Annotated in this window: 96 protein-coding genes (2 of these 96 running past the window's edge); 48 read left to right on the top strand and 48 right to left on the bottom strand. The window is 40.2% G+C overall.

Annotated features, from left to right (window positions below; all coding sequences use genetic code 11):
* The 8 genes from leuB to WAA15_RS13740 form a co-directional block, all read right to left on the bottom strand.
* On the bottom strand, window positions 1–858 hold the 5' portion of the coding sequence (leuB, locus tag WAA15_RS13775) for a 3-isopropylmalate dehydrogenase (RefSeq protein ID WP_337043358.1). It extends 213 nt beyond the left edge of the window; 858 of the gene's 1071 nt are visible here — the first part of the coding sequence; it begins with the start codon at window positions 856–858; the stop codon falls past the left edge of the window.
* A 146-nt stretch (window positions 859–1004) separates the two neighbouring features.
* Window positions 1005–1118, bottom strand: coding sequence for a GxxExxY protein (locus WAA15_RS13770; protein ID WP_337043357.1), 114 nt, complete (start codon window positions 1116–1118; stop codon window positions 1005–1007).
* A 123-nt stretch (window positions 1119–1241) separates the two neighbouring features.
* A complete protein-coding gene (locus WAA15_RS13765; RefSeq protein WP_337043356.1) occupies window positions 1242–2759 on the bottom strand; it encodes an alpha-isopropylmalate synthase regulatory domain-containing protein in 1518 nt (505 codons plus the stop codon).
* A gap of 53 nt (window positions 2760–2812) precedes the next feature.
* Complete coding sequence (gene leuD / locus WAA15_RS13760) at window positions 2813–3409, bottom strand: 3-isopropylmalate dehydratase small subunit (RefSeq protein WP_337043355.1); 597 nt, start codon at window positions 3407–3409, stop codon at window positions 2813–2815.
* Between the two features lie 59 nt (window positions 3410–3468).
* The gene (gene leuC / locus WAA15_RS13755) at window positions 3469–4869 is read right to left on the bottom strand and encodes a 3-isopropylmalate dehydratase large subunit (RefSeq protein ID WP_337043354.1); all 1401 of its coding nucleotides are present in this window, start codon (window positions 4867–4869) and stop codon (window positions 3469–3471) included.
* A 769-nt stretch (window positions 4870–5638) separates the two neighbouring features.
* Window positions 5639–6481 (bottom strand): helix-turn-helix transcriptional regulator, encoded by an 843-nt coding sequence (locus tag WAA15_RS13750; protein WP_337043353.1) that lies wholly within the window; start codon window positions 6479–6481, stop codon window positions 5639–5641.
* A gap of 4 nt (window positions 6482–6485) precedes the next feature.
* Window positions 6486–7244 (bottom strand): ABC transporter ATP-binding protein, encoded by a 759-nt coding sequence (locus WAA15_RS13745; protein WP_337043352.1) that lies wholly within the window; start codon window positions 7242–7244, stop codon window positions 6486–6488.
* Between the two features lie 66 nt (window positions 7245–7310).
* On the bottom strand, window positions 7311–8042 hold the full coding sequence (locus tag WAA15_RS13740; protein ID WP_337043351.1) for an MlaE family ABC transporter permease: 732 nt from the start codon (window positions 8040–8042) through the stop codon (window positions 7311–7313).
* A gap of 116 nt (window positions 8043–8158) precedes the next feature.
* Here WAA15_RS13740 and WAA15_RS13735 point away from each other — a divergent pair, with 116 nt between their 5' ends.
* Window positions 8159–8866, top strand: coding sequence for an SDR family oxidoreductase (locus tag WAA15_RS13735; protein ID WP_337043350.1), 708 nt, complete (start codon window positions 8159–8161; stop codon window positions 8864–8866).
* A 52-nt stretch (window positions 8867–8918) separates the two neighbouring features.
* Here the strand turns inward: WAA15_RS13735 and pdhA are convergent, their stop codons facing one another.
* The 3 genes from pdhA to recF form a co-directional block, all read right to left on the bottom strand.
* On the bottom strand, window positions 8919–9935 hold the full coding sequence (gene pdhA, locus WAA15_RS13730; RefSeq protein ID WP_337043349.1) for a pyruvate dehydrogenase (acetyl-transferring) E1 component subunit alpha: 1017 nt from the start codon (window positions 9933–9935) through the stop codon (window positions 8919–8921).
* Window positions 9936–10173: 238 nt separating this feature from the next.
* Complete coding sequence (gene rpsJ, locus WAA15_RS13725; protein WP_101724935.1) at window positions 10174–10479, bottom strand: 30S ribosomal protein S10; 306 nt, start codon at window positions 10477–10479, stop codon at window positions 10174–10176.
* A gap of 146 nt (window positions 10480–10625) precedes the next feature.
* On the bottom strand, window positions 10626–11729 hold the full coding sequence (gene recF / locus WAA15_RS13720) for a DNA replication/repair protein RecF (protein WP_337043348.1): 1104 nt from the start codon (window positions 11727–11729) through the stop codon (window positions 10626–10628).
* Between the two features lie 121 nt (window positions 11730–11850).
* Between recF and WAA15_RS13715 the strand changes: the two genes are divergently transcribed.
* From WAA15_RS13715 to WAA15_RS13690, 6 genes are all read left to right on the top strand, one after another.
* On the top strand, window positions 11851–13200 hold the full coding sequence (locus WAA15_RS13715) for a sugar porter family MFS transporter (RefSeq protein ID WP_337043347.1): 1350 nt from the start codon (window positions 11851–11853) through the stop codon (window positions 13198–13200).
* A gap of 323 nt (window positions 13201–13523) precedes the next feature.
* Complete coding sequence (gene atpD, locus WAA15_RS13710; protein WP_337043346.1) at window positions 13524–15032, top strand: F0F1 ATP synthase subunit beta; 1509 nt, start codon at window positions 13524–13526, stop codon at window positions 15030–15032.
* A gap of 2 nt (window positions 15033–15034) precedes the next feature.
* A complete protein-coding gene (atpC, locus tag WAA15_RS13705) occupies window positions 15035–15277 on the top strand; it encodes an ATP synthase F1 subunit epsilon (protein ID WP_337043345.1) in 243 nt (80 codons plus the stop codon).
* A 196-nt stretch (window positions 15278–15473) separates the two neighbouring features.
* Window positions 15474–16463 (top strand): GTP 3',8-cyclase MoaA, encoded by a 990-nt coding sequence (moaA, locus tag WAA15_RS13700; protein ID WP_337043344.1) that lies wholly within the window; start codon window positions 15474–15476, stop codon window positions 16461–16463.
* A 58-nt stretch (window positions 16464–16521) separates the two neighbouring features.
* Complete coding sequence (locus WAA15_RS13695) at window positions 16522–16965, top strand: peptidylprolyl isomerase (RefSeq protein ID WP_337043343.1); 444 nt, start codon at window positions 16522–16524, stop codon at window positions 16963–16965.
* 92 nt (window positions 16966–17057) lie between these two features.
* Window positions 17058–18434 carry a protein-disulfide reductase DsbD family protein gene (locus WAA15_RS13690; RefSeq protein WP_337043342.1) on the top strand — a complete coding sequence of 459 codons (1377 nt, stop codon included), beginning with the start codon at window positions 17058–17060 and terminating at the stop codon, window positions 18432–18434.
* Here WAA15_RS13690 and aat read toward each other — a convergent pair.
* The 5 genes from aat to WAA15_RS13665 all read right to left on the bottom strand — a co-directional run bounded on the left by aat (window position 18424) and on the right by WAA15_RS13665 (window position 24213).
* A complete protein-coding gene (gene aat / locus WAA15_RS13685; protein ID WP_337043341.1) occupies window positions 18424–19062 on the bottom strand; it encodes a leucyl/phenylalanyl-tRNA--protein transferase in 639 nt (212 codons plus the stop codon). The two genes, WAA15_RS13690 and aat, sit on opposite strands and share 11 nt — an antisense overlap.
* 85 nt (window positions 19063–19147) lie before the next feature.
* Window positions 19148–20170, bottom strand: coding sequence for a toxin-antitoxin system YwqK family antitoxin (locus tag WAA15_RS13680; RefSeq protein ID WP_337043340.1), 1023 nt, complete (start codon window positions 20168–20170; stop codon window positions 19148–19150).
* A 184-nt stretch (window positions 20171–20354) separates the two neighbouring features.
* Window positions 20355–20846, bottom strand: a complete 492-nt coding sequence (locus WAA15_RS13675) for a DUF2911 domain-containing protein (protein WP_337043339.1) — start codon at window positions 20844–20846, stop codon at window positions 20355–20357.
* 84 nt (window positions 20847–20930) lie between these two features.
* Complete coding sequence (locus tag WAA15_RS13670; RefSeq protein WP_337043338.1) at window positions 20931–21668, bottom strand: ABC transporter ATP-binding protein; 738 nt, start codon at window positions 21666–21668, stop codon at window positions 20931–20933.
* Between the two features lie 82 nt (window positions 21669–21750).
* On the bottom strand, window positions 21751–24213 hold the full coding sequence (locus WAA15_RS13665) for a tetratricopeptide repeat protein (protein ID WP_337043337.1): 2463 nt from the start codon (window positions 24211–24213) through the stop codon (window positions 21751–21753).
* 226 nt (window positions 24214–24439) lie between these two features.
* On the opposite strand from WAA15_RS13665, the gene WAA15_RS13660 reads away from it, so the two are divergent.
* Complete coding sequence (locus WAA15_RS13660) at window positions 24440–25099, top strand: phosphatidylserine decarboxylase family protein (protein ID WP_337043336.1); 660 nt, start codon at window positions 24440–24442, stop codon at window positions 25097–25099.
* 30 nt (window positions 25100–25129) lie between these two features.
* Window positions 25130–25480, top strand: coding sequence for a YraN family protein (locus tag WAA15_RS13655; protein WP_337043335.1), 351 nt, complete (start codon window positions 25130–25132; stop codon window positions 25478–25480).
* On the opposite strand, the gene ruvB is transcribed toward WAA15_RS13655, so the two are convergent.
* Together ruvB and WAA15_RS13645 are read right to left on the bottom strand one after the other, a co-directional pair.
* Complete coding sequence (gene ruvB / locus WAA15_RS13650) at window positions 25477–26502, bottom strand: Holliday junction branch migration DNA helicase RuvB (protein ID WP_337043334.1); 1026 nt, start codon at window positions 26500–26502, stop codon at window positions 25477–25479. The two genes, WAA15_RS13655 and ruvB, sit on opposite strands and share 4 nt — an antisense overlap.
* A 122-nt stretch (window positions 26503–26624) precedes the next feature.
* A complete protein-coding gene (locus WAA15_RS13645; protein WP_337043333.1) occupies window positions 26625–29291 on the bottom strand; it encodes a PKD domain-containing protein in 2667 nt (888 codons plus the stop codon).
* Window positions 29292–29598: 307 nt separating this feature from the next.
* Between WAA15_RS13645 and WAA15_RS13640 the strand changes: the two genes are divergently transcribed.
* From WAA15_RS13640 to WAA15_RS13630, 3 genes are all read left to right on the top strand, one after another.
* Window positions 29599–30642, top strand: coding sequence for a PorP/SprF family type IX secretion system membrane protein (locus WAA15_RS13640; protein WP_337043332.1), 1044 nt, complete (start codon window positions 29599–29601; stop codon window positions 30640–30642).
* 113 nt (window positions 30643–30755) lie between these two features.
* On the top strand, window positions 30756–32255 hold the full coding sequence (locus tag WAA15_RS13635; RefSeq protein WP_337043331.1) for an APC family permease: 1500 nt from the start codon (window positions 30756–30758) through the stop codon (window positions 32253–32255).
* A 592-nt stretch (window positions 32256–32847) separates the two neighbouring features.
* Entirely contained in the window at window positions 32848–35232 is a 2385-nt protein-coding gene (locus tag WAA15_RS13630; protein WP_337043330.1) for a T9SS type A sorting domain-containing protein, read from the top strand.
* Between the two features lie 70 nt (window positions 35233–35302).
* On the opposite strand, the gene WAA15_RS13625 is transcribed toward WAA15_RS13630, so the two are convergent.
* Complete coding sequence (locus WAA15_RS13625) at window positions 35303–35707, bottom strand: hypothetical protein (RefSeq protein ID WP_337043329.1); 405 nt, start codon at window positions 35705–35707, stop codon at window positions 35303–35305.
* 185 nt (window positions 35708–35892) lie between these two features.
* Between WAA15_RS13625 and WAA15_RS13620 the strand changes: the two genes are divergently transcribed.
* Entirely contained in the window at window positions 35893–36753 is an 861-nt protein-coding gene (locus WAA15_RS13620; RefSeq protein ID WP_337043328.1) for a DUF481 domain-containing protein, read from the top strand.
* A 103-nt stretch (window positions 36754–36856) separates the two neighbouring features.
* Here WAA15_RS13620 and WAA15_RS13615 read toward each other — a convergent pair whose 3' ends face one another.
* Together WAA15_RS13615 and msrA are read right to left on the bottom strand one after the other, a co-directional pair.
* Window positions 36857–38071, bottom strand: a complete 1215-nt coding sequence (locus tag WAA15_RS13615) for a pyridoxal phosphate-dependent aminotransferase (RefSeq protein WP_337043327.1) — start codon at window positions 38069–38071, stop codon at window positions 36857–36859.
* A 330-nt stretch (window positions 38072–38401) separates the two neighbouring features.
* Entirely contained in the window at window positions 38402–39052 is a 651-nt protein-coding gene (gene msrA / locus WAA15_RS13610) for a peptide-methionine (S)-S-oxide reductase MsrA (protein WP_442892801.1), read from the bottom strand.
* A gap of 190 nt (window positions 39053–39242) precedes the next feature.
* Between msrA and WAA15_RS13605 the strand changes: the two genes are divergently transcribed.
* The 3 genes from WAA15_RS13605 (at window position 39243) to gldJ (ending at window position 45052) form a co-directional block, all read left to right on the top strand.
* Window positions 39243–40121 carry a polyphosphate kinase 2 family protein gene (locus WAA15_RS13605; protein ID WP_337043326.1) on the top strand — a complete coding sequence of 293 codons (879 nt, stop codon included), beginning with the start codon at window positions 39243–39245 and terminating at the stop codon, window positions 40119–40121.
* Between the two features lie 197 nt (window positions 40122–40318).
* Window positions 40319–43678 carry a transcription-repair coupling factor gene (gene mfd / locus WAA15_RS13600; protein WP_337043325.1) on the top strand — a complete coding sequence of 1120 codons (3360 nt, stop codon included), beginning with the start codon at window positions 40319–40321 and terminating at the stop codon, window positions 43676–43678.
* A gap of 87 nt (window positions 43679–43765) precedes the next feature.
* The gene (gene gldJ, locus WAA15_RS13595; protein WP_337043324.1) at window positions 43766–45052 is read left to right on the top strand and encodes a gliding motility lipoprotein GldJ; all 1287 of its coding nucleotides are present in this window, start codon (window positions 43766–43768) and stop codon (window positions 45050–45052) included.
* Between the two features lie 51 nt (window positions 45053–45103).
* On the opposite strand, the gene WAA15_RS13590 is transcribed toward gldJ, so the two are convergent.
* A complete protein-coding gene (locus tag WAA15_RS13590) occupies window positions 45104–45790 on the bottom strand; it encodes a ComF family protein (RefSeq protein WP_337043323.1) in 687 nt (228 codons plus the stop codon).
* Between the two features lie 42 nt (window positions 45791–45832).
* Here WAA15_RS13590 and WAA15_RS13585 point away from each other — a divergent pair, with 42 nt between their 5' ends.
* From WAA15_RS13585 to WAA15_RS13545, 9 genes are all read left to right on the top strand, one after another.
* Entirely contained in the window at window positions 45833–46189 is a 357-nt protein-coding gene (locus WAA15_RS13585; RefSeq protein WP_337043322.1) for a hypothetical protein, read from the top strand.
* A complete protein-coding gene (locus WAA15_RS13580) occupies window positions 46186–46947 on the top strand; it encodes an exodeoxyribonuclease III (protein ID WP_337043321.1) in 762 nt (253 codons plus the stop codon). The genes WAA15_RS13585 and WAA15_RS13580 overlap by 4 nt, the downstream gene beginning before the upstream one ends.
* Before the next feature lie 35 nt (window positions 46948–46982).
* Window positions 46983–50372 carry a DUF4175 family protein gene (locus WAA15_RS13575; RefSeq protein WP_337043320.1) on the top strand — a complete coding sequence of 1130 codons (3390 nt, stop codon included), beginning with the start codon at window positions 46983–46985 and terminating at the stop codon, window positions 50370–50372.
* Between the two features lie 219 nt (window positions 50373–50591).
* Entirely contained in the window at window positions 50592–52454 is a 1863-nt protein-coding gene (gene mnmG / locus WAA15_RS13570) for a tRNA uridine-5-carboxymethylaminomethyl(34) synthesis enzyme MnmG (protein WP_337043319.1), read from the top strand.
* A 75-nt stretch (window positions 52455–52529) separates the two neighbouring features.
* On the top strand, window positions 52530–54152 hold the full coding sequence (locus WAA15_RS13565; RefSeq protein ID WP_337043318.1) for an Ig-like domain-containing domain: 1623 nt from the start codon (window positions 52530–52532) through the stop codon (window positions 54150–54152).
* A 1057-nt stretch (window positions 54153–55209) separates the two neighbouring features.
* Window positions 55210–57009, top strand: a complete 1800-nt coding sequence (locus WAA15_RS13560; RefSeq protein WP_337043317.1) for a tetratricopeptide repeat protein — start codon at window positions 55210–55212, stop codon at window positions 57007–57009.
* 179 nt (window positions 57010–57188) lie between these two features.
* A complete protein-coding gene (locus tag WAA15_RS13555) occupies window positions 57189–58448 on the top strand; it encodes a M48 family metalloprotease (RefSeq protein ID WP_337043316.1) in 1260 nt (419 codons plus the stop codon).
* 151 nt (window positions 58449–58599) lie between these two features.
* On the top strand, window positions 58600–59442 hold the full coding sequence (accD, locus tag WAA15_RS13550) for an acetyl-CoA carboxylase, carboxyltransferase subunit beta (RefSeq protein WP_337043315.1): 843 nt from the start codon (window positions 58600–58602) through the stop codon (window positions 59440–59442).
* A 53-nt stretch (window positions 59443–59495) separates the two neighbouring features.
* A complete protein-coding gene (locus tag WAA15_RS13545) occupies window positions 59496–60473 on the top strand; it encodes a radical SAM protein (protein ID WP_337043314.1) in 978 nt (325 codons plus the stop codon).
* Window positions 60474–60482: 9 nt separating this feature from the next.
* On the opposite strand, the gene WAA15_RS13540 is transcribed toward WAA15_RS13545, so the two are convergent.
* On the bottom strand, window positions 60483–60617 hold the full coding sequence (locus WAA15_RS13540) for a hypothetical protein (RefSeq protein ID WP_337043313.1): 135 nt from the start codon (window positions 60615–60617) through the stop codon (window positions 60483–60485).
* Window positions 60618–60648: 31 nt separating this feature from the next.
* A complete protein-coding gene (locus WAA15_RS13535) occupies window positions 60649–60933 on the bottom strand; it encodes a putative quinol monooxygenase (protein ID WP_337043312.1) in 285 nt (94 codons plus the stop codon).
* A 174-nt stretch (window positions 60934–61107) separates the two neighbouring features.
* On the opposite strand from WAA15_RS13535, the gene WAA15_RS13530 reads away from it, so the two are divergent.
* From WAA15_RS13530 to WAA15_RS13520, 3 genes are read left to right on the top strand one after another with little or no spacing between them, the layout of a single operon-like run.
* The gene (locus tag WAA15_RS13530) at window positions 61108–61782 is read left to right on the top strand and encodes an SGNH/GDSL hydrolase family protein (protein ID WP_337043311.1); all 675 of its coding nucleotides are present in this window, start codon (window positions 61108–61110) and stop codon (window positions 61780–61782) included.
* Window positions 61783–61840: 58 nt separating this feature from the next.
* Complete coding sequence (locus WAA15_RS13525) at window positions 61841–62767, top strand: polysaccharide deacetylase family protein (RefSeq protein WP_337043310.1); 927 nt, start codon at window positions 61841–61843, stop codon at window positions 62765–62767.
* A 56-nt stretch (window positions 62768–62823) separates the two neighbouring features.
* The gene (locus tag WAA15_RS13520; RefSeq protein ID WP_337043309.1) at window positions 62824–64191 is read left to right on the top strand and encodes a gliding motility-associated C-terminal domain-containing protein; all 1368 of its coding nucleotides are present in this window, start codon (window positions 62824–62826) and stop codon (window positions 64189–64191) included.
* Window positions 64192–64224: 33 nt separating this feature from the next.
* Here WAA15_RS13520 and WAA15_RS13515 read toward each other — a convergent pair whose 3' ends face one another.
* The 3 genes from WAA15_RS13515 to WAA15_RS13505 all read right to left on the bottom strand — a co-directional run bounded on the left by WAA15_RS13515 (window position 64225) and on the right by WAA15_RS13505 (window position 67657).
* Entirely contained in the window at window positions 64225–65601 is a 1377-nt protein-coding gene (locus tag WAA15_RS13515; RefSeq protein ID WP_337043308.1) for a Gfo/Idh/MocA family protein, read from the bottom strand.
* A gap of 140 nt (window positions 65602–65741) precedes the next feature.
* Window positions 65742–67082 carry an energy transducer TonB gene (locus WAA15_RS13510; RefSeq protein ID WP_337043307.1) on the bottom strand — a complete coding sequence of 447 codons (1341 nt, stop codon included), beginning with the start codon at window positions 67080–67082 and terminating at the stop codon, window positions 65742–65744.
* Window positions 67082–67657, bottom strand: coding sequence for an RNA polymerase sigma factor (locus tag WAA15_RS13505; protein ID WP_337043306.1), 576 nt, complete (start codon window positions 67655–67657; stop codon window positions 67082–67084). The genes WAA15_RS13510 and WAA15_RS13505 overlap by 1 nt, the downstream gene beginning before the upstream one ends.
* 169 nt (window positions 67658–67826) lie before the next feature.
* Here WAA15_RS13505 and WAA15_RS13500 point away from each other — a divergent pair, with 169 nt between their 5' ends.
* From WAA15_RS13500 to WAA15_RS13485, 4 genes are all read left to right on the top strand, one after another.
* Complete coding sequence (locus tag WAA15_RS13500; RefSeq protein ID WP_337043305.1) at window positions 67827–68798, top strand: VWA domain-containing protein; 972 nt, start codon at window positions 67827–67829, stop codon at window positions 68796–68798.
* On the top strand, window positions 68773–69024 hold the full coding sequence (locus WAA15_RS13495) for a hypothetical protein (RefSeq protein WP_337043304.1): 252 nt from the start codon (window positions 68773–68775) through the stop codon (window positions 69022–69024). The genes WAA15_RS13500 and WAA15_RS13495 overlap by 26 nt, the downstream gene beginning before the upstream one ends.
* Window positions 69025–69036: 12 nt before the next feature.
* Window positions 69037–69483: a hypothetical protein gene (locus tag WAA15_RS13490; protein ID WP_337043303.1), complete on the top strand. Its 447-nt coding sequence runs from the start codon at window positions 69037–69039 to the stop codon at window positions 69481–69483.
* Between the two features lie 98 nt (window positions 69484–69581).
* The gene (locus WAA15_RS13485; RefSeq protein WP_337043302.1) at window positions 69582–70715 is read left to right on the top strand and encodes a vWA domain-containing protein; all 1134 of its coding nucleotides are present in this window, start codon (window positions 69582–69584) and stop codon (window positions 70713–70715) included.
* 48 nt (window positions 70716–70763) lie between these two features.
* On the opposite strand, the gene WAA15_RS13480 is transcribed toward WAA15_RS13485, so the two are convergent.
* Both WAA15_RS13480 and WAA15_RS13475 read right to left on the bottom strand, forming a co-directional pair.
* Window positions 70764–71669 carry a hypothetical protein gene (locus tag WAA15_RS13480; RefSeq protein WP_337043301.1) on the bottom strand — a complete coding sequence of 302 codons (906 nt, stop codon included), beginning with the start codon at window positions 71667–71669 and terminating at the stop codon, window positions 70764–70766.
* Window positions 71670–71765: 96 nt separating this feature from the next.
* Complete coding sequence (locus WAA15_RS13475) at window positions 71766–72548, bottom strand: enoyl-CoA hydratase/isomerase family protein (RefSeq protein WP_337043300.1); 783 nt, start codon at window positions 72546–72548, stop codon at window positions 71766–71768.
* A 184-nt stretch (window positions 72549–72732) separates the two neighbouring features.
* Here WAA15_RS13475 and WAA15_RS13470 point away from each other — a divergent pair, with 184 nt between their 5' ends.
* Both WAA15_RS13470 and WAA15_RS13465 read left to right on the top strand, forming a co-directional pair.
* Window positions 72733–74718, top strand: coding sequence for a KUP/HAK/KT family potassium transporter (locus tag WAA15_RS13470; RefSeq protein WP_337043299.1), 1986 nt, complete (start codon window positions 72733–72735; stop codon window positions 74716–74718).
* 21 nt (window positions 74719–74739) lie between these two features.
* Window positions 74740–75801 carry an NAD-dependent epimerase/dehydratase family protein gene (locus WAA15_RS13465; protein WP_337043298.1) on the top strand — a complete coding sequence of 354 codons (1062 nt, stop codon included), beginning with the start codon at window positions 74740–74742 and terminating at the stop codon, window positions 75799–75801.
* A gap of 39 nt (window positions 75802–75840) precedes the next feature.
* On the opposite strand, the gene hemE is transcribed toward WAA15_RS13465, so the two are convergent.
* Complete coding sequence (gene hemE / locus WAA15_RS13460) at window positions 75841–76866, bottom strand: uroporphyrinogen decarboxylase (protein ID WP_337043297.1); 1026 nt, start codon at window positions 76864–76866, stop codon at window positions 75841–75843.
* Window positions 76867–76997: 131 nt separating this feature from the next.
* The gene (locus tag WAA15_RS13455) at window positions 76998–77468 is read right to left on the bottom strand and encodes a thioredoxin family protein (protein ID WP_337043296.1); all 471 of its coding nucleotides are present in this window, start codon (window positions 77466–77468) and stop codon (window positions 76998–77000) included.
* Between the two features lie 21 nt (window positions 77469–77489).
* Between WAA15_RS13455 and WAA15_RS13450 the strand changes: the two genes are divergently transcribed.
* Window positions 77490–78410 carry a Rossmann-like and DUF2520 domain-containing protein gene (locus WAA15_RS13450; RefSeq protein WP_442892803.1) on the top strand — a complete coding sequence of 307 codons (921 nt, stop codon included), beginning with the start codon at window positions 77490–77492 and terminating at the stop codon, window positions 78408–78410.
* Between the two features lie 91 nt (window positions 78411–78501).
* Here WAA15_RS13450 and fbaA read toward each other — a convergent pair whose 3' ends face one another.
* The 5 genes from fbaA to WAA15_RS13425 form a co-directional block, all read right to left on the bottom strand.
* Window positions 78502–79584 carry a class II fructose-bisphosphate aldolase gene (gene fbaA / locus WAA15_RS13445; protein ID WP_337043294.1) on the bottom strand — a complete coding sequence of 361 codons (1083 nt, stop codon included), beginning with the start codon at window positions 79582–79584 and terminating at the stop codon, window positions 78502–78504.
* Between the two features lie 274 nt (window positions 79585–79858).
* Window positions 79859–83266 (bottom strand): DUF7133 domain-containing protein, encoded by a 3408-nt coding sequence (locus WAA15_RS13440; protein WP_337043293.1) that lies wholly within the window; start codon window positions 83264–83266, stop codon window positions 79859–79861.
* 164 nt (window positions 83267–83430) lie between these two features.
* Window positions 83431–85836, bottom strand: coding sequence for a TonB-dependent receptor domain-containing protein (locus WAA15_RS13435; RefSeq protein WP_337043292.1), 2406 nt, complete (start codon window positions 85834–85836; stop codon window positions 83431–83433).
* Window positions 85837–86186: 350 nt separating this feature from the next.
* Entirely contained in the window at window positions 86187–86714 is a 528-nt protein-coding gene (locus tag WAA15_RS13430) for a YceI family protein (RefSeq protein ID WP_337043291.1), read from the bottom strand.
* A gap of 162 nt (window positions 86715–86876) precedes the next feature.
* Window positions 86877–87920, bottom strand: coding sequence for a quinone-dependent dihydroorotate dehydrogenase (locus tag WAA15_RS13425; protein ID WP_337043290.1), 1044 nt, complete (start codon window positions 87918–87920; stop codon window positions 86877–86879).
* Between the two features lie 415 nt (window positions 87921–88335).
* On the opposite strand from WAA15_RS13425, the gene WAA15_RS13420 reads away from it, so the two are divergent.
* The 5 genes from WAA15_RS13420 (at window position 88336) to rpoN (ending at window position 96868) form a co-directional block, all read left to right on the top strand.
* Window positions 88336–88956 (top strand): TetR/AcrR family transcriptional regulator, encoded by a 621-nt coding sequence (locus tag WAA15_RS13420; RefSeq protein ID WP_337043289.1) that lies wholly within the window; start codon window positions 88336–88338, stop codon window positions 88954–88956.
* A 23-nt stretch (window positions 88957–88979) separates the two neighbouring features.
* The gene (locus WAA15_RS13415; protein WP_337043288.1) at window positions 88980–90308 is read left to right on the top strand and encodes a TolC family protein; all 1329 of its coding nucleotides are present in this window, start codon (window positions 88980–88982) and stop codon (window positions 90306–90308) included.
* Between the two features lie 55 nt (window positions 90309–90363).
* Complete coding sequence (locus tag WAA15_RS13410) at window positions 90364–91533, top strand: efflux RND transporter periplasmic adaptor subunit (protein ID WP_337043287.1); 1170 nt, start codon at window positions 90364–90366, stop codon at window positions 91531–91533.
* Between the two features lie 155 nt (window positions 91534–91688).
* On the top strand, window positions 91689–95084 hold the full coding sequence (locus WAA15_RS13405; protein WP_337043424.1) for an efflux RND transporter permease subunit: 3396 nt from the start codon (window positions 91689–91691) through the stop codon (window positions 95082–95084).
* Window positions 95085–95392: 308 nt separating this feature from the next.
* Window positions 95393–96868 (top strand): RNA polymerase factor sigma-54, encoded by a 1476-nt coding sequence (gene rpoN, locus WAA15_RS13400; protein ID WP_337043286.1) that lies wholly within the window; start codon window positions 95393–95395, stop codon window positions 96866–96868.
* Between the two features lie 85 nt (window positions 96869–96953).
* On the opposite strand, the gene WAA15_RS13395 is transcribed toward rpoN, so the two are convergent.
* Together WAA15_RS13395 and WAA15_RS13390 are read right to left on the bottom strand one after the other, a co-directional pair.
* On the bottom strand, window positions 96954–97634 hold the full coding sequence (locus WAA15_RS13395) for a response regulator transcription factor (RefSeq protein ID WP_337043285.1): 681 nt from the start codon (window positions 97632–97634) through the stop codon (window positions 96954–96956).
* 23 nt (window positions 97635–97657) lie between these two features.
* Complete coding sequence (locus WAA15_RS13390) at window positions 97658–99583, bottom strand: sensor histidine kinase (RefSeq protein ID WP_337043284.1); 1926 nt, start codon at window positions 99581–99583, stop codon at window positions 97658–97660.
* 146 nt (window positions 99584–99729) lie between these two features.
* Here WAA15_RS13390 and WAA15_RS13385 point away from each other — a divergent pair, with 146 nt between their 5' ends.
* Genes WAA15_RS13385 through WAA15_RS13375 form a run of 3 tightly spaced genes read left to right on the top strand, consistent with a single transcriptional unit; the run spans window position 99730 to window position 102997 of the window.
* Complete coding sequence (locus WAA15_RS13385; RefSeq protein ID WP_337043283.1) at window positions 99730–100602, top strand: SGNH/GDSL hydrolase family protein; 873 nt, start codon at window positions 99730–99732, stop codon at window positions 100600–100602.
* A 7-nt stretch (window positions 100603–100609) separates the two neighbouring features.
* Window positions 100610–101905, top strand: coding sequence for a flavin-containing monooxygenase (locus WAA15_RS13380; protein ID WP_337043281.1), 1296 nt, complete (start codon window positions 100610–100612; stop codon window positions 101903–101905).
* Window positions 101906–101920: 15 nt separating this feature from the next.
* Window positions 101921–102997, top strand: a complete 1077-nt coding sequence (locus tag WAA15_RS13375; RefSeq protein WP_337043280.1) for an aminotransferase class I/II-fold pyridoxal phosphate-dependent enzyme — start codon at window positions 101921–101923, stop codon at window positions 102995–102997.
* Between the two features lie 21 nt (window positions 102998–103018).
* On the opposite strand, the gene pyrR is transcribed toward WAA15_RS13375, so the two are convergent.
* Complete coding sequence (gene pyrR, locus WAA15_RS13370) at window positions 103019–103552, bottom strand: bifunctional pyr operon transcriptional regulator/uracil phosphoribosyltransferase PyrR (protein WP_337043279.1); 534 nt, start codon at window positions 103550–103552, stop codon at window positions 103019–103021.
* A 135-nt stretch (window positions 103553–103687) separates the two neighbouring features.
* Here pyrR and pth point away from each other — a divergent pair, with 135 nt between their 5' ends.
* The 3 genes from pth (at window position 103688) to WAA15_RS13355 (ending at window position 105672) form a co-directional block, all read left to right on the top strand.
* Complete coding sequence (pth, locus tag WAA15_RS13365) at window positions 103688–104248, top strand: aminoacyl-tRNA hydrolase (protein WP_337043278.1); 561 nt, start codon at window positions 103688–103690, stop codon at window positions 104246–104248.
* A gap of 241 nt (window positions 104249–104489) precedes the next feature.
* A complete protein-coding gene (locus WAA15_RS13360) occupies window positions 104490–104951 on the top strand; it encodes a hypothetical protein (RefSeq protein ID WP_337043277.1) in 462 nt (153 codons plus the stop codon).
* Window positions 104952–105129: 178 nt separating this feature from the next.
* A complete protein-coding gene (locus WAA15_RS13355; RefSeq protein WP_337043276.1) occupies window positions 105130–105672 on the top strand; it encodes a hypothetical protein in 543 nt (180 codons plus the stop codon).
* Here the strand turns inward: WAA15_RS13355 and WAA15_RS13350 are convergent.
* The 7 genes from WAA15_RS13350 to purQ form a co-directional block, all read right to left on the bottom strand.
* Window positions 105669–106421: a TPM domain-containing protein gene (locus tag WAA15_RS13350; protein ID WP_337043275.1), complete on the bottom strand. Its 753-nt coding sequence runs from the start codon at window positions 106419–106421 to the stop codon at window positions 105669–105671. The genes WAA15_RS13355 and WAA15_RS13350 overlap by 4 nt on opposite strands.
* Before the next feature lie 30 nt (window positions 106422–106451).
* On the bottom strand, window positions 106452–106886 hold the full coding sequence (locus WAA15_RS13345) for a TPM domain-containing protein (RefSeq protein WP_337043274.1): 435 nt from the start codon (window positions 106884–106886) through the stop codon (window positions 106452–106454).
* An 88-nt stretch (window positions 106887–106974) separates the two neighbouring features.
* Window positions 106975–107556, bottom strand: coding sequence for a LemA family protein (locus WAA15_RS13340; RefSeq protein ID WP_337043273.1), 582 nt, complete (start codon window positions 107554–107556; stop codon window positions 106975–106977).
* A 117-nt stretch (window positions 107557–107673) separates the two neighbouring features.
* Window positions 107674–108966, bottom strand: a complete 1293-nt coding sequence (locus tag WAA15_RS13335; protein WP_337043272.1) for a DASH family cryptochrome — start codon at window positions 108964–108966, stop codon at window positions 107674–107676.
* Between the two features lie 132 nt (window positions 108967–109098).
* Window positions 109099–109911 carry a hypothetical protein gene (locus tag WAA15_RS13330; protein WP_337043271.1) on the bottom strand — a complete coding sequence of 271 codons (813 nt, stop codon included), beginning with the start codon at window positions 109909–109911 and terminating at the stop codon, window positions 109099–109101.
* Window positions 109912–110026: 115 nt separating this feature from the next.
* Window positions 110027–110638, bottom strand: a complete 612-nt coding sequence (udk, locus tag WAA15_RS13325; RefSeq protein ID WP_337043270.1) for a uridine kinase — start codon at window positions 110636–110638, stop codon at window positions 110027–110029.
* A gap of 3 nt (window positions 110639–110641) precedes the next feature.
* On the bottom strand, window positions 110642–111328 hold the full coding sequence (purQ, locus tag WAA15_RS13320; protein ID WP_337043269.1) for a phosphoribosylformylglycinamidine synthase subunit PurQ: 687 nt from the start codon (window positions 111326–111328) through the stop codon (window positions 110642–110644).
* Window positions 111329–111486: 158 nt separating this feature from the next.
* On the opposite strand from purQ, the gene WAA15_RS13315 reads away from it, so the two are divergent.
* Window positions 111487–112632 carry a nitrilase-related carbon-nitrogen hydrolase gene (locus WAA15_RS13315; RefSeq protein ID WP_337043268.1) on the top strand — a complete coding sequence of 382 codons (1146 nt, stop codon included), beginning with the start codon at window positions 111487–111489 and terminating at the stop codon, window positions 112630–112632.
* A 5-nt stretch (window positions 112633–112637) separates the two neighbouring features.
* Here WAA15_RS13315 and WAA15_RS13310 read toward each other — a convergent pair whose 3' ends face one another.
* Together WAA15_RS13310 and WAA15_RS13305 are read right to left on the bottom strand one after the other, a co-directional pair.
* Window positions 112638–113015, bottom strand: coding sequence for a DUF983 domain-containing protein (locus tag WAA15_RS13310; RefSeq protein ID WP_337043267.1), 378 nt, complete (start codon window positions 113013–113015; stop codon window positions 112638–112640).
* 8 nt (window positions 113016–113023) lie between these two features.
* Window positions 113024–113818: a sulfite exporter TauE/SafE family protein gene (locus WAA15_RS13305; protein WP_337043266.1), complete on the bottom strand. Its 795-nt coding sequence runs from the start codon at window positions 113816–113818 to the stop codon at window positions 113024–113026.
* 221 nt (window positions 113819–114039) lie between these two features.
* Here WAA15_RS13305 and WAA15_RS13300 point away from each other — a divergent pair, with 221 nt between their 5' ends.
* On the top strand, window positions 114040–115343 hold the 5' portion of the coding sequence (locus WAA15_RS13300) for an amidohydrolase family protein (RefSeq protein WP_337043265.1). 310 nt of this gene lie beyond the right edge of the window; only the first 1304 of its 1614 coding nucleotides appear in the window; its start codon is at window positions 114040–114042; its stop codon lies off the right edge, out of view.

The following is a 115343-nucleotide window of genomic DNA, read 5'->3' as shown; positions in this document are numbered from 1 at the left end:
TTTGCCTGTAATATCATGGGCTGAACCATGAATTGGCTCATAAACGCCTGTACTATCTCCTACTGATGCCGATGCAAGCATTCCCATTGAACCTGCAATCTGAGAAGCTTCGTCGGTCAGAATATCTCCGAAAAGGTTTGCCGTTACTACAACATCAAACTGTTTCGGGTTTTTAATCAGCAACATAGCTGCCGAATCAACAAACTGATGTTCAACTGTTACCTCTGGGTATTCTTTGGCTACTTTTTGTACGGTTTCTCTCCATAAACGACTGGTTTCCAATACGTTTGCTTTATCAACCGACATTAATTTCTTGCTACGGGTCATGGCTGCTTCAAAAGCCTTACGGGCAATGCGCTCTACTTCGTAGCGGCTGTATTCAGCGATATCGTAGGCAGTATCACCCTCATTTTTACGGCCTTTTTCTCCGAAATAGATGTCGCCTGTGAGTTCACGGAAAAACAGAATATCAGAACCTTTCAGAATTTCAGGTTTAATGCTTGATGCCCCCAGAAGTTCATCGAATAGTTTAATTGGACGTAAGTTGGCATATAAGCCTAGCTCTTTACGCATTTTTAACAAACCTTGTTCAGGACGAACTTTGGCTGTTGGGTCGTTGTCATATTTCGGGTGGCCTACGGCTCCGAAAAGCACAGCGTCAGAAGCACGCATTTTTACCAGTGTTTCTTCTGGTAGAGGGTCGCCTGTGGCTTCAATGGCTACGTGGCCGATGAGTGCTTCGTCATAAGTAAATTCATGACCGAATTTCTGCGCTATTTTTTCTACTACTTTTTTTCCAACGGCTGTTACTTCCTGCCCGATACCGTCTCCGGGAACAACTAAGATATGTTTTTTCATTTATTTTGTTTTTTTTTAACCACCGAGTAATACCGAGTTTTGCACGGTGCCTCACGGAGTTTATAATACGAATCTTTTTATTCCTTCTTTTAAACTACTACATTAAAATTCATCAGATAGCCTAATGTATATTTACCTAATCTCATCTATGTTAATACTTCCGCTGGGTGAACATCATTGATGCCTTCTACTGATTTTACCTCTAAAACGATTTGATTTTCAACTAAAATTCCTGCTTGGTGTAATTCTAAAACAAGCATTCCTTAATAAGCGTTTTCTAAAAGCCCGCAGTATGAACCTCAAAAGCGGCTTTCAATACATTGCCTGATAAGACGTTTTACTACGTGTAGCCCAGTGCCATAACTCTGTGGTTAAATAAAACGTTAGAATTGAATCAAGTTAAGCATCTTCTGGGTAGCTTTAATAGCTGATACCGTCTGGTCTGAATCTAAGCCACGGGTTTTGAACTCTTTATTGTTATGTTCCCAAGTAATGATTGTTTCGCAGAGGGCATCTGTTTTGCCACCCGGTGGAATCCGAACGGCGTAGTCGGTCAGCATCGGCAGAATAGTCTTTTTCTTGACATAAATCTTCTTCAAGGCATTCATGAAGGCATCATACTGGCCATCGCCCTGCGCACTTTCTTCAAAGGTATGCCCGTCTATTTTAACCAGTAATGTTGCCGATGGCCGAAGATTCTTTGAATGCGTTAGCACATAGTTCAGCACTTCAACTCTTTCTTCAATGGCACTTGTATCAATTACATCGGATATAATATACGGGAGGTCTTCTTTGGTAACTACTTCTTTTTTATCGCCTAGCTCAATTATACGTTGCGTAACTTTCTTTAAATCTTCCTGCGAAAGTTTAATTCCTAACTCTTGCAGGTTTTTCTCGATGTTAGCCTTACCAGAGGTTTTACCTAAAGCATACTTACGGGTACGCCCGAAGCGTTCGGGCATCAGGTCGTTAAAGTACAAATTGTTTTTGTTGTCTCCGTCGGCATGAATACCTGCTGTTTGGGTAAAAACGTTTTCGCCTACTACGGGCTTATTGACAGGCACGCGGAAACCCGAAAATGTTTCGACCAACCGGCTCACCGAATACAGAGATTCTTCGACAACGGCTGTTTCAACCTCAGGGAAGAAATCTTTCAGCACAGCAATTGTACTGGCTAACGGGGCATTGCCGGCCCTTTCGCCCATGCCATTTACAGTTAGGTGCAAACCACTTGCCCCAGCCCTGATGGCCTCCATTACGTTTGCTACGCTCAGATCATAGTCATTATGGGCATGAAAATCGAAATGCGTATTGGGGTAACGCTGCACAATGGCATGTATAAACTCGTAAGATTCGGCTGGTGTAAGTACACCCAGAGTATCGGGCAACAATACCCGTTCGATGGGTTGGCGCGTAAGAAAATCAAGATACTGGAATACGTATTCACGAGAGTTTCTCATGCCATTGCTCCAATCTTCCAGATACACATTACATTTAATATCTTTCGATTTTGCCAGAGCAATTACCTGAGCAATTTCTTCAAAGTGCTGTTCGGGTGTTTTTTTAAGCTGATGCGTAAGATGATTAAGCGACCCCTTTGTGAGCAGATTCATCACTTTAGCCCCTGCCTCCTCCATCCATTTAACAGAGGTATCACCATCAACAAAGGTTAGTACCTCTATTTTATCGAGTAATCCGTTTTCGGCTGCCCATGAGGTAATTTTTTTCACTGCCTGAAATTCTCCGTCTGATACCCTTGCAGAAGCTACCTCGAGGCGGTCAACTTTTACTTCTGTGAGTAATATCTGGGCAATGGTTAGTTTCTCGGTAGACGAAAAAGACACTCCGCTGGTTTGTTCACCATCGCGGAGTGTTGTATCCATTATTTCTATATATTTCATTTTGCTGTTTGCTTAAAGCAGTGGTTTTGTTGTCTCCGGTTTTCAGTAGCTGATTAATAGAGACTTTCCTCAGCAAATGTTTTTATTTCGCTTTTCATGGCTTGCAGATAATCGATATCATCGAAGCCATTCATCATATTGTGTTTTTTGTATCCGTTTATGGCAAAACTTTCCTGTTCGCCTGTTGCTACAATTGTAATTGTTTGTTCTGGCAGGTTTACTTCCAGTTCTGCTTTAGGGTCGGCTTCTATGGCCTTGAAGATTTTATCCAGAAATTCAGGGCTTACCTGTACTGGCAACAAACCAATGTTGATAGAGTTTCCTTTGAAAATATCGGCAAAGAAGCTCGACACCACACAACTGAAACCATAGTCATAAATAGCCCATGCGGCGTGCTCACGGCTTGAGCCACTTCCGAAGTTACGACCACCCACCAGAATTTTGCCTGAATAAATCGGGTTATTTAATACAAAATCCTGTTTTGGGGTATCGTCAGCATTATAACGCCAGTCTCTGAAAAGGTTATCGCCGAAGCCCTCACGTTTGGTTGCTTTCAGGAAACGTGCAGGGATAATCTGGTCAGTATCTACGTTTTCGATAGGCATAGGCACTGCTGTACTTTTAAGTACGGTAAATTTATCGTAAGCCATTTGTGTAATATTTTTGGAGCTTGGGCAAGTGTATGCCCCAAGCAATAGGTGTTTAATTGTTAGATTAATTCTCGTGGGTCGGTAACTTTACCTGTAACAGCCGCAGCCGCAGCTACTAGCGGGCTTGCCAGTAGTGTACGCGCACCCGGCCCCTGACGACCCTCAAAGTTTCTGTTTGAAGTAGAAACGGCATATTTACCCGCAGGAATTTTGTCGTCGTTCATGGCTAAACAAGCCGAACAACCCGGCTGGCGTAACTCAAAACCAGCTTCATTCAGAATATCCAGAATACCTTCTTCTTTGATTTGAGATTCTACAATATGTGACCCCGGCACTAGCCATGCGGTTACGTTATCGGCCTTTTTGCGCCCTTTAACGATAGAAGCAAAAGCACGGAAATCTTCGATACGGCCGTTGGTGCAGCTTCCCAAGAAAACGTAATCAATTGGTTTGCCAACTATTTGTTCGTTTTCTGCAAAGCCCATATATCCTAATGATTTTTTGTAGCTTGCTTCGCCGTCTTTTACCTGACTGGCCGTCGGGATATTCTGAGAAATACCCGTGCCCAAACCCGGATTTGTACCATAGGTAATTTGTGGCTCAATGTTAGCGGCATCGAAAGTATATTCCAAGTCAAAAACTGCGCCTTCTTCGGTTGGTAGGGTTTTCCAGTAGGCTACGGCTTTATCCCACTCTTCGCCTTTTGGTGCCAGTTCTCTACCTTTAAGGTAAGCAAAAGTGGTTTCGTCAGGGGCTATCATACCGCCTCTGGCTCCCATTTCGATAGACATATTACAAACTGTCATACGGCCTTCCATCGACATATTTCTGAATACTTCTCCGGCATACTCTACAAAATAGCCTGTTGCACCAGCAGCCGATAATTGAGAGATAATATAAAGTGTTACGTCTTTCGGCATTACGGCTGCACCTAATTTGCCATTGATGGTTACGCGCATTTTTTTAGGTTTTGGCTGCATGATACATTGCGACGAAAGTACCATTTCGACTTCTGACGTACCAATACCAAAAGCAATTGCCCCAAAAGCACCATGCGTAGAAGTATGAGAGTCGCCACACACGATGGTCATACCCGGTTGGGTAATTCCGTTTTCTGGCCCAACTACGTGTACAATACCGTTTTTCTGATGCCCTAAGCCCCAGTGTGAAATACCATATTTAGCCGTATTAGTTTCTAATGCTTTTAGCTGGTTGGCCGAAAGTGGGTCTGATACGGGCAGGTGTTGGTTAATGGTTGGTGTATTATGGTCGGCAGTAGCAAATGTACGCTCTGGGAATAATACATTGATTCCTCTGCTTTCGAGGCCAAGGAATGCCACCGGACTGGTTACTTCATGAATAAAGTGACGGTCAATAAATAACACATCCGGGCCGTCTTCGATTTTACGAACAACGTGTGAATCCCATACTTTGTCGAATAGTGATTTTGGTGTTGACATTTTATATTTAAGCGTTTTTTTAATGTTTATCAGTCAAGCTTACTCAACTGTTCTATTGAATTACCTGTCTGTTCTCCGAAAAGTTTATCATCTTCCCAAGTAAGGGGGTTATTGATAATATATTACCTAGATAGTATCAAAAGCATTATCGTCTCTAATAATATGATTCCAAAAACGAGTTTGCCATTTAAAATCCGGCGTTATCTTGCGAATATGTTTCGTACAAACTGATTTATATGAACCAACAATTGATGAAATAGTATGTTTACCTTGGTTTCTAAAACGATAATGGGGTTCAGTCTTATCTTTTCTTAATGCATCATCTGTGGTAGAGACAGGGACTAGGCGTCCCCGCAATGCCCTGTCTCTACGTCGATATTGGATATTTTATCAATATTTTTTCAATCAAATTCTTATCTAAAATCAAAATGCCATGAACATGATTGGGCATTATGATAAATTCACCTAAAGTAATAAATGAAAAATGTTTCGGAATTTCATACCAAAAGCCTTGAACAATGGCTCCGGCAGTTGATAGTTTCATTTCTCCTTTATTACATTCACCTAAAAAGTATTGTCGATTTTTGGTACAGATAGTAATAAAATAAACGCCATCTGAGCCATAATTCCAATTAAGATGACGGCAGATGGAATACGATATTTGTTCTGAAACTTATCTGCCTAGATTGCTCTATTTTAACAATACAAAGTTGAGTAGAATATCTCAATAAGAATTAACGAAATACGCCCAAAAAATAGTGTTTTTGGTTCAATGGTTTTTCTTGGGCGTAAAACCGTATTTTTCCTTAAATGCTTTGATGAAGTGAGAAACGCTCTCGTAGCCAATTTCAAGGCTAATCTCGGAGACGTTTTTAGAGGTGTTTTGTAGTAGAAATGAGGCGTATTCAAGCCGTTTGTTGCGTATCCATGCGGCTGGTGATGTATGAAATTGCTGTTCAAAATCTCTTTTAAAAACAGAAAGGCTTCTGCCTGAAATACGTGCCAGTTCCTCGATAGACAGGGGTTTCAGGTAATAGTTTTCGAGCAGATAAGCCAAATCTATTTTTTGCCCCTGATATATCTTGAAAAGCGTTCGCCTGAACTGATTGCTGCGGTCTAGTTCTATGAGGTGCAGCATTAATTCGTTGAATTTCAGTTTCAGAAACTGGTTCATGAGGTTAGTTCTGGCACTAAAAAACGGAATGAGCGAATCAACGAACTTATCGAAATTGGGCGTACTGTCCAAACTTAATATCTGTTCAAAGGGGTCGTCGGTCGATTCATCAAACAAGGTGAGGTTCTGGGCAACAAATTCTTTCAGAAGGCTTTCGGGGAAGAAAAATACAAGGCTTCGGTAGTTGCTGTCAATCGATTCGTTCATCGAATAGCAACCTCTTTGGAAGAATAAAATCTGCCCTTTTTGTACGTGAATATCCTGTGTAGGAGAAATAAACTTCTTTTCGCCTTCTAATACATAAATGATGGCGTGTTCTTCAAAAAAGATTTCGTTGCGCGGCGGATAAATATTGTTGCGATACGCGACGAAGGTCATATCCTGAATCTTTAATGATTCAAACTCATTGGCACTAATAGAAGAAGGAACCCGAAGCATGGTATTAATGACGTTTATCGTCTCGCATTTGTTTTAAGGCTCTGTTTGAGAACACAAATTCTTCTAGTTCTGGCACGGTGGTATCCAGAATAGTCTGGCTGTTGCCCTCCCACAATTTCTTGCCTTTATAAAGAAACATGATATAGTCGCCGATGGAAAGCACGGAGTTCATGTCATGCGTAATAATAACGGTAGTAGTATTATATTCTTCTGTGATTTCCTTAATGAGCTCATCAATTTTGATAGAAGTGAGAGGATCAAGGCCAGAGTTAGGTTCATCACAGAACAAATATTTCGGATTCATGACAATAGCACGGGCAATACCTACGCGTTTTTTCATACCACCAGAAATTTCTGAGGGCATACGGTTGCCTGTTCCTTCGAGTCCTACACGCTGCAAACAGAATTCAACCCGTTCTTTTTTTTCTTTTTCGGGCATTTCTGTGAGCATATCTAACGGGAATTGTATATTCTGATGCACGGTTTGGGAGTCGAACAAAGCTCCTCCCTGAAAAAGCACCCCCATTTCGCGACGGATATTTTTCTTATCTTCTTCTTCTCCTATGTAAAAGTCTCGACCATCGTAAAGTGTAGCTCCATTTTCTGGACGTACCAAGTCGAGCATACATTTAAGAAGTACGCTTTTTCCGGTACCACTTGCCCCGATTACGAGGCTCGTCTGACCTTTCTTAAATACGCCACTGACATTATCCAGTACCTGACGGTCGTTAAAAGATTTTGAGATATTTTTTATTTCAATCATAAGAACTTAATCCTGAATTGCACGGTAAGGAAGTTTAAATTATTGCTTTCAGCACTTAAAATCTGGTTAGGTTAAAAGTTCAGCTAGCAGGTAGTCGGCTATTAAAACGGCAATACAACTATTTGTTACGGCCGAGGTACTTGCCTGCCCTACTTCTAATGCTCCGCCGCGTGTATAATAGCCCTTAAAAGCCGAGATAGTAGAAATAAGAAATCCAAATACAAAGGCTTTGATTATGGCTATAAAAACATTAAAAGGCACAAAAGAGTATCTGATACCATAGATATAATCTTCGGGTGTGATAATGCCTGTTAAAGTACCTGCCAGATACCCACCAAAAATACCTAAAAAACCAGAGATAATGGCTAGCAAAGGAAACGTAAATACAGATGCCAGCAGCTTAGGTAATACCAGATACGAAGCCGAGTTGATACCCATTACCTCGAGGGCATCAATCTGTTCGGTAATTTTCATGGTGCCTAACTCACCGGCAATATTAGAGCCTACTTTTCCGGCCAGAACCACACACATAAATGTTGAGGAAAGCTCGAGCAGGGTCATGTCACGCACAATATTACTGACAATGTATACTGGCACCAGTGGGCTTACCAGATTGGCTCTGGTTTGTACGCAGGTTACTGCACCTATAAACACCGCCACAATAGCTACAATAAAAATAGAACTAATGCCGATGGCTAAACACTCGTCTAAAAACCTATTCCAATAGACTCTTAGGGTTTCTCGACGGGTAAATAGCTTTCCCAGAAATATTAAATACCTTCCTACAACAGATAACATACGTTTAAGCTAAGTTTTTAACGATATTTGCAAAGATAAGCAATTGTTTAATAACGCATTTTAGTTAGTAGATTTATATTCAAAAACCAAACCAATCGCAAAAATCAATAGACACAATGAGCCAGAAACTAATAGTTGTTACGGGAGGTACCCGCGGAATAGGCAGGGCAATTGTTGAAATATTTGCCAAAAACGGTTTCGATGTAGTAGCATCGGCCCGTAAAAGAAAAGACCTTGAGGAGTTGCAGCTTTTCATAAACACGCAATATGGTGTTCAATGTTTTACTTATGCTGCCGATTTGGGCAAAAAAGAACAAGTAACAGGTTTAGTAGATTTTATTCAGTCGCTCAACCGACCAGTGGATGTTCTGGTTAATAATGCCGGTAATTTTATTCCGGGTAATATTCATGAAGAAGAAGACGGCATATTAGAAAACCTTATTGAAACTAATTTATACAGCGCCTATTACCTGACGAGGGGCTTAGTAAAAGGTATGATAGCCCAAAAAAGCGGTCATGTTTTTAATATGTGCTCGGTAGCAAGCCTGAAAGCCTATCCGAACGGTGGGTCATACAGTATTTCCAAATTTGCTTTACTAGGGTTTAGCAAAGGTTTAAGAGAGGAAATGAAGCCACATGGTGTAAAAGTGACATCAATTATGCCCGGTGCAGTGTTAACCGATAGTTGGGCAGGAGTGGATATTCCGGCAGAAAGGTTTATGACACCAAGCGATGTTGCCCAGACGGTCTGGACGGCCTATTGTTTGTCTGACAGTGCCGTCATTGAGGAGATTGTGATGCGCCCGCAATTAGGCGACCTGTAAATAACAAAAGCCAGCTTCGGGGCTGGCTTTTGCTTGTATAATTGCTTATTGACTACTCGGTTAAGAATGGGTAATCAGACTGAACGTAGATGTCATCAAAGGCGGTTTCAGCTTTAGGGAAAGGCGATTCTTCTGCAAATTTAACAGCTTCTTCAACCTTTGCTTTTACGCGGTTATCGATTTCTTCCAGTTCTGCCTCTGTTGCAATACCGTTTGTCAGGATACGATGACGGCAAAGCTCTACGGGGTCACGCATTTTCCATTGCTCTACTTCATCTTTTGTACGGTATTTTTGTGGGTCAGACATTGAGTGCCCACGGAAACGGTAAGTTTTAAACTCAAGGAAGGTTGGCCCTTCGCCCGCTCTGGCACGGTCGGCAGCACGTTTTACGGCTTCGTGTACCATTTCAACATCCATGGCATCAACTGGTTCTGCCGGCATATCATACGATTCTCCGATGGTATATAGTTCTCTTACGTTTGATGTACGCGCAACAGAAGTACCCATGGCATAACCGTTGTTTTCAACGATAAAGATTACGGGTAATTTCCAAGTCATGGCCATGTTAAAGGCTTCGTGCAATGCTCCCTGACGAACCGCACCGTCGCCAAAGTAACACATACAAAGGTTTTGTGTACCTTTATATTTTTCGGCAAATGCAATACCTGCACCTAACGGAATTTGCGCCCCAACAATACCATGCCCACCTATGAAGTTTACTTCTTTATCAAAAATGTGCATCGAACCACCTTTACCTTTGGTTGTACCGGTTTCTTTACCGTATAATTCGGCCATTATTTTATTAGGGTCTGTACCTAATGCTAATGGGTGGCCGTGGTCTCTATATGCTGTAATCCATTTGTCGTCTTTGGTTAATGCTGAAACAGCCCCTGAAGAACACGCCTCCTGCCCAATATATAAGTGACAAAATCCACGAATCTTTTGCTGCCCGTATAACTGTCCGGCTTTTTCTTCAAATTTTCTTTGAAGAAACATAGACTCGTACCAATACATATATGTTTCTTTACTGTATTTTACCTTTGGTGCTTTTTCTTTCGTAGCTGCCATGAATCTATTTTGCTTAAAATTTATAAATGTTCTTTTGCTTAGTGGGTAGCAAATTTATGAATTAAATCATTATCGACGAAAAATATTGAGATATTCTATTGATTTATGTAGGCAATTAAGGGGAATAATGACATTAAATTTTTATAAATATGCTACTTATTACTTGTATCAAGACCATACGGGCACAAAAAAAGCCCCTGATTGTTATCAGGAGCCTATCGCATCAATTAAGAGATAACTACACTTTAATCTCTACGTCAACACCACTTGGTAATTCCAGTTTCATCAGGGCATCAACAGTTTTCGGGCTAGCCGAGTAGATGTCGATGAGACGTTTGTAAGTACAAAGTTGGAACTGCTCACGTGATTTTTTGTTAACGTGCGGAGAACGCAATACTGTGAAGATTTCTTTACGGGTTGGTAACGGAATTGGTCCGCTTACAACGGCTCCTGTAGATTTTACAGCCTTCACAATTCTCTCTGCCGATTTGTCCACCAGATTGTGGTCAAATGACTTTAATTTGATTCTGATTTTTTGTGACATTGGTTCAAAATTTTTTTAGATGAACCCCTCCGAAAGAACCATTTGCTTCAGAAAAGGGGCAAAAAATGCGTTGTTTTCACAACGCGGGTGCAAAATTATGAAAAAAATTGGAGAAAAAAGAAAGAAAATGAAAAAAACGAGAAATTTCATATAACCGTTTTGTGTTCATTACTGATATTAAAGTATTTTACCTCGGCCTTTACGTTCTCGAGTATTTTTTGTGTGCGCTCGGGGCGAGCATCAGTTATAAATACCTGACCAAACGTATGATTATCAATACTTTCGATGAGTTTGTTGATTCGTCTGTCGTCGAGTTTATCAAAAATATCATCTAGCAGTAAAATAGGTTTTACTTCTTTGTGTTTTTCTATCATTTCAAATTGTGCCAGCCTTAGGGCCATGACAAACGCTTTCTGTTGCCCCTGTGACCCGAATTTCTTGATGGGGTAGGTATCAATTTCAAATATATAATCGTCTTTATGAATGCCTTTCGTTGTTCGTTGGGCTCTTACGTCGGTTTGTCTATTCAGACGAAACTCCTGTGGAAACTCTCCACTGGCAACCTCGGATTCATAAATAATTTCTACTTCTTCGCGCCCTTCACTAATTGTGGTATAGTGTTTTTTAAAGATAGGCAGGAAGGTATCTACAAAGTTTCTTCGTTGTTTATAGATGCGTAAAGCCAGTTTCACGAGCGGGTCAGAGTAGGTATCGAGCAAGTCCTGATCAATAAAGTTACGTTCTGCAAATATTTTCAGCAGGCCGTTTCTTTGTTCCAGAATACGGTTATATTGTTGGTAGTCAGTTAGGTACTCGGTATCCATCTGTGACAACACGCCGTCAAAAAAACGTCTTCTTTCGTCGCTTCCTTCTTTGATAAGTTCGGTGTCATCGGGTGCAATGAGTACGACAGGAAACTGCCCGATATGATCAGAAATACGCTCGTATGGCTTTTTTTCGTGCATCAGGATTTTACGTTGCCCCCGCTGGATGGAACAGGTAATCTGGTGGGTTCGGTTGTTTTTTTTGAAGATGCCATCGACGAGCATAAACTCGGTATCATGATTAATATTATGGGCATCCTGGTGATGAATGGCGCTTTTACTTAGAGCCAGAAAGTAGATGGCATCGAGCAGATTGGTTTTTCCACTCCCGTTTTCGCCTACGATACAGTTCACTTCAGGAGAGAAAGTGTAGCTGGCTTCTTCATAATTTTTAAAATTAGAGAGATAGATTTTTTCTAAAAACATTCTGCTGGCTCCTATAAGAAATATCCGTGTTAACGGATTACCAATCCGTGATACGAAATTACACAATTTTCATGAAAATTTAGTTTATTTGTATCGACACTTATATTTAACCTATACATTTATGAACAAAAATACCCTGCTTTATTTTATTGCTGCCGTAGCTGCTACTGGCGGCCTTTTATTTGGTTTCGATACCGGCGTTATTAATGTAGCCCTTCCGTCACTCAGAGCGCACTTCCATTTTGGGCCGGAAATAGAAGGATGGATTGTTGGTGCTGTATTGGCAGGCGGTGCGCTTGGTCCTTTTATTAGTGGGCCGCTAACCGATATTCTGGGCAGAAAGAAAATAAACATTGTTGCTTCGCTTGTTTTCATAATTGGCTCGGTTATTACTGCTGTTGCCCCAAGTATTACTTTTCTTATTATTGGGCGGCTATTTTTAGGGCTAGCTATTGGCATTGTGGCCTCTACGGTTCCGTTATATTTAGCCGAAATTGCGCCTACCAATATGCGAGGGCAACTGGTAACTTTTTTTCAGTTAGCTATTACGATAGGCATTTTACTTTCTTATGTGGTTGGGTATTTTTTTGCTGAGCACGCCGATGGCTGGAGAAGTATGTTCTGGGCAGGGTTTGTGCCGGCAGCTATTCTGTTTTTAGGAATGTTATTTGTGCCAGAAAGCCCACGCTGGCTTATAAGCAAAGGACGAGAAACAGAAGCACTTACAGTACTGAATCGCCTGCGTACGTCAGAACAGGCAACGCTCGAGCTAGCCAATACCAAAAGAATTATCACTAGCGAAAAGCACAATAAGGCAAGCTGGAAAATGCTATTTAGCAAACGCCTGCGGATTCCGCTGTTTATTGCCGTTGGTATTTTCTTTATTCAGCAGTTTTCAGGTATTAATGCCATTATTTATTTCTCGACCGACATTTTCAAAAATGTATTTCCGAACGGCAATGAAGCCTCTCTGGCAACTGTTGGAGTGGGCATAACCAACTCGTTGGCTACTGTTCTGGCCATTGCGGTACTTGATAAATGGGGGCGTAAGCCTTTGCTTTATACGGGGCTAATTGGCACAGCCATTTGTTTATCAACGGTAGGGTTGGCGTTTTTCCTGAAAGACTCGCTCAACACAAGTGTACAACAATTTATGTTGGTTGGTGGCATATACGTTTATATCATCTTTTTTGCCATTAGCTTGGGGCCACTAGGTTGGCTGTTGATTTCGGAGATTTATCCATTAAAAATCAGAGGCTTTGCTTCAAGTATGGGGAGTTTCAACCATTGGGTGTTCGATTTTTGTGTAGCTTACACCTTCCCTATTATGGCGGCCACTTCGTTAGGTACAAATGGCGGTATCTTTTTCATTTACACGCTTGTTGTATTACTAGGGTTACTTTTTGCCAAATTTGTAGTTTTTGAAACCAAGGGTATGAGCTTAGAGGATATTGAAGCACGGTGGAAATAACATCCGGTTAAAAGTATTACCTTTTTTACGTTATATTTTAATCTCGTTTTAATAGGTTTTTCTTTCCTGAAATAAGCCTCTTTTGTTTCGTACAGGTTGGGGGTTTAGGAAAGAAAAACCTTTGTTTTATCATAAAAAAACTTCGGCTCTATAATTATAGTATAGGGCATGGCGGGGTAGTTCATCTAAAAAAAATACAAAATCTATTGCACAAGTTTTGCTTTTCAAAAGTAGAAGTATTAATTTTGCGTCCCAAAACGGGATGTTGCTGTTTTACTACTCATCTCGCTTTCAACGTATCTAAATTTTAAAATACTCCATAAATGGCTAATATTGGTAAAATCTCACAGATTATCGGACCCGTGGTTGACGTGAGTTTTGAGGGAAAAGGTTCGTTTATCCCCCCTATTCTTGATGCTTTGTCAGTAGAAAAGGCAAATGGTCAAAAAGTTATCCTTGAAGTACAACAACACCTTGGCGAAGACCGCGTACGTACCATTGCAATGGACGGAACAGAAGGTTTACAACGCGGCATGGATGTAGTACACTTAGGAACACCGATTACAATGCCTACTGGTGATGCTATCAAAGGTCGTTTGTTTAACGTAGTTGGTGAAGCAATTGACGGTTTGGAGCAAGTAACCACTCCGGGGATGTCTATCCACCGCGCGGCACCGAAATTTGAAGAATTAGCAACTTCAACCGAAGTTCTTTTTACTGGTATTAAAGTAATTGACTTGTTAGCCCCTTACGTAAAAGGTGGTAAAATCGGTTTGTTTGGTGGTGCGGGTGTAGGTAAAACCGTATTGATTCAAGAGTTGATTAATAACATTGCAAAAGCATATTCAGGTCTTTCGGTATTTGCTGGTGTAGGTGAGCGTACACGTGAAGGAAATGACCTACTCCGTGAGATGATTGAGTCTGGTATCGTGAAATACGGTGAGGCTTTCAAACACTCAATGGAAGAAGGTGGCTGGGATTTGAGCGTAGTAGATAAAGATGCCTTGAAAGAATCACAGGCAACGTTTATCTTCGGTCAGATGAATGAGCCTCCAGGAGCCCGCGCTCGTGTAGCGTTGTCGGGTCTTACTGTGGCTGAGCACTTCCGTGACGGTGACGGCGAAGGCAAAGGACGTGATATTCTTTTCTTTATCGATAATATCTTCCGCTTTACGCAAGCAGGTTCAGAGGTATCGGCCCTTTTAGGTCGTATGCCATCTGCGGTAGGTTACCAACCAACCCTTGCAACCGAAATGGGTAACATGCAAGAGCGTATTGCCTCAACAAAGCGTGGTTCAATCACATCGGTACAAGCGGTATACGTACCTGCCGATGACTTGACTGACCCTGCCCCTGCAACAACTTTTACCCACTTGGATGCTACCACGGTATTGAGCCGTAAAATTGCCGAGTTAGGTATTTACCCTGCCGTTGACCCTCTTGATTCATCTTCACGTATTCTTGCAGCTTCAGTATTAGGTGATGCACACTATAATACAGCACAACGTGTGAAAAACATCTTACAACGTTATAAAGAGCTTCAGGATATTATTGCCATTCTTGGTCTGGAAGAGTTATCAGAAGAAGATAAACTGGTTGTATCGCGTGCGCGTCGTGTACAACGTTTCTTGTCACAACCATTCTTCGTGGCAGAACAGTTTACAGGTTTGAAAGGTGTATTGGTTGATATTAACGATACAATCAAAGGCTTTAACCAAATCATGGACGGTGATTATGACCACCTTCCAGAAGCGGCCTTCAACCTTGTTGGTACTATTGAAGATGCCGTTGTGAAAGGTGAAAAATTGATTGCAGAAGCGAATAAACAATAACAATGAACTTAGAAATAATTACCCCCGACAAAAAAGTATATACTGGCGAAGTAAACTCTGTTTCTTTTCCGGGTAGCGAAGGTCGTTTTCAGGTATTGAAAGACCATGCTCCTATTGTCAGTACACTTGCCAAAGGTGATTTGGTGATTGAAACAAATGGTAAAAAACAAACATTTGTAGTAGATGGTGGTGTAGTAGAAGTAGTAAAAAATAATATCTTGGTACTGGCAGAAGCCGTAGCCTAGATTTTTATATAGTATTAAAAGAGGCATAGATACCTATGCCTCTTTTGTTTTTTATAGGAATCTGAGTAGTTTTACTAAAAAAGTACTTAATAAAAAAATCCTTTTACTAACCAAATTTGTTGTTTTAGCAACGGGTTCGACGAATTTATTCGGCTAAAATAATGTTAAATCGTTTCAGAATCTTTTACGCTCCATTATGCTTATCGATAATCATGGCAGACCAATCAATTACCTGAGGTTAGCAGTTACAGACCGCTGTAACCTGCGCTGTTTTTATTGTATGCCCCAAGAAGGTATTCAGTATTTGCCTAAACCTCATTTGTTGAGCTATGAAGAAATGATTCGCCTTGTAAATATTCTGGCCGAAATGGGCGTAAATAAAGTTCGGATTACCGGAGGTGAGCCTTTTCTGAGAAAAGATATTATGCCTTTTCTGTGGAAATTATCAGAAATAAACGGCATCAATCAAATCAGTATTACAACCAATGGCGTGCTTACGGCCCCTCTTGTACCTGAACTGAAAAAACTGAGGGTGCATTCGGTTAACCTCAGCCTTGACTCGCTCGACCGCCAGCGTTTTTTTGAAATTACCCGACGCGACGAGTTTCGGCAGGTATGGCAAACATTAGAGGCTTTACAAGCGCATGATATTCCGGTTAAAGTTAATACCGTGGTGATGTCGGGCAAAAACGACGAAGATATTTTATCGATGGTTGAACTGGCACGTAAGCAGCGCGTATCTGTAAGATTTATTGAAGAAATGCCCTTTAATGGCGCAGGCCTTAGGCCAGAACAATTGCAGGATTTCTGGAGCTATAAGCGTATCATAGACCTGATTCGCTCGGTATACCCAGATATGTACAAGCTGCCTGACGAGCCTACTTCTACTTCGTATAATTATCAGATTCCGAACTTTAAAGGCAATATTGGCGTTATTGCTGCTTTCAGCCGTACTTTTTGTGGTACTTGCAACAGGCTCAGAGTAACCCCAACAGGAGTTTTTAAAACCTGTTTGTACGACGACGGCGTTTTTAATGTGCGTGATTTTATGCGTCAGAAACTTTCTGACGAACAAATTAAGTTATTAATCCATGATGCCTTACAAAACAGGGCAAAAGACGGATTTGAGGCCGAAAACAAAAGGAAAAATCTGGTTTCGGAATCAATGACTACCATTGGAGGCTAAGAATTTATTTCATACAATTGTTAAATTTTCAAACGGGTCGCCGTAACGATAAAAAAATATGTTAAAAGCAGAAATGATTACCGATAAGGGAACAATGCTTATCGAGTTCTATGAAAACGATGCTCCTATTACAGTGAACAACTTTGTGACGCTAGCCAAAAAAGGATTTTACGATGGCTTGAAATTCCACCGTGTTATTCCTGATTTCATGATTCAGGGCGGTGACCCAACCGGAACAGGTGCAGGTGGCCCGGGTTATAGCATTCCTTGCGAACTAACAGGTAATAACCAATACCACGACAGAGGTGTGCTTTCGATGGCGCACAGAGGCCGCAACACTGGTGGTTCACAGTTCTTTATATGCCATAATCGTTCTAATACCCAACACCTCGACCGCAACCATACTTGTTTTGGTAAAGTTGTTGATGGCATCGAAATAGTTGATTTGATTCGTCAGGGAGATAAAATCCAGAAGGTTAATATCCTTGAAACAGAAGCCTGATTTTGAAAAATTTTTGTAAAAACTGCTTGGTTTGAAATATTTCCGGGCAGTTTTTTGTTTACCAAATAACGTACACAGAAACAAACTACCCTATGCAAGAAAGTAATACACTTATTGGATTTCTACTGACCGCTTTTCTGGCAGGTTTTATCTCCATTTTCATGCCTTGTATTTATCCAATAATGCCTATGACTGTCAGTTTCTTTACCAAGCAGTCGCAAGGTACCCGTAAAGCCGCATTTTATGGTTTTTCTATCATGTTTGTGTTTGCCCTTATAGGCTTGGTAGCAATGGCTTTCGGGGCCCCGTTTCTTAATTTTATTAGCACACACTGGGTTCCTAACCTTATATTCTTTATTATTTTCATTCTGTTCGGGATTTCCTTATTAGGAGCCTTCGAGATTGTGCTACCATACAACGTTGTTAATAATATTGACAGGATGTCAGAAAAAGGCGGGCTGTTGGGTATTTTCTTTATGGCACTTACGCTGGTAGTGGTTTCGTTCTCGTGTACGGTTCCGTTTGTAGGCTCTTTGCTTATTTTAGCCGCCAAAGGCGAGGTCTGGAGGCCCCTTGTAGGTATGCTGGCATTTGGCTTACCATTTGCCATTGTTTTTACCTCTCTGGCCCTGTTTCCGCAATGGCTGAAAAGCCTACCTAAATCGGGGGGCTGGATGAACGAGATGAAAGCCGTTTTCGGTATTCTGGAATTTGCGCTGGCACTAAAATTCCTGAGTAATATTGATTTAACTTACCATTTCAACCTTATTTCACGTAATATTTTCTTAGGCATCTGGATAATTATTTTTGCTGCCGTAGGCTTATATATTTTAGGGGTTATCAGGTTACCTAAAGACAACAAGGTTACCAAATATAGTGTACAGAGAATTGCTTTTGCATTATTGTTTTTTGCGTTTACTGCCTATATGGCCTCAGGTTTTTTAAAAGGCCGCGAGTTAAGCATCCTTTCGGGTTTACTGCCGCCTAAAGCTCTGAATACGGCTCCGATAGATGGCTCAAAACTACGCCCTTTGCCACACGATTTACAGGGTTTCTACGATTATGACGATGCCCTGGCGTATGCCAAAGAAGTAAACAAGCCTTTGTTTATCGATTTTACGGGTTATGCCTGCGCAAACTGCCGTAAAATGGAAGAGAACGTATGGCCTAAGCCTGAAGTGCTTGAAAGGCTTAAAAATGAGTTTGTGATTGCTTCTTTATATGTTGATGACAAAAAGGCACTGCCAAAAGAAAAGCAATATACATCGAAATACGACGACGAATTGAAAGAAACCATTGGTGATAAAAACATGGACATTGAAATTACCAAGTATAATAACAATGCCCAGCCTTTTTATGTTATTGAAGATACAAACGGCAAAATAATTGTGAAACAGCCAATAGGTTATAGCTCAAAAGAAGACTTCATCAAGTTTCTGGATGAGGGTATTAGCAACTTCAGGAAATAGGCTGATTTGCCTGCTCCTTAAACAAATGTTCAACTTCTGTTTCGGTGAATCGTGCTTTTCGGTTAATAGCCTTTTTTAAAAGTTTCATGTACTGATACTTTGTAATTTCGATAGCTCCGAAACGCTTTACGTTATCATTGATAAACTGGGTATCCAGCAATTCAAAGTTCTGCTTTCTGAGTAGTTCCATCAGGTAATGAAAGGCCACTTTCGAGGCATTTGGCTCGCTGTAAAACATCGATTCACCAAAAAACGCCGCTCCGATAGAAACCCCGTATAGGCCTCCTACCAAACGATTATCCATATAGGCTTCTACGCTATGGGCAAAGCCCATTTCATGCAAACTGGTATAGGCATTTATTATTTCTTCTGAAATCCAGGTATCTTCCGAGTCTTTTCTGGGCATTGCACACGCCTTCATTACTCCTCTGAAATCATAATCGAGGCGTATTTCAAATTGTTGTTTATTGAGCAAAGATCTCAAAGATTTTGCTGGCTTATAGGTATCAATCGGTATAATAGCACGGGGGTCAGGTGCGTACCAGTACAATGTTCCGTCGGCATCTGCCATTGGAAAAATACCGTTAATGTATCCATATATTAAGTCGTCCGCGGAAAGTACAGTCATCGAATTATTGGCATGAAATATAACAAAGATAAACAAAAAAAGGAGAAAAACTAAAGTTTTCTCCTTTTTCTTCTATCATAAATCTTTAATTTTTCTTGGCTTTCGGAGACTCAAAAATCATCTTTCCCTTTTCGTCATATTCTCGTATCAGAAAGGGTTCAAAGGCGGTATCAAAGCAGTCTTTAGCATATTGCATTTCTTTTTTTCGCTTGTTTCCTACCGGAAAATACTCTATCCACTGGCCTACTTTCACGCTATCGTCCAGAAACCCTTGTTCGGCTAAAGTACCGCTTTCGTTAAAGCGCATATATTCGCCGGTTACTTTATTAAAGTTCCGTGGTATTACTTCTTTTATTTTTTGCTGGGCATCATCGTAATAACTGATTTCGGCATCGCGGGCAAAACCTTTATCGTAATACTCTTTGTTGAGGAGATTATTGTTTTTATCGTAGGTTTCCCAACGGCCATGTTTTGTGCCCATATAATACCAGCCTTCTTCTATGAGTACATCGCCCAGATATTTTTTATAGGGGCCGTGCATGAGGTCATTTTTGGCTTTATCACGGCCTATGCCTTCCACTATTCTGTTAGCTTTGTGGTCAAACCAATATAAATGGCGGCTATATGGGTTTGGTTGCTTGTATTCTCTCAGGGTATAAAATTCGGTATAGGTCAGGCGGCTTCCACTCCCCTGACGCAGAATTTGTCGTTCAACCTTAATGCCTTCGTAATCGCGCCCGTTAAATTCTTTTTTAAGGCTTTTAAGTTGTTTTTTTACTTTCTTAAAGCCTTTTGTTATCTTCAGACCCAAATCAGGCAAGGTTTCTGTGGCGAATTTCTTGGCATCATCAACGCTCGAAATACTTAAATCTGTTGCGGGCAAAGAGGCATTCTGCGACCCCAGAATTGACGACGAGGCCCCCGCCGAACCAGACGCCGATGCCGACACCTTAGGCCCGCTTACTTCAACAGGGCCATTTTTAACGGCATCTTTCAAAAAGTCTTTAGCCGACCTCTTCTTGGCTGTTGGAACCGAACTTGGTGTTTGCGCCACAGCATTTATACTTGCCAGCAGGCTTACACCCACCATTACTGATAACCATTTCATGTTTGATAAAAGCTATTAACTCTGTATATACAAACGATACACCTCTGAAAAAATTTTAACCTTTGTTACTTTTGGTTTTTGAATATAGGGTAAAAATAACATCTTTCATGCCAAACGAATATCAAAAACACAAAAAAAGCAGAAGCATACGCCTCTGCTTTTTATCACTACACTTACCTAAACCCTAAAACTCCATGGGAACACTTACACTTGTAGTATCCCAGGCGATGGTTAAAACCTTATCATCAGTAGTGATTGTAAGTTTTTCAAGTGGTTGGTCCAGTTTTTTTACTGGTACTGTTACCTCTGCTACGTTTTTATCTTTGATTTTATCGTAGTTATAAGCACCCCACTGTTTCAACTCACTGTTTAATATGATTGTCCACTCTTTTTCTCCTAGTTTAGAGAAGAGTGTGTATGTACCTGCTTTGATTGATTTACCACCGAATTTTACATTTTTAAGAAAAGTAATTTCAGTTGCTTCATCGGCACCTGTTCTCCATACTGTTCCGAACTTTTCTAATCCACCAAAAATTACACGTCCTTTTTTAGAAGGTTGTCCGTAAGTAACTTTTACGTTTTTACTTTCAGCCGTTACATGTGGGCTGGCTTTTTGAGCAAATGTTAAAGAAGTAATCGAAAACAAGAAAGAAAGGAGTAATAATGTTTTTTTCATAGTCTGATTTTAAAATTAGTTATTTATGGTATATGGGTATTAACGAAAAAAGGACACATTTAGTTTAAGAATAAACCCTGAAAATTATTCTTTTGTTTTTTCGGCAAACAACTTAGCCATTTCACGAGGGTTTGTTGGTTTTGTGTTTACTTTATCCGATTCAATTAAACCATCACGAAGCCTGATAATCCGGTGTGAGTATTTGGCAATGTCTTCTTCGTGTGTTACCATTACAATGGTATTTCCTTTTGAATAAAGCTGGTCGAACAACTCCATGATTTCATACGATGTTTTCGTATCAAGGTTACCCGTTGGCTCATCGGCCAGCAGAATACTGGGGTCGTTTACCAATGCTCTGGCAATGGCTACACGCTGGCGTTGCCCACCCGAAAGCTCATTCGGTTTATGATGCGCACGTGTTTCAAGCCCAACACTTTTGAGGATACTCATGGCCTTTTCGATTCGTTGAGACTTCGTATAACCGGCATAAATAAGCGGAAGGGCTACATTCTCGAGTGCCGACTGGCGGGGCAAGAGGTTAAAGGTCTGAAACACAAACCCGATTTCTTTATTTCTTACTTCGGCTAATTCGTTTTCACTCATGCGGCTTACATCTTTGTTATTCAAAATGTATTGCCCTGCTGTGGGTGAGTCCAGACAGCCAATGATATTCATGAGCGTAGACTTACCCGACCCCGAAGGTCCCATAAATGCTACGTACTCTCCTTTATTGACCGAAATAGTAACTGATTTTAAGGCATCAATTATTTCGCTACCCATAATGTAGCGTTTAGAAATATTGGTAGTCTCGATTATTTTCATTAGCAATTATGAATGAGTGAGTAAATGTATTAATAAAAGTTGTCGGGGCAGTTTTTATTAATTCAAGTTCAAATATATTTTATCATTCAAAGCCAGCCTTGTTTTTTTCCATCAATGCTTTTTGGGCTTGATAGATGGAAAGAAACGCTTGATAATCGGTAGGAGTGCTTAAGACCTGAAGCTTTTTCAGGCCATCGTCGGCGTAGTTTTCCAAGCCTATTTTCAGCGATTGTATGGCATATAACTTCCATAATTCTATACTGTTTTCGTTGAGTTGCAGGGCGTTAAACAGCAGTGTATATGCTTGGTTAGGTTGCTTTAGTTGCTGGTTGTAAAAATCGACAACTTTCTTTAATAGATAAGGGTTTAAAGGGCTTATTTTTAGCGCATTATCAAAGTCTTTTTTATTGCTGGCATTTTTTAGCAGTTCTTCTGCCTGTACTTCTTGATACTCACGGATGGTTGATTGATAATCTTGTTTTTGCAAAACCTCAACCGAACTTTTATCGCCGGCCTTACCCAGATGCACAAGGGCTTTTTCGTATACTCCTTGCTGTAAATACCACATTCCGGCCACCTGATTATAGAGTTGTTTTTTTCGGGTAGAATCGTTTGCCAGAATAGCCAGTTGCTTCAACCCTTCCAGTTTATCTTCGCGGTAATAGTTCTGACAGGCAATGGCGTATTCCAAATCTTCAAAAAAGCCTTGATTAACGGCTTTAAGCTGTAAACGCCGGAGCGTATTACTTGAGTAAGTAAATAAAGGGTTATTAAATGTAGAAAGGTTATATAATACTGCAAACTGGCTTACATTAAGGGCAGAATCGGCATTTAATCTGATTTCGGCCTTTTCTGGTTTATGCGTAGCGTTTAAAACAGCCGTTTGGTTAGCTAGCAAACCTACATAAGTACTTTTGTCTTTTACGTTGCTGAGGGTGTCCTGCCTGTTATATTTCAGCCGGAATGCCAACAGGTTAGCTTCGGCCAGCTCACAGTTTGTGCAATGCTTCTGTGCTAGTTGCAGGTAATGGCGCGTAGAGTCTATGACTTTGGTTTTCTCATAAAGCCATGCCAGATTTGTGAGTATCTGCTGATTCTCAGGGAATTTCTTTACCCCTGCCTGCAATGTAAAAAGTGCATCAAAAAACATATCTTTTTCCTGAAATATCTTGCTTAAACCCGCATAAGCATACGGGCTAGGATTTTTTTCGAGTGCGTTTTTCAGAAATAATCCTGTATTCTCTTTGTCGTTCATTTCCATCGCCAAAGTAGCCAGCGAGTAGTTAGATTTATGGTTGCGCACATCCGAATGGGTTGCTTCTTTATAAAATGCCTCGGCATAGGGCAGGTCGTTAACTGATTTATAATAATCGGCTATATTGTTGTAATAACCCGCCGATACCTCATAATAGGCATAAAAGTGTTTCAGCGAAAGCACCGTTACAATACCAACCACCGCCCCTAAACGAAACAACGATAACTCGATGAACTGTGGTTTATATAAAATGCGGTGTATAGGCAAGCCTTTTTGCAAAGCCTGTATGTAGTTCAGAATAACGTACAGGAAAAACGCAAAACCTACTACCAGATGTGCAATAACAATAAAGTTTTCGAACGCATCGGTGAGGGGGTCATTACCTGTGGCATAAGCCTGCCCAAGCGTTGCAGTAGCAATAATGGCCAAACCTAAATATACCCAACTACCTATGGTGCGGAACTGGAAATTTGCCGACTCCTCGCTGGCATTTCTGAAACCCCAGATACCCAGTATGGTAGAAACCAGATAAAACAGAATCGGACTTATGGCCAGAATACTCCAGTCAATATAAAGATTTTGTTTCAGGAAAATCAGGAGGACATTTAACAGATAGATGCTCGAAATTATCAAAAACTGCCCAAGTGAACTTTTTCCTTTTATACCTGAATTAGAAACAACCCATACCAATGAAGCAACGTTTTCGTGCGCTACAAGCAAGATAAATAACACTGTAAGCACAATTGCTCCCAAAGACCCGTAAGCTGCTATGGATAAAAAAGGATGGCTTGATTTTGCATAGTAAGCAATAATACCAGCCGTTAGTAAAGTTATGCCCGAAAAACTCAGGAATTTTTTCAGGAAACTGGCTTTTGTGGCAAAATTATTGAAATAAAATGCCAGACCCGCAAAAGCAGCGAAAGCTATCAGAAAGGCCGCCTGATTGGTTGTGTTGAAGATATTCTCGAAGCGTAAAGTAACGAGTACCCCTGCCAGAATTATCATGCCACCTAAAAACCAATAGCGCGATACTGACGAAAACGCCGCTACTAGCATATTCAGCCCTATGACAAAGCACCCTAAAAACAGGTATGTGGCCACGGTGTTAACTTGCATGGTTGAAGCCAGAAACCGCTCTTTAACCAAATAGGCATTGCCATTGATGGTATATTTTAATTGCCCGTCTGAAAAAGAATCGGCTATGGTTGGTATTTCGTCAAGCTCGCTGAGGGTGTCCCAGTGCAATACATTACCAAGCCCATAGTACCAATGCACCCCTAACATTGCCACTGCTATAAGCAGTATTATAAAAAAAAGGAGAAATATTAATTTTTCTGTTCGAGACCAATTTTGCCAAAAAAACAAGTTATACATACGCTTTCTGAAAGTTTTCCACGTGAAACACCTAGTTATCCACAGCTTATTCACATAGTAAGAGAAATATTTGAGCCGTGAAGATAACGTAAAAACATTGTTTCATTATATTTGTGATTCTAAAAAACCAAACATACTGACCATGACGCTTCATAAAGAAGGCACAGGAACCATTGCTTTAACAATTATCGGATTAGTAATTCTTAACGGAGTAGTAAGGTATTTCTTACCCGACAACACCCTTGTTCATAATATTCTGTTAGGGGTAAGTTTTGTTTTCCTGATTATTATTCTTCAGTTTTTTAGGAAACCTACCCGTGTAACCACTGTGAACCCTAAACACGTGATTGCCCCTGCCGACGGTAAGGTTGTTGTAATTGAGGAAGTGGTAGAAACCGAATATTTTAAAACTCCTCGCCGACAAGTTTCAATTTTTATGTCGCCCGTGAATGTGCATATCAATTTCAACCCTATTTCGGGCATTGTATCTTACTTTAAATATCATGCCGGAAAATACTTGGTGGCATGGCATCCTAAATCAAGCACCGACAACGAAAGAACTACCATTGTAGTAAAGCATGAAAACGGCACCGAAGTGTTGTTCCGTCAGATAGCCGGAGCTTTGGCACGCCGCTTATGCTGGTATGTAAAAGAAGGGCAGAAAGTAGAGCAAGGCACTGAGTTCGGGTTTATTAAGTTCGGCTCAAGGATTGATATATTTTTACCTCTTGATGCAAAAATTCTGGTTAATATCGACGACAGACCCGTGGGCGGAGAAACTGTTATTGCCGAATTAGCCTAAGCAAGTCTATTTATTTCTTCTTTTTCGCTAATGGCACTTCATAACGAACTTGGAAACAAGGCAGAAGCAATGGCCGAAAAATTTTTGTTAGAGAAAAACTATTTAATTCTCGACAGAAATTATGTTTTCGGGAAAGGAGAAATTGATATTATTGCCCAAAAAGAAAACTGGTTGTTTTTTGTAGAAGTGCGGGCGCGTACGGAAACAAATCATGGTTTTCCTGAGCAAACCATTTCAAAATCAAAAGCTGGCCTGATTATCAAAACAGCCGAAAACTATATTTTTCAGAAAGGCTGGCGCGGCAATGTGCGTTTTGATATTATAGCCATTACTATTGGCCCGCCTTTCGAGATACTTCATTTTGAAGATGCCTTTTTCTAGAATAACTCTCCCATTTTGTATTTAGGAACAATATTCAGGTGTTTATAGGCTTTTTCGGTTGCTTCACGACCACGAGCCGTACGTTTCAGATACCCTTCCTGAATCAGAAAAGGCTCGTATACTTCTTCAATAGTTTCGGCCTCCTCTCCTACTGCCGTAGCAATTGTTGACAAGCCCACTGGCCCCCCTTTAAATTTCTCGATGATGGTCTGTAAAATACGGTTGTCCATATCGTCAAGGCCGTCGTGGTCAACATCTAATGCTTTCAGGGCTATCTCGGCAATTTCGAGGGTAATTTTGCCGTCGCCTTTTACCTGAGCAAAATCGCGGGTACGTCTGAGCAGGTTATTGGCAATCCGTGGTGTGCCACGGCTTCGGCGGGCAATTTCAAAAGCTCCTTCATCGCTAATAGGAGTATTGAGTATGTATGACGACCGCCTTACAATTTTTGAAAGCAACTCGGCATCATAATATTCCAGACGGGAATTGATACCAAATCTGGCTCTGAGTGGCGAAGTAAGTAATCCGGCTCTGGTGGTTGCACCTATCAGCGTAAAGGGATTAAGGCTAATTTGTACGCTTCGGGCATTCGGGCCGGAATCGAGCATAATATCAATCTTATAATCTTCCATAGCCGAGTAGAGGTATTCCTCTACAATCGGATTCAGGCGATGTATCTCATCAATAAACAGTACGTCGAAAGGGTCAAGGTTTGTTAACAAGCCCGCGAGGTCACTGGGTTTGTCCAGCACAGGGCCTGAGGTTATTTTAATGTTTGTACCTAACTCGTTAGAAATAATGAGCGACAGGGTTGTTTTTCCTAAACCCGGAGGGCCATGTAATAGTACATGGTCGAGAGCCTCTTGCCTTTGTTTGGCTGCCAGCACAAACACTTTCAAGTTTTCAAGCACTTTATCCTGCCCCGTAAAATCGTCGAACGAAAGCGGTCGAAGGGCTTTTTCAATTTCTTTTTCACCTGGTGAAAGAGCTTCACTATCTCCTTTTATATAATCTTTTCGCATGAATTCTTTGAGAAAACTCTCTCTTTTTATCAATCAAATATACGATATTTTCCGTTTTTCTTTCGTATAAACCAAAAGAAAAAGCAAGATAGATAAAAATAACAGTATGGCTATTGAAGATATTATTTTACCAGCAGGATACCCCCCGTTTTGGTTATTTTAGGGCGATACGGGAAGTACTTACTTTTGTAACTGATAACGAAGGCATACAGCATCGGAGCCATTGTCTGGCCTTTGTAGGAGCCATCCCACATACGTTCCGGCTCGAACGACTCAAAAATGATTTCTCCCCAACGGTTATATATTTTAAGGTCAAAGTCAGTAATAAACTCATTAATTACGGTAAAGGTATCGTTAAGGCCATCGCCATTCGGGCTAAATACTTCTGGCACAAACAAGACTGGCTCACAACCTTCTTTTACCAACACTTTGTCGGTTGTGCCGCAGGTAGTACCATTAGCAAACTTGTTATCGACCTTAACACTGTAAGTTGCCAACGCACTTATGGTAATGGTTGGGGTTGTTTCGTTGGTTGGCCGCCACAAGTACTGAGGGTCATAGATATTCTGAGCCTTAGGGTCAAGCACCATTGTTTGCCCACGCAATACACAAACAAAGGCCGAGTCGGGCAGGTTAACCACAGGCGCGGGCTTTATATAAAGGGTATCTGTAAAAACAAAGTCATTACATTTTTCTTTGAGTAAATCGCCCAATATAGGCAGGTTTACGTTTTTACTTATAACCGTTTCGGACAAAACCTCTATTTTCATTTTAACAATGTAGCGTCCGGGTTTTTCATAAGTATGCGAGGTTTGCTTTCCTGTTCCGGTAGCTCCATCGCCGAAGTCCCAACTTACATTGGCTTTCATAGGGCTACAAATACCCTGTGTTTCAAAAATGGTGGGCTGCCCCTGACACGTACCCTCAAAAGTGGCATTGGGGCCATCGCCATCTTGTTTTTGTTTGGCCTGTACCACATTCGGAAAACCAAACTGGCTCGTGCCTATTACTGGTGTTCCTAAACCTGTATTATAAGGTATGTAACCTATGATACTGGCATTGCCTACTATTTCCGGCTGAGAGATATACGGGAGTTGGTCGCTGCCGTCAACAGCCATGTAAATAAACTTCGAGCCTCCCCCATTTACAGGGCCCATCTGTAAAGCTCCAAAGGCATCAACCGCCGAAGAGTCTATTTTAATTTTCTTACTGGCTATTTCAACGGGGTCTTTGAGGTTCAGGTTTAACTGATAAAGATATGACTTCTCGCCTTTTGAGGGGTCGCCACGCAAGGTAGTATATAGTTTTTCGCCATCCTGCGAGAACTCCAGCCCATACACTCTTGGTGGTACTTTCACCCCGAGGTCAATAGTCTGCGTGAGTTTGAGGTCACCGTTTTCTGGATTAATGTCAAAAATCTCGATATAGTTTTTACCATTCTTTACAAAGGCCACGGCCATTTTATCGCCGCCAGACGAAATCCGCATATACCCTGTTGTATCAGAATGTGCCATGCCAACGGCCTGCGTCCTTTCGGTAGTACCCGTTGAGTCAACTTTCAGAATTCTGAACTCGTTGGTCTGGCTGTCATGCGTATAAATATAGAACCCTGTTTCGTCCTGTGTTTTACGGGCGGCAATTTGAGTGCTTGTTGAATAACTTACCGGAATATTTTTTTCTACAACTGCGCCTTGCCCGTTGTTTCGCCGTAGGTCAATAATACTGTATGACAAAAGCCCTGTGTCTTTATTAAGGGTGTAAGCATAATACAGGTGATGCGGACACTCGTTGCAAGAACTTTTAGGAATAATGATTGACGACTGCGTAGAGGTATTAGTACCGCCTAAATCGCTGTTGTCGAGCGGAGGCACAAATGCCAGCGGTTTGTCGTCACGTCCATAAATTTTTACGCCGTCGGTATAAAACACCAGATTGTTTTTTGAGTCATATACCATAGCCACGCCTTCAGGCGAGTCGATGGGATTATCCTTTGAAGATTCAATGGGAATATAAGAAGGGTCGGGGGTGTCTGAGTCACCATACAAATCACCCGAGTTAGCAAGGGTGTCTTTGGGTAGAGTAGATGTTGGCGCAACCCCGAACTCAAGGGTAGCTCCTTTTCCGAAATACCATTTTTCGGCCCCGCCGCCGCCTGATTGCTGCAAACAGAATTTAACGTTTATTTTGGCTGTGCGCGAGCATTGGCCCGTTGAATCAAAAACTTCAACAGAATAGCATCCGGCAGAATCGACCTCAATTGTTGGGGTAGTTTGCCCTTTCGGGAACCAAAGGTAAGAAACACCTTTAGGGGCAGTACCGCCGCCACCTAACAAAGAGTAGGGGTCGAGCTTTACCTTCTTACCATCGCACACGGTTGTGTCGGCACTGGTTTTTCCGAAAAATTTAGGTTGGGTCGGGGGAGTACTGATTGTAATTGTTTTGCTTACGGGTGGCTGTTGCACATTTCCAACTGTGCGAATGAGCGTAACAGTATAAATACCGGGCTTACTGTAATTATATTTAGGATTACGGATATTTGAGACATCGTTAGTGGTAGAGGGGTCGCCAAAGTCCCATTGCCAAGCTGTGGCATTTTTTTCAGTATCAAAAAAAACGGTGGGTTCTGTACAGTCGGCTGCGGGCGCACCGGGTACTGCCGGAACAGCCGGAGAGCCAATACACAATTTACCGCCTACATAAAAATCCTGACAAAATGAAGAAAATGGAATATAGGACAATGAGGCTACTACAAAAAAAATCCTTAGATTAGTACCAATACCACCCCACATATTTCGTTAAATATTATAAATACTAACTTATGACAAAAAATTTAGAAATTTATGTTTTGATTGTAAATTTTTAACGAGTTTAGAAACAAGAATATTTGATTTTAAATCATAAAGATTTCTATTTTGCTGAAAAACCGCTTTTTAGGTACACTCAAACACCAAATCTGATAATATTAACGTTATTTTGTGAATAAGTGCTATAAAATACCGCTATATTACACAAAAACCTTGTAGTAAAACCAGTACAATGAGCTTTGGAATGAAATTTGCTTTAGAAATACATCGTTATATGCTATAAAATTTGGCAATGGAAAAACTTTATTTACGAATTGTCCTTTTGTGTTTTGTTTGTCTGAACGGCTTTGCACAAGACCCCCAGTTTTCGCAATTTTATGCAGCACCGCTTTTTCAGAATCCTGCTTTTGCAGGTGGTGCTTATGCTCCAAGGCTAATAGCCAACTACCGTAACCAATGGCCTTCTATTAATGCCAACTTTGTTACATCGTCTTTTTCTGTTGACCATTATCTTGAAAAACTTAATAGTGGTATCGGGCTTCTGGTTGTGAATGACTCACAAGGGCCGGGCCGATTAAAAAGTACCGAGTTCAGCGGTATATATTCGTATCAGGTACAAATCAATGAAGAGAACTTCCTTCGTTTGGGGGTTCAGGGAACATATTCCAGTAAAAGCCTTGATTATCTGGGCTTAACCTTCGGCGACCAATATGATAATCAGGGTTTAATTCCAGGAAAAAATACACTAGACCCCTTCGGAACAAAGCAGCCAAGTATTAATATGGTTGATTTCAGTGGTGGGGCCTTATTTTATAATAGCCGTTCGTGGTTAGGGCTTGCCGCACACCATATTAATCAGCCAGCTTTTAGCTTTATGAACAACGGAACAGGCATAGATTCATACCTGCCCATGAAACTAAGTGTGAGCGGCGGGTTGAAAATACCTTTGGCTAACCCTTATTCAAATGCAGCTAATGCTGACCGCGAGTTTTCGGTGTCTCCGGCTTTTTTATATAAAAGACAAGGCAAGTTCGACCAACTGGACCTAGGTTTTTATGCCACCTATTCGCCTATTACCTTAGGAATGTGGTACAGAGGTATTCCTATTAAAAAGAGAGATATTACCCGTACCAACCACGATGCCCTCATTTTTCTGGTTGGCGTACGTCAGGACAACTTCTCGATCGGGTATAGTTATGACATCACTATTTCTAGTTTAGGGGTTTCAACCGGAGGCTCACACGAGATTTCAATTGCGTATCAGTTCGACCCCATCGAACGTAGCCGAACAAGAAACAGGCGATTGAAAAAAGAATTATCTTGCCCCAAATATTAATTATTACATAGAATATTTCGTTTTTTGCGCAAAAGGTTTGGTAATCCAAGCCTTTTTTGCGTTATATTGCAATATATTTCTAAAACAAACCAAAAAACAGCTCTAAAAATCTTATGGAAAAAAGTATTTGGCGTAAGAAGCCATTATCAGCCTATGAAGCTGATTTCAATAATAACCAACTAAAAAGAGTACTCGGAAGATGGGAATTAACTTCGCTTGGTATTGGTGCCGTAATTGGTGGAGGGATTTTCGTATTGACCGGTGTAGCAGCACATGACTGGGCGGGTCCGGCTCTTGCAGTGGCCTTTGTAGTAGCTGGTCTGGCTTGTACATTTGCCGCTCTTTGTTATGCTGAGTTTGCTTCTATTTTACCAGTTGAAGGCTCTGCGTATGCGTACTCTTACGGAACCATAGGAGAGTTTTTTGCATGGTTTATTGGTTGGAACCTCATTCTTGAATACATGATGGGAGCTACCACAGTAGCCGTTAGCTGGTCGGGGTATTTCGAGAAATTCTTACACCTGTTCCATATTGAGCCACCAGTATGGCTCATGAACGATCCTTTTACAACCCATGAAAAATTGGTTGAAATTGCTAAAGCTACCAATCAGGCAGCACCAGAAATGGGCTTCTCAATGAATTTACCGGCTTTTCTTATTGTATGGTTGGTAACTTATATTCTTGTAAAAGGTATAAAAGAAGCAGCCAGCACCAATAATATTATTGTAATCACGAAGGTATCGGTAGTTATTTTTGTAATTATTGCAGGTGCATTTTTTGTTGATACTGCAAACTGGACGCCTTTTATTCCGACACCAGTAATCGACGACCAAGGTCAGCAACATTTTGGTTTGCAGGGTATTGTTACGGCTGCAAGTATTATTTTCTTTGCCTATATTGGTTTCGATGCCGTTTCAACACAGGCCGGTGAAGCCATTAATCCGAAAAAGGACGTACCTTTTGCCATTATTGCTTCGTTAGTTATTTGTACCTTATTATATATATTGGTTTCGTTGGTACTTACCGGAATGGTTAAATATGATACCCTCGACAAAAAAGCTCCGGTAGCACAGGCTTTTGCCGATCAGGGTCTTACATGGGCAGTTTATATCATTACTATTGCAGCTATTGCGGGTCTTACCTCTGTAATGCTTGTAATGATGTTGTCACAAACCCGTATTTTTCTTGGTATGTCGAAAGACGGCTTATTGCCTTCGTTCTTCCGTGAAATTCACCCACAATTCAAAACTCCGTGGAAAAGCACTATTCTTGTCGGAGCCATTGTGTCGTTAGTAGCCGCATTTACACCTATCGACAAAGTATCTGAAATGACAAGCTCAGGAACCCTACTGGCATTTGCCATGATATGCGGTGCTGTGTGGTTGCTGCGTGTGCGTGAACCAAATCTGGTACGCCCTTACAAAGTACCATTGTTGCCTGTAATTGCAACGCTAGGTATTGTTTGTAATCTTTATCTGATGTGGAACCTACGTGTTGATACCAAAATTGCATTCCTTGTATGGGGTGTATTAGGTACCATCATTTATTTCTTATACAGCCGAAACAGAAGTAACCTGAATAATTCGAATTCGGGCAAAGCTCCTAAAATATAAACAAGTAAAATTGAACAACAGCAGAGGGTCTATTCTAACAGAGTAGACCCTCTTTTTGTCTGTAATCTACATTAGATACTCTTTGCACTTGCTTATTACCTGCGCCTGACAATTACTTACCTGCCCGCCACAACAATAGATGGCTTATTGTGGTTTAATGCTTAAAATAAGGCTTGCTTTTATTAATTCATATAAAATTTCTAATTCATGGTTTAATGTAGGTTTATGGCTTAGTCTTAACTTTTGTGGTTACAACTTTTACTATTAAAAAGTCGTCTTAATAAAAATCGTATTGCTTAGCTATCTAGCTATGAAAACAATAATATTAGTAGTCTAGTAATTCTTTGAGTGCTGTTCGTTATCTAGTAATGCGAGAAGGCTTTGTTACCATGTACACCAAGTATTAGCAGTATTTTAAATAAAATTAGCGTTTCCTGTGTTTGTTTAAACCACTTTTACCATAACTTATATAAATTTGTATGTATATAACTAAAACTATTACCTGACCAACGCTATTTTTAACTACCTAAATAAGTATTAATTACCAGATACTTTAATGATGTATCTTAAAAATTTTAAATCGGTTCATTGAATGAAGAATATCTCCTCCCACAACCTCTGCCTTGCTGTTATTCTGGCCATTTTTGTCTGGTTAGGGTTCAGTTCGTCTGCTGTTGCTCAACTAAGCCCTAAAAGATATATTGTACATGGTGTTCTGAACCTAGAAACTGCCATGAATCATGGCTTTGGTGCTATGGACAAAATGGTGAAAGCGGGGTGTAATGCGGTGGCCCTTACTGTCATGTGGGACCGTATCTATCCTAAACCAAATTCAACGCCTAACTGGGCGCAAATAGATAACCAGATAAACCATGTTATTAACGACCTCGGCGTAAAACTCATCATACGTATTCATCTTGGAAGGCACATTGCCTCTACGACGGGCTTCTGGGCCCCCGAAGAATCAGTCGTTGATTTCAGGGGCAAACCTTTAACTTACTATTATGATAATAACCATTTCAGCTTTGCGCACCAGCCTTCTATCGAAAAAGCAGCAGGGTTCGTAAAAGAGGTTTGTGAACGCTACAAGGATTTACAAAAGCGAGGGCACATTTTGTTTATGTCGGTAGTAAATACACCACAACAGGAAATGGGTTACGCTTACGAAAACCAGCAGTATCCGAGCCCTTCGTATGTTGCCATTTTCGACCACTCTAAATGGTCAATGATAAAATGGAAAGATTGGGCAAAAACCAAATACCAGACCATACGCACATTAAATAGCTATTGGGGAACTACCTACAAGACTTTCCCTGACGTTGAACCTTATGTAAACTGGTTTGCTCCGAAAGATTCTTTCAGAGGCTTGCGAGGCAAAGACTGGTACTATTTCAGGCATATTTCGCTGAAAGGATATGTCGACAGAATGGCAGAGGCCGTTAAAAGTGTTGACTCTACCTACAAAATAGCCTGTGAGTTTGGCGGGGTTGCCGATAACCTTTCGTTGCTACGCGGAACCTTCGGTTTCAAGAATCTGTCAGAAAAATATGATATTGTCAAAACCTCAATTGATGCTTTTCAGGGAGAAGAACTTCAGGCCGACCTCGTGGTGAGTAACTTGGCTCCCAAACAAAAGTTCTATACAGAAATTGCACATTTTGACCAAGCAACTGCCGAAAGCCTCAGAGACTACGTAGACCGCTCTATTGATTATGGCTGTGAGGTTATTATGCTTTATGTTGACTACGATAACGGTAAAGATGTTGAAAAAATATTGCCTGCCGTAAAGGAAGGTGTAGCATGGATTAACAGAGACAGCCCCCCAATTGTATTTGCCGACTCGGTAAAGTATAGGCTTTCTCAATTAATTGACGACAGAGAGGGCATTGTAAGAGACTGGAAAGACAAATCGAACAACGGTAAAAGAAAAATCAGAATAATCTATGACGAAGACATTATTCATGAAAAGCAGGTTATTGATAACCCGCTTCCTGACTTACCTGACCCCGAACCTAATCCAGACCCGGGTTCAGGGCCAGTGATACAACCAGACCCTCCGAAACCACCATTACAAGATGGGCCGAACTTAATTCCGATTGTAACTTATGAAGGATACACCCAACAAATAGTTATCAATCAGCCTTTTGTTTTCCGTATTCCTGAAAACCTTTTTGTTGACCCCGACGGCTACATTGCCTACATTGAAATGATGGAAGCACCTAACTGGCTTCATTTTAATAAGTTTGAATTTAGCTTCTATGGCAGGCCACCCGTTTTAGGCAAAGTTAAAATCAAGCTCAAAATATACGATAATAAAGGGGGCAGCCTTGATTCGTATTTATACATTGAGAGTATTCCGCCGGCTATCAATTTTGAATTAATTAAGGCCGATTACTTTGATGTACCCATCGAGGGCTGGGGAGCGATGTCCAATAACCGTGTTTTATATCTGGAGGCATTGCCCGAAAAACTGAATATCCTGGCTAGTTGCAATCTGGATTCGGTTAATTTTCATTTCGATTTATCGGGGCCGTATAAATTCAAAAATGTATCCGAACGCCTGCCATTTAATTTGTTCGGAGAGGGTAGGGGTTTAAAATTCCCTGTGGGTACTTATACCCTAACAGCTGGTGCATATAAAAAAGATACGCTTATTACGGCTAAAACTATTCAGTTTACGGTGGTGTCTTCTACCGACTCTACCAAAAATACCATTGCAAATTGGCAGGCGTATCCGAACCCCTTTGAGCGTGTCTGCAATGTTAAGCTACCTGTTGAAGAAAGTGGTAATGACCTGAGTTTCTCGGTCTATACTAGTGCCGGAAAGAAGATAGCAATCAGAAAAGAAAATATTCAGATAAAACAACACGTGGCTTATATAGACCTGAGCAACATGGGGTTTCCGGCAGGAAATTATCTGCTCGAAATCAGTAAGAACGGGCAGCCACTGAAACTCTTGCGAATATCCAAAATTTAAACATACAAGCCATAAAGCAAAAAGGAGAACGTGTGTGCGTTCTCCTTTTTGCTTTATATGAACCTATATTTTACTTAAAGAAATAGTCTTTGGCGTAGTACAGAAACAAGCTCTGAATAATGCCCCATACACACGCGCTTATGAGCATATTAAACATGATAGCCCCTTTATGATACCTGAAAGCTAAAGCCAGAATAGCCCCCCCGATTGGACTAAAAAGTATAGGTGTCAGGAATGAGATACCAATCAGACCGAACTTCCTTCTGACACGAACCGCCAAACGGGTTGACTTCGTAAAAACTTTCTTTTTTGTTTTTCGCTGAAATATTCTCGTAAAGCTCCTCTGTATGTAGTCGCCTGAATAGGTTATCAGAGACACCGTTATCATCATCCCTACCACCGAGCAAACGGCGGTTTCAATCCATGTAATTTTTAGTGCCAACCCTGTTAAAGGGCCGCCCAAAAATTTTATCATGCTTGCAAAAATTACCGAAATATATTTAGCCACCTCCATTGTTGCCAATCATTGATTATGATAATTACTTACCATATACTACTATGTATGGATTTTGTTACAACTTTTTATTAAAAATATTCTTATTTTGTTTAATCATTTAAAACAACACAAAGTTTAGTAAATTTATTCATAAGCTTACAAGAATGAAAATAAAAATATTAATCTTAATTTTTTCTTTATTTTATTTCAAAATAAATGCTCAGACCTCTGACCCCGACACACTAAAACCTGTGTCTGTTCCTGTAATAACTATTCCGCCTGACTCCTCAACTGTTGAGGAAGAGCAAGAAGATGAGGAAGAAGATAAAGAGGAAGAAGAAACCCCTGCTAATGATTTTACCAAGATACGGTACCGGATTTCGGCTGATGGGACTTATACCTCTGGAAACGTTAACCGTGCGCTGATTCAATTGGCTTCGGGGTTTGACTGGAACCTGAACAAACTTCTAAAGTTTTCGACAAGCCCTTCTTACATTTATGGGCAACAGAATAATGTTCTGGCCGAGCGCGAAACTTTTGTTGATTTCCGAACCACTGTTCTTTATGAAAAAACCTTGTATTATCTGGCGTTTGGCTCTTTTGAAAAAAGTAACTTACGGAAAATAGACCACCGCCTTATTGCTGCCGGAGGCGTAGGCTTGAAACTGATTCAGAAAGAGAAAGTCTATTTGTCGGTTACAAATGTTCTGCTTTATGAACAGACCGACTTCGTCGTAAACAATAATTTTCCTGACCGCAATCTTTTGCGTAACTCTACCCGTTTTTTTGGTGAGTATACCTTAGCCGATGGCAAGGTATATATTTCACATACCCTTTTTATTCAGCCCGGCCTAACCGAAAAGAATTTCCGCTGGAATGGTAATCTTATTTTCAGGTATCAGATAACCAAGCGGACGGGCATCAGAAGCACCATAGAAAACTCTTACGAAAGTATTGTAGTTGAGGGCCGTAAAAACAATGATTTCCGCTGGACTTTCGGAATTGTATTTGAAGGCAAAAAATAAGTTTAGGCTTATCAATACTTTTAAAAAGTATTGTACTTTTTCTTTTAAAAATAAAGTAAAAAGCACTCGGTTACCCGAGTGCTTTTTTTAGGAGTGCTATATATTATTTTAAAGTAGCTAAAGCTGCTTTAACTCTGTTCATAGCTTCCGTCAGGGCTTCGTCAGAAGCGGCTGTCGAGATTCTCAGGCACTTAGGTGCGCCAAAAGAACCACCGCCTACCATGGCCACGTGTGCTTTTTCGAGCAGCCACATACATAGTTGGTCGGCATCCTGAATGGTCACAGTTCCGTCTGATTTACCGAAGTAATAACTTACATCAGGAAACGCGTAAAAAGCTCCTTCTGGCACGTTTACCTTGAAGCCGGGTATATCTTTCAGTAATTTGATTACTAAATCTCTGCGGCGCAGATAAGCCAGTTTCATCATTTCGGGGGCTGAGGTATCTTCCCATGCCACAACAGCAGCGCGCTGAGCAATTGAGTTAGTACCCGAAGTAACCTGCCCTTGTAGTTTCTCAACGGCATCGGCAATCCATTTAGGGGCGGCAATGTAACCTAAACGCCAGCCTGTCATGGCAAAGCCTTTAGCAAAGCCATTCACGGTAATTACTCTGTCTTTTATTTCTGGAACCGACCCGATACTGAAATGACCTTCGTCCGTAAAATTAATGTACTCATAAATTTCATCGGCCAACACAAACACATTTTCATGGTATTGAATTACCTTAGCCAATGCCCTCAATTCTGCTTCGCTATATACAGACCCCGTTGGGTTATTAGGCGAGGCATACATAACAATTTTAGTACGGTCGGTAATGGCTTCTTCTAATTGCTGAGGCGTTACTTTAAAATCGTTTTCAAAGCTACCTTCAACAATTACCGATTTACCTTCTGCCAACTTTACCATTTCAGAATAGCTTACCCAATAAGGTGCAAGTATCACTACTTCGTCGCCCGGGTTTACTAAGCATTGTATTACATTTGCCAATGAATGTTTTGCTCCTGTTGAAATAACAATATTCTCTGGTTTCCAATCAAGATTGTTTTCCCGCTTGAGCTTGTCTGCAATGGCCTTACGGAGTTCTGGAATACCAGCTACTGGTGTGTAGTGGTGGAAACCGTTGTCGATGGCTGCCTTGGCAGCATCACAAATGTGTTTTGGAGTTTTGAAATCTGGTTCTCCGACAGATAGGTTAATAACTTTGTGCCCCTGGGCCGCCAATTCGCGCGACTTTTTCGACATACCAAGCGTGGCCGATTCTTCCAACGCGTTGATTCTGTCAGCGAGTAAACTCGCAGTTTCAACTAATGCAGACATGATTTTTTGAAATGAAAAGTATAATAATTGTTTACCTTTTAGCCATGAAACTTAGTGTTTATCCTGACTACTAAGTACTTATAACTAAAATTCGGGTGCAAAATTAATTTCTTTATAACAGAAATACCATTTTTTTCTATTGTTTTAACAATTATAATTCAAGAGGGCATCAGAGTGGGTGTTCCAGACAGCCACTTTACAATAGGTTTGAGAGCCTTACAGATAATGTAAACAGGAGGGAGGCAAGATGTTCTTTATGAAGTTGGGCCAATAAAAAACTCTTCTTACCATATATATAAGGCAAGAAGAGTTTGAGCAATAATGCTAATCTTATTGATTTTTCTTAGCTAGTTTATCTTTAAATACTTTTTCAAATTTTTCTACTTTAGGTCTTACCACCATTTGGCAATAAGGTTGTGTACCATTAAGGTTGAAGTAATCCTGATGATAATCTTCGGCCTTGTAGAAAGTTTGTGAAGGCTCAATGGCTGTAACAATAGGTGCATTGAAAATACCTGCCGAGTTAAGCTCTGCTTTATATTTTTCGGCTAAGGCCTTTTGGTTGTTGTCATGATAAAACACTACCGAACGGTATTGTGTGCCTACGTCGTTTCCCTGACGGTTAAGAGTAGTAGGGTCGTGGGTTTTCCAGAACACCTCCAGTAATTCTTCATAAGATATTTTCTGTGGGTTGTAGGTTATCTGGCAAACCTCCACGTGGCCTGTTAGCCCCGTACAAACCTCTTTATAAGAAGGGTTTTTAGTAGTGCCTCCCATATAGCCCGACTCTACCTTTGTTACACCATTTAATCTTTGAAATACGGCTTCCACACACCAGAAACATCCGGCTCCGAAAGTGGCAACGGCTTTATCCTGCACTGTCTCTTGATTCATGAGTTTGTCTTTTTTGTTGATTTGATATCCTGACAGGGTCATTGCGCCTATGGCGGCACCTATCAAAATGATTGATTGTATCTTCATAAGTTTAACAAAATTTCTGATATGAACGTTTTATTTATAAACGAATTATTAGGGCATTGGGTTTTATTACTGATACCCCAAAGGCCACAAGTACCATTAAATACTCATTAAAAAATTCCTTATCGGAAAACATAGTTTTATATTTAAAACAAAATCAGCAAACACCAGTTCCTTATTTAATATTCTGACTATGAAAAAAATTGATACTGAAGAATTCATCTTTAATGGAGACGGAAAATTTTCGATTGCTCAAACCAAAACCAAAATTAAAGATTTTTACGAAGATAAAGAAGATTACGAAATTTCTTTAAGCCAGCTTAACAAGCAACTCGACGAACTCCAGAGCATGATGTATGCACACAACCGCTATGGCTTACTGGTTATATTTCAGGCTATGGATGCTGCCGGAAAAGACGGAACTCTGAAAGCTGTTTTCTCGGGCGTGAATCCACAGGGGTTGAAGTGCCACTCGTTTAAACGCCCAACCGAAACCGAACTGGAACATGATTTCCTTTGGCGCACTGTACTTCAATTACCCGAACGCGGAAGCATTACGGTTTTTAACAGGTCGTATTATGAAGAGGTATTGGTGGTAAAAGTACATCCTGAAATTGTAACCCAAAACCAGAGGCTACCTGCTGAACTGACCGACGACCTCGATAAGCTCTGGAAAAACCGCTATGAAGATATTACTAATCTGGAAACGTATCTGCACCGGAACGGTATCAGGGTTGTGAAGTTTTTTCTGAATGTATCTAAAGAAGAACAGGCCGAACGCCTGATTGAACGTATACAAGACCCTACTAAAAACTGGAAGTTCGACGAGCAAGACGTAAAAGAACGGGGTTTCTGGAAAGAGTATCAGCAAGCATACGAAGATTTAATCAATGCTACGTCGACGCATAAATGCCCGTGGTATGTTATTCCGGCCGATGACAAGAAAAATATGCGTCTGATTGTAGCAAAAGTATTGGCTCAGGAGCTTAAAAAACTTAATATGCAATACCCCGAGGCCTCAGACGAACGCCACGAAGAATTAAAAAAGCTGATTAAGATAATTCAGGAATAACAATAAAATATTCGTATTAAAATTTAATATTAAACTAAATACGATATATATACGTTTATTTGATAACCAACACCCCTGATTAACAAACTATTCATGTTCGGGAAAATCAGGTTTGATTTTATTTTTTAACTTTGTATAAAAATTCAGGACGCAGAAATTCATTTTGCGTCCCTTTCTTATTTATAAAATTTTGTACTGTGGAAGTAAAAGAATTATTGAAAGTTTATAGTGAAGATAGTTTCATTCGTACCGCCGTTGAAAGTATTAAAGCCAATAATCTATTAAATCTGAAAGGGCTTTCAGGCAGCCTCGACACAATTTTAGCAGCAGTCAATTACCAGCTTAATCCACAGCATAATGTTTTTATCCTGAACGATAAAGAAGATGCTGCCTATTTTTATAATGACCTGCAAAGTTTACTCGGCGAAGAAAATGTATTTTTGTTCCCGATGTCATATAAAAAGCCTTATCAGTATGAAGAAATTGATAACGCCAATGTGCTTCAAAGAGCCGAAGTGCTGAACCAACTTAACAATGATAAAGCTAATTTATTGATTGTTACTTACCCTGAGGCACTCTCAGAAAAAGTAATCAACAAAAAATCTTTAATAGCCAATACGCTTCAGGTAAAAGTAGGGGAGGTGTTCGACATCAACTTTATATCCGAACTACTGATTTCTTACGATTTTGAGAAAACTGACTTTGTTTACGAACCCGGGCAATTTTCGATCCGTGGTGGCATTGTTGATATCTTCTCTTATGCCTCGGAATACCCATACAGAATTGAACTTTTCGGAGATGACATCGAAAGTATCCGGCTTTTCAACCCGGAGTCACAACTTTCGATGCAATCGGTAAACCAAATTAACATTATTCCTGACGTTCAGAATAAGTTAATCAGAGAAACCCGTGAGACTTTTTTTAATTTTATTCGTAATACAAGTAATATATGGATAAAAGACGCAGGTTTAGTTTTTGAAATAATTGACGATTGTTTTAAACAAGTAGAGCAGCATTTTCAGGAAATAGTTGCCCGAAGCGGAGGGATACAAGTAATAGATAGCCCCGAAGAACTCTTTGAAACAAGGCGAGGGTTGCTTACTGAAATCCGAAAATTCAAAATTATTGAATTTGGCACAAAGACCCACTTCAAAGATGGCGAAAAACTTACGTTTCAGAGTAGAAACCAGCCATCGTTCAACAAGGATTTCAAACGGTTGATTGATAACATCAAAGAAAATCAGGCTAAGCATTTTACAACCATCATTTCGGCCGAATCGCTGAAACAACTAAGCAGGCTTAATTCTATTTTTGAAGAGATTGACCCCCTTACCAAATTTCAGTCTTTGCAGCTTTCGCTTCGGGGGGGCTTTATTGACGAACAAACCAAAGTTGCCTTCTATACCGACCACCAGATTTTTGACCGTTACCACCGTTTCAAGGTAAGAGACAAATTCAGTAAGTCGAAAGCACTTACCATGAAGGAGCTAAAGGCTCTTCAAACCGGCGACTTCGTTACACACATTGATTATGGTATCGGGCGTTTTGCCGGACTAGAAAAAGTTATGGTAGGCGACAAAGAACAGGAAGCCGTTCGCCTGATTTACCGCGACAACGACATCCTGCTGGTAAACATTCACTCGCTACATAAAATTGCCAAGTATACAGGTAAAGAAGGAACCCCTCCGGTAATGAGTAAACTAGGCTCTGCCGAGTGGGAGAATAAGAAATCAAGGGTAAAGAAACAGGTAAAAGATATTGCCAAAGAACTTATTGCTTTGTATGCCAAGCGTCGGGCTGCACATGGCTTTGCTTTTTCAAAAGATGGTTTTATGCAGGCCGAGTTGGAATCGTCCTTTTTTTATGAAGATACCCCCGACCAAGCAAAAGCTACCAGCGATGTAAAAGAAGACATGGAAAAGGCGTACCCGATGGATAGGCTCGTGTGTGGAGACGTAGGTTTTGGTAAAACCGAGGTAGCCATCAGGGCGGCTTTCAAGGCAGTAGCCGATAGCAAACAGGTGGCAGTACTAGTACCAACTACTATTCTGGCTATGCAACACCATAAAACATTTGCCGAGCGGCTTGCCAAACTGCCTGTTAATGTAGATGAAATAAGCCGTTTCAGAACAAGCAAAGAGATTTCAGAAACCCTTAAAAAAGTAAAAGAGGGCAAAACTGATATACTCATAGGCACACACCGCATATTAAATAAAGATATTGAGTTTAAAGATTTAGGACTTCTGATTATTGACGAAGAACAAAAGTTTGGAGTTAAAGCCAAAGACCGCCTGAAAGAGCTAAAACTTAATGTTGATGTACTTACGCTTACGGCCACGCCGATTCCGCGTACCTTACATTTCTCGCTCATGGGCGCACGCGATTTGTCGGTAATTTCTACTCCACCGCCTAACCGCCAGCCCGTTACAACCGAAGTACACGTATTTAAAGAAGAAATGATTCGTGATGCCATCAGCTATGAACTAAAACGCGGTGGGCAGGTGTATTTTGTTCATAACCGCGTAAATGATATTGAATCGGTAGCGAATATCATATTAAGGCTAGTACCTGATGCCAAGATAGGTATTGCTCACGGCCAGATGGACGGCGACCGCCTCGAAAAAGCCATGATGAAGTTTATTGAAGGAGATTACGATGTGTTGGTTTCGACTAATATCATTGAGGCAGGGCTTGATATTCCGAATGCCAACACAATTATTATTAATCAGGCACAGAACTTTGGTATGTCTGACCTACACCAGATGCGGGGTAGGGTGGGGCGTTCGAACCGAAAAGCCTTCTGTTATTTGCTTACACCCCCCATTTCGGTGCTTTCGACAGATGCCCGCAAACGCTTGCAAACCCTCGAAGAGTTTTCAGACTTGGGCGACGGCTTCAAGGTATCAATGAGAGACCTCGACATTCGTGGAGCAGGAAACCTACTGGGTTCAGAACAAAGCGGTTTTATTAACGATTTGGGTTATGAAACTTATCATAAAATACTGGATGAAGCCGTACAGGAATTAAAAGAAAATGAGTTTAAGGATTTGTTCATGAAAGACATGACCGGAACTTTAAGCGATTTAAGGCTGCCAGACTGCCAGATAGAAACCGATTTACAAATTATTATTCCTGAAAATTATGTGAGTAATATCTCAGAAAGGCTTTCTTTGTATAATCAATTAGATAACATCGAAAAAGAAGATGAGTTACAGGAATTCCAAAGATCAATTGTAGACAGGTTCGGGCCTTTGCCGCAAGAAGTGCAAAACCTTCTTAAAATTGTGAGAATCAGATGGAAAGCCGAACAATTAGGATTCGAAAAATTAACTTTAAAGAACAATATCCTAAAATGTTATTTCGTTTCCTCAGAGAAAACCGAATATTTTCAGGCAGATAAGTTTGGCAGAATTCTTGATTATATTAAAATTAATCCAAAAAGGTGTTCGCTAAAGGAAATAAAATCTAAACTTCTTCTTACTGTCGAAAATGTTCATAGCATTGACGATTTAGATGTATTATTGAGTGGATTTGTCGGAAAAAGTGGCCTTTCTTAAAGAATTGATTCTCAGAATATTAAGATATTACTATCAAAATAACCTATTTTTGCAAAACGAATTCTATAAACAAAAATCATTCCGAAAATGAAAAAATTACTTTTTAGTTCGATTACGGGTGCATTGGCTTTTACGCTTATCCTAAGTGGTTGTTCGAGCAAAAAGAAAACTAGTATCGATCCGGGTCGTCACAGTACTGCTACCGGGATTGCTTATTCTAAACAGGGAAAAGGTAAAAAACCTAAGAAAGGTCAACCACAACAAGAAGAAGGATTTCAGGTTAATGCTTTCAAAGGCCAGCCTGCTGGGCCAAACCTTGCTTATATTGAGGGCGGACGTTTTACAATGGGAACTGTTGAAGAGGATGTAACCTACTCACGCGATAACCTTGAAAGAACTGTAACAGTTTCTTCTTTTTATATGGACGAAACCGAAATTACCAACCTTCACTGGTTAGAGTATCTGCATAGTGTACAAAAAGACTCTTCACAAGAGTTTTACGAAAGTGCTTTACCTGATACCACTGTTTGGTTAAACAAGTTGTCGTTCAACGACCAGTTTACTGAGCAATACCTGCGTTACCCGGGCTTCCGTATGTATCCGGTTGTAGGTGTTTCATGGGTTCAGGCCTCTGAATATTGCAAATGGAGAACAGGTGCAGTAAACAACGAAATGGCTGTTCGTTTTGGTCCGAAAGCTAAAGGTGGTAAAAAAGACAGAACTGCCTTCACTACCGAGGCTCCTCAGGCTAAAAGCGGTGGCCGTTTAGCTATTGAAACCGGAAACGTATTACCTAGTTACCGCCTTCCAACAGAAGCTGAGTGGGAATATGCCGCTAAAGCAATGATTGGCACGCAATACATGGATGAAAACCAGTCAAGCCAACGTATTTATCCTTGGGATGGTTCTTCAATGCGTAAATCAAAAGGTAGCCAGAAAGGTACTATGTTAGCCAACTACAAACGTGGCCGTGGTGACTTTGCCGGTATTGCCGGACACCAAAACGACGGTGGTATTATTACCATGGAAGTTTACGAATTCCCTGCTAATGACTTTGGTCTTTACAACATGGCCGGAAACGTAAACGAGTGGGTTATTGACTTGTATCGTCCAAGTTCGTTTCAGGATGTAAACGACCTTAACCCGATACGTCGTAACGATTACCTTGATGAAGAAAGCCTTTATGACAAAAAGAATTTCAATTCATTGATAGATAACAAACTACGTGTTTATAAAGGTGGTTCATGGAATGATGTAGCCTACTGGTTATCGCCGGGTACACGCCGTTATCTTGACCAAGATTCTTCAACTGCTACTATTGGTTTCCGTTGCGCCATGATTGCCATTGGCCCTAAAGGAAAACGTAAATTGTAAGCCGTCAGAAATATTACTACAAAAATCCCTTCCGCAAGAAGGGATTTTTTTTTAGTCGGCAGTAGCCAACGCAATTACCAGAACTTCGGCACACCCTTTTTCAAGTAAAACTTTTCCTAAGGCTTCAAGGGTAGCACCAGTCGTTAAAACATCGTCTACGATGGCAATCCGCTTATTTTTTATAGCAGCTTCATCATTTACTTCAAAAGCCCTCTCCATGTTTTTAAAACGCTCCAGACGCGTTTTTCGGGTCTGTGTTTCGGTGTTTATACCTCTTTTAACAGAAGTAGTATTAAAAGGCACTTCTAGCCCCTTAGAAAGCCCTTCGGCTATACAATTGGCCTGATTATACCCTCGTTGTTTTTCGCGCTGCCTGTTCAGTGGCACGCCTATGATAAGGTCTATTTTTTCATTAAAACCACTTTCTTTTAATTCTCTGCCATACATTTCTCCGAGTAGCAAGCCTATTTCGGGTTTACCTTTATACTTGAGTTGGTGCAACAAGTGTTGCACCTTGCTTTTTTTTGTAAATTTCAGATAAGCCAACGTATGTGTAACCGGAATTTTACCCCAGAACCTGCGTTCCAGTACCCCGCTTGGGTGCTGGTGTGCATTTGTTCGGGGCAGGTTAATAAGACAATGCGTACAAATCAACTTTTCGCCTCCTAAAAGCGGTTCCTGACAGGCTTCGCAACATTTAGGATAGATTATATCTATTAAATGATTTATCCATTTCATACGCTTTCATTAAGTTTGTATATAAAATATAAAAGATGCCCCATGGGAGAAGATGACAAATTAAAAGAAAACTGGCAAACATTATTAATGTTTCTCAAACAAAATCTTGGTAAAAAACCAGCCGATTTGAATGGCGTGCTGTTTATCATAGGCGTTCAGGAACTAGGGCAGGGGAAGAAGTTTTTCTCAAAAGAAGAAAAACAAGACCTTATGCACATTGCTATATGCAAGGTTTTAAGCTATGGAGGCTATTATGAACTGGAAGGGACTGACGCCGCTGGCTGGCCTCATTGGAAACTGGTAAAGCCATTACCTAATTTTGACTTACTGGCACAAGAAAAACTACTTAAACATTTCACTATCGAATACTTCAGAAAAGAAGTTGGCTTACATATATGAAAATTATTACTTACAACGTCAATGGCATTCGTGCCGCTATTAACAAAGGATTGTTAGACTGGTTAAAAATCAACAACCCTGATATTGTTTGTTTTCAAGAAATAAAACTCGCTGAAACCGAACTGGTAGCTCCGCTTTTTGAAGCAATGGGTTTTCATTGTTACTGGTACCCCGCCCAGAAGAGGGGTTATAGTGGCGTAGCTATTTTATCAAAGATTGAACCTTTGAAAGTTGTGCGTGGAATGGGTGTTTCACAGTATGACGACGAAGGGCGCGTGCTACGTGCCGACTTCGAGCATTTCTCGTTGTTCAGTACATATTTCCCCTCAGGTTCATCGGGCGACGAACGTCAGGGAATAAAAATGAAATTCCTTGAAGATTTTTTCGTTTATATTAATAAAATCAAAGAAACACTCCCTAACATTATTATCAGCGGTGATGTAAACATCTGTCATCAGGATATTGACATCCATAACCCTAAGGGTAATGCAAATTCGTCAGGCTTTTTGCCCGAAGAAAGGGCATGGGTTGGCAGGTTTCTTGATAATGGTTATATCGATACTTTTCGCTATTTTAACCAGAATCCTCACCACTATACTTGGTGGTCTTACAGGGCAGGGGCGAGGGCCAAAAATCTGGGTTGGCGTATTGATTATCACTTTGCTTCTAAAGCATTAGCCCCTCACTTAACAAGTGCGGCTATTTACCCTGAATTACATTTTTCAGATCATTGTCCTGTGGAGCTTTGTTTGTTTTAGTCTTATCATTGAAAATCCTTAATCTTTTATAAATCATGTCAAGTTCAGTGAAAGCTCTTTTTGAAAAGATTGATGAATACAAACGCCAGTATTACAAGAACCTCCTCATTAAGGGGGCTTTATTTACACTGGCTTTGTTATTTAGTTCTTTTCTTTTGCTCAATGTTATTGAGTATTTCGGTCGTTTTAACTCTGTTGTCAGAGGTGTACTTCTATTTGCCTTTATTGGCGTTGCTCTTTACTCACTCATTTTCTGGGTAATCAAACCTATTTTGTATTTACTCCATTTCAATGAGCCACTTACTTATGAAAAAGCCGCTAACGAAATTGGCAAGTTCTTTCCTGAAATAGCCGATAAGCTGTTAAACACGCTACAATTAGCTCAATTATCAGAAAAAGATAATTCGTTGCTTCAGGCAAGCATTAATCAGAAATCGCAGGAGCTAAAATTCGTCCGCTTTGCTGACGCTGTCAAAATCGGAGAAAACAAAAAGTATCTTAAATATGCTTTACCTCCGCTGGCTTTAATTCTGTTAATTGCAGCGGTTTCTCCTAAATTCTTTAAAAGCAGCACTGAGCGTATTGTTTATTTCCAGAAAGATTTTGCCGAAGAAGCCCCTTTTAAATTCCAGATTACCAACGAAGAACTAAAAGCTGTTAAAAACGAAGATTTCGTACTGAATCTGAAACTTATTGGCAATGCAGTACCCGAAGCTGTATATCTGGTTGCCAACGACCGGAAGTTCAAGATGATTTCGAGCGATAGTAAAAACTATTCGTTTACCTTTTCAAAGGTTCAGAATCCGGTCGATTTTCATTTTCTGGCTTCTGGCTTTAAATCAAACGAGTTCGAATTGGAGCTTATTAGCCGTCCTAACCTGCTTTCGTTCGATGTAGCACTCAATTACCCATCTTACCTTAATAAAGCCAACGAGAGCTTTAATAACGTAGGGAATCTGGTAGTACCAGAGGGAACTACCGTACAATGGAATTTTAAAGCAGCCAATACGGATTCATTATACCTGAGTTTCGACAACGAAGCCAAGTTTTTAGCCAAAGATGGTTTCGGTGATAATTTCTCGTTCGTGAAACATTTAAAAATATCTTCATCTTACCAGATTCATCTGAAAAACGCTTTTAGTGTCAATCGTGAAAACGTTGATTTTTATATCAATGTAGTTCCTGACCGATACCCACAAATTCAGTTAGAACAATTAAAAGACTCAACTTTGTTTAATTACATTGTTCTGGGCGGAAACATTACCGATGACTACGGATTATCGCAGTTTAAACTTTACTATAAAACCATCAAGGATAATAACCAGAACCAGCCTTATAATGCTATCGATGTAGCTTTTAATAAATCGCAGGTATCGCAGAGCTTTTATTATCAGTTGCCTTTAAGCGACTTAAAGTTAGCCCCAGGCGATAAAGTAGAGTACTTCTTACAACTTTGGGACAACGACGGCGTAAACGGTGCTAAAAGCACAAAAACGCCTGTTATGACGCTTTCTTTACCTTCGGCTAAGAATTATGATGCCGAGATAGAAAAAGCCACCGAGAAGACCGAAGATATGCTTGAAAAGATAAACGAGAAATCGAAGAAATTAAAAACCGAGCTTAATAATCTTGAAAACCGCTTGAAGAGCAAAAAGGATTTAGATTTTCAGGAAAAGAAACAACTCGAAGAAATGCTTCGTAAACGCGACGAACTTATTAATGAGCTAAAAGCCTTGCAACAACAGTTTGACCAGATGCAGGAGAAAGCCAACCGTTTTCAGCAACAAAGTCCTCAGCTTCAACAAAAAATGGAGCAGTTACAGAAACTCATGAAAGACCTCATGAACGACGAAACCAGTAAAATGTATGAAGAGCTAAAAAAACTGCTTGAAAAAGACATGGACGAGAAAACTGTTGAACAACTGGAAAAGCTGAAAAACAAAGAGCGTAATATGGATAAAGATATTGACCGCACGCTTAAGTTATTCAAGCAGTTACAACTGCAACAGAAGGTTGAAAAAACTGTTCAGGACTTAGAGAAACTTGCTGAGAAACAAGATAAACTTGCCGATCAAACCCAGAAACAGGAGCAAGAGCAACAAGATAAATCGAAGAACCAGCAAAAAGACCCACAAGGCAAAAATGATAAAGGTGATAATCCGTTAGACCCTAATAAAGACGATAAGCAGGGAGACGATAAAGATGAATCGCTGAAAGAAGAGCAAGAGAAATTATCGAAGGAGTTTGAAGACCTGAAAGATAAGATGAAAGACATCGAGAAACTCAGCAAAGAACTCAAAAAGGATTTAGACCCTCAGAAGCAAGAGCAGGAGGAGGTATCTCAGGAACAACAAAATGCTCAAAAGCAATTGCAGCAGAAGCAACGCCAGTCGGCCTCAAAAAGCCAGAAGAAAGCCGCTAATAAAATGAAAAAGATGGCCCAAGATATGGCCGAGTCGATGCAAGGGCAAGAGATGAAACAAATGGACGAAGATATGGACGCTTTACGCGCTATTCTGGAGAACCTCGTGAAACTTTCGTTCGACCAAGAAAGCTTGATGAAAGACTTCCGTAATATGACCGTAACCGACCCTCGTTTTGTAAAACTATCGCAAGACCAGTTAAAATTGCAGGATGACGCTAAAATCATCGAAGATAGCCTTTATTCGCTATCGAAGAGAGTGTTGCAGATTCAGTCGTTTATCACGCGTGAAGTAACTTCTATGCGTAACTCTATGGACGAAAGTGTGAAGTTCATTAAAGAAAGGAAATTAAATGTAGCTTCGGCTAAGCAACAGTTTGCCATGACCTCAATTAATAATCTAGCTTTAATGCTAAGCGATACCTTTAATCAGATGCAACAAATGATGGCTAATGCCATGCCGTCTTCTGGTAAAAAGAAAGGGAAACAAAAAGGACAAATGCCTTTAGGCGAAATGCAACAAAAGATAAATGAGGGTATGCAAAAAATGGGAGAGGGCAAAACTGGCAGGCAGCTGTCGGAAGAAGCAGCCCGATTAGCGCAAGAACAGGCTAAACTTCGTAAGATGATTCAGCAGATGCAGGATGACCTGAAAGGAACTGAGGCAGGCAAGAAGCTGGGCAATGAGCTTAAAGAGCTTGAAAAGAAAATGGATGAAAACGAAACTGACCTCGTAAACAAGCGTATTAACCCCGAGACAATGAAACGCTCGAAAGAATTGCAAATACGTTTGCTTGAAGCTGAGAAGGCCGTGAAACAGCAGGAAGAAGACCCTACGCGCCAATCACGTACGGCGCAGCAGTTTAACCGCCCTGCACCGCCTTCAATGGAGAAGTTTCTTCAGGAAAAAGTGAAACAAGTGGAGTTAATTAGAACTGTTCCTCCTAATTATACCCCATTTTATAAGAAACAAACTGATAATTACTTCAGGAAAATTAAGTAATTGTATTTCTTCGTAAATTTGCAAGGACACTCACTGGAGTGTCCTTTTTTATTTCCATCCAGAACCTATTTTAGGCCCTTAGGGTTTTATACTTTTTAACCGACCAAACATCGGAAGTTTTTTATCCAAAAATCAATGAGTAAATTTTGTTTCACGTGGAACAGACCCATTTCTTTTATCATAAAAAGTTTCACGTGGAACCATAAACAATTTTAAACAATGTTTCCAGAATATGATGTCATAGTAGTAGGGGCAGGGCATGCTGGTTGTGAGGCCGCATCGGCCGCAGCCAACATGGGTTCATCAGTACTATTGATAACCATGAATATGCAAACCATTGCCCAGATGTCGTGCAACCCAGCGATGGGAGGCGTAGCAAAAGGACAAATAGTTCGTGAAATAGACGCTTTAGGCGGCCAGTCAGGAATCATCAGCGACAAGACAATGATTCAGTTCAGAATGCTGAACAGGTCGAAGGGGCCGGCCATGTGGAGCCCCCGTTGCCAAAGCGACCGTATGCTCTTTGCACAAGAGTGGCGCAATACGTTGGAAAGTATCCCGAACCTTGATATTTGGCAAGATATGGCCGTGGGTATTTTGGTAAAAGACCAGAGAGTTGTAGGTGTTAAAACCTCAATGGGCGTTGAGATTAGAAGTAAATCTGTTGTGTTAACCAATGGAACCTTCCTGAATGGAAAGATACATATAGGCGAAAAAACCTTTGGTGGGGGTAGAACAGGGGAGAGGGCAGCACACGGAATAACCGAACAACTCGTTGAATTAGGCTTTGAATCTGGGAGAATGAAAACCGGAACTCCGCCAAGAGTAGATGGGCGGTCGTTAGACTGGAATGAAATGGAAGAGCAAAAAGGCGACGAAAATCCTGAAAAGTTTTCGTATACAGATACACCTCGCCTAAGCAAACAAAGAAGTTGCTATGTAACATATACCAACGAAAAGGTACATCAGGCACTCAGAAAAGGATTCGATAAATCGCCCATGTTCAGCGGGCGAATCAAAGGCTTAGGGCCACGCTATTGCCCGTCTGTTGAAGATAAAATCAATCGCTTTGCAGACAAAGACCGTCATCAGATATTCGTGGAACCCGAAGGATGGGATACTGTCGAAATGTATATCAATGGTTTTTCAACTTCATTACCAGAAGATATTCAGTACGAAGCACTACGATTGATTCCGGGTTTTAAAAATGCTAAGATGTTCCGTCCGGGATATGCCATAGAATACGACTTTTTTCCTCCAACCCAACTAAAACTGACTCTCGAAACCCACCTCATTGCAAACCTTTTCTTTGCAGGGCAAATCAACGGAACAACGGGTTATGAAGAAGCAGCGTGCCAAGGTTTAATTGCAGGCATTAATGCCCACAATAAAGTAAAAGAAAAGGATGCTTTTATCTTGAAAAGGAACGAAGCATATATTGGCGTATTGATAGATGATTTGGTAAATAAAGGCACAGAAGAACCATACAGGATGTTTACTTCTAGGGCAGAGTTCCGAACGCTGCTCAGACAAGATAACGCCGATATACGCCTTACTCAAAAAGGGTACGATTTAGGATTGGCTTCACAGGCAAGACTTGAACGAATGAATGAGAAAAAACAGCAATCTGAAAAACTCATTAAATCGTTGAAAGAAATGAAGGTAAGCCCCGAAGATGCTAACGGGTTTCTGGAGTCGATAGAATCGGCCGGACTGAGAGAAAAATCTTCTTATTACAGCATATTAAAAAGACCCGAAATTGAAATAGGAGATATAAAGCAATTAACCAACGAAATAAAAACACATATTGATAGTTATGATAACGAGGTAATAGAGCAAGCCGTTATTCATGTAAAGTATGAGAGCTATATCGAGAAAGAATTGTTAATGGCCGAGAAAATGGCAAAGCTAGAGAACCTGAGCATAGTGCCTAATATCGATTATGACAAACTTACTTCTATCTCTATTGAGGCCAGACAAAAACTTAAGAAGATGAAACCACAAACATTAGGACAAGCGTCTCGTATAAGTGGGGTTTCTCCGGCCGATATATCGGTACTGATGGTGCATCTTGGAAGATAACTTTTTATTAAATTTTCTTAATTACCCTCAAATATTATTTGGGGGTTTTATTTTTGAAAAAACAAAATACCAATAATGTTAAAGAAAGATATATATAAAGTAATAACGCTGGTTGCGCTGAATAGCCTGCTCATGAGTTGCGCACAGTTTGTGCCACCAACCGGAGGAAAAAAAGACGAAACCCCACCAAAGCTGATTAAGTCAGTGCCAGTAAACAAGCAAACCAATTTCAAAGGAAATCAGGTAGAGCTATACTTTGATGAACTGATAGACATAACATCGTTGCGGCAAGAACTGGTAATTATCCCAGAAAAGGAAGGGTACTTCGATGTAAAGGCAAAAGGAAACAGCGTAATACTTAAGTTTGACCAACCTTTTAAGGATAGCACCACTTATACATTCAATTTCAAGAAAGGCATAAAAGACCTGAACGAGCGAAATGAAGCACAAAACCTGAAACTGGCTTTTAGTACAGGCCAGAAAATAGACTCGCTCGAATTAAAGGGTAACGTAAAAAACCTATTCACCAACCAACCAATACTTGATGCACAGGTAGCTTTATATCAGGTACAGGATTCGTTGAACCTGAAAAAAACAAAACCAAACTATTTTGTAAAAACGGATTCGAGCGGAGACTTTAAATTTGAAAATATCAAGCAAGGCAAATACCGCCTGTACGCTTATACAGATAAAAACAGTAACCTGCGTTTCGATAATAAAACAGAGTTAATTGCCTTTATAAAAGATACCATTAAACTAGATAAAAACCTGTCGGATATTAACCTTGCTTTGTATATGGCTAATAACGATAAACCCAAAAACCAAAAGACTTTACAACGTGCCGAAGACTTTACCGTTATTTATGATAAAAGTATCAAGACATATAATGTTTCGTTTGTTAACCCAGCAGATAGCCTGCCGTATTCGGCACAACGAAACGAAATAAAGTTTTATAATATTCCACTCAAAACAGATACGGTAAAAGTAAATATCACAGTAACCGACTCGGCAGGGAATGCGCTTACACACTTACAAAAGATAAAATTCCGAGACCAAGAACGGAAAAGAAAAACCAATAAAGATATTTTCGATTTTCAGACAGAGCCTAAAAATGGGGGAGTTGTAGAAAAAAATCTTGTTTATGAACTTTACTTCGATACACCAATCAATAAGGTTGAGTTATCAAAAATCAGAATCCTTAGCGACACCATTACAAACGAACCATTAAATGAAAAAGACCTAACGTGGAACATCTATAAAACAAACCTTAAAATAACTAAAGAGATTTCGGCCACGAGAGAAGTAAAAACCGAGTTTATGACAGGGGCATTTATAGATATAAAAGGAGATTCAAGTGAGAAAGTAATAAGACGGAACCCAATTCTGAAACCCGAAAATTATGGTATCATACAAGGCTCAATCGAAGGAAGTAACGATAACAAAATTGTGCAGTTAGTGGATGAAAATTACCGGATTGAGGCCGAACAAAAGACTAAGAGTAAATTTAATTTTATAAATGTAAAACCAGGGGCTTACCTTATCAGAATTATTGTTGATAGCAACAACAACGGTCAATGGGATTACGGTAATGTTGAAAAAGACATTGAGCCGGAAAAGGTTTATTTCTCTGATGATGTTATAAGACTGAAAGCAAACTTTGAACTCAGAGACATAAAAGTCAATATTGCTGATAAATAAATCTGATTCTTGAGGAGCTATATAATAAAGTATATCATCATGAATAAGTCATTGAATTAAAGAAACAAAACTAGTAAATCACAATACCAGAACAGGAGTTATGCAAAACATAATTCCTGTTTTTTTTATAGCTAAAACAATAGGGCAATACATCATTGAGAGGAGATAAAAACTCTGTAACTTATTTCCTAGAACGTGATGGTTACCAATAGAAAACAATCGGTTAAAAAGAAAAGAATTAGAACAGGTCTTCAATCTTATAACCTAACTAATAAATAACTTCATCGGGATAAAGCTTTAAGCTTATTAAATCAATATTACTCGCATACTTAAACTTTCGGTATGTATATCCATTAAGGCTACATATTTCAAGGTTTTATAAAATACGAAAAGCTTCTGGTAAAAAACTTTTAATATAAAAAGTATCCTTCTGAAATATGATTATAGGCTGAAATCAGTCAAGAATCTTGAACCAAAATTATCCGTTTCAATCTGCTTCAAGCACCACTCAAAATATAAGATATATACCTAAGAGTAGGGGTGATGTACCTGTTCCTTGCTGTTGGCATAGATGTTCAAAACCTTTCCCAAAGCACTCTTTTTGTGTAAAAAAGTAAAAGGTCAATTCAAAATAAAAAATATCCAAGTTTTTATGTGGACAAAACTGTGGATACCATCTGCATAATGTGCATACACTCGTGGATGGGTGTGTAGACAAAAAGCTAGGGGTCGTGGAAAGATACTCAGGGCTGTGGAATAAGTCTAAAAGTAGGCTGTTTTCCTCAATTCACACCAAGTGGATTAACGTGGAAACACCCTGTGGATAGGCATGACAGAAATCAACAATAATTATTTTTCAAAGAATGTAAATAAGTGGTATTAGAATTGATTATCAATAAAATAAATGTGGAAGAGTGAAATAAATATGTGGAAAAACAGATTATTTATGTGAATGAGTTGGAAAGCCGTTATCCACAGATTATATTTATTCACATTTCAACAGCCCTAACAAATCAAAACAACAATAAAATATTAATTAATTTTTTTTTTTATTAACATGAAGCGGTATTTAATACTTGTTCTGTTGATGCTCATCGGAGGAGTTCTGAAAGCTCAAGACCTTGAACTGGCAAACGAATATTTTAAACAAGGCGAATATGAGAAAGCCAAAGAAATTTATGTGAAGTTGTCGAAAGATAAGAACACAGTTAAACTCATACATACCAACTACCTGCAAACCCTGTTGAAATTAAAAAACTGGGATGAGGCTGAAAAATTTCTGAAAAAGGAAATCAAGTCAAACGAAGCCATGATTATATACAGGGCCGAATACGCCATGTTACTCGAATCAACGGGCAAGGTTGAAGAATCTCAAAAAGAGTTTAACAGCCTGATTGATGTGGCAGCTAAAAATGAAGGCAATTTGTATGAGCTACAAGACTTCCTGTATCGGAACAGTAAAAACGACCAGGTAATTCAGCTATTGAAAAAGGCCAGAGAAGTAGCCAAAGACGAAAACAAGTACGCTATTTTCTTTGCAAGAGCGTATCTGCTCAACGGCCAGAAAGAAGCCATGATTGATGAAATGTTGAAGTACGGCCTTGTAGAAGGAAACACCGACTACGTAAAAGCAACGTTTCAGGACAACCTGAAAACAGATGCCGAAATAGAAATGCTCCAGAAAGTGCTTTATGGCAAGATACAGAAGTTTCCGAATGAGCAATACTATGCCGAGATGCTTATCTGGCATTTGGTGCAGCAGAAAGAGTTTTACAAGGCTTTTATCCAGACACGTGCCATTGATAAACGCAATAAACTGGAAGGGCAACGGGTGTTTGAACTCGCGCAAACATCTTTGGTAAACAAAGACTTCAAAAATGCCATTCAGATGTATGAGTATGTCATGAAAGAATACCCACAGGGGCAATATTACCCCTATGCCAGACGTAATGCTATTTTTTGCAAAGAAGAAGTCATCAAGACAACGTATCCAGTCGATTTAACGGCTATTAGAGGGCTTATAAAAGACTATCAGACCCTCTTTACTGATTTGGGTCAGAATCAGAAAACCATGGAGGCCATGCGTAACACAGCCCAGTTGTATGCGTTTTATCTGAACGAGCGGGACACCGCCATTACCGTACTCGAAAAAGCTATCAGCATTGCAGGCAGCGATAATCTTTTTAGAGACAAATGTAAACTTGATTTAGGCGATATTTATATCCTGCGTAATGAGCCGTGGGAGGCAACTTTGCTTTACTCACAGGTTGAAAAAACACAAAAAGAAGATATGCTAGGGCAGGAGGCAAAACTGAAAAATGCCAAATTGCATTATTACAACGGCGACTTTGATTTATCAAAAGAAATTCTGGATATTCTGAAAAAAGCTACTACCCGCGAAATAGCTAACGATGCCATGCAGTTAAGTTTGCTGATTCAGGATAACACAGGTCTCGACTCAACCGAAACAGCCATGAAAGAATATGCCGCTGTTGACCTTCTGCTTTTCCAGAACCGTAATCAGGAAGCAATCACGGCTTTAGAGGGTCTCTTTCAGAAATACAAAAGCCATAGCCTTGCCGACGAAATTCTTTGGCTACGCGCCAATACATACCTAAAGATTAATGACCCTAATAAAGCCCTTGACGATTTAGAAACCCTGCGAAAAAATTATAGCTATGATATTCTGGCCGATGATGCTATTTATCTGGAGGCTAAGATATATCAGGAAAAACTAGGGCAGAAAGACAAAGCCATGGATTTATACAGACAAATCCTGCAAGAGTTTCCGGGTAGTATTTACGGAGCAGATGCCCGCAGGCGATTCAGAAATCTGAGAGGTGACACAATAAATTAAGGTTTTCCACATTATTATTGTTGATAAGTCTCATAAACTTAGCGGGTTATGAGACTTATTTGTTAAATATTTGTTAAGTCAAGCCCAACATTACTATTTACAAAACTTTCCTCGTTATTTCTTCAAGTAAGCTAAACAAAAATCACCCCATGAGACAGAGGTTATTCACATTGTCCACATTGTTATTCACATTTAGCATTCTGGTAAATGCACAAGATAATCAGGTTAAAACTTTTGGCTATAATTACTATGGTCAGAAAATTAACGAAAAAGCCATTTGTAATATGGTAAGTTTTCGTTCAAAAGAAGTAGCCGAAAAAGCAGTGGAAGAGATTGTCCGCAGAAGTGGATTAAAAAAGAATTTTTATGTAATGGAGTGCCCTAATACCGATAACTGTTTTGCCGCAGTAAACGGGCAGACCAGACTCATCGTGTATGATGGCTCATTTATGCGTAAAGCTAACGACATATCAAAATCAGATTGGGCTGCTTTAAGTATTCTGGCGCACGAAATAGGCCATCACCTGCAAGGGCATACCATTATTGAAGGTGGTAGCGACCCACAGAAAGAGCTGGAAGCCGACGAGTTTTCGGGCTTTGTGATGTACCAGATGGGAGCTTCTTTGAAAGATGCACAAGCGGCTATAAGCAAATTAACATCTGATTATGATGGCGGAACCCACCCACCCAGAAGCCGCAGATTAGTAGCCATTGAAAAGGGCTATAAAAACGCACAGGAGTTGTATCCGAATATCAAGAAAAACGATGGGAATGTAATTGGAGGTAACGGCCAGTCAAAACCAAATACCTCACCGGTTGCAGAAACACAAGTACCAACAAGAACACCACCTGTGGCCGAAACAGTGCCAGTAAAGGAGGTTCCTGTGGAAAAGGTTGATAAACCTGTGGAAAACCCGATTGACCCTATCAGAAGAACAGATGGAAACATGAGTACTGCACCTGAAATGCCTAGAATAGACCCCAATGTTGTGGATAACCCTGTGAATAGTGTGAAAAACACCGCCTGTATAGAGGGAGATTGTGGAAATGGTTTTGGAAAAATGATAAATCCTAAAACATTAGAGAGATACGAAGGAGAGTGGCGGAATGGTAAACGTGAAGGACGAGGGGTTGAGTATTATTCGGATGGAGAAAAGAAATATGTAGGTAATTTTCTGAACGGAAAGTTTCATGGAAATGGTACTTATTTCTTTAAAAATGGGGATAAATATGTGGGTAAGTTTAAAAACGGCCTCATGAACGACGATAGAGCCTATATCATCTATAATAACAACGTTCGGCTTGTGGTAAAAGTAGAAAACAGCAAACGAACTGGAAAAGCAATACGTATCTACCCCGACGGGCGCAAAGAGGAAACCTACTTTGAAAATGACGTCGAAAAGAAAGGATACAAAGGAAATACCAACGGCGGTTATTAAGCTGTTTTTACACAAAATTCAAAAGCTGAGATTCTGAGTCTCAGCTTTTTTTATCTAGTTATAATTAAAATTTGTAAAATTTAAGCAAATTTTATTAAATCGAACACTAAGATTATTTACCTTTGACCCCTCAAAATGATATTTAACTGATATGTCTTGGTTTAAGCGTACTGTAAAAGGAATTCAGACACCCACCGAAATGAAGCGTGAAGCGCCCGACGGTTTGTGGTATCAATGTCCGAATTGTAAAAAAGCAATGCATACCCGTGAGCATAAAAACAATGCCTATACTTGTATTCATTGTAATTATCATGAAAAGATTGGCTCAGAAGCCTATTTTAAAATATTATTTGATGATGGAATCTATACCGAATTAGATGCCAATATGCACTCGGGTGACCCCCTGAACTTTGTTGATACAAAACCTTATAAAGACAGGCTACGCTCAACAGAAAAAAAATCAGGATTAAAAGATGCCGCCCGTACTGCTTATGGTAAAATGGCCGACCTCGACATCGTAATTACCTGTATGGATTTTGGTTTTATTGGTGGTTCAATGGGTTCGGTAGTAGGAGAGAAGATAGCCCGTGGTATTGAATACGCGCTCAAAAACAAAGTTCCGTTCCTGATGATTTCGCGTTCGGGAGGTGCCAGAATGATGGAAGCAGGCTTCTCATTAATGCAAATGGCAAAAACTTCAGCAAGATTAGCTCAGTTAGCCGAAGCAGGTATTCCTTATATATCTTTATTAACCGACCCAACAACCGGAGGTGTTACGGCTTCTTACGCCATGCTAGGCGACTTTAATATATCAGAGCCACAAGCACTCATAGGTTTTGCGGGCCCTCGGGTTATTAAAGAAACTATCGGTAAAGAATTGCCTAAAGGATTCCAGACAGCCGAGTTTATTCTGGAGCATGGTTTCCTCGATTTTATTGTCGATAGAAAAGATTTAAAAGATAAACTGGCAAGTCTACTTCGTATGCTGGCTTAATCTGTTGGGTAAAATCATACTTATCATTTTTAAACAGTAAAGTTTCCGATAGTATGAGGCTTATCAAACATCCTGTATTATGCAATTACTATGTTACGTATCGTTGTAACGCTACGTGTAGTTTTTGTGATATATGGGAGAAACCTTCGCCATACATTACATTACAGAACTTTCGGGAAAACTTACGAGACCTAAAAAAATTAGGGGTAAAAGTTATTGACTTTACCGGAGGAGAACCCCTGCTACATCGGGAGTTGGATTTGCTTCTGGCCGAATCGAAAAAAGCCGGAATGATTACCACCGTTACTACCAACTGCCTGCTATACCCTAAATATGCCGAACGCCTGAGGGGCAAAATAGATATGCTTCATTTTTCGCTCGATTCGCCCGACGAAGATGAGCATAATGAATCAAGAGGGGTAAAATGCTTCGATAAAGTAATGGAATCTATACATTTGGCTAAGCAATTAGGCGAAAAGCCCGATGTTTTATTCACAGTTTTTGAACAAAATGTGGATAAGATAGAACGCGTGTGGAAAGAAATAACGCAACCCAATGATTTAGTTCTGATTCTAAATCCGGTATTTGATTATAATGAAGTAGAAACAGGGGGAGGTTTGTCAGAATCGAGCCTGAAAAAGCTATTATGGTGGGGAAAAAAGAAAAATGTCTATTTGAATGAAGCCTTTATAAGCCTCAGGCAAAATGGTGGAAATCATGTGGATAACCCCGTATGCAAGGCGGCATCTACTACCTTAGTTATCTCACCAGAGAATAAACTGGTGCTTCCATGTTATCATTTAGGTACAAAAAATTTCCAGATTCAGGATAATCTATACGATTTGTATCATTCAGCCGAGGTAAAGGAGATAATAGCTCTTGAAGGGCGTTTAAAAGCCTGTGAAGGCTGTGTAATTAACTGCTATATGCAACCTTCGTTTGCCGTAGAAGTGAATAAATATTTCTGGAAAGCCCTGCCAAGTACACTGAAATACAACTACCTCAAAAATACATGGAAGCAACTTTTCTAAAGAAAGATGTTAGCCAATCTTCAAATGTATGGCGAGCGGTGTAACATAGCTTAGCGGATTAATAGCACCCGAAGTAATAATAATTTGTTCAAATTGGCTATTGAATCCGATGATGCTTCCCTCAGCTGGTTCTTTTATATCCACGTGGAACCCTTGTATTACAAAAAAGATTCTTTTAAACTTTCGACAAAAAGTACAACTCTGCTGGTTCTTCCATTAAATCATCGGCTTTGGCCGAAAACTCAGCAATATGGACATTGGCCAAATGGTTCTCAAGGCTTTCTTTATCTGTCCAGTTTTCATAAAACACAAATATCTGGGGGTTATCATTCGACTGGTGAAGCACATAATCAATACAGCCTTCTTCGAGTAAGGTAGGAGGAATTAAATCGGCTAGAGCCTTTTTAGTTTCTTCAATTTTTTCGGCTTTGGCTTTTATTCTGGCAATTACGGTTAGCATAGTTAAGGGTTGTTTGATGAAAAATTATAATGCCAAAAATAAAATTTTATTTTTCAGTATAGAAATGATTTCTGCACAAATAATGTGTATCTATAAATTGTGGCTTGGTCATTTTCTACAAAAAAACTAATTTTATCAGATTTTAAACATTAATTCAATTCAACCTTTAAACGAATGAAAACAAGCCTAAAAATTCTTACCCTCGTTTTGTTATCTACTCTTATGTTCTCGCTTACACAAGATAAACCTACCAAAGTTATTTTCTTTGGAGACTCCATTACACAGGCTGGTGTTGGCCCTTCGGGTTATATTACCAAAATGAAAGAAACCCTTGAAAAACAAGGAATCAAAGATAAATATCAGTTAATAGGAGCAGGTATCGGCGGTAACAAAGTATATGATTTATACCTGCGTATGGAAGACGACGTGCTGTCGCAAAAGCCCGATGTAGTAGTTATTTATATAGGTGTAAACGATGTTTGGCATAAGTCAAGCATGGGTACGGGTACCGATGCCGATAAGTTTACGGGTTTTTATACGGCCATTATTAAAAAATTACAATCGCAGGGAATCAGAGTAATTTGTTGTACGCCTGCCGTAATAGGTGAAAGAAACGACAACAGTAATCAACAAGATGGCGATTTAAACCACTATTCAAATATTATCAGAGGGTTAGCTGCTAAATTCGATTGCCCATTGATTGACCTCAGAAAAGAGTTTCAGTCATATAGCCTCAAAAATAATCCACAGAATAAAGATTCAGGTATTTTAACAACCGACAGAGTACACCTGAACGACCTCGGGAATCAGTTCGTAGCTGATTTAATGTTAAAAGCTGTTGTAAAATAAAATTGTCAGATAGCCATTATATCATGTAATGGCTATTTTTATATCTAATACATTAATTATGAAAAAAATCTCTCGAATTGCAGGTATCTTGCTTCTTGTATGTAACTTACAGTTACTTGCACAAAAACAGATTGCTATTACTATTGATGACCTCCCTTTTGTATCCGAGTTGTCTTTACCACACGCACAGGAGTCTACACAAAAGTTATTGCAGAAAATCAAAAAGCATCATATACAAGCTGTTGGCTTTGTAAATGAGATAGCAGTGGTAAAAATAGGGGAAATAGATGCCAGAGTAAAACTGCTGGAAGATTGGCTGAAAAACGGGAATGAACTTGGAAGCCACATGTTTTCGCATCCATCTTTTAATACTACTTCGTTGGAAGACTACAAAACAGACTTTTTAAAAGGAGAAATAATTACCGAACAGCTAAACAAAAAATATAAAAGAGAAAAAAGATATTTTCGGTATCCGTTTCTCCAGACGGGGCCTGATAGCCTGAAAAAATATGGTTTTGAGGCATTTCTGAAACAAAAAGGATATGAAAATGCACCTGTAACCATTGAGGCCGACGACTGGTATTTTAATAAGGTATACATGGATGCCATGAAAGCCAATAATAAAGCCTTGATGAAAAGCATTGCAGAAAAGTATCTGAAACACACCGCCGACTATTTTGATTATTATGAAAAATATACACAGGAAGTATTCGGAAGACCAATCAAGCATATTTTTTTGTGCCATGTAAATGCCCTGAATGCAGATTATTTTGACAAATTAGCCAACATAATGACTAACCGTGGCTATTCTTTTATTACGTTGGAAGAAGCCCTTAAAGATGATATTTACAAACACCCCGATACTACTGTAACTAAAGGTGGGTTTTCTTGGTTACATCGATGGAGAATGACAGACAAGAAAAAAATCTCTTTACCAGAAGTAGAAATTCCTGCCGATATAAAGGCTTTATATGAGGCCAAATAACAATCCAACGACTGATGAATATTCGATTGTTTTAACCAGTTTATTAAAAAACTACTTTGAAAAACCTTGTTAAAGCCACTTATGTGGTTTTGTTGTCGTCAGTAATGGCATGGTGCCAAGAGATACGTAACGAACAGTGTATTGGCCCGAACATTGGTACAGGCTCTTTGTATATTCAAAAAACAGTAGCTTGTGTACCTTTTACCGTTCGTATCGATAAAACAGACGAGAATACAAGCGGAAATCAGTATATATTTAATTATACAGGTGGGCCACCTACAAATCTGGTCACAGAAAAAACACATACCTACACAACTCCGGGTGCTTACAGGCTTATGCAGGTATCGTTCAGGAAAGACAACGGGCAAGAACTAAGAGCCTGTACTACAATTACTGTACTCGATACCGCGAAAATTGAAATAAGCCCTAATATCTGCGAAAATCGCGTTAGCTTGCTACTAAGCGACGTAAGAAAAAATGGAACAATTCAGTATGATTTCTGCTATATAGATTGGGGCGATGGCTCTGCCACTGAAAAAATTAATTTGCCCTCAGGTAGCATTGTTCATGAATATGCTAATCGTTCGGATAAAAAAATAAAGGTAAGAGGGGGGTATCTGGTTGATGATTGTGGAGGAAGCAACTCGGTATTAATAAAATTTCCTGTTTTTAACGAGCCTGTTATCAAAGAGCTTCAAAAACTATCGTCTACCCAATATACATTAACTTTTGAAAACCAAACAGGCGACGACTTCAATATTCTGGCTAATGGGCAGGTATTTCAAGGGCAAAAAGGTAAAATAGGCACACAGCAAGTATCATTCTACAACCCGTCGGCAAATGCCTGTTATAGTATTCAGATGCAGCGTAGCTGCTATACTAACCCTATATCAAAAGAAATATGCGATGTTAACTTTCAGTTTGAAGCAAATGCCGGCGGAAATTTACTTACTTGGCTCAAACCTGCCCCCGAAATTATTCGGAATACCACACTGATTAAAAATACATCCCTTAAAATTCCTGTTAGGGATATTTTTTATAATGATGAAGACATTAGTTGCAATCAGGAAAACTGCTATCAGTTACAATTCATGAGCAACGAAAGTTTGTTTACCTCTCAGTCGATATGTGCTAAAAATGGCCTGATACCCTGCGAACACGAAATTGAAGTGTATGTACCCTCGGTCTTTTCACCAAATGGAGATGGAATAAATGATAAACTGATGCTTTCAGGGCAAGCTGAAAAGTTTATCAGCCTTAAAATTATGGACCGCCGCGAGTATGTGGTTGCAATGCTTTATTCGCTCAATGATACTTGGGATGGGGCCAATCAGCAGCCCGGTGTCTATTTTTACGTGTTAACAGTAAAGAATAATAACAATAAAGAAAAAACTCTGCAAGGAAGCATAACCCTTTTCCGATAAACAGAAAAGGAGGTTTTCACCTCCTTCGCCTGATTATTTCTTCTTTATTAATTTCATTTCGATGGGGTCCCAGTGAATGATTTTTTGTTGGAAATAACTTTCGTTACAAGCCAACACAGGTGCGGCAGCACGGAAGCCGAAAACTGGGTCTTCGATGGTTCCCTGACTACCCTTTCTGACATTTTCAAAGAAATTGGCAAAATGGTTTTTGTGTGAGTCTTCGGTTTTAGGCGCGTCAAATTTCACTTCTTTTACTGGTTCAGCCTTACGGTCTGCTTCTGGGTATTTGGCATCATACTGTTTCTTGAATGCTTCCTGTTCCGACTCTGCAAAAGTAAAGTGGCTGTCGTAGCCGCCATAGCCGGGAGCTTTAGGGAGTTTTTTCTTGCTTAGAACCAAGCCGTTGTCCAGAATATCAATCTGGCCTTCGTTACCTATAATACGGGTATTGTTACGAATAGCCCCTGCATTGGCAAAGTTTACCCGAAGTACCATCTGGAACTGGTCGTGTTTTTCATTCTTGGGGTAATCCAGAATCGAAACCAGCACATCAGGCACATCGCGTCCATCTTTCCAGTAACTCAACTCCCCTGACGACACAATTCTGTTAGGGCCATAAGAACCCGTAATATAATGAACCCCCGTAATGAGATGCACAAAGAGGTCGCCAGCTACACCTGTGCCGTAGTCACGGTAGTTCCTCCAGCGGAAAAAGCGGGTAGCATCAAATGGGCGTTTAGGGGCATCGTGCAGGAAAGTATCCCAATCAACCGTTTCAGGAGAAGCATCCGTCGGAATCGAATAATTCCATGCGCCAATAGAATTAAAACGGTCATTGTTCGATTCTATATAGTTTACCTGCCCGATATCTCCGGCCTGTACCATTTTTTTAGCTTCTTCAAATACAGAGCTACTAATACGTTGGCTTCCTACCTGCATGGTTTTGCCTGACTTTTTCCATGCTTCAATTACACCTTTTCCGCGCTCAATTTTTTGCACCATAGGTTTTTCGCAGTACACCGATTTTCCGGCATTGAGTGCATCAATCGTGATTCGGTCATGCCAATGGTCAGGAGTTACTACTAATACGGCGTCAATATCTTTTCGGTTAAGAATTTCCCTGTAATCGCGGGTGGTGAAAATATCCTTGCCAAAAACCTCCTTTACACGGGTGAGGCGGCCTGTATACAGGTCGGCTGCCGCAACCAATTCGACCCCTTCATTTTTAAGAGCCGAACGCGTATCGTTATGCCCCTGAATACCCATACCAATAGTAGCGATACGAATCTTGTCATTGGGGCTAACCTTCATATTTTTAATAATATTAAATGGTTTTGCGAAACTATCGGTGGCAAGCAAAACCGAAGCCGCACCAATTCCCTTGATGAACTTTCTGCGATTAGATTCCATTTTTGTGTATGATAGATTTTAAAGCAGCCTGTAAACTGCACGGGTGAATATTATGAAGTGGTGAATATAGGGTTAAAAATGCGCTTGGTCAAGAGTTTGAAGAAAAAAGCCTGTGGGGTAGGGTAACACTATTGAAAGGCTTACTGAAACCTTATTAATACCTGTTGTGTACTCTTAACGGGTTCGTCGGCTTTAGTAGCCGGAAACCATTTAGGGCCATTTTTAATGATTCGGATAGCCTCTTCGTCGCACCCATACCCGAGGCTTCTCATGATGATAAAGTCAGATAGGTCACCTTTAGCATTAACGGTAAAACTCACAATTACCCTGCCTCTGATGTTCATCTGTGCGGCTTTAGGCGGGCGTTTGGCGTTTTCTTTCAGATAGACCTGAAAAGCCTCCCAGCCAAATTCTGGTCTGGCTTTGAGGTTAGTGTGTTCGAACATAAGCTCATTGGGGCTACTAACCGAAATCTTGGGCTGAGCCAAAAGAGAGATGTTATCTTCTTTATAAATAATTTCGCCTAAAGAGTTATTATTGTTTAAATAGATTTCCATCTGAGGTAAAGTAAGCGAATTGAAAACAGCTATGTCACCTTTACGTGCGTTTTTCAGATAAAACTTTCCTTCTTCATTTGTTTTAACGCCATCTGCTTGGCCTTTAATATTAACAGTTACATTTGGCATTGGCTCATGGTTTTCGTCTAAGACTATGCCAGACACAACGGCCGTTTCTATGCCCGAAGCATTACTGGCTACTGTATTTAATTCTTCTTCTTCGCTGATTTGGCTGGAGGCTTTAGCTTTTTTTTCTGAAAGCATTACAGGCTTCTGAAAAACTGAAACAGCGTTTTCGGCTACTTTATCTGTTTTTATCAGATTATTATTTACAGCAACTTCCGATTTTTCTGGAATATAAGCTGGTTCGGCATTTTTTAGTTCAGTTTTGGGGCTAGCTTTGCTTGCTGTGGTAACAACAGTGCTTTTGCTGGTTTCTGGAATAATTTTGTCAGAAGCTTGTTCAGTTGTTGTTTTATCTTTTTCAATGGCAGATGAGTTGGCTGCGGTTACTGGGGTGCTTTCTGTACTTGTTTCTTGATTGTTTATAACCGCGAGAGCATCTTCATTTTTATGATTGAAGAAATAGTATGTACCACCAAAAATGAGCAATAAAGCTGCCGCAATACTGGCGGGTTTCCAGAGCTTACTAAACCGAAATGTTTGGGTTGAAGCTGGCACATTTTGCTTAATGCGCTGGTTAAGCCTTGCTTGCAGGTCGGAAAGGTTTTTCTCGGTCGAAACGCCCTCTTGTTGTAAAATAGTTATTCCTTCGGCAGCATCGGCATAGAAATTATCTTCAAGTAGTATTTTCTCTACTTGGTGCATTTCCTGAAAAGTCATTTCACCCGCTTCATACCTTTTCAGGTCGTTAGCGGTTAAGGTATGTTTTTCGGAGGAAGATGTCGTTTTTTTCTTTGCCATTAGTTTTTTCTTTCCATGCAGATTTTCAGGTTCCGCTTCCCATTCTGGATATAACTTTTTACTTTGTTCAAATCGAAGCCTGTCTGGTCGGCAATTTCTTTATAACATTTCTCTTGCAGGTAAAACAATTCAACACAGGTTTTTTGTTCTTCGTCGAGCTTTTTGATACAACCCTCCAGTTTTTCCAGATTTCCTTCAATAATGAGCTTTTCATGATTAAGATGTAAATCTGCCTCATTTTCCATAAAATCTTCTTCAATAATCTGTAAACCGCCGATTTCTACCTTTCTTGCCCGCAGTTGCATCAAACAATAATTACGTGCTACACTATGTAACCAGCTTTTAAAATTACTGACTTCATGTTTGCGGAGGTCGTTTACGAGTTGTTCAAAAATCTCCATGGTGGCATCCTTACTTTCCTCTTCGTCGCGCAGGTACTTATAACAAACGGCAAAAACCATTTCCATATTTCGGCTATATAGCTCACCTAATACGTTTAAATCGCCACTAGCCTGATATGCCGCTATGTATTCAGCATCGGTCTGAGGTTTTGATTTACGTTTGAAAAACTGCATTAGCTATACTATTACTTAGAGGTTTGCTTAGCAAAAATAACTTTTTTCTAAAATTTTATGGAATTTTTATTTGCGCTTCATCCATAAGGTAACAAAAAAGACTTTATGGACTTAACCAATGCCCCAACACATAAATGTTCTTTTAAACCTTATTGGGGTTCTGATAATTATGAAAATTAAATTATTGCTTCTGGCGTTTATGCTTTTTTTTGGATTTACCTCCGAAAATGAGCGCACTATTACCGGTATTATAAAGGCTGCCGACGATAATAGCCCTTTACCCGGAGTTTTGATACAAATTAAAGGTACCAATGATGCCGCCCAGACCGATGCTAACGGTAAATACAGCATTAAAGTTACTAAAAGCAACAATGTATTGGTATTTAGTTTTTTAGGCTGCATAACGAAGGAAGTACCTGTGCCACTAAAAAAAAATGTACTTGATGTAATGCTGGAAACAGATGCCAAGAAACTAGAGGAAGTTATTGTTACAGGGTATCAGTCTGAACAAATAAAAGTAAGAGGTCTGAGATTTCAAGTTTCTAAACTTATGGAAAAAAAGTATCAGTCTGAACAAATAAAAGTAAGAGGTAAAGCATTATCAGTAAACATGGATTTTGCGGCTAGTCCTGCTTTATATGGCAGTACAGGTGGCAGAATAGAACAGGCTGAGGAGTATAGCACCATTGAGGAAAATATATTTCATGAAACAAATGAAATGCCGGTAACAACTTTTTCGATTGATGTTGACAGGGCCTCTTACAGTAATTTGCGCAGAATAATTAATACTGGATATTTACCTCCGAAAGATGCTGTTCGGATTGAAGAAATGATTAATTATTTTGACTATGAGTATCTGCAACCCGAAGGAAAAGACCCCGTGAGGTTTCAGACGGAAATCTCTGATTCTCCGTGGAACAAGGGCCTGAAACTTTTGCATATAGGCTTACAAGCCAGAAAAATTGCTACCGAAAATTTGCCTGCTTCAAATTTGGTTTTTCTGATAGATGTATCTGGTTCTATGAGTAACTACAATAAATTGCCATTATTGAAAGAAGGTTTCAAGTTACTGGTTGACCAACTACGGCCTAAAGACTATGTCTCGATTGTGGTCTATGCCGGAGCGGCAGGGGTGTGCTGAATCAGATAATAAAATTAGAGAAACCACAATAGTTGCCGGTGGTTGGGCTGCAGCATGGGGAGGCATGACATTGGCAGCGGTGCCTGCTGCAAAAATTGGCGCAATGTTATCTCCTGGTATAACTCCACTTGGAGGAGCAATTGTTGGAGGTGCTATAATTCTTGGTACAGGAATCGTATGTGGATTAGGTGGTGAAGAATTAATTGAAAGTTTATATGATAAATAATACTTCTTTAAAATGATGCTTAAACAATTTTATAATCAACTGAAAGGAAAATCTTTTTTCAAAAATTTAATAGAGTTAAAAAGGATTTTTTTTTCTAAAAAAGGAGAATACAGTAAACATCTTAATGAAGAAATCTATAAAGATTTAGCAAAATATTGTGCTCAATCTTTGAAAACTGATAAGGATAAAATCGGCAATATATATCTTTTATATACTGGATTTGTAACCCCTGAAATCTTACAATATTTTATTAAAATAACTAATACGGATTCTTATGCTATAAGAATCGGGCAAGATATAGGAGTTTTTGAAGTAAAATTTAATGATTCCATTTATATTTTTTGTAAAAGTGTAAGTTATAATTATTCCCAGTTAAAGATAGGTTTTTTTCATAAAACAACTTCTTTACCACCGTTTACAATTTATGAGGTAGATTATAAAAAAGAGCTTGGATTGTGATACACCTACGTAAACAGGTCAGACTTGCATTGAAGTCTTCCGGTTTTTACTAAATAATTCTAAAACGACAAAAGCTTGATAAAGAATAATTAAACACTATGAAATCTTACATTTTCACAATAGTATTTTCAGTATTATTACTAAAAACCTTTGCCCAATTCCCTCGGCCACAAATTTCCTCACAAAGCCCGAACGCAGCCGGAATTAGCGTATTCGGAGAAATCCCTGTCTCTCTTTATACAGGTACTCCTCAAATTAATATTCCTTTGTATACTTTAGAGGAAGGTAAAATATCAGTACCTATTTCATTAAGCTATCATGCTTCCGGTGTGCGTCCAAACCAGGGCGGAGAGGGAATTAAAAAGGCTTATGATATAGCTTTGGAAAATTTTATAAAGAGAGGAAATAATCGGGTTATTCTGGCTACGGACGGAGATTTTAATGTTGGGGTATCAAGCGAATCAGAATTGAAAAGTCTGATAGAAGAAAAACGCGAGTCGGGTGTGTATTTGAGTGTGCTTGGTTTTGGTATGGGTAATTATAAAGATAACAGATTGGAGCTATTGGCCGATAAAGGCAACGGTAATTATGCGTATATAGACAACATTAATGAAGCCCGAAAAGAATTTGTTACAGAGTTTGGAGGTACTTTATTTACTGTTGCGAAAGATGTAAAGCTACAATTGGAGTTTAATCCCAAGTATGTAAAGGCGTATCGTCTGATTGGTTATGAGAACCGGAAATTAAAAAATGAAGATTTTAACAACGATAAAAAAGATGCCGGAGAAATGGGGTCGGGGCATAGTGTTACGGCCATTTATGAGATTGTTCCGGCTGGTGCAGAAAGTAATTATCTGACAAGTACTGACCCTCTGAAATATCAGCAGCCAAAAAAACTAACCGAAACAGCACAAACAAACGAGGTATTAACAATTAAACTTCGCTACAAACTGCCTGATGAAACCACCAGTAAATTAATTGAAAATGTTGTTTTAGATAAACATACCAGTTTTGAAAACACCTCTGACAATTTTCGTATGGCGGCATCGGTGGCAGAGTTTGGGCTGTTATTACGCCAGTCAGAATTTAAAGGTAAGGCAAACTTTAACCATGTAATTGCTACGGCCAGAGCTGCCAAAGGAAATGATGAAGAAGGGTATCGTGCCGAGTTTATAAAACTTGTGAAAATGGCTCAGTTATTAGCAAACGAACCAGAAGGGGAGAAGGAGTAACGAAAAGCCCTTATATTGGAAGTAGTAGCCAATATAAGGGCTTTTTTATTATTTGCAGTTGTAAGTGAATTTTTGCACTTCTTTCAATTCTTCGTCAGAACTTTTGCGAACCGATGTTATTTTAGAAGGAAAACCTTCATTGGTATATTCGTAGGTGAAAGTTCCAGGCTCCATTTTGTCCGAAAGGAAACCTAAAACGCTATCACTTAAAATATTATTTTTATTAAAAGTGTAAGTAAGGTTACTGCCAAACATAGTACCGGTTATTACCAGAGGTAAATAAGATTTAGATAAACCTGTATAGGCATACGCATTGTTTTTATCATCAAACTTTGTGTTTTCAAGTACTGTCTCTTTTGAATTGCCCGCATCTAGCAATATCTTGGTAATATTAGCACCGCTGGCATCATACTCAATGTAATAAGTAATAGGGAAATCATCAGAAACTGCCTCTACTTTGTCGATTTGACCTTTGGCGTTGGTTGAAAAATTAAATTCATTAAACGGAGTAGAGATGTTTGTATTGGTAGATTGATATTTTGCTTTTTTCATAACACCTTTGGCATCATATTCATAAGTAAGCGTTTCAGTGCCATTGTCGGCCTTGATTGTCATTTTAGTTACACGTGCATTGGCATCATATTCTAATACTGTTTTATAGTCTTCGTCCTCAATACTTTCGAGAAGGTTTTTGGCATTATAAACATATTTTGTTACAGTAGTTTGAAAGATGCCATCTGAGTTAATTTGGCTTAAATAGCATTTGCTGCTGGTATTGCTGCCAGTGCCGGGTGTTGTTGTTGTTCCGTTACCATTGTTGCCATTGTTGTTACCATTATTGTTGCCATTAGTGGTTCCGATTGTTGCGTTGGGGTCCAGAATAATGTTGTCGTCTTCGCAGGAAAATAAAACTAAGGGTAGTATTATAATCACAGACAGTAAAGTTTTTTTCATATACAGAGGTATTTAACGTTTTAGTTTGCAAAAGTACAAAAAAAATAATTACTACAATTGTGCATGGTTGTAGCTAAGTGGCTTAGCAGAAAATACTTAATGACCTTTAAAGGCTGGTTTTCGCTTTTGTAGAAAAGCCATTACCCCCTCGGCAAAGTCATGGGTTTTACCTAAAGCCTCCTGACTGATAGCTTCCAGTTCAAGCACATCGTCGAGCGTGCTTGTAAGCGAAACGTTGAGTACTTTCTTCATCAGTCCTATTGATTTTGTCGGAGCCGACTTGTAAAAGTCTGTCAGTTCTGCGATGGCAGCATCAAGGTCATCATAAGCAACGGCTTTGCTAACAAGGCCAAGTGCCGTGGCTTCGTCCATATATATTTTGCGGCCTGTGCTGCATAGCTCGAAGGTTTTCTGTGTGCCTATTATGCGTGGCAGAAAGAACATCGAACCCGCGTCGGGCATCAGGCCAATGCCCACAAACAGCTCGCTCATGTAGGTATCTTTATTGGCAATAATTATATCACAAGCCAATGCGAGCGACATACCTGCACCCGTAGCAATGCCGTTAAGCCGGCAAACCACAGGTTTTTCAGCATTGCGGATAGCCCTTACCATAGGGTTATAGTTTTCTCTGAGAGAATCGCCCAGAGAGGTCATGCCCGAATCGAGCCCTGCTTTCAGGTCGGCTCCTGAGCAAAAGGCTTTATCGCCTACACCCGTAAGCACAATGGCTCTGGTGTGTGAATCTTCCGAAGCAGCTACGACTGCACTCGTAATTTCTTTAATCAGGTCGGTACTCAAGGCGTTATAAACCTGAGGGCGGTTTAGGGTGATAGTAGCTACGTGGTCAGAAACACCATAGATAATATTGTTATACATAACTGATAGTCAAGTTTTTATTAGGTCATAAAATTTTTCGGACCTAAAAATTGTTATATTATTTAGAAAATATATACACAAATTTGAAAAGTAATGTGGTTTCACAAAACATTTTTATTTAAAATTTATAGGAATTCACATTGATGCAATATATTTGCAAACTTTTTTTTAATTTTTTCCAAATATGGAAGTGAATCAACCGTTAAACGGTAATGGTGGGCATCATCACCATAATCTCGACAAAATTTCTGCTGCTGGGCTTCTCATCGCATTAGGTATTGTTTTCGGCGACATTGGTACATCTCCTTTATACGTATTAAAAGCTATTGCTGGCTCCGAAAAGGTTGATGAGGAAATTATTCTTGGCGCGTTATCATGTGTGTTCTGGACCCTCACTCTTCAAACGACATTAAAATATGTGGTACTTATTTTAAGAGCCGACAACAGGGGTGAAGGCGGGATTTTCTCGTTGTATACACTTGTACGCCGCCACGCCAAATGGCTCACCATACCTGCTATTGTTGGGGGTAGTACCATGCTGGCTGATAGTGTAATTACGCCGCCTATCTCGGTATCATCAGCTATCGAAGGGCTTACAAAGATATATCCTGATATTAAGACCGTACCTATTGTTATCATTATTTTGTCGGTATTGTTTTTAGTACAGGCACTAGGTACTAATGTTGTAGGAAAAGCCTTTGGCCCTATTATGCTTATCTGGTTTGTAATGTTGGGCGTATTTGGTTTTCTGAATGTTATCAAAGATTTCCATGTACTGAAAGCCATTAACCCCATGTATGGTATTCAGTTGCTTACGCACCATCCTGGAGGTTTCTTTTTGTTAGGTTCGGTTTTCTTGTGTACTACCGGAGCCGAGGCCCTCTATTCGGACATGGGGCACGTGGGTAGAGCAAATATCCGTATTATGTGGATATTCGTTAAAATATGTTTGCTTTTAAATTACTTCGGGCAAGGTGTGTATGTAATGGGCTTAAAAGGACAAACCATTGATACCCGTAACCCTTTTTATGATATTATGCCCGAGTGGTTCCTGCCATTTGGTATCGGTATTGCTACAATGGCGGCTATTATTGCCAGTCAGGCTATGCTAACAGGCGTGTTTACACTTATTTCGGAAGCTATTCGCCTGAACCTTTGGCCTAAAATCAAAATCAATTTCCCGTCAGACCAAAAGGGACAAATCTATGTTCCAAGCCTTAATGTATTGCTTTATATTGGTTGTGTAGGTGTGGTTTTATATTTCCAGAAATCTTCATTGATGGAAGCAGCCTATGGTTTGTCTATTGTACTGACCATGATGATGACCACCTTCCTCTTTAGTTATTACCTGTATGCCAAGAAGGTAAATATGTGGCTTATTCTGGTATATTTCTGCCTGTTCATTTTCATAGAAACGTGTTTCCTGATTGCTAACTTGCAGAAATTTACACATGGTGGCTGGGTGTCGATGCTAATAGCTACCGTCATGATTTGTATTATGTATATCTGGCTGAGTGCTTCTAAAATTAAAGCCCGTTTGACAGAATACGAAAAACTTGATAAATATGTAGAGTCGTTGAAAGAACTGAGTTCTGACATTACGGTTCCGAAATATGCCACTCACCTAGTATTCTTGAGTAATGCTTCGCGGGCTTCTGAAATTGAGAACAAGATTATTTACTCTATTTTTCAGAAACGGCCAAAACGTGCCGATGTGTACTGGTTTGTGCATGTTGATACCCTTGACGACCCCTACACAATGGAATATAAAGTAAAAACCATTGCAACGGATGATGTATACAAGGTTAATTTCCGACTGGGATTCAGGGTACCTAATAAAATTAACCTCTACTTTAAAAAAGTATTGGAAGATATGGTGAAGTGCGGAGAGGTTGATATCAGAAGCCGTTATGAGTCGTTGAACAAACACAATGTAATTGGCGATTTCCGTTTCGTAGTACTAGAAAAATTCCTTTCTTACGATAACCAGCTTTCATTCTTTGAAAACCTGATTATGAAGGCATATTTCTTTATTAAAGGCTTTACGCCATCTGAAGACAAATGGTTTGGCTTGGATAGTAGCTCTGTTAAAGTCGAAAAAGTGCCTTTGGTTATTCGTCAGGCCGAGAACGTTAACCTGAAACGGATTCCGTGGCAGGCAAATGGTTAATACATTCATAAAACCTGATATATGCGTATTTTAATCACAGGAGGGGCCGGCTTCGTAGGCTCAGCCTTAGCTATTGCGTTAAAACAAAATTATCCTTCCTACGAAATCTTTTGTTTAGATAATCTTAGAAGAAAGGGGTCAGAACTAAACGTGGCTCGTTTGGTGAAACTAGGCATTAGTTTTATTCATGGTGATATCCGAAATAAAGAAGATTTTGATTCTTTGCCAGTAGTTGATGCAGTTATTGAAGCATCGGCCGAGCCATCGGTGTTAGCGGGTTTGAATGGCTCGCCCGATTACCTGATAAACACTAACTTGTTCGGAACCGTAAACTGTCTGAACTACGCCGTTAAATGCAAGGCTAGTTTCATTTTTCTTTCAACGAGCCGTATTTATCCTATCAAGACCCTTGAAACGCTCGATTTCGCTGAAACCGAAACCCGTTTTGAATTAACCGATAAGCAAACTATCAGAGGGGTTTCTGCAAAAGGAATTGCCGAAGATTTCCCGCTTGATGGGGCGAGGTCTTTATATGGTACTACCAAATTAGCTTCTGAACTTATTATACAGGAATATAAAGAGTTTTATAACCTGAAAACAGTCATTAACCGCTGTGGTGTGTTAACAGGGCCGTGGCAGATGGGAAAAGTAGACCAAGGCGTGATGGTTCTCTGGATAGCCAAGCATTTCTTTGAACAACAACTGGCTTATATCGGATACGGCGGTAGTGGTAAACAAACCCGCGATATGCTCCACGTGGCCGACTTATACCGTTTAATTGATTGGCAGCTACATAATATTGATAAAGTTAATGGCGAAATACTGAATGTTGGGGGTGGGGTAGAAGTAAGTGCGTCGTTGCAGGAACTGACGGGTATCTGCCAAAAGGTAACAGGCAAAACTATTCCGATTAGCCGAGTGACGGAGAATCGTCCGGCAGACATCAGACTATATGTGACCGACAACTCGAAGGTAACCGCCCTGACAGGCTGGAAACCCGAAATTGGTATCGAACAGATTGTAAGAGATATAACAGACTGGCTGGCTGAAAACAGAGAAGCATTAGAGCCAATACTAAAATAAAGAAAAAACCCTTTCAGATTTTCTGAAAGGGTTTTTTCTTTATGCTGAATAAGTCTTTACGGCTTCAAAAAAACATTTGACCTTTTCGGGGTCAGTATCGGGGTATACGCCATGCCCGAGGTTGGCAATATAACGTTGCGTGCCAAAGGCTTTCAGCATTTTTTTGGTTTGCTTTTCTATTTCCTTGAAAGACGCATACAACACGCAGGGGTCAAGATTACCCTGTAAGGTTTTATTAGGTAATATTTTTCTGGACTCCCGGATGTCCATGTTCCAGTCAAGACCTACTACCTCACAATTAAGTTTCGACATTTCCTTGCGGGCAAAGAAAGCTCCTTTGGCAAAAACTGTTACGGGTACTTCTTCAATGGCATTACAGATTTGTGCAATATAAGGTAACGAAAACTTACGGTATTGCTCCGGCGACAGGATACCCGCCCAAGAATCGAAAAGCTGTACTAAGTCGGCTCCGTGGCGCACTTGAGCTTTCAGGTAACTGATAGTACTATCGGTTATCTTTTGAAGCAGCAGATGCGCTAATTGAGGCTGAGAATACAACATCTTTTTGGCTATCGAGAAGGTCTTCGACCCTTTGCCTTCTACCATGTAACAGAAAATAGTAAAAGGCGCACCCGCAAAACCAATAAGAGGTACTCGTCCGTTAAGTTCTTTCTTTACTATATCAATGGCATTTAAAACATAGGCGAGGTCAGTTTCGGGGTCGCTTACCTTTAGTGCATCTACGTCTTTTTTTGATTGCACTATTTTCGGAAACACAGGGCCTCTGGCTTCTATCATTTCGTAAGGTAACCCCATTGCTTCGGGTACAACCAGAATATCAGAAAAAATGATGGCGGCATCTGTTTGCAGAATATCAACAGGCTGGATAGTTACTTCGGCCGCTAGTTCGGGGGTTGTAGCTAATTTAATGAAACTACCGGCTTTTTCTCTTACAGCACGGTATTCGGGCAGTATCCTACCTGCCTGACGCATCATCCAGACAGGCACGCGCTCTACTTGCTCTCCTTTAGCAGCACGCAGAAGCAAATCATTTTGTAATTTCATGCTGCAAAGATAATCGAAAAATGAACGCCAGAGGCGGGCATCTATACATATATTTAATAAAAAAAGCCATGAGACTGAGGCTCATGGCTGTCACTAATGAATAGCGATTGATTTTACTAGGTAACTTGATTCTAATTGTTTACAGCGGTTGACGTTAAAAAATCTTTGCCTTTGAGGTCTTTATTTTTTTCCAGTTCTTTTTTCAGGTAATAGGAGGGAAAAAAGCCCCGATACCGATTGACAAATTTGTTTTTTGAATCTAGCTGAATCAACGTCGGATAAGTGTCAATTGCGTATCTATCAGCTATTTCCATTCCTTCAAAGGTATCAATATTAACTTTATAGACCAAAAAATTTTTATTAATATAATCAGAAAAATCAGGGTCGGCAAAGGTTTCGTTTTCGAGCTTTCGGCAAGGGATACACCACGTTCCCCAGAAATCGAGCAAAATAGGTTTTTTTTGCTTTTTGGAGTCTCTCAATAATTCGTCATAACTACCATCATAAAATCTGATATCGTTCGTATAATTTTTTTTCTCATTTTTGTAGGAGGCCAGCACTATCAGGGCTAGCCCTACGAAGCCCATTAATCTTAATTTCATTTTTTTTATGAGTTTTTATTTATAATTGGGTCAAAAAACACGTCAATTGACCATAAAGGGTGTTCTTTTATAACAATTACAAATATTAAGCCATTTTTTCCTGATTTTTGTAAACACTGTTTTAACGAACAAATACACAGTAACATTATGAAGATTTCGATGATTGGTGCAGGAAATGTAGCCTGGCATTTGAGCATTGGTCTGGAAGACCACCACCATCAGGTTTGCGAAGTTTTTAGCCGACAACTTTCCAAAGCTCAGGCACTTACTTCAATGCTTTATCAGGCTGAAGCAAAAACCGACCTTGATTTTTCGGAAAGTGAGGCCGAAATATTTATTATGGCTGTGGCCGACGATGCCATTGCTGAGGTTTGTTCAATGCTGGTTTTGCCTGAAAACGCCATTCTGGTGCATACGTCAGGCACAAAAAGTCTGGATGATTTGCAAGCACTTATATCGACTTATCATGATTTACCCATCAGTTGCGGTGTTTTTTATCCGCTTATGACATTTAGCCGGCAAAAGAAAATACAGTTAAAGGATGTGCCGTTCTGTATTGAGTCGGACGATGAAGAAGCCGAACAGAAGCTGGTTAAACTGGCCCAGAGCGTAAGCCGCACGGTGTATCTGGTTAGTTCGCAGGAAAGAAGGGTGCTGCATATAGCGGCAGTATTTGCCTGTAACTTTACAAACCATTTGTTGGCTCTTTCAAAGGAAATTACAGATTCGGAAGATTTGGAGTTTAATTTATTGAAGCCTTTAATTAGAGAAACGTTTCAGAAGGCTTTAGCGGCGGAGCATCCGGCCGATGTGCAGACAGGCCCTGCGGTAAGGAAAGATAAATCAACTATTAATAAACATCTGGTATACCTGAAAGACCATAAAGATATGTTTGAGATATACGAGGTTTTGAGCGAAAGTATTCAGAAATGGCACTCGTAGGCTTATTAGTTGTGGGTCATCAGTTTGTTATAAAAACGAGCATTGTGTTTTTAACAAACTGACGACTTCAAACTAACAGAATGGTAATAGATTAATACAGACCTTCACAACGGTTCAGGCAGTTAAGGTCTTCAAAAGCAACTTTAAGGCGGCTTATCATGCTTTCTTCTCCTTTACGTAACCAAACGCGTGGGTCATAGAATTTTTTATTTGGTGAGTCGGCACCTTCTGGGTTGCCTAACTGGCCTTGCAGATATGCTTCTTTATCTTTGTAGTATTTCAGGATACCTTCCCATGTAGCCCATTGTACGTCGGTATCAATGTTCATTTTTACGGCTCCGTATTTAATGGCTTCTCTGATTTCTTCGCGAGATGAACCAGAACCACCATGGAATACAAAGTTTACAGGTAGCTCACCAGTACCGAATTTATTCTGGATATAATCCTGAGAGTTTTTCAGAATAATAGGTTGTAATTTTACATTACCTGGTTTGTAAACACCGTGTACGTTACCAAAAGCAGCAGCAATAGTAAAGTTCGGAGAGATTTTAGAAAGTTCTTCGTAAGCATACGCTACTTCTGAAGGCTGCGTATAAAGTTTAGAACTGTCAACATCCGAGTTGTCCACACCATCTTCTTCACCACCTGTTACACCTAATTCAATTTCAAGGGTCATGCCCATTTTGGCCATTCTCTCAAAATATTTTGCACAGATTTCAATATTTTCTTCGATTGGCTCTTCTGAAAGGTCAAGCATGTGAGAGCTGAACAATGGTTTACCGTGTTGTTCAAAATATTTTTCACCTGCATCTAATAAACCATCAATCCATGGTAATAATTTTTTAGCGCAGTGGTCTGTATGTAAAACTACCGGAATGCCATACATTGCAGCAATCTGATGTACGTGAATAGCTCCAGAGATGGCTCCTGCAATAGATGCTTCCTGATTTTTGTTTGGTAATGACTTGCCTGCATAGAAAGAAGCACCACCGTTCGAGAACTGAATAATAACAGGTGAGTTAACTGCTTTAGCAGCTTCCATAACACCATTAACTGAGTTTGTTCCTACTACGTTTACAGCAGGAAGGGCATAATCATTTTCGTTGGCATGACGTAACAAAGCAGCAAGTGCCTCACCTGTAACTACGCCCGGCTTAATCAAAGATTGACTCATGAGTAAGTTTTTTGAATTTTAAAAAGAAAAAATGTTATTATGTAATTGTGATGAAGCCTAATTTGAAATTTTATGCAAATTATGTATTTTTTAAAGAAAAAGTTACAGAACATAACGAAAACTTTAAGTATATACTACTAAATTTTAATATGGCTAAGGAGGTATTTAATAGAACTGTGTTTATTGCAGGTATTGAAACTTATTTACTGAAAGAGGCACTTATCATTATATAAGTGCCTCTTTCAGTAAACAGTGTTGTTAAATTTCCTTACGCTTACTTTTTCAGGTTAGCCAGAAATTCTACTACGTCTCTGATTTCTCTTTTCGACATCAAAGAACCCATAGGTGGCATAGCCGAAGGCATATTTTCGCGTTTGGCAATTCTTGAAACCGGAATTACGAGCGGCTCGGCATCAGAAGTATTAATGGTTAATTCTGTTTCTGTTTCTTTGGCGAGCGTGCCTGTTACTTCTTGGCCGTCTTTCAGTTTGAGAGAAACGGCTCCGAAACCAGGAGATATTCGGGCACTTGGCTCGATAAGTGCTTGCAGAATTTGCTCACGGCTCAGTACATCACCGATATATGTAAGCGATGGCCCCACCGAGCCTCCCACACCACCCAAAGAGTGGCAACGAACACACTGGCCCGTAGAATTGGTGTTAAAGTACTGACGGCCCGCAAAGCGATTTCCGCCATAAAGGGCTTCTTTGTACTCATCTAAAGGCGAATTATGTGCGCTGGCCGTAGCAAGTTTACTTTTCAGGCTTTCTGAACCTGTGGCGTCAACGGCTTCTTTCAGTTCAAGGGCTATATTCGGCGATAACTTCTTGTCGATTAACTGCGTTACTAAATCATCCAGAATTACCTGTGTTTTATCGGCCTCCATTTTGGTCATAACTACCAACATTTGTTGCTGCTCTTTAATACCCCCTTTGGTAAAAATTGATTTCACGATAAACGGCAACGATTCTTTGCTTACGTTTGAGTTGTTCAGTAAGCCCAATGCGGCTGTTCTTACGTTTTCATCTTTATCGTCCATGCCTTTTTTCATCAAGGCATCCATTTCAGGGTAATTGAGTTTGTTCAGAGAGGTTAAAATGGCTGTTTTTACTTTGGCATCGGTGCTGGCATCATAAATATCAACCAATTGTTTGTTTGCCTCTGTGATGTTTAGCTCGGCCAGTAAACCTGCCGTAGCAATGAGCGTTTCGGCATTTTTCTCTCTTAAAAACTCGGCTATGTGTGGTTGTACTTTAGTTTTTGCCAAAGCGGGGTCTCTCTCAAGTTTACCACGATAACGGCCGTCAACTCTGTCGAGTACCGACGGGTTCGCCCATGAGCCTATCGTAGCCAGAGCTTCGGCCTTTAGTTCATCTTTAATGTCGGTGCGTTTGGCAAAAGCAATGAGCATAGTTAGTTCTTTTTCGCCACCGACACGTAGAGCCGCATTGATGGCTCTTCTCAGAATTACTTCTGACTTGAATCTTTTATCTTGCAAGGTGGCTGCCAATGCAGGCAAGGCTCCTTCAATTGACAGGTCATCGTTAATGGCTCTGGCGGCTTCTGCTACAATGTACTCATCGGCATCGTTCAGAAACACTGCAATGTTGGGGTCTTTCAGGCGTCTGAGCACCAGAACAGCCGCTGTTCTCAGGGCTTTGCTCGAGCTATTGGCTAGTGCAATTAAAGGCTCGGATTTTCCTATTCTTGACAAAGCCAGTACGCCTGCGTGTCTGAGATACACATCTTCATCGTTATTGGCTTTCAGCATAGCAATGAGTGGCTCCACGGCATCCTGATTGGCTGTTCGGCCCAATGCTTCTGCTGCGAAGAATTTTACTCTGTCGTTTGAGCTTTTAAGCAAAGGAATCAATGCTTTACTTAAAGCAACCACGCGGGCATCGCCAATGATTTTAGCGGCTTGCGCTACTATTTCGGGGTCTTTGTCGGTCAATAATTCTTCTAGCGGCGAGGCATAACTGGCATTCATACGGGTTAATTGCCCGATACCCCAGATACCATGAATACGCGCCAGTTGGTTTTCGTGTTGTGCAATGGCTTTATTAAATACCACAAACCCGTTTTTATCACGTTTAGCCAGTTCAAACTGTGCTTTTTGTCTGATACGCATATCGACGTTCATTAACAACGAATAAAGCATCTCGTCTGTTTGAGCCGCATATTTTAATTGCATCAGGCGTTTGGTTTCGGCTCTCAGGGCTTTTTGGTCGTTTTTGGCTTCGGTTACATCCAGTTTCCAGACACGCCCATAGTTTTTGGTTCCCCAGCCATTAATCCAGTCGGCTACATATAAAGCTCCGTCGGGGCCAAAACGGATACCCGTTGGTAAAATGCCGCTTACTACATCTTTTTCGCTATCAAATTCAAACGATGCACCTTTAGGTTTAAGCCCAAACGACCAGATATGCGAACGGTTAGGCGCACCAACAAACTCTACGAGAAAAAATTTGTTTTTCCAGTCTGAACCCAAAGCTGTGCCGGGGTTATAAACCATACCCGTAGGGCCATTATGATAATTACGGATAGGAGGGATGATGTAAGCCGCTTGGCCGTTCCAGCGTGGTTTATACAAACCTTCGTCCATCCATACTTTATATTTATTGTTTTTGGGGTCGGTATATTTTCCGTACTGCCAGTTTGAACGCCAGCCGGCATCAGAACCTTCTACCACATGCACCAGCCTTTCGCTTTCGCCTGGGTGGTCGCCGTCATTATCTGACGAAATAAGGTTACCATACTCATCAAAAACAAATTCGTGCGTATTACGTAACCCCGAAGCAAAGATTTCAAAATCGCTGCCATCGGGGTTTGAGCGGGCAATAATACCCGAGTTGGGGTGTTCAAACTTACGACCGTCTTTTGTTGTTATATTGGCACCAATATCACCGATATTCCAGTAAATTCTGCCGTCGGGGCCTTCTATCAAGCCCGACATCCCGTGGCCGCTAAAACCAATATGCACACCGTATCCGTGGCTGATAGAGGTTTTCTTGTCAGGGATACCGTCGCCGTTGGTATCTTTCAAACGCCATACATCGGGGGCAATGCCTATAAACATATCATCTTCACGAACCAGAATGCCACCAGCCACATCGGTAATTTCATCTGAGAAATCGTTTACGATTCTGGTTGATATATCGGCAATGCCATCGCCGTTTTTATCTTCCAGCCGCCATACTTCATCTTTTTCAATGGCTAAATCTCTCCAGTCGTGTGAGCCATCTTCGTTCAGGTCTTTTAACCATTCGTTTTCTTTACTTTTTTCTGGGGCAAAGGTGCTTTTCAGAAAAGCTCTTCTGTCTTCTACGGTTTGTAAGCCAATAGAGGGGGTCATCCAGTCGCGATGCCCGCGAATATCAAATTCTGAGTTTTTCTGGCGGTTGGTGCGTGTCAGGTATACACGTCCCCAATCGTCAACCGACATGGCTACGGGGTCAGGCGCAAGAGAATCAGATGCCCACAGGCTAAGCTGGAGGCCGTCGGCTACTTTTGCCGCTGTTTTCTCTCTGATTTCCTTCGCTTTGGTAATGGCCTGAGCGGGGTCTTCGGTTACTACAAGAGGTTTATTGCTTGTAGAAGGCGTACGCATACAGGAAACAACCAAAATGACTGAGACCACCAAGAGAAGGAGCTTGCTGGTGAATGGATTTTTAAATGTCATGAGGCTAATAATTGTTAGAGGTTGAAATTGACCCGAAAAATAGTGATTTCTTGGCAATGTCGGGTCAGATATGCGGGCTTTTTCGAGGTTTTATAAAAAATAAGCCTTTCAGAGTACCTGAAAGGCTTTGGGTATGGGGTAGGAGTTTATGGTATAAAAGTGTTTTAATTATTGCTCTTTTCCAGATTATCAAAGTTGAAAGGGTTATTCCGTTCTTCTTTTTTACGGAAACCGAAGTTATAACGTAGATTGAAACCAATTCTTCGGGTATCGCCACGGCGAGAGCCAAATGCCGAAATGCTGCCTTGATTAATCGTAAAGTTGTTTTTATTGGTATAGAAAATATCGTTAATGCTAAGGGTTGCTACCAGTTTTTTATTAAAGAACTGGCGGTTAACATTAAAATTGAGGTTGCCAAAATTACTAAGCTCATAGAATTGTAACTGGCCTTTCAGTCGGAAAAAACCGTTTAAGGAGAGATTCGTCAGTTTATTGAGTTTAAACTGGTGAAAAGTGAAAAACGACCAGCTACCTCTTTGGAAAGAAAGCGGAGCGTTTTCGTATAAACCGTTGTAATCATTATAATTATATTGTGCGCCTGCTACAAAGAAGTAACGGTTAATAGGAGGCACTGCACCTAAAAGTCTGAAATAGGTTTCCTGATTTTTACCGAGGTTGTCATAAGTACGATACGCAACCGAGGGGTTGGCAGGATTCTGATAAATAACATTCGTGAAGATGTCTTGCGTGTAATTTCGGCCAATGGCGAAAATCGGACGGTCTTCAACGCTGATGTTTACTTCAAAGTTTTGGGTGAACTGAGGGCGAAGTGACGGATTTCCGGCTTCATAAAGATATTGGTCGATGAATCGGGGCGAGGGGTTCAGGTATTCATAAACGGGGCGTGTAATAGACCTGCGGTGTACCAGATAAGCACGAAGTTCATACCCTGCTATTTTGGCTACTTTCCGGCTCAGGTAGACATAAGGGAAGAGGTCGGTCCGATTAATTTTAAAAGTAGTATCGGACGGAATCCGCTGATGCCCATACATATTGGTGTTTTCGAGGCGGGTACCAACCTTTAATATAAACTCGCCAATATTTTTTGAAAGCTGTACATAAGCGGCATAAATACGCTCGTTGTAGTCGAACTGGTTGGTTCTTGATACATCAACCTCCTGTTTGTCGCCTATTTTGGTAAAATAAGCAGTGTTGCTACTAAATAGCTGATAAGTAGCTTTCAGGCCAGATTCTAAAGTGAGCTTATGCGGCAATTTGTATTTTAGGTCTGTCTGGAAAGCAACAAAATTGCGGCTATTGGTGAGGTCGCCAATGCCACCCACATTCGAGGCCGTAGGCAATAAATAAGCCGTATTAAAGTTCTGGTCAGTATTATTCGAGAAATAATTGTACGACAAATCGTTTGTCCATTCAGACCCTAACGTATCGATTTTATATTTGGTTGAAACCCCCTGATTTAAAGAGAAATTATTCCCTTTATTATTGGAGGTGTTCAGGTTGTTTGTGAGTATTTCGCGTGAGGTTATTTGTCTGATGATACTTTCGTTAGTAGCCGACGAACTATTCTGGTTATAACTCAGGCGGCCGTCATAGTTAATTTCCCATTTGGTATTGGCTTCATAACCCAATCCAAACCCAACATAGGCCACACTACCCGGGTAAGTAGTAAAGGCATTTTGTGAAAGTTCTTTATCGGCCGAGAAGCGTCTGGTTGTTTGAATTTCTTCAAAGCTATTGCGTCGTGAATAATTAATGTTCAGAAAAGAACTGAGCTTACCATTGTTGTTGTTAAGGCTTGCGCCTATAAACTGGTTGCCATATCGCCCTTGATTCATGCCGGCAGTAAGATTACCCGTAAAACCAATTTTTACGCCTTTTTTCAATACAACGTTTACAATGCCGCCGCTTCCGCTGGCATCGTACTTGGCCGAGGGTGTACGCAGAATTTCCACTTTTAAAATACTACTTGGAGGTAGGCTTTTCAGAATTGAGGCAATATCGGCAGTACTCATTTTCTGTTCACGGCCGTTAATATAGATGGTTGCAGGGCTTGAGCTACTCAGATACACGTTACCGTCTTGGTCGACAAACAAACCGGGTATTTTCTCCATAATTTCATAGGCACTTGTGCTGGTGTTGGCAATTGGCTCAGGGTCAACAATGGTTTTGTCGTCTTCCTGTTGCATAAGCGGTTTGCGGGCTGTTACCACCACATCGCCAAGTACCTGATTGTCGGGCTCCATTACAAATTTAAAAAGCTGTTGTTTGGTATTGGCAACAATGCCTTTTACTAAACTTTTATAGCCTATCGAAGTGGCGGTCATGGCATATTGGGCGTTCTGGGCCAGATTAAATCTGGCAATGCCTAGTGTGTCGGTAGTGCTATTGAGAACTTTGGTAGTATCGGCACGATTCACCAGCCTGATGGTAGCTCCTATAACAGGGCTCTGGTTACTTTCGGTTAACTGAATACTAACTGGTAGCGTTTGTGAAAATGAAAAAACAGAATAAAAACAAAAAATGTGTAAAAAATAAATAGCCTTTTTCATGTAAAGCAGTAAGTGAAAATTAAGTAACAAAGCTAGCTAAAAAATAGCTGCGTGTTAATTAAAAAAACTTAAATACCTGATAGATAGTAAGTTGTTGTAATATATAAACAAAAAATTGTATTTAAAAAAGAATAATAACTAATTTTCTAGTTATAAAACTAAACAAATAATAACGAAAAGAAAAATAAAAAATTTTAATAAATGTATTGTATTTCATAAAATTTCCATATATTTGACTTGTCATTTCAAAAAACAAGCAATAAACCTAAACTAAATCATAATTTTTGAAAAAGAAAACCCCTGCCGTAAGGTAGGGGTTTCTTTTTTGATTCTGGCCTAAAATATTACGTTTAGTTTTTCACTACTTGGATATTCAACACCAACTTCACTTCATCGCTCACCACTATTCCACCAGCCTCTGTTACCGCGCTCCAAGCTAAGCCAAAATCCTGACGATTAATTTTACCTTGTAAATCAAAACCTGCTTTTGTTTGTCCATAAAAATCAACCATTAATCCACCAAACTCAGCACTTAATGTAACAGGTTTTGTTACGCCTTTTATCGTCAGATCACCCTTTACTGTATAAGTATCGTCACCTGTTTTTGTAAATGAAGTAGATACAAAAGAAAGTTTAGGATACCCTGCTGCATCAAAGAAGTCAGCAGATTTTAAATGTCCGTCTCTTTGTTCCTGACCTGTCGAGATACTGTCGATGTCAGCTGTAAAGCTAGCTTTAGCTCCTTCAAAGTCGTTGTCGTTAGTAGTTTCAATAGTACCTTCGTAAGTACCGAAAGTTCCGGTTACGGTCGAAATCATCAGGTGTTTTACCTTAAATTGTACTTCTGAATGCGAAGGGTCAATAGTCCATTTTGCCATTGTGATAAATGTTTTTATTATGAATGATAGATAATCGTGTTTTTACATTGTATGTATATACATGTAAAAACAAAAACAATCGAAAATAGTTTCCAAAAATAAAAAAATCATTCAGAATTCTGAATGATTTTTTTATTAAATCTTGATTATCAATTCGTTATGTCAGAACTTTTCTTTAAGAATACCTTTGCAGATGTCTTTTACAATTCCGGGGCCTTCATAAATAAAGCCCGAATATATTTGTATAAGCGATGCCCCCGCTTTCAGTTTTTCGATGGCATCTTCGGCCGAGTAAATACCCCCAACCCCAATAATAGGAAACGATTTTTTTGATTTTTCGGCCAAGTACCTGATTACCTCTGTCGAACGTTGGTTGAGTGGTTTGCCACTCAAGCCACCGGCTCCTATGGCATTTACTTCATCGGCTGGGGTTTGCAGCCCTTCGCGGCTGATAGTTGTATTAGAAGCAATAACACCTGAAATACGTGTTTCCTTTACAATCTCGATAATATCATCCAATTGCTCGTCGGTTAAATCAGGCGCAATCTTTAGCAAAATAGGTTTTGGCTTCGATTTCCGGCCATTATCGCGTTCAAGGGTTTTCAATAAGTGTTTTAATGGCTCTTTTTCCTGCAAGGCACGTAAACCCGGAGTGTTGGGCGAACTTACGTTCACAACAAAGTAATCAACATAGGGGTATAAATCGTTAAAGGCTTTCAGGTAGTCATAAACGGCATCGTCGTTTTCGGTGGTTTTGTTTTTACCTATATTACCACCAACAATGATTTTTGTTTTTCGTTTACGTAATTGAGTAGCAGCAGCCTTTGAGCCTTCGTTATTAAAGCCCATACGGTTTATAAGGGCTTCGTCTTGTTTTAGTCTGAAAAGGCGGGGTTTGTCGTTGCCTAATTGCGCTCTCGGCGTTACTGTTCCGATTTCGATAAAGCCAAAACCAAGATTCGACAACTCGTCGGTCCAGACACCGTTTTTATCAAAGCCAGCGGCCAGCCCTACCGGATTCTTGAAACGCAGGCCAAACACCTTACGCTCAAGGCGGCTATCTTTTTTTTCGTAGATTAATCGTAGAATAGCAGGAGCGAATGGAATCTTACACACAAACTTCAGCACATCCATTACTACATAATGAATTTTCTCGGCATCGTGCCGGCTTAAATACGGGAATACAAATTTCTTATAAAAACTCATTAAACATTGGTGCCTTGTTCAGGGCTTGTTGTACGTAAATAATACGATAGATGACAGAATATCAGAGTATCCTACAAAATTACGATTTGCGCCTAAATTTTCTTTAATTTTTATGTATTAGATTTTGTCTGGAAAAACAACATAAAAATAGTTCAATTTTTTATTGATAAATAACTATTATAAAAAGTTTATTTTTATTCTGAAAATAAGTTCACGGGCATAGATTTATAGCTCATCCCGAAATTTTTGCAGTTCGTCATAATTCTGTATGCTTTTATTGGCTGTCTACGCAATTTTGTTTCGCTAATTGGCAATCTAAAAAAAATTATAAAAACTTTGAACCTTTTAAAAGTTTCCACAGTTTCTAATTCTGAAAAACCTTACTATAATGATAGCATAGACTTAGAAAATGTAAATGGAAATCAGAGAAAGAATATTAAAGACTTCAGAGGCACTCTTCAGAAAATTCGGTATCAGGAGTGTAACAATGGATGAAATAGCATCCGAGCTTGGTATATCAAAAAAGACAATTTACCAAAACTTTGAAGACAAAGATTCTATCGTTCATGAGATTGCCCGCCAGAATATGATGTGTGACATAGAAGAATCAGAACGGATATACAAAGAAGCGGCTAATCCGATTGAGCAAGTTTTTAGGGAGACCGAACTGTTGCGCAAACAGGCTGCAACCATTAATCCGGCGGTATTTTATGATTTAAAGAAATATCACCCCAAAACCTGGCAGTTATTTCAGGAATATAACAAAGTGAATTTTCTGGAAATTGTAAAGAAAAACCTCAAAGAGGGCGTTCAACAGGGGTTTTATCGGGCAGATATTAACATTGAAGTGCTGGCTCGATTACGTATGGAAGAAGTAGAGTTTGCCTTTAACAGAGAGGTGTTTCCGACCGAAAAGTTTAATCACGTAGATGTACATACTGTTTTTATTGACCACTTTTTAAGAGGAATCCTGACCCCGAAGGGGCTGGACTTTTATGAAAAATGTAAAGATAACTCCGATTTTGACCACGTTTAATTTTAATCAAATCAATCAACTATATGAAAATAAAGTACCTAATTTTTTTCCTGATTTGTGGATTTTATGCCAATGCACAGCAGGCTTTTAGCCTGAAAGAAGCTGTTCAGTACGGTATAAAAAACCACCTTACCGTAAAAAACGCTGAGCTGGATATTGTGGGAGCCGAGCTAACAATTAAACAGATTAAAGCCTCGGGTATGCCGCAGATTAATGGACAATTTCAATATACGTATAATGCCATTATTCCCACACAATTAATTGACGCCAAAAACTTTGACCCAAATGCGCCCGATGGTGCAGTAACCAAATTTAAATTTGGAGTACCCTGGGCAGGGCAGGCAGGCGTTGGCTTGAACCAGTTGATATTTGATGCCACGTGGCTGGTGGGCTTAAAAGCTGCGCCTGTATATCGGGAGTTAGCTCAGAAAGGCGTAACCAATAGCAAAATTACCGTTGCCGAAAACGTAGCCAAAGCCTATTACTCGGTATTGGTGGCCGAAGAAAGAAGTAAAATTCTTGACCTTAACATTGCACGTATTGATTCATTGATTAAAGAAATGAAAGTGATGAATCAGCAAGGGTTTATTGAGAAAATAGACCTCGACCGCCTTGAAGTTCAACGTAACAACCTTGTTACAGAAATGCAGAAAGTGAAAAATCTGGTTTTGTTAAGCAAAACACTTCTGAAATTTCAGATGGGCATGAAGTTGGAGGAGCCAATTATACTGAAAGATAAATTATCGGAGATGGACATCACACCTTTAACGATGCTTCAGTATCAGGCTGTTGATTACGGTAACCGCATTGAATACTCAACACTGATGGTTCAACGCAAACTATCAGAGCTAGACATGGAAAGAACCGTAAAGGGTGCAATTCCGAAGGTTTCGTTCAGTGGGTCGCTGGGTGCGGGGCATAGTAATACCAGATTTAACCCTTTTGAGCGTTGGTTTGGGTCGTCGGCATTAACACTTGGTGTGCAGATTCCTATCTACGATAGTGGCCTCAGGAAAATCCAGTTACAGCAGCAACGCATTGCCATTACAAAAATTGACCAGAGTGCATTACTACTGCGTGAATCGTTCGATATGCAGGCGGAGTCGGCTAATATCAGCCTGAAAAATGGTTTGGAGAGCCTGACCGTACAAAAACGAAATCTGGATTTAGCACAGGAGGTTATCAGAGTTACTAAAATCAAGTATCAGTCAGGAACTGGTAGTAACATAGAGGTTGTCAACGCGGAGTCGGCACTTAAAGAAGCACAAACCAATTACTTTGCCGCTTTGTATGATGTACTTATCGCAAAAGTAGACCTCGATAAAGCGATGGGAAAATTATTGTCGGAGTAATTACATAAAGTTTACAACAGTTCACGATTAAAAGCATTAATAAAACACATTTCGTATGAAAAACATATCACTTATTTATCACGAGGCTAAAACGAAATTTGCCAATATAGCTTTTGCCTTAGCATTTATAGTATTAGTTGCCTCATGCTCAAAAGGTGGAGACAAGGTTGCGCAGAAAAAAGAAGAACTAGCAAAATTGCAGGCAGAGGAAAAAACACTTTCAGAGAAAATACAGAAGCTACAAGCAGAAATAAATATCCTTGACCCAGCTAAAGAAGAAGAAAAAGTTATTAACGTTACAGCTACACCCGTTACAGCGCAGAACTTCAAACATTTTGTTGAGTTTCAGGGAAGGCTCGATGCCAAAAATAACATTTTTGTTTCGCCGCAGGTGGGTGGGGCCATCACTAACCTTTATGTAAAAGAAGGTGACTTTGTAAAACAAGGCCAACTGATAGCTACGATTGATAACTCAGTACTGAAACAATCGATTCAGGAAATTGAGGTTCAACTCGAAACAGCGAAGGTATTCTTCGATAAACAAAAAAACCTCTGGGACCAGAAAATAGGTACAGAAGTGCAATACATTCAGGCAAAAAGCAATGTAGAAGCATTACAAAAACGCTTGGAAACTTTAAAGACTCAAACAGCTTTAACCAAAGTTACGGCTCCGTTGAATGGTTTTGTTGATGAAGTTCGTCAGAGAGCGGGTGAGCTAGCTGCACCGGGCCTCGGTATTGTCAGAATTGTAAACTCTGACAACCTGAAAGTAGTTGCACAAGCTGCCGATACCTATGCAGGTACTATTAAACAAGGAGATATGGTAACGGTGAAGTTTCCTGATTTAGGAAAAGAAACCACCGCAAAACTAACCTTCGTAAGCCAAACGGTTAATCCGGCTTCACGTACGTTTGTAATTGAGGCATCTATTCCGAAAATAGACCCTCTGTTAAAACCTAACATGACGGCCGTAATGAACGTAAACGACCAAGCTAAAAACAACGCCATAATCATTAACAGAAACATAATCCAGCAAGACGAGCAAGGAAATATAGTATATGTAGCGGTAACAGAAGGCAACAAAAAAGTAGCACGTAGCCGTAAAATTACTACCGGACTTACCTACGGCGGCGATATTGAAATTGTGTCGGGTTTACAAGCGGGCGATATGCTAATTACGCAAGGGTATCAGGACCTCGTGGATGGTCAGGCGATAAATTTCTAATCAGAAACGAAAAAGTATAACATTGAATCCACTCTTTTATACTTTTTCACTTGCTATATCTCAAAACATTTAAACAATCATAAAATCCTTTTCAGAGGTTTTGGATTATGGAAAAAGATACACTAGAAAAACAAGATCTTCCTCACGGTAGTGGGATGATTTACAATATGGTCCGTTGGTTAGGCAATAACCAGACCACGGTCTATATTTTTACTATCATGATATTCCTGTCGGGCTTAGGCATTTATTTTAACCTGCCCAAAGAACAGTTTCCTGATATTAAAGTACCTCAGATTTACGTACAGACCATTTACTTTGGTACTACCCCTGCCGATGTCGAAAACGTTATCAATAAACCTATTGAAAAACAGTTAAAGACCATTACAGGTGTAAAACGTATTAAGTCGAATGCCTTGCAGGATGTGTCGGTTATTCTGATAGAATTTAACCCTGATGTAAAAGTAGAAGCAGCTTTGCAAAGAGTACGCGATGCCATTGATAAAGCCAAAAGAGATTTACCTCAGAAACTCGACAGTGGCCCTACTGCGCAGGATGTTAACTTTTCGGAGTTTCCTATCATGAATATTAACTTGGCGGGTAATTTCCCACTTGCTAAACTGAAAGATTTTGCAGAAGACTTGCAGGATGACATTGAATCGTTCCCTGAAATTACGAAGGTTGATATTGTAGGTACACTTAAAAGAGAAATTCAGATTAATCTGGATTTATACAAAATGCAAGCGGCTGGCTTGACTTTCTATGACATACAAACGGCTATTCAGGGCGAAAACATTAATATTTCGGGTGGTGAGCTAAATGTTGACAACGTTCGCCGGACGCTTCGTGTAAAAGGTGAGTTTAAAGACGTATACCAGATGCAGGATGTGCAAATTCGTAGTTCAACAGGTGCTACCGTAAGGCTTGGCGATGTTGCCGAAGTAATTGACAGCAACGAAGAACAACAGGATTTTGCCCGCCTTGATGGCAAACGTGTAGTAACCCTTAACGTAATTAAAAGAGCCGGAGCAAGTGTTATTGATGTATCAGAACGCATTGAAAAACTGCTTGATAAGTACCGTGAAACACGTTTTCCGAAAGGATTAGAAGCCAGAATTACGGCTGATACCTCGGAGCGTGTAAAAAGTGAAATTGCTGACCTTATTAATACGGTAGTTTTAGGTTTTATTTTCGTAGTAATTGTATTGATGTTCTTCATGGGTGTGCGCGATGCCATCTTTGTAGGGTTATCAGTACCGCTTTCGGCCCTTATAGCCTTTATCCCGCTATGGTTCTCTGGGTTTACACTTAATACAATTGTACTGTTTGCGTTCTTGCTGGGCTTGGGTATTGTGGTTGACGACGCCATTGTGGTTATCGAAAATGCCCACCGCTTGTTTAACCGATTCAAAAACCTGAGTATCAAAGAAGCCGTAAGTCTGGCCGCGTCAGAGGTATTCTTGCCTGTGTTATCAGGAACTCTTACTACTATTGCGCCATTCTTCCCGCTTTTATTCTGGCCAGGTATTGTGGGTGAGTTTATGAAGTTCCTGCCTATTACGCTTATTTATACGCTATTTGCCTCGTTAATTGTAGCGTATGTAATTAACCCTGTGTTTGCGATTTCGTTCATGAGACGCCACGAGGACGAACAACACGAAGATACCAGCTTTAAATCAATCGAACGCCCGTTAATTATTATAGCTATCCTTGCCGTAATTGGGTATATTATTAATGTAGGTATCGGAAACTTCATGGTTCTGATAGCATTATTATATGTATTTAACCATTTCGTGCTGACACCTAAAGTAATTATTCCGTTTCAGGATAAAGCCCTGCCAAGTTTCAAACAAGCATACCGCAACCTTATTTCCTGGATTATCACGGGGTATCGTCCGGTATTTGCAGTATTGGCTATGTTTGTCTTGTTGATTTTTACTTTTGTGATGCTAGGTATTGTGAAACCAAAGGTGATTTTCTTCCCAAGTGGCGAGCCTGACTATATTTATGTATACAACGTTATGCCTGTCGGAACTGATGCACGCGTAACCGACTCGGTTACTAAAGTGATAGAGAAAAAGGTATTTGCCGTAATTAAGAAAAACAACGCCGAAAAAGCCGTTAACTCGGTTATTTCTAACGTAGGTAAAAATGCCGGTGACCCTTTTACCCCTGACCGCTCGGCTACACCACAGAAATCGAAGGTAACAGTGGCTTTTGTGAAAAAAGAAGAACGTGGCGACGTTTCGTCGAGCAAATTGCTGGAAGAAATGCGCAACGAAATAAAAGGTATTCCGGGTACTGAAATCTCGGTTCAACGTGAGAACAACGGTCCACCAACAGGTAAACCTATTTCGATTGAAATTGCGGGCGATGACTTCGCTACCTTGATTAAACTTGAAAAAGAAGTTCGTAAGAACATTGAGAAAGAAAATATCAAAGGTATTGAAGAGTTAAAGTCTGACCTGATTACAAACAAACCTGAAATTATTATTGATGTTGATAAAGTAAAAGCCCAACGCGAAGGTATCAGTACCTCACAGGTGGCTATGGCTATTCGTACGGCTTTGTTTGGGGCTGAAATATCGAAGTTCAGAGATGATAAAGACGAATACCCGATTCAGTTACGTTTAAAAGCCGATGACCGTAATCAGATTGAAAAACTATTGAGCCTGAACATTACGTACCGTGACATGAACATGGGCGGGGTGTTACGTCAGGTGCCTTTAAACTCAATTGCGAGCATCAGCTACTCAACATCGTTCAGCCAGATTAACCGTAAAGACCAATCCAGAATTATTACGTTGGGATCAGAGGTACTGAATGATGACTACAATGCCAATGAAATAGTGGCCGAAATTCAGAAAAAAGTAATTGATAGAATGGAAGTGCCAAGTGGTTATAGTGTGAAAATGGGTGGTGAACAAGAAGAACAGAAGGAGTCGATGATATTTCTTGCTGGAGCGTTATTAGCTGCAATCTTATTGATTTACCTGATTCTGGCCACACAGTTCAACTCAGTAGTAAAACCGGTAATTATTTTCGTTACCATTCTGCTTTCGTTCATTGGGGTATTTCTGGGCTTCATGGTATTTGGTATGACCTTCTCGGTTATTATGTCGGGTGTGGGTATTATTGCACTGGCAGGTATTGTGGTAAAAAACGGTATCCTTCTGATTGAATTTACCGATGAGCTGCGCGACAGAGGGTATCCGTTAAAACAAGCCATTGTTGAGGCCGGAGGGGTACGTTTAACGCCCGTATTGTTAACGGCTTCGGCGGCAGTACTAGGTCTTGTACCACTGGCACTTGGTTTGAGTATGGACTTCGTAACGCTGTTTACAGAGTTTAATCCTCATATATTTGTTGGTGGCGACAGTGCCGTTTTCTGGGGTATTCTGGCTTGGACAATTATCTTTGGTTTAACTTTCTCAACGGTACTTACGTTGGTTATCGTGCCGTGTATGTACTATATTAATGAGAGGGTAAGAGATAAATATCTCCGTAAAAAGAGTAAGTTCTACACCATGAAAGATGGTGGTACAGTAGCCTAAAAAGGTATATAGTACAAGTAGCAAAACCTCGCCGAGATAACACCTCTGGCGAGGTTTTGTTTTTTAATAGGCTAAGTTTTTTTGAAAAAAATGTTTTTTCTGGGGAAAATAATCAACACTATTTAATGTGCTTGTAATCAGGTGTTTATGTAAAAATAGTTTAAATTTTATAAATTTTTTTGATAAAAATTTGGTCTTTAATGAAAAAATATATTCCTTTATTTATTCACATGCCTGATTTTGGCATGAAAAATGTGGAGAGGGTTTGTAAAAGGCCCTTATATAAATGAAAAAACTCTACGTCTCAGATGCAAAAATTAAGTCTTAACCAATCACTTCAGCAAAGACTGTCGCCTCAGCAGATACAGTTTATTAAATTGTTACAAATACCCACCGCTGAGCTTGAACAAAGAATAGAGGAAGAACTCGAGATAAATCCGGCTCTGGAAGAAGGAATGGATATGGACGAGCGTGTAAAGGATGACTACGACGAGGACGACTATGGGGATGATTATGATGAATATGGTGAATATGAACGTTATGAGGGGCTTGACGTAAAACAATATCTTGACCAAGACGACTACGCAGGATACAAAATGTATGGCGATGGCTGGGGCGATGAAGACCGCGACGTGATGCCCGTAGTGGCTACAAGTACGCTGGCAGAGTCGCTGGTGCAACAACTTGGCTATTTACGCCTGGATTCAAGACAGGAAGCCATAGGAATGCAACTCATCGGAAGCATCGAAGAAGATGGCTACATCCGTAGGCCTATGCGCTCTATCTGTAACGATTTAGCCTTTACTCAAAACATTTATACAACCGAAGAAGAATTAACAACGCTTCTTAGAAAAATACAGTCGTTCGAGCCGGCAGGTATTGGCGCAAGAGATTTAAGAGAATGTTTGTTGCTACAATTAGAGAGAAAAGACCAGAACGACATAGAAGTTGAAGTAGCCATAAAAATTATTAATGACTACTTTGATGAGTTTACTAAAAAACACTACGAGAAAATTCAGCGAAGACTCGATATTGATGATAGCGTAATGAAAGAAGCTATCAGAATTATTACACGCCTGAACCCAAAACCCGGTAATACGGGTAATGGCGACAGCACGGCGGCGTATCTGATGGCCGATTTTATTGTTACCAACAACAATGGTAAGCTCGATGTAATTCTGAACTCTAAAAATGCACCCGAATTAAGGGTGAGCCGTTCGTTTGCAGAAATGCTCGATACATACGATAAAACCGACAAGAATGGCTCGGCACAGCACAAGAGCATTAAAGAAACAGTTACCTTTGTTAAGCAAAAACTGGATGCCGCCAAATGGTTTATTGATGCCATCAAACAACGCCAGCAAACGCTTTTGAAAACCATGAAAGCAATTGTTGAATACCAGAAAGAATTTTTTCTGGATGGAGATGAAAGTAAGCTGAAACCGATGATTCTGAAAGATATTGCCAACCGTATTGAAATGGATATTTCGACGGTATCACGGGTGGCTAATAGTAAGGCTGTTCAGACCGATTTTGGTATTTATCCGCTTAAATACTTCTTCTCGGAAGGTATTGCAACCGATTCAGGCGAGGATGCCTCAAGCCGTGAGGTAAAAAATATATTGAAAGAACTGATTGAAAACGAACCTAAGAACTCGCCACTTTCTGACGATAAATTAGAAAAGATGCTGAACAAACGTGGCTATAACATTGCCCGAAGAACCGTTGCCAAGTATCGTGAGCAACTCAATATTCCGGTAGCGCGCTTGCGTAAGCAGTTATAATTTCTTGCAAAGTCCCAAAACATAGCAAAGGCCAGTTTTTTCAGAAACTGGCCTTTTTATTTATGATAACTTACAGAAAAGAAGCCTATACTATTAGTTTGAAGCCCTCGCCGTGCATATTCATGATTTGGATAGAAGTATCGTCTTTCAGATGTTTGCGTAGTTTTGTAATGTAAACATCCATGCTGCGGGCGTTGAAGTAGCTGTCGTCACCCCAGATGAGTTTCAGGGCAAAGCTACGGCTTACCGACTGGTTTTTATTCTGACACAAAAGTTTCAGTAGTTCCGACTCCTTCGTTGTTAGTTTACTCTGGTTTCCGTTATGAGTAAGCGTATTGGTTTGGGCATCGAAGGTATAACCACCTAGCTGGAAGGTATTGGCTTGGGTTTCGGCCTCTTGTTTGTGCATACGGCGGAAAATGGCCTTCATACGCATCAATAGTTCTTCCATACTGAAAGGCTTGGTAATGTAGTCATCGGCACCTACTTTAAAGCCTTGTATGGTGTCTTCTTTCATTGATTTGGCTGTCAGAAAAATAATAGGCACTTCTTTATCTTTCATCCGTATTTCTTTAGCCAGCGAAAACCCATCTTTTTTAGGCATCATCACATCACAGATGCACATATCATAGTTGCCGTTTTCAATAAAGAATTTTATTCCTTCTTCTCCGTTTCTGGCTAAATCTGTTTCATATCCTTTAGCGTTCAGATACTCCTGCAGCAACATGCCTAAATTGGGGTCGTCTTCTGTTAATAGAACTTTCATAGTGTGTCTCCGAACGGGATTTTTTAAGTGCTTACATTTTTCATTTTCAGAGGCAGATATACCTCAAATTTGCTGCCTTCGCCTAGTTTGCTTTCTACATGAATAGTACCATGATGCGACTCTACCATTTTCTTGACATAACTCAAACCAAGCCCAAAGCCTTTTACATCATGTAAGTTGCCCGTAGGAACCCGATAAAAACGCTCAAAAATCTTGTTGAGTTGTTCTTTACTCATACCAATACCTTTATCAGAAATACTGATTTTCAGCAAGCCCTCAGTATTTTCGGTTTTAATGGTAATATTAGGGTTTTCGGGCGAGTATTTATTGGCATTGTCGAGCAAGTTATAAATTATATTTGTCAAATGTACTTCATCAGCCTCAATTTCGGGCGAGTCGGCATCCAGTTCAAGCGTTACTTCTCCGTTTTTCTGTTCTATCTGCACACTCAGGTTTGTTAGTACCTGTTCAATGGTTTCATGGATGTTTACGGTTTCAAGTTTTAGTTTTACCTCACCTTTATCGAGCAGGGCCATTTGTAAAACTTTCTCTACCTGTGTACCTAAGCGGCGGTTTTCATCCTGAATAATATTCAGGTAACGATTCATCTTGTTATTGTCTTTCTTCACTTCGTTGTCTTTCATTACCTCAACCGCCAGCGAGATGGTCGAAATAGGTGTTTTAAACTCGTGAGTCATGTTATTAATGAAATCGTTTTTAATATTAGCCAGTTTTTTCTGCTTTAACATAGTATTGACCGAAGTGTAAAAAATACCACCAATCATCAGGATGAGCATAATAGAACTCGCAAAAACCGTCCACATATTACGCAGAATAAACCCACGTGTATCAGGGAAGTACACATACAGAAAATCGTTCTGCGGCTGCATATCACTAGGGAAAAGCTGAACTTTGTATGCGTCGTTTAATATGCTTGGGTTATAATTGGCTCCAAACGAGGCAAAAATCATGTTTGTGTTATTTTTTACCCCATATTGGTAAGGCAGGCTAATACCTCGGTTTTTTAGTTCTTTCTTTAACAGTGTATCCAGCGAGATACGGTCGAGGCGTTCATGGATATTACGGTTATTGCCATGAATCACGTCTGTTAATACATCTTTTACAAGTTCTACTTTGCTATTTGAGAGGTCAAAGTCTTTTGAGTCATTCTGTTCTTCCACAGGCTTTGGGGCTTCAACTTTCTTTTTACGGGCTAGGGGTTTACCGTATGCTATTGTTACGCTGTCTGCCACAGGCATTGTAAGCGAATAATTGAAACTGATAACACTTGTGCCTTCGTTTGCCTGATTTATGCCAATAAACTGCTGGTTTGGGTTAGGGTTTTTATGTGCCAGAGTAAATTGCCGGTTAATTTCTTTTATGAGGTCATCGGCTGTTTTTTGCCTTAATATCGCATTTTGCATGGGCTGGCTTAAATCTTCCCAGAGCATATTCTGTTCGTCGAGTATATCTCGGATGATGTCCATTTGGCGCGTAGGCATTTCAAATGCCGGCACACCCGTAAATACGTCAGTAACCGCAACAGGATGGTTGTTTCGTGCGCGCCCTGTGGTTGTTACCTCCGAGGTTCGGGCGGGGTAAAAGGTTTTCAGGTTGCCATCAAACGGCGACACAAAGCTAATCACAGGCTCAACAGGCTCTTCTGCTTCTACTTTTGGTGCGAGTGGCGCAGGAGCTTTAGGTTTAATTTTTTTCTTCTGTGTAATAGCCAGCAACTTTTTTTGTTCTTCGAGCTTCATTTTCTGATTAGCCAGAAAAATAATCTCCTGTTTTTCCAGTTTTTTAACCGTTGTCTGCAAAGCCTCATTCACGTTGCGGTCAAATTGCTCCTGCCTCACAGAAATGGCGTTTTCTATCCAATACCATTGAAAGGTAATTAAACCCAGCATGGCAATGAGCATAAATATGATGATATTCCGAAAATTCATGACCTGATTTTTTTACCCTATACCTATAACAAAGTTTTTATCACGAAATTAACGCCAATTGTATGAAAATTTGTCTTATTTAACACTTTTTAACATCAGATATTATCTTTAGGTTTACATTTTCAATAAAATCTAAACACCTTTCAATGCTTTGGTTTCTTATTGGCAGCAGTCTTGTTTTTTTAGTAGCTGTTTATTTATGGCTATGGAAAAAAATTACAAGCGAAATCCCCGCTTCTTATCCTAGTCAGGCAAACCGACAAAAAATTGATACTTCAAAAAAAATACTGGTGTGCTTGGGTGATAGCAATACACATGGGCTGGTAAGTTATAACTGGGTGTCCGATTTAGAAAGAATGTATCCTGACTGGCAGGTTTTTAACGCTGGCATAAACTCAGACCTGACCTATACACTTCTGCAACGTTTGGAGGATGTTATTGCCTGCAAACCCGATTTTGTTACAATACTGATAGGTACTAATGACATAAATGCGACTATGAGCGAGCAACTGGAAAAAAGCTATAAGCAAATGGGGCGCATTACAAAAGATACATTTCCTGATTTTGATGGTTTCAGGCGTAATTATACCGAAATTATACAACGCATCAAAAATGAAACCCATGCCAAAATTGCGCTAATATCATTACCCGTAATGGGAGAAGACCTGACCCACACAGCTAACCAGAAAGCAGATGAATACAGTGAATTCATACGCGAATTAGCTTATCATGAAAACCTGAGTTATTTGCCTTTGCGCGAAAAACAGAAAGATTTTTTACAGGCACACCCGCAGCCATTGAAACATCGGTTTGAAGAAACCATGAAACTCTTTATTTCGTCGCTTATTTATCATTTTGTGTTGGGCAAAAACTGGGATTACACCTCTCAGAAGCATGGCTACCAGCTTACGCCTGATAATTTGCACATGAACTCAACAGCAGGCCAGATGATTCGGGATTTGGTAAAGAATTTTATTGATGCCGAAACGAATAGGCAGAGTACGAACATAGAAAAATAATATATTTATGAAACAGGTGTGTATCATTGGGGCAGGGGCAACGGGCATTACGGCTGTCAAAGCCATGAAGGAGCAAGGTATTAGCTTTGATTGCTACGAAAAAGGCTCGGATATTGGCGGAAACTGGCGTTTTAATAACGATAACGGGCTTTCGTCTATTTATAGGTCTTTGCATATTAATACAAACCGGAATGTAATGGCCTTTTCGGACTTCCCGATGCCCGACGACTACCCGATGTTTCCACACCATAGTCATATTATTCGTTATTTTGAGGCGTATGTGGCGCATTTTGGGCTTCGCGAAAATATTATTTTTAAGACCGCCGTTACAAACGTGAGCAAAAACTCCGATAATACATACACTGTTACACTTGATAACGGGCAGGTGTTAAGTTATCAGTATGTGATTGTTGCCAATGGGCATCATTGGAAACCACGTTTTGCTGAGTTTAAAGGCAATTTTACTGGCGAGGTCTTGCATTCGCACCAATATAAAGGTATAGAACAGGTACAAAACAAAAATGTGTTGGTTGTAGGAATGGGAAACTCGGCGGTTGATATTGCCTGTGAAGCCGCTCGGTTATGTACCGGAAAAGTCGTGATTTCGAGCAGAAGCGGTGCTTATATTATTCCGAACTGGATATGGAGCAAGCCCTTCGATAACCTGACCACGCCTTTCTCGACAAAACTCCCCTTATGGCTTCAACGAAAAATCCTTGATTTGGTTTTACGACTGGCCAGAGGTAAGCAGGAAGATTACGGCGTGCCACGGCCTAAACACCCGTTATTGAGCGAACACCCGACCTTATCTCAAGATTTGCTGAATCTGGCAGGTAGGGGCCTGATAGGCTTTAAACCAAACATCCGTGAGTTTGAAGGTAAAACGGTTGTGTTTGAAGATGGCAGCAAGCAGGAGTTTGACCTGATTGTGTATGCAACGGGTTATAAAATTTCTTTTCCTTTTCTGAAACAATACGATGCTTTTGACGTGGAGGAGTCGAACAGTATCAGGCTCTATAAAAGAGTTATTCATCCTGATTTCGAGCATCTGTTTTTTCTGGCACTTATACAGCCGTTGGGGGCCATTATGCCATTGGCCGAAATACAAGCCAAATGGGTGGCAAAAATCATAAAAGGTGAATGCCCGTTGCCCTCAAAAGAAGAAATGCTTCGCTCGATAGACGAAGACGCGCAAAAGCTGGCCCAACGCTATAAGCAATCGCCACGGCATACATTACAGGTAGATTTTTATCCGTATAAAGAAAGTATTGAAAAAGAAATGAAAAAAACGGCTCGCGGGTAGTTTAAAACAGATAGCATGCACAACCATTTTATTATTCAGCAACAACCTTCCAGAAAAATAATTCTTGAGGGTAAGGAGTATGATTTCTTTAGTGGTACTTCTTATTTAGGAATGAATCAGGACAACGATTTTAAAGCATTACTGATACAAGGGCTACATCGTTACGGGATGTCGTTTGGGAGCTCGCGCAATGGAAACCTGCAATTAGATATATATGAAGCAGCAGAGCAGAAACTGGCTAGCTGGATAGGGGCAGAAAAAGCCCTTACGGTATCGTCGGGTATGCTGGCAGGTCAGTTAGTGGCTCAGTACTTGAAAACCCTGAATGCGACCTTTTTCTATGCCCCACAAAGCCATTCAGCTAATTTTCATGAGCCTACCGTAAAGCCGCCGGCTATTAGCTTTCAGGAATGGGCTGCTGGTGTTAATCAGATGCTTATTGATGCGCAGGCCGCGCACTCGGTTATTGTTTGTAACTCGAACGATGCCCTTAGGGCTACTCAATATGATTTCGGATGGACGGCAACCCTGCCCGAAAACCAACAGATTACGCTGGTTATAGACGATTCTCATGGGCTAGGCATCACAGGAAATAATGGTGCAGGTATTTTCAGTAATATTCGTGTAAAGCCCAATGTTGAGGTGCTACTGGTGGCTTCGTTACACAAAGCGATGGGGATTCCGGGAGGGGTAGTGCTTGGGTCAGCATCAACCCTTGAAAACCTGCGTAGTACGGCATTTTTTTCTTCCTGTTCACCCATAGCTCCGGCGTATTTATATGCTTATATGCACGCCGACAGTATTTACAGGCGCAATTACGAACGCTTACAGGAAAATATCAGGCGGTTTGAGTCTCAGTTATTATCGGCGGAGTCTTTATTCAGTTATTTAACTGGCTTTCCGGTTTTTTATACACCGCACGATTCTCTGTACGAATACCTGTTTCAGCAGAAGGTATTCATTTATAGTTTTGCTTACCCAGTCAGAACGGGTAAGCCTAACACTCGCATCGTATTAAGTGCTTGGCACGAGCCAGACCAGATTGACTTACTGGCCGAAAAATGTAATGATTTTATGAGAACAGTGCTTTAGCTACTATTTAGGCGGCAATGATTAGTCAATCAGCCAGATTTTATCTTCATCGTGGCCTTGTTCTTTCCATTCTACCAGCACCCGCTGAGTATCTAGCGTGTTTACTTTCATTCCGGTGTAATCGGGCTGAATAGGCAGGTCACGCACATAACGGCGATTAATCAGGCAAAGAAGTTCTATTTTTTCGGGTCGGCCAAAGGCTTGCATGGCATCAATGGCAGCGCGCACCATCCGGCCAGTGGCTAATACATCATCAATTAATATTACTTGTTTTTTCTCAATCACAAAAGGAACTTTGGTTTCGTTGGGTTTAAGCGGTGATTCTCTTCGGCGGAAGTCGTCGCGATAGAAAGTGGCATCCAGATACCCTAGCTTAATTGATGCGCCTGTGGCTTCCTGTAATTTTTGCGTAATACGCTCGGCCAGAAATATACCGCGTGGTTGTAGCCCTAAAATAACCGAGTTTGAAAAGTCTTTATGGTTTTCGATCAGTTGCTGACACAAACGATTGAGGGTGATGTCGAGTAACGGATTGCTGAGAATAAGTCGTTTCATATAAAAAATGATAAATTAAAGCTTTGTGATTGTGTGACTTAGTGATAAAAACAAACATTGTCGTCAAATTTTCAGAACTTTGCCAACAAATTTATTGACACATTTTCTCATTCACTAATTCGCTCGTTAAAAAAAATGAAATATCTTATAGCTGGGCTCGGAAACATTGGTCCTGAATATGCTTTTACGCGCCATAATGTGGGTTTCATGGTACTTGACCGCCTTGCAGCACAAAACGACTTTTCTTTTAAAATGGAGAGGTTGGCCTACACAGCCGAATTTAAGCATAAAGGCAAACAGATTTACTGTATTAAACCAACTACTTATATGAACCTCAGCGGCAATGCAGTTAATTACTGGCTGCAAGCCCTGAAAATACCTGTCGAAAACCTGCTGGTTATCTGTGATGACTTGGCTCTGCCTTTCGGAAAACTACGCCTGAAAACAAAAGGCTCGCACGGTGGGCAGAACGGTTTGCGTAATATTGAAGAAAAATTAGGTACACAAAATTACTGCCGCTTACGCTTCGGAATTGGCAATAATTTTCATGCCGGAAGGCAGGTAAATTACGTTTTAGACCCCTTCAACGAAGACGAAATGAGCCAGTTGGTCGCAAGATTAGACCGAGCCGACGACATAATTACCAGTTTTTGTACGATTGGGGTAGAGCGAACAATGAATTTTTTCAACGAATGATTGTATTTTTTAAAGAATTTTTGTGTTCGTTAGTTTTAGAATAATATATAAGTTGTATTTTTTTAATACGAATAATATTTTGTTTTTGGTGGTAAAATTTTTATATAGTTCTGTGTTTTGTTTTGTATAACAAATAAAATTAGAACAATATTCGGTGGTTATGACAAAACACGATTTGGATTATATTAATTTTCCTTGTAATTTTGCATCATCATCCACGATATAAAAATAGAACAAAACAATGAAATATTCATTTAAATCAGTTATATTTGCAGTTACACTTGGGTCATTCTTGATTTCTGCAAATATTGTAAAAGCAAATGACCGTGATTCAGCTAAGAACGAAGTGATATTGGTAAAGGGAGCTGAAGTAAATTTCGCGAACTTCATGTCGAAAAAAGCGAAAAAATTTGTAAAGACCGAAGATTGGGTTATCTTTGTAAATGTTGTGAAACTATATAATAACTCACCAGCCAAATTTATGGCCTTGAGTTCAGATAAAAAAGCAGCATTTAACGAAGCAGCAGGAAACATAGAAGCGAAACTTTCTAAAGTACGTGGCGAAGAAGCAAGAGTGTGGAAGAACAAAGTAGTAGCTACTGCGAATATCCTGAATGTTTTGTGGAACTACCAATCAAACGTTGAGCCAACTGACACCGAAAACACCGTAACTCCAGTAGTTACAGAAATGTTAGGTCGCTAAGGCTCAACTTAGCAAAGAATTAAGTTTTTCATAGTTTAATAGGTTAGGGTTGAATAGATGGACGCTTACCCCACTGCCTCTGGCGGTGGGGTTAAGTTTTTTTTAGGGCCTGAGGTTTTTCAGGAACATCTATCAACTGTTTTTATGTTATCAACAAAACCTGTCTTTTTTCAATCAGATGCGCATCCTTTTGTTTGTTTTGCTTTTTCTTAGTGCTTGTACTAACCCCGAAACCAGAATTTCATCGAATCAGTACTATGATGTGGCAGGTTTGGTAAACGAGCAAATCAAAGCCTTGTCGGCTAAAAAACCTTTGGTCGAAAAAAATGTAATGCTAGCCAATAAACAGGAACGTATCGAAACCAAAGATATTGACTGGGAAAAAGAATTGGAGCTTTTTCTTCAGGCTGACCTCAACAAGCAGTCGTACCAGTTAAGTTATGTTACTGAAAACACCGCAAATACAACTACATACCGCTTAAAACCTGCCGAGAAACTGCCAGTGAAGTATGTAGCAATTGAATGGGACGAAAATAAAAAGCCCCGACGAATCGAGGCTGTTATGCAAACCAGTAATTATCTTTACGAATCTGACAAAACACTTGTAGCTATTTTTGAAAAAGGCCATTTAAGCGAGTATCAGATAAAGGGTTATCAGGAGTTATTTGTCGGAAGCAGAAAAAACTTTGCTATACACGGCAAAATAAAAGGAAACTTTTAATAGTCTCCTCCGGCACCTCCGCCGCCAAAATCACCTCCACCGAAGTCGAAGCCACCTCCGCCACCACCACTGCTGCCCCCTCCAGACCAACCGCCTGACGACGACCCCCAGCCTGTATAGGTTGTGTACGGAATCCAGCCACCGCCTCGGCGATTTCCTGAATTGCCACCTTTATTGCGGCTTATAATAGCAATAATGATGAACAGAACAACCAGAATAACAATAAAGCCAAACCAGCCATCGCCATCTTCGGTTGCATCGGCTTTATATTCGCCTTTGGCATAGTTAATGATACGGTCAACGGCTGCATCGAGGCCCTCGTAGTATTTTAATTCTTTGAAACGGGGTTTTATTTCCTGTTCTATGATTCGTTTGCTGTAAGCATCTGTAATGGAGCCTTCCATGCCATAGCCGGTAGCAATAAAGACCTTTCGGTCTCCGGGTGCCCATAAGATAACAATCCCGTTATTTTTATCTTTTTTGCCAATACCCCAGCGTTTGCCTATTTCAAAGGCATACTGGCTAATATCGTAGGGCTGAACGCTTTTAACAATAACAATAACAACCTGAGTAGAGGTTGTATCATAATAGCCTTTAAGCTTGGTTTCCAGTTGGGTTATCTGGCTCTGGCTTAAAAGGCCCCCAACGTAGTCATTAACAAAGCGGGCAGGATTCGGCTTTTCGGGTACGTCCTGTGCAAATGCTACGTATTGAAATACAAATAAAAATATGAGAAGTTTTTTGAACATTTTAGTGGGGTTGTTCACATGTACGTTACACTAAGGAATAGGCTCTGTTGAAATATCGTCCGAGATTTCGTTAACATCATTGGCCAGATAAGGAAAATACTTCTTTAGCTGATTTCCAGCTTCACGAATGCCCATCTGTAAACCTCCGGCGAAATCTTCCTGAAGAAAATACTGCCGCATACTATCGCGGATGCCTTCCCAGAAATTAGAAGGAACTACCTGATCGATACCGATGTCGCCCCAGATAGCAAATTTATGTGTACCATAAGCCAGATAAAACAAAACACCATTACGTTGGGCTGTTTTATGCAAGGCAAGGTATTGAAACACCTGTTTGGCACGTTCAATGGGGTCATCGGTTGGGCATTTTTCTTCTATGTGAACTTTTATTTCACCCGAAGTATTCAATTCAGCATCCTGAATTGCCTTCACAATTCGTTCTTTTGTGGCCTCTGTCAGAAACATATCGGTAGGGGTAAGATTTTCCGAAAAAATAAATTGCACTTACAAAATAAAGCTATTTTGTAAGTGCATAATACATACGTTATGTTTTTTAGAACTGAACTGCCGGAGCCGATTGGGCACTTTGTGAGGCTTCAAAACGGCCTTTTTCAGAGAAACCAAATATTTTTGCAAAAATAACTGTCGGGAAACGTAGGGCAGAGGTGTTGTATACTTCTACCGAGCCGTTAAACTCGTTTCGTGCTACACCGATTCTGTTTTCAGTTCCTTCTATCTGTGATTGTAATTCCAGAAAGTTTTGATTTGCCTTTAATTCAGGATATTTTTCAACCGTAACCAACAGGCGGTCAAGCGAGCCTTTCAGCTGGTCTTGTGCTGCCTGAAACTTCTGAATGTTTTCAGGAGTAAGGTCGCTGGCATTTAATTGTATCGAAGTTGCTCTTGAACGGGCATTAATTACCTCAGTAAGGGTGCTTTTTTCAAAGTTTGCTGCGCCTTTTACTGTATTTACTAGGTTCGGGATTAGGTCTGCACGGCGTTGATATTGTGTCTGAACATTAGCCCATTTGGTTTTTACCGCTTGGTCTTTTTCAACCAGACCATTGTAAGAACTACAACCATAAACGCACAACACTAATAGAATACCAATTATTGCAAGGGTGCTTTTTTTCATTTTTAAACAGAGTTTTTTATTGTTAGTTAAGAATACTGATTCAAATGTAATAATTTGGAAATAATATGCAAGATATAGATTATTATAAATGGGTAAAAACCACGATGAATGGATATTTTAGCCCAACCATAAATTAATATATGCTTGTTCGGGGTCATAAATACTGGCTTGCCGTTCAATATTAAATACGCGGTTTTCGCGAGGGTCGTTTCCTACACCTGCCACATAATTCCAGTTACCCCAGTTATTGCATACGTCGTAATCAATAAGGATACTTTCAAAGTAAGCGGCTCCCCATGTCCAGTCAATGCCTAAGTCATGCGCCAGATAACTGGCTACATTTTGCCTGCCTCGGTTCGACATAAAGCCAGTGAGGGCAATTTCACGCATATTGGCATCTACAAAAGGCACACCGGTTTCGCCCTTCACCCATTTCTCAAAAATGGTGCGGTCGCGTAGCCATTGTTTGTTAAGGTCGTTTTTAATACCGCTGGCTTTAAACATACGTGTGCCAGATTTTAAGGCCGTAAAATGGAAATAATCGCGCCATAATAACTCAAATATCAGCCAGTAGGTCGAATCATTGGCTATTACTTCGCTTTCATAACGTTTTACTTCTTCGTAAATCGTGCGGGGTGAAAGGCAACCCAGACTAAGCCACGGCGATAATTTTGAAGAATAATCGGCTCCTATAAGGCCGTTGCGGGTTTCTTTATAGGTTTTTAGTAAATCTTTTTGCCAGATGTATTCGTTCAGGTGTTTTAAGCCTTCTGTTTCGCCACCTTTAAAATCAAGAACCGAACGGGGGTCAAACACAGGTGTTGAGTCGAAGCCTAAGTCGGCAAAAGTAGGAAGGTTACCCGTATCGATATTGCCAATTGGCGGGAGTTTATCGGGGGTTTCAAACGTTTTACGAACTTTGAGGGTTTGCTCTATTTTTTTTCGGAAGTCGGTAAAAACAGGAGGTAAAAAGTTTATCTGGAAAGGCAGGTCACGGGCATGAAACAAGGTAGCCGCCCAGATTAGGTCAATGTCAATATTATTAGGCTTTAATTTTTTTGAAAGCAGGGCCTCAATGGTGGTTTCGTCTTGAGTTACTTCTTTACTGGCATAGAGGGCTGCTGCTTGGCAGTCTTCTGCCATTTTTGCCAGTATATCTTCTGATTTTCCTACCCTGATAACAAGGTCTGAGCCTCTTGCTCTTAAACTGTTACGCAGGTCTTCAACGGCTTCTAACAAGAATTTTGTTCGGAATTCCCCCGTTCTTTTGAAACCCAGAAAATTTTTTTCAAAATATCTTTCGTCAAAAATGTAAACCGGAATTACGTTTCCGGCATTGGCTGCTTGTACAAAAGCCTCGTTATCATGTAATCTTAAATCGTTCCTAAACCAAAAAATAATATTTTGCATACAATAATTAAGGTAAATATTCAGCTACACATCTCTTTTATGTAGCAAATGGGTGCTACTAACCAATACTTATGCAAATATCCGTTGGTGCAGACACTTTTCAAACCTTAATCGGGAGAAATAAAGATTTTATTACAGACAAACGAACTTAAAAACGATTCCACGAGCAGTTTTTTTGTTGTCGGCGTCGGTCAAAGTCTGGTCGGCTTTGGTTACAATACCACTTTTGTCGTACTCGTAAACGGTCTGTGTAGTTTCGGTTAGTTTACCGTTATCGTCATAGATTTTTACTAAAGTAGGATTGTTCTGGCCAAACGATGCAAAAAAGTTATTGGCAATACCCACAAAGCCCAGTGCCATTATTCGATACCCCTCTGGCATGAACTGGGGCTTGGTGTCGTAACTTACTCCTTCAAAAGCCAATAGCTCAGGGTAACCATCAATTTGAGTGTATACCTTTGAAACGTTAGCATCGAGGTATTCGATGCGGGTTTTTCCCTTGACAGTGTTTCCAAAAATGTTGAAAGTTGTCGAGATAGTCTGAATATTATTGCCGCTGTACGTAAACTGGTTGGTCATGAACTCAAAATCTTTGATAGAAGTTCTGGTTTTGGCTACTTTGCCTGCGGCATCGTATTCAAACAGGACGGTGTAGTCGTCGGTATTGTTATCGGTAGTGATAACCATCTTCTCGATTTTATCTTTAGCATTGTAAGTAAAGGTTGAAGCCATTTCGATGCCATCGTAGCTAACGATGCGTTTAATACGGCCGAGGGTATACTCGAAGCCGTAAATCTGTTCACCTGACGATGAGTTGATGCTTCTTAACGGACATTTGGCTAACTGAGCAGTGGCATCGGGGTCTATGTCTCCGTCTCTTACTCTTTTACAAGAGAATACAAAGCAGAATATAACCAGCAGCAACAAAAGGGCATTGCGTTTCATAAGTGTAATTATTGGGACTTTCAATAAATAAAACACTTAGTTTTAAGCAAAAAACGTGCCTGTTTGCCGCTGAATATAGTTTTATAGGAAGGATGCGCCTAAAGCCACCAGAAGCCTATAATTTAGTTTTCAGGAAAGAGGTGAGTATGTCCAGACCTTTTTCAAAGTGCGTATTATTGTTAATAATAATATCGGCATCATATTTGGTTGGCTCAATGAATTTTTCGTAGGTAGGTGCTACGTGGTTTTCCCAGCGGTAGAGTACGTCGGTGAGGTCGTAGCCTCGTTCGTTTCCGTCGCGGATAATCCTACGCTTGATTTTTACGTGTTCGCGGGCATCAATAAAAACTTTTAAATCAAGCAGCCGCGAAACTTCCGGCGAATGAAAAACAAAGATGCCTTCTACGACAATGATAGGAGCGGGCTTGAATGTAAGAATCTTTGGAACAACAGTAGGGTTGTTAAACGTATATTCTTTCTGATTAACAACCTTACCGTTTTTTAAATCTTCGATGTGTTGGGCATAAAGTTCAAAATTTATGGCCTCGGGCAGGTCATAGTTTTCAACATTATTCAGGTCTTTCGGAACTTGTGCCTGCGGACGATAATAGTTATCCTGCGAAATCAGACAAGTTTCTTCTTCTGAAAAAGATTTTAGTAACTGATTTAAAAAGTAGGTTTTGCCTGATGCACTCCCGCCTGTAATACCAACAACATACGCCTTCATATCTTACACCAAAACTTGCGTTACCTGTTCCAAAATAAATCTTCCGTCAATATTACCCAGTGCTTCGTCAGAAGCTCTTTCAGGGTGTGGCATCATGCCAAATACATTTTTTCCGGCATTACACACACCCGCAATGTTCTCAAGACTGCCATTCGGGTTTGCTTCAGGAACAATATTACCTGTTTCGTCACAATAACGGAAAAGTACTTGGTCGTTATCGTTCAGTCTTTTCAGGGTATCTTCGTCTGCAAAGTAGCGGCCATCGCCATGTGCAATCGGAATTTTATAAGCTCTTTCGTCAAGGCCAGCCGTTAACAAGGCCGATTGGCTTTGTGGTTTCAGATAGACATTCCGGCAGATATATTTTTGAGCGATATTCTTCAATAAAACACCCGGCACCAAACCTGCTTCGGCCAGAATCTGGAAGCCGTTACAGATACCCATCACGTACCCACCTCTGTTAGCATGGGCAATTACTTCGTTCATTACAGGAGAGAATCGGGCAATGGCTCCAGAACGAAGGTAGTCTCCGTACGAGAAACCTCCGGGTAAGATAATAAAGTCACACCCTTGCAGGTCATGGTCTTTATGCCATATTTTAACGATTTCTTGTCCGAGGTTGTGTCGGAGTGTAAAAACGGTATCGTCTTCACAGTTAGAGCCAGGAAATACTACTACGCCGAATTTCATAAGCTAGAATCCCGAAGGGAATCTTTGGGATTGATTTGATTTTTAATAAAAGGAAATTTTACACAAAATTACGAAAAAGATGTAGTATCTTGACTAATATTTTTCAGAAATTGCTGCTAAAATATTCTTTTACTATTGTATTCAAGATTTCAACCCTTATGAAAACTGCTAAAAAAGTATTTCTCTTCTGCGGAGTAGCCATTCTTATTTTATTGGGCGTGTATATGCTATGGGCTAACACGGGTGTTGGGTCAAATGCAAACCAAAATTTTGGTCTTGAGGCTGCCGAATCGTTCGGAGATTCGACCGATAAAGGCAACTTGCTTGGTATTCAGGCTTTTATGGAGCCAATTGACTATGCTTCTGAAGAGAATTTTAGCAAAAAGTTACGTTTCTATTTAATTGAGGCGCAAAAAAAACACTGGCTGATTCCGAATAAAACGATTGTGGTATTTCCCGAATATATAGGCACGTGGCTGGTTGCCATGCACGAAAAAGAAAGCCTTTACAAAAGCCCAAAAATTGAAGAGGGTTTGCAAACAATGGTAGCCCGAAATGCAGGTAAATTTCTGAAAACATACCTGAATGCCCCCGACGACGTAAAAGATAAAGTAAAATACAGCGTGTTTGCCATGAAAGCCCCGCAAATAGCGCAGGTATATGAGCAGGTTTTTTCGTCACTGGCAAAAGAATTTCGGGTGACAATTGTCGCGGGGTCGGTTTTGCTGCCCGAGCCGAAAGTTACAAACGGCGTATTAACGGCCGGAAAAGGCCAATTGTATAATACGTCGGCTATATTTGAGGCTAACGGAGACATAAGTCCTGAACTGGTAAAAAAAGCATTCCCGACGGCCGATGAATTAGGCTTTGTTTGTCCTGTTAAACCCGAAACTATTCCGGTTTTTAAGACACCCATAGGTAAAATGGGGGTTTTAATTTGTGCCGATGCGTGGTTTGCTGCGGCCTATGAGGGGCTTAAACAAAGAGGGGTAGATTTCGTGATAACGCCATCTTATTCGAGTGGGTATGGTTATTGGAATAAACCGTGGGAGGGGTATTCGGGTGCAGAAACACCTGAAGATGCCGCCGCTGACGTAAAAAAAATTACGTTAGCCGAAGCATGGGTAAAATATGCAATGGGAACAAGGGCAAAAACAGAGGCCAACGTCAGGAAAGGTATTAATGTGTTTTTGCAGGGCAAATTATGGGATTTAGGTGCCGAAGGCTCAACAATTGTGCTGAGCGATTCGGCACACGCAACAAAATACGGTGGCAAACCTGCCCTGATTAACGTATGGTTATAAGCTCCTTAGTGCTGGACTTTATTGGGCTCGTACTTATTAAATGCATGTAACCAGATTGACCTCGAAAGCCTATACAAAAGCGGAAAGAGGGCAATAGTCAGAAAAATATATCCAAGAATATACCATAGCCAGTTTACTCGGTCTTCAAAAAAAAGATAATACGCTACCGTGGCAATCACGAATAAAGCAATATTAAACATATAGCTTACATACATAGCTCCGTAAAAGAAACCAATCTCTTTTTCATATTTGAGATGACACTTTGGGCAGTTTTTGTACATGGCGGTCATTTTACCCAGACGATAAGGGTTTTTGGTTTCAAATATGTCTCCCTCGTGGCAACGCGGACATTTCATTTTTACGGCGGCTTCTATTTTATTCATCTTTATCGTTATTTTAGTAGTGTTTCTTTTACAATAATCCAGCAGCCCATAACAAGTATAAACCAGCCAAAAGCAGGTTTAAGTTTCTCGCCATCTACCCTTTTTGACAAATACCCGCCAACAAGTACCCCGCTAATGGTACAAAGTACGAATTTTATCAGAAAAGCCCAGTCGAAAACCACTCCCGCTGAGAAATCGCCGATTGCGCCAAACAACGAATTGATAGTAATAATAACCAGCGATGTACCAACGGCTTCTTTCATAGGCAATTGCGCAAAAATTACCAGAGCCGGAATAATCAGGAAGCCACCTCCGGCACCCACGAAACCTGTTAATGCCCCAACCAGAATGCCCTCCAGAAAAATTATCCAGTAACTTACTTTGCTTTTAATCAGTTCTTTGGCTTCTTTTCGGCTTTTAATAATTGAGTAGGATGCCCCAATCATTAACAACCCAAAAAGCAGCATAACCATCATATTTTTGGTAAAGGTAAAGTTTTCAGACTGATAAATAACCTCTGGTATGCGGTGCATGATAAATTTCCGCATAATAAAAACCATAACAAAAGCCGGAAAAGAAAAGAAAAGCCCTTTCGGAATGTCAACAAGCCCTTGTCTGAAATAATCGATAGAACCAACCAACGACGTAACCCCCACAATAAAAAGCGAATAAGTGGTGGCACTGGTTGGGCTTATACCCATTACATAAACAAGCACGCTCACTGTCAGAATTGAGCCTCCGGCCCCGATTAAACCGAGGGTTATTCCAATTAAAAAAGCAAGCCCGAACCCTATTATTTCCATAGATTTTAATGACAGTTTTTTGTTTTCCTAACTGATTTTGTTTAAAACAAAATGTTGCAATTTAAAGATTCTGCCCAATAGATGCCTAAATATTATTGTATTTTTCAAAGTATATGTCAGTACAGGAGGCCACAAGGCAGGAATATGGTTGATAAAAACCACCGAATGCCGTAGGTTTATGGTAATTCCTGTTTATTTTTGTTGAAAACCTACCAGATACTATGTACAAAAAAATTACACTTCTCTTTAGCTTGATTACTACTACACTAGTAGCACAGATTGAAAAGGCCCCTCCAAGAGCCGAAGGCGAATACGCCAACCGTTTGGTTATCCGTGGTGTAACGCTTATTAATAGCACGGGCGCGCCACCTGTTGGGCCTGTTGATATTGTTGTAGAAAAAAACAGAATTGCGCAAATTCGTCAGGTGGGGTATCCGGGTGTACCGATTGACCCCAAAAGTCGCCCTAAATTGAATGAAGGAGACAAAGAACTGGATTGCACCGGAATGTACCTGATGCCCGGATTTGTAGATATGCACGGCCATATTGGCGGAAGAGCGCAGGGAACCCCCGCCGAGTATGTTTTTAAACTATGGTTAGGGCATGGTATTACGACTATCCGTGACCCTTCGGCAGGGAATGGGCTCGACTGGACGCTCGACCAGAAAAAAAAGAGCGAAAAAAATGAAATTACGGCCCCTCGTATTAAGGCCTATACCGCCTTTGGAATGGGTTCTGACAGACCCATTACTACACCCGAAGAGGCCAGACAATGGGTAAGAGATAATGCTGCCAAAGGAGCCGATGGTATTAAGTTTTTTGGGGCTTCGCCAGAGGTGTTTCGTGCGGCTTTAGAAGAAAACAAAAAAATAGGGTTGCGTTCGGCTTGCCATCATGCCCAACTTGAAGTAGGGCGTATGAACGTACTGGCAACAGCGAAAGCAGGCTTAACAACCATGGAACACTGGTATGGTTTGCCAGAAGCACTGTTTGATGAAAGAACCTTACAGAACTACCCCCCTGACTACAACTATAACAACGAGCAAAACCGCTTTGAAGAAGCCGGAAAATTATGGAAACAGGCAGCAGAACCGGGTTCAGCCAAATGGTATCAGGTAATGGACGAATTACTAAAGCTGGATTTTACGCTTGACCCAACTTTTAATATCTATGAAGCAAACCGTGAATTGATGCTGGCTCGCCGCGCCGAATGGCACGATGAATACACTTTGCCATCGGTATGGCGTTTTTATGGGCCAAGCCGTATTTCGCATGGGTCTTACTGGCTTAACTGGGGAACAGAACAGGAAGTGGCTTGGAAAGAAAATTACCGTATCTGGATGCGCTTCGTAAACGAATATAAAAACAGAGGCGGGCGCGTAACCACAGGCTCCGATTCGGGCTTTATTTACCAGCTTTATGGCTTTGCGTATATCAGAGAGTTAGAATTACTACGTGAGGCGGGCTTTCATCCTTTAGAGGTAATCAGGGCGGCAACCCTTAAAGGGGCAGAGGCATTGGGCAT

Source organism: Emticicia sp. 17c (assembly GCF_037153985.1).
Classification (GTDB): Bacteria; Bacteroidota; Bacteroidia; order Cytophagales; family Spirosomataceae; genus Emticicia.
The sequence above is the reverse complement of the archived record's forward strand: the minus strand, read 5'-3'. Positions and strand labels throughout refer to the sequence as shown.

Excerpts from the sequence above, each read along its gene's own strand:
- WAA15_RS13345 (WP_337043274.1), bottom strand. The coding sequence starts at position 106,886 with ATGTTTCTGACAGAGGCCACAAAAGAACGAATTGTGAAGGCAATTCAG.
- WAA15_RS13490 (WP_337043303.1), top strand. The coding sequence starts at position 69,037 with ATGATGCTTAAACAATTTTATAATCAACTGAAAGGAAAATCTTTTTTC.
- WAA15_RS13735 (WP_337043350.1), top strand. The coding sequence starts at position 8,159 with ATGAGCCAGAAACTAATAGTTGTTACGGGAGGTACCCGCGGAATAGGC.
- WAA15_RS13645 (WP_337043333.1), bottom strand. The coding sequence starts at position 29,291 with ATGTGGGGTGGTATTGGTACTAATCTAAGGATTTTTTTTGTAGTAGCC.
- WAA15_RS13425 (WP_337043290.1), bottom strand. The coding sequence starts at position 87,920 with ATGAGTTTTTATAAGAAATTTGTATTCCCGTATTTAAGCCGGCACGAT.
- WAA15_RS13485 (WP_337043302.1), top strand. The coding sequence starts at position 69,582 with ATGAAATCTTACATTTTCACAATAGTATTTTCAGTATTATTACTAAAA.
- WAA15_RS13470 (WP_337043299.1), top strand. The coding sequence starts at position 72,733 with ATGGAAGTGAATCAACCGTTAAACGGTAATGGTGGGCATCATCACCAT.
- pth (WP_337043278.1), top strand. The coding sequence starts at position 103,688 with ATGAAATATCTTATAGCTGGGCTCGGAAACATTGGTCCTGAATATGCT.
- WAA15_RS13635 (WP_337043331.1), top strand. The coding sequence starts at position 30,756 with ATGGAAAAAAGTATTTGGCGTAAGAAGCCATTATCAGCCTATGAAGCT.
- WAA15_RS13765 (WP_337043356.1), bottom strand. The coding sequence starts at position 2,759 with ATGAAATATATAGAAATAATGGATACAACACTCCGCGATGGTGAACAA.
- WAA15_RS13455 (WP_337043296.1), bottom strand. The coding sequence starts at position 77,468 with ATGAAATTAAGATTAATGGGCTTCGTAGGGCTAGCCCTGATAGTGCTG.
- WAA15_RS13310 (WP_337043267.1), bottom strand. The coding sequence starts at position 113,015 with ATGAATAAAATAGAAGCCGCCGTAAAAATGAAATGTCCGCGTTGCCAC.
- rpsJ (WP_101724935.1), bottom strand. The coding sequence starts at position 10,479 with ATGTCACAAAAAATCAGAATCAAATTAAAGTCATTTGACCACAATCTG.
- WAA15_RS13415 (WP_337043288.1), top strand. The coding sequence starts at position 88,980 with ATGAAAATAAAGTACCTAATTTTTTTCCTGATTTGTGGATTTTATGCC.
- WAA15_RS13575 (WP_337043320.1), top strand. The coding sequence starts at position 46,983 with ATGTCAAGTTCAGTGAAAGCTCTTTTTGAAAAGATTGATGAATACAAA.
- WAA15_RS13475 (WP_337043300.1), bottom strand. The coding sequence starts at position 72,548 with ATGTATAACAATATTATCTATGGTGTTTCTGACCACGTAGCTACTATC.
- WAA15_RS13535 (WP_337043312.1), bottom strand. The coding sequence starts at position 60,933 with ATGCTAACCGTAATTGCCAGAATAAAAGCCAAAGCCGAAAAAATTGAA.
- msrA (WP_442892801.1), bottom strand. The coding sequence starts at position 39,052 with ATGAAGATACAATCAATCATTTTGATAGGTGCCGCCATAGGCGCAATG.
- WAA15_RS13395 (WP_337043285.1), bottom strand. The coding sequence starts at position 97,634 with ATGAAAGTTCTATTAACAGAAGACGACCCCAATTTAGGCATGTTGCTG.
- WAA15_RS13340 (WP_337043273.1), bottom strand. The coding sequence starts at position 107,556 with ATGAAAAAAAGCACCCTTGCAATAATTGGTATTCTATTAGTGTTGTGC.
- atpD (WP_337043346.1), top strand. The coding sequence starts at position 13,524 with ATGGCTAATATTGGTAAAATCTCACAGATTATCGGACCCGTGGTTGAC.
- WAA15_RS13315 (WP_337043268.1), top strand. The coding sequence starts at position 111,487 with ATGAAAACTGCTAAAAAAGTATTTCTCTTCTGCGGAGTAGCCATTCTT.
- purQ (WP_337043269.1), bottom strand. The coding sequence starts at position 111,328 with ATGAAATTCGGCGTAGTAGTATTTCCTGGCTCTAACTGTGAAGACGAT.
- WAA15_RS13585 (WP_337043322.1), top strand. The coding sequence starts at position 45,833 with ATGGGAGAAGATGACAAATTAAAAGAAAACTGGCAAACATTATTAATG.
- accD (WP_337043315.1), top strand. The coding sequence starts at position 58,600 with ATGTCTTGGTTTAAGCGTACTGTAAAAGGAATTCAGACACCCACCGAA.
- WAA15_RS13545 (WP_337043314.1), top strand. The coding sequence starts at position 59,496 with ATGAGGCTTATCAAACATCCTGTATTATGCAATTACTATGTTACGTAT.
- WAA15_RS13675 (WP_337043339.1), bottom strand. The coding sequence starts at position 20,846 with ATGAAAAAAACATTATTACTCCTTTCTTTCTTGTTTTCGATTACTTCT.
- WAA15_RS13465 (WP_337043298.1), top strand. The coding sequence starts at position 74,740 with ATGCGTATTTTAATCACAGGAGGGGCCGGCTTCGTAGGCTCAGCCTTA.
- WAA15_RS13355 (WP_337043276.1), top strand. The coding sequence starts at position 105,130 with ATGCGCATCCTTTTGTTTGTTTTGCTTTTTCTTAGTGCTTGTACTAAC.
- WAA15_RS13510 (WP_337043307.1), bottom strand. The coding sequence starts at position 67,082 with ATGGCAAAGAAAAAAACGACATCTTCCTCCGAAAAACATACCTTAACC.
- WAA15_RS13745 (WP_337043352.1), bottom strand. The coding sequence starts at position 7,244 with ATGATTGAAATAAAAAATATCTCAAAATCTTTTAACGACCGTCAGGTA.
- WAA15_RS13360 (WP_337043277.1), top strand. The coding sequence starts at position 104,490 with ATGAAATATTCATTTAAATCAGTTATATTTGCAGTTACACTTGGGTCA.
- WAA15_RS13305 (WP_337043266.1), bottom strand. The coding sequence starts at position 113,818 with ATGGAAATAATAGGGTTCGGGCTTGCTTTTTTAATTGGAATAACCCTC.
- WAA15_RS13660 (WP_337043336.1), top strand. The coding sequence starts at position 24,440 with ATGACGCTTCATAAAGAAGGCACAGGAACCATTGCTTTAACAATTATC.
- hemE (WP_337043297.1), bottom strand. The coding sequence starts at position 76,866 with ATGAAATTACAAAATGATTTGCTTCTGCGTGCTGCTAAAGGAGAGCAA.
- WAA15_RS13495 (WP_337043304.1), top strand. The coding sequence starts at position 68,773 with ATGCCGGAGCGGCAGGGGTGTGCTGAATCAGATAATAAAATTAGAGAA.
- WAA15_RS13565 (WP_337043318.1), top strand. The coding sequence starts at position 52,530 with ATGTTAAAGAAAGATATATATAAAGTAATAACGCTGGTTGCGCTGAAT.
- WAA15_RS13525 (WP_337043310.1), top strand. The coding sequence starts at position 61,841 with ATGAAAAAAATCTCTCGAATTGCAGGTATCTTGCTTCTTGTATGTAAC.
- WAA15_RS13605 (WP_337043326.1), top strand. The coding sequence starts at position 39,243 with ATGAAAAAAATTGATACTGAAGAATTCATCTTTAATGGAGACGGAAAA.
- WAA15_RS13690 (WP_337043342.1), top strand. The coding sequence starts at position 17,058 with ATGCAAGAAAGTAATACACTTATTGGATTTCTACTGACCGCTTTTCTG.
- WAA15_RS13350 (WP_337043275.1), bottom strand. The coding sequence starts at position 106,421 with ATGTTCAAAAAACTTCTCATATTTTTATTTGTATTTCAATACGTAGCA.
- WAA15_RS13405 (WP_337043424.1), top strand. The coding sequence starts at position 91,689 with ATGATTTACAATATGGTCCGTTGGTTAGGCAATAACCAGACCACGGTC.
- WAA15_RS13580 (WP_337043321.1), top strand. The coding sequence starts at position 46,186 with ATGAAAATTATTACTTACAACGTCAATGGCATTCGTGCCGCTATTAAC.
- WAA15_RS13500 (WP_337043305.1), top strand. The coding sequence starts at position 67,827 with ATGAAAATTAAATTATTGCTTCTGGCGTTTATGCTTTTTTTTGGATTT.
- WAA15_RS13440 (WP_337043293.1), bottom strand. The coding sequence starts at position 83,266 with ATGACATTTAAAAATCCATTCACCAGCAAGCTCCTTCTCTTGGTGGTC.
- WAA15_RS13615 (WP_337043327.1), bottom strand. The coding sequence starts at position 38,071 with ATGTCTGCATTAGTTGAAACTGCGAGTTTACTCGCTGACAGAATCAAC.
- WAA15_RS13505 (WP_337043306.1), bottom strand. The coding sequence starts at position 67,657 with ATGCAGTTTTTCAAACGTAAATCAAAACCTCAGACCGATGCTGAATAC.
- WAA15_RS13375 (WP_337043280.1), top strand. The coding sequence starts at position 101,921 with ATGCACAACCATTTTATTATTCAGCAACAACCTTCCAGAAAAATAATT.
- WAA15_RS13435 (WP_337043292.1), bottom strand. The coding sequence starts at position 85,836 with ATGAAAAAGGCTATTTATTTTTTACACATTTTTTGTTTTTATTCTGTT.
- WAA15_RS13670 (WP_337043338.1), bottom strand. The coding sequence starts at position 21,668 with ATGAAAATAATCGAGACTACCAATATTTCTAAACGCTACATTATGGGT.
- WAA15_RS13655 (WP_337043335.1), top strand. The coding sequence starts at position 25,130 with ATGGCACTTCATAACGAACTTGGAAACAAGGCAGAAGCAATGGCCGAA.
- atpC (WP_337043345.1), top strand. The coding sequence starts at position 15,035 with ATGAACTTAGAAATAATTACCCCCGACAAAAAAGTATATACTGGCGAA.
- recF (WP_337043348.1), bottom strand. The coding sequence starts at position 11,729 with ATGTTTTTAGAAAAAATCTATCTCTCTAATTTTAAAAATTATGAAGAA.
- WAA15_RS13715 (WP_337043347.1), top strand. The coding sequence starts at position 11,851 with ATGAACAAAAATACCCTGCTTTATTTTATTGCTGCCGTAGCTGCTACT.
- pdhA (WP_337043349.1), bottom strand. The coding sequence starts at position 9,935 with ATGGCAGCTACGAAAGAAAAAGCACCAAAGGTAAAATACAGTAAAGAA.
- WAA15_RS13390 (WP_337043284.1), bottom strand. The coding sequence starts at position 99,583 with ATGAATTTTCGGAATATCATCATATTTATGCTCATTGCCATGCTGGGT.
- leuC (WP_337043354.1), bottom strand. The coding sequence starts at position 4,869 with ATGTCAACACCAAAATCACTATTCGACAAAGTATGGGATTCACACGTT.
- WAA15_RS13430 (WP_337043291.1), bottom strand. The coding sequence starts at position 86,714 with ATGGCAAAATGGACTATTGACCCTTCGCATTCAGAAGTACAATTTAAG.
- WAA15_RS13740 (WP_337043351.1), bottom strand. The coding sequence starts at position 8,042 with ATGTTATCTGTTGTAGGAAGGTATTTAATATTTCTGGGAAAGCTATTT.
- rpoN (WP_337043286.1), top strand. The coding sequence starts at position 95,393 with ATGCAAAAATTAAGTCTTAACCAATCACTTCAGCAAAGACTGTCGCCT.
- WAA15_RS13620 (WP_337043328.1), top strand. The coding sequence starts at position 35,893 with ATGAAAATAAAAATATTAATCTTAATTTTTTCTTTATTTTATTTCAAA.
- udk (WP_337043270.1), bottom strand. The coding sequence starts at position 110,638 with ATGAAGGCGTATGTTGTTGGTATTACAGGCGGGAGTGCATCAGGCAAA.
- WAA15_RS13410 (WP_337043287.1), top strand. The coding sequence starts at position 90,364 with ATGAAAAACATATCACTTATTTATCACGAGGCTAAAACGAAATTTGCC.
- WAA15_RS13590 (WP_337043323.1), bottom strand. The coding sequence starts at position 45,790 with ATGAAATGGATAAATCATTTAATAGATATAATCTATCCTAAATGTTGC.
- WAA15_RS13330 (WP_337043271.1), bottom strand. The coding sequence starts at position 109,911 with ATGAAACGCAATGCCCTTTTGTTGCTGCTGGTTATATTCTGCTTTGTA.
- WAA15_RS13380 (WP_337043281.1), top strand. The coding sequence starts at position 100,610 with ATGAAACAGGTGTGTATCATTGGGGCAGGGGCAACGGGCATTACGGCT.
- gldJ (WP_337043324.1), top strand. The coding sequence starts at position 43,766 with ATGAAAAAATTACTTTTTAGTTCGATTACGGGTGCATTGGCTTTTACG.
- WAA15_RS13480 (WP_337043301.1), bottom strand. The coding sequence starts at position 71,669 with ATGAAAAAAACTTTACTGTCTGTGATTATAATACTACCCTTAGTTTTA.
- WAA15_RS13770 (WP_337043357.1), bottom strand. The coding sequence starts at position 1,118 with ATGCTTGTTTTAGAATTACACCAAGCAGGAATTTTAGTTGAAAATCAA.
- WAA15_RS13750 (WP_337043353.1), bottom strand. The coding sequence starts at position 6,481 with ATGCTTCGGGTTCCTTCTTCTATTAGTGCCAATGAGTTTGAATCATTA.
- WAA15_RS13530 (WP_337043311.1), top strand. The coding sequence starts at position 61,108 with ATGAAAACAAGCCTAAAAATTCTTACCCTCGTTTTGTTATCTACTCTT.
- WAA15_RS13640 (WP_337043332.1), top strand. The coding sequence starts at position 29,599 with ATGGAAAAACTTTATTTACGAATTGTCCTTTTGTGTTTTGTTTGTCTG.
- mnmG (WP_337043319.1), top strand. The coding sequence starts at position 50,592 with ATGTTTCCAGAATATGATGTCATAGTAGTAGGGGCAGGGCATGCTGGT.
- WAA15_RS13625 (WP_337043329.1), bottom strand. The coding sequence starts at position 35,707 with ATGATAAAATTTTTGGGCGGCCCTTTAACAGGGTTGGCACTAAAAATT.
- WAA15_RS13335 (WP_337043272.1), bottom strand. The coding sequence starts at position 108,966 with ATGCAAAATATTATTTTTTGGTTTAGGAACGATTTAAGATTACATGAT.
- aat (WP_337043341.1), bottom strand. The coding sequence starts at position 19,062 with ATGACTGTACTTTCCGCGGACGACTTAATATATGGATACATTAACGGT.
- WAA15_RS13695 (WP_337043343.1), top strand. The coding sequence starts at position 16,522 with ATGTTAAAAGCAGAAATGATTACCGATAAGGGAACAATGCTTATCGAG.
- WAA15_RS13385 (WP_337043283.1), top strand. The coding sequence starts at position 99,730 with ATGCTTTGGTTTCTTATTGGCAGCAGTCTTGTTTTTTTAGTAGCTGTT.
- WAA15_RS13420 (WP_337043289.1), top strand. The coding sequence starts at position 88,336 with ATGGAAATCAGAGAAAGAATATTAAAGACTTCAGAGGCACTCTTCAGA.
- leuD (WP_337043355.1), bottom strand. The coding sequence starts at position 3,409 with ATGGCTTACGATAAATTTACCGTACTTAAAAGTACAGCAGTGCCTATG.
- fbaA (WP_337043294.1), bottom strand. The coding sequence starts at position 79,584 with ATGAGTCAATCTTTGATTAAGCCGGGCGTAGTTACAGGTGAGGCACTT.
- moaA (WP_337043344.1), top strand. The coding sequence starts at position 15,474 with ATGCTTATCGATAATCATGGCAGACCAATCAATTACCTGAGGTTAGCA.
- WAA15_RS13515 (WP_337043308.1), bottom strand. The coding sequence starts at position 65,601 with ATGGAATCTAATCGCAGAAAGTTCATCAAGGGAATTGGTGCGGCTTCG.
- ruvB (WP_337043334.1), bottom strand. The coding sequence starts at position 26,502 with ATGCGAAAAGATTATATAAAAGGAGATAGTGAAGCTCTTTCACCAGGT.
- WAA15_RS13560 (WP_337043317.1), top strand. The coding sequence starts at position 55,210 with ATGAAGCGGTATTTAATACTTGTTCTGTTGATGCTCATCGGAGGAGTT.
- pyrR (WP_337043279.1), bottom strand. The coding sequence starts at position 103,552 with ATGAAACGACTTATTCTCAGCAATCCGTTACTCGACATCACCCTCAAT.
- WAA15_RS13630 (WP_337043330.1), top strand. The coding sequence starts at position 32,848 with ATGAAGAATATCTCCTCCCACAACCTCTGCCTTGCTGTTATTCTGGCC.
- WAA15_RS13680 (WP_337043340.1), bottom strand. The coding sequence starts at position 20,170 with ATGAAATGGTTATCAGTAATGGTGGGTGTAAGCCTGCTGGCAAGTATA.